This is a genomic window from Streptomyces fagopyri (genome assembly GCF_009498275.1).
Taxonomy (GTDB): domain Bacteria; phylum Actinomycetota; class Actinomycetes; order Streptomycetales; family Streptomycetaceae; genus Streptomyces; species Streptomyces fagopyri.
Genome location: NZ_CP045643.1, coordinates 3,158,276 through 3,273,618, shown reverse-complemented (window position 1 = coordinate 3,273,618; position 115,343 = coordinate 3,158,276). Strand labels below are relative to the sequence as shown.

Genomic DNA, 115,343 nt, shown 5'->3' with positions numbered 1-115,343 from the left:
GAACTCCACATCGTCTACACCGAGTTCGTCTCGATGATGACGCAGTCGGCCATCGACGGCCGACTGCTGCCGCTCCGCCTCGAAGAGGTTGCGGAGGAGACGTCCAGCACGGGCGAGATCCTTCCGCTGTACGAGTTCGAGCCATCGGCGGAGGACGTCCTCGACGCCCTGCTGCCGCGCTACGTCGAGAGCCGTATCTACAACGCGCTGCTCCAGTCGGCTGCCTCCAAGCACGCCGCCACGCGCCGCGCGATGAAGTCGGCGACCGACAACGCGGGAGACTTGATCACCACGCTCTCCCGCCTTGCCAATGCGGCCCGCCAGGCCGAAATCACCCAGGAAATCAGCGAGATCGTCGGTGGCTCCGCAGCCCTTGCCGACGCGACCGCGGGGAGTGACAAGTAATGACGACGACTTCTGAGACGGCCGTTGCCACGGGCCGCGTCGCCCGGGTCATCGGCCCGGTCGTCGACGTGGAGTTCCCCGTCGACGCGATGCCGGACATCTACAACGCCCTTCACGTCGAGGTGGCCGACCCGGCCAACGCCGGCGAGAAGAAGACGCTGACCCTGGAGGTCGCCCAGCACCTGGGTGACGGCCTGGTCCGCACGATCTCCATGCAGCCCACCGACGGTCTGGTCCGCCAGGCCGCGGTCACCGACAGCGGTACCGGCATCACGGTCCCGGTCGGCGACTTCACCAAGGGCAAGGTGTTCAACACCCTCGGTGAGGTGCTGAACAGCGACGAGAAGTACACGGGCGAGCGCTGGTCCATCCACCGCAAGGCCCCGCGCTTCGACGAGCTCGAGTCGAAGACCGAGATGTTCGAGACCGGCGTCAAGGTCATCGACCTTCTCACCCCGTACGTCAAGGGTGGAAAGATCGGTCTGTTCGGTGGAGCCGGTGTCGGCAAGACGGTGCTCATCCAGGAGATGATCTACCGCGTCGCCAACAACCACGACGGTGTCTCCGTGTTCGCCGGTGTCGGCGAGCGCACCCGTGAGGGCAACGACCTCATCGAGGAGATGTCGGACTCGGGCGTCATCGACAAGACCGCCCTTGTCTTCGGCCAGATGGACGAGCCCCCGGGCACCCGTCTGCGCGTGGCCCTCGCGGGTCTGACCATGGCGGAGTACTTCCGCGATGTGCAGAAGCAGGACGTGCTGTTCTTCATCGACAACATCTTCCGCTTCACGCAGGCCGGTTCCGAGGTCTCGACCCTGCTCGGCCGTATGCCCTCCGCGGTGGGCTACCAGCCGAACCTGGCCGACGAGATGGGTCTCCTCCAGGAGCGCATCACCTCGACCCGTGGTCACTCGATCACCTCGATGCAGGCGATCTACGTCCCCGCGGACGACCTGACCGACCCGGCCCCGGCCACCACGTTCGCCCACCTCGACGCGACGACGGTTCTCTCCCGTCCGATCTCCGAGAAGGGCATCTACCCGGCCGTGGACCCGCTGGACTCCACGTCCCGCATCCTGGACCCCCGCTACATCGCGGCGGACCACTACGCGACCGCGATGCGCGTCAAGTCGGTTCTTCAGAAGTACAAGGACCTTCAGGACATCATCGCGATCCTCGGTATCGACGAGCTGGGCGAGGAGGACAAGCTCACCGTCCACCGTGCCCGTCGCGTGGAGCGCTTCCTGTCCCAGAACACCCACGTCGCCAAGCAGTTCACCGGCGTCGACGGGTCGGACGTCCCGCTGGACGAGTCGATCGTGGCCTTCAACGCGATCATCGACGGCGAGTACGACCACTTCCCGGAGCAGGCGTTCTTCCTGTGCGGTGGCATCGAGGACCTCAAGGCCAACGCCAAGGAGCTCGGCGTCTCCTGAACCTCGTGTTCGTGAGTGAGGGGGGCGGGGCCGCACCTCGCGGGGTGCGTCCCGTCCCTCTCCGTACGCCCATTAGACTTTGACCCAACACCCGGCGGCAACGGCCGGGTGGTGACCCGAGGAGCCCACCTTGGCTGCTGAGCTGCATGTCGAGCTCGTCGCCGCGGACCGCAGTGTCTGGTCCGGCGAGGCCACCCTGGTCGTCGCGCGTACCACGTCCGGCGACATCGGCGTCATGCCCGGTCACCAGCCGCTTCTCGGTGTGCTGGAGTCGGGCCCGGTGACCATCCGTACGAGTGAGGGTGGAACGGTCGTCGCCGCGGTGCACGGCGGTTTCATCTCGTTCGCGGACAACAAGCTGTCGCTGCTGGCCGAGATCGCCGAGCTGTCGGACGAGATCGACGTCCAGCGCGTGGAGCGGGAGCTCGAGCGCGCCAAGGCGGAGGGCGATGCCTCCGCCGAGCGCCGGGCAGATGTCCGACTCCGGGCGGTGTCGGCGCGCTGACCTGGGGGTACCTCCCGGACCCGTAGGGTACTGGGGGAGTGTCGTGTGATGCTTTGCCTCAGCCGCGGCTGGGACCGGATGATTCCGGCCCCAGCCGCGGCTGAGGCGAATGCGGAGGTTTTTTCTTTTCCGTTACCTAGGAGACGAGGAGGTCGGTGTCGATGGTCCTCGCTCTGACTGTGTGCGGATTGGTAGTGGCTCTCGTGGTGGTGGGGCTGTTCGTCTTCGGCCTCCGCCGCCGGCTCATCCAGCGTTCCGGCGGCACGTTCGACTGCAGCCTGCGCTGGGACGTACCCGAGAAGAGCGACACCAGCGGCAAGGGCTGGGGCTACGGTGTCGCCCGCTACAACGGTGACCGCATCGAGTGGTACCGGGTCTTCTCGTACTCCCCCCGACCGCGCCGGGTGCTGGAGCGTTCGGCGATCGAGGTGGCCGGCCGGCGTGCCCCGGACGGCGAGGAGGAGCTCGCGCTGCTCTCCGACGCGATCATCCTGGCCTGTGTCCACCGGGGTACGCGGCTGGAGCTGGCGATGAGCGAGGACGCGCTGACCGGTTTCCTCGCGTGGCTGGAAGCGGCCCCACCCGGTCAGCGAGTGAACGTGGCCTGAAAGGCCGCGCGCACTCGCTGGAGGGTGAGCTCCCCCGGACGGGTCCGGGGGAGCTTCTTCGTGGTCCGAGTCCTGGCCGAGGGGCTAGGACAGTCCGCCGCTGAGGGCGCTCACCAGTTCACCGTTGCTGGTGTCACCGCTGAACTCCCAGAAGAACGCGCCGCCGAGGCCCTGGCTCTTGGCCCACGACATCTTCGTCCCGATCGTGGCCGGGGTGTCGTACGACCACCAGTTGTTGCCGCAGAAGGCGTACGCCGTGCCGGCGACGGTGCCGGTGGAGGGGCAGGACGTCTTGAGGACCTTGTAGTCCTCGATGCCCTGCTCGTACGTTCCGGCCGCGGGACCGGTCGCCGTGCCGCCCGGCGCGGACTGGGTGACACCGGTCCAGCCGCGGCCGTAGAAGCCGATACCGACGAGCAGCTTGCTCGCGGGCACGCCCTTCGCCTTGAACTTGGCGATCGCGTCGGCCGTGGTGAAGCCGGGCGTGGGAATGCCGCTGTACGAGGTGAGCGGGGAGTGCGGGGCGGTCGGGCCCTGTGCGTTGAACGCGCCGAAGAAGTCGTACGACATCACGTTGTACCAGTCGACGTAACTCGAGGCGCCCGCGTAGTCGGCGGCGTCGATCTTGCCGCCGGAGGTGCCGTCGGCCGTGGTGGCCGCGGTGACCAGGTTGCCCGTGCCGAACTTGGCGCGCAGGGCCTGCATCAGGTTCTTGTACGCCGCGGCGCCGCTGGTGTCACAGGACAGACCGCAGGCGTTCGGGTACTCCCAGTCGATGTCGATGCCGTCGAAGACGTCGGCCCAGCGCGGGTCCTCCACGAGGTTGTAGCAGGACTGCGCGAAGGCGGCCGGGTTGGCGGCGGCCTGCGCGAAGCCGCCGGACCAGGTCCAGCCGCCGAAGGACCAGAGGATCTTGATGTTCGGGTACTTGGCCTTCAGCTCGCGCAGCTGGTTGAAGTTGCCGCGCAGCGGCTGGTCCCAGGTGTCGGCGACGCCGCTGACCGACTGGTCGGCGGTGAATGCCTTGTCGTAGTCGGCGTAGGAGTCGCCGATCGCGCACTGGCCGTTGGTGACGTTGCCGAAGGCGTAGTTGATGTGCGTGATCTTGGCGGCCGAGCCCGACGTCACCAGGTTCTTGACGTTGTAGTTGCGGCCGTAGATGCCCCACTCGGTGAAGTAGCCGAGCTTGACGGCCTTGCCGGTGGGCGGCGGGGTGGTGGTGCCGCCGGTGGTGTGCACCGAGACCGCGCCGCTGACCGGACCGGTCTGGTCGGCCGTGTCACGGGCCTGGACGGTGTACGAGTAGTCCGTGCCGGCGGTCAGGCCGGTGTCCGTGTAGGTCGTACCGGTGACGGTGGCGACCTTGGCGCCGCCGCGCAGGACGTCGTAGTTCTTGACGCCCTTGTCGTCGGTGGCCGCGCTCCAGGAGAGCTTCACCGACGTGTCGGTGAGGGAGGAGGTGGTCGGAGTGCCGGGCGTGGAGGGCGGGTTGTCGCCGGGGACGGTGGTTCCGCCGTCACAACTGCCGCCGTTCAGCGTGCAGTTGGAGGGGGAGCCGGAGCCTGCGCCGTTGAAGCCGAAGGAGACGGAGGCGCCTGCGGCGAGCGTGCCGTTGTAGGACTTGTTCTTGGCGGTCCAGTGGGTGCCGGAGTTGGTGACGTCCGCGTCCCAGGCGGAGGTGACCGACGTGCCGGAGGGGAAGTCCCACTGGATCGTCCAGGAGCTGATGGCGGTGGTGCCGGTGTTCTTGACGGTCCACTGGCCGCCGAAGCCCGTACCCCAGTCCTGGGTCTTGGTGTAGGTGGCGGTGGCGGAGGTGGCCGCATGGGCGGGGCTCGCGAGGCCGACGAGGGCGGCGAGGGGGAGGAGCAGGGTGGTGAGACCTGCCACGGTTTTCTGTCGGGCTCTGTGCCGGAAGCGCATGATGCCTCTCCTCGGGGGTGTCGTGGGCATGACTGAGCGCAGTGCGGTGAGAATAGAAAGGTCTGGACCATAGGTCAATAGGTCTGGACCAGTGAACGCAGTGCTGCTCGGAAGTCCCAACTCCCCTGCCAGGTCGGCCGCTTGGGCTCTGCCGTGCGCGCGGGAATCGGCGGTGTCCGGCTGACGTGGGCCTTCACCGTGAGCTCCGCCGTTTCCGGGGCGTGCCCGGCCCGTCCCCGCTGCCCCCGGCCGATCGTGGCCGATCCCGGACGGTCCCCGGCCGGCTTCCGCGCGGGTGTGGCGGCGGACCCGTCGGTCGGTCGCGGGGCCCGGCGGTCAGCCGCCGGGCCCGCCCTGTCCCGCGTCGGGGTGGGTCAGCGCTCCCCGCCGGGTACCCACAGGACGTCGCCGGTCGCCTTGTTCGCGGTGCGCGCCAGGATGAAGAGCAGGTCGGAGAGGCGGTTGAGGTAGGTGGCGGTCAGCGGGTTCATGAGGTCGCCGTGCGCCTCCAGGGCGGCCCATGTGGAGCGTTCGGCCCGCCGCACCACCGTGCACGCCTGGTGCAGCAGCGCCGCACCGGGCGTGCCGCCGGGCAGGATGAAGGAGCGGAGCTTCTCCAGTTCGTCGTTGAAGCGGTCGCAGTCCGCCTCCAGCCGGTCGATGTAGAACTGCTCGACGCGCAGGGGCGGGTACGCGGGGTTCTCGGCCACGGGGGTCGACAGATCGGCCCCCACGTCGAACAGGTCGTTCTGCACCCGGGTGAGGACGGTGACGACGTCCTCGTCCAGCCCGCCCAGCGCGATCGCCGTACCGAGCACCGCGTTCGCCTCGTTGGCGTCCGCGTACGCCGAGATCCGCAGATCCGTCTTGGAGACCCGGCTCATGTCCCCGAGGGCGGTGCTGCCCTGGTCGCCGGTCCTGGTGTAGATGCGCGTCAGATTGACCATGGGGTCAGCGTAGTTACGCCCCGGCCTCGCGGAGCGCACGTGTGCCCACCGTCACGGCGGGCGCCGCCGGGCCGAGGGCGGTCGGGACGCCGCATGGCCGGTGGCCGGTGGCCGGTGGCCGGTGGGGTGGTCGGCGGTGGGGTGACGGGGCGTTGCGCGGTCGGCGGTGGGGTGACGGGCGGTGGCGCGGGCGTCCGCCCGTCCGTCCGTGGCGCGTCCACCGGACGGCGCGGTGGTGCGGCGGGAGGGCTCCGCCGGATCGTCACGGCGCTCGTCGGGCGGGAGGCGGGGGCCGGTCGCAATCCGGACGAAGTGTCACAGCGGGCGGCCGTCCTCCTCGGCGGGACACAGGACCTGTTGGGCGCCGAGGCGCTCAACTGCGGGGTGCGCGACGCGGGGTGAGCCATCCGGTGTGATGTCCGTCAGATGAGACGTGACGCGCATTACTTACCGGTCACACGGGCCCTCACGAGCGCTAGTGTCCGCCGGAGAGGCAGACCTATACAGCGCGTCAGGGGAGTCGCACAGTGGCACGGAAGCTCGCCGTCATCGGAGCCGGCCTGATGGGGTCCGGCATCGCCCAGGTGTCCGCGCAGGCGGGCTGGGACGTCGTTCTGCGCGACGTCACCGACGAGGCGCTGAAGCGTGGCACGGACGGGATCAAGGCCTCCTACGACCGGTTCGTGAGCAAGGGGAAGCTGGAGGCGCACGACGCCGACGCCGCGCTCGCCCGGATCACCGCGACCACCGACCTCGACGCCGCCGCGGACGCGGACGTCGTGGTCGAGGCGGTGTTCGAGAAGCTCGAGGTCAAGCACGAGATCTTCCGGGCCCTCGACAAGATCGTCCGTCCCGACGCCGTCCTTGCCTCGAACACCTCCGCTATCCCGATCACCAAGATCGCGGCGGCCACCGAACACCCGGAGCGGGTCGTCGGTGTCCACTTCTTCTCGCCGGTGCCGATGATGCAGCTGTGCGAACTGGTGCGCGGTTACAAGACGAGTGACGAAACCCTCGCCACCGCGAAGGAGTTCGCCGAGTCCGTCGGCAAGACCTGCATCGTCGTCAACCGTGACGTGGCCGGCTTCGTGACGACCCGCCTCATCTCGGCTCTCGTCGTCGAGGCCACCAAGCTCTACGAGTCCGGCGTGGCGAGCGCCGAGGACATCGACCTCGCCTGCAAGCTGGGCTTCGGGCACGCCATGGGCCCGCTCGCCACGGCCGACCTGACCGGCGTCGACATCCTTCTGCACGCCACCGGCAACATCTACACCGAGACCCAGGACGAGAAGTTCGCCCCGCCGGAGCTGATGCGCCGGATGGTTGACGCCGGTGACATCGGGCGCAAGAGCGGGCAGGGCTTCTACAAGCACTGAAACCGCGTGGACCTCTGGAGCATCACCCCATGAGGTGAATTCGGTATCGGTTCGCTTACAGACGGCAACCTCTGAGCCCTCAGGGCAGTCAGACGGTGCACACGGAAGACGCAGGCTGACGCAGCGTACGAGACGCACTCCAGGGGAGCGCATATGTACATCAGGGGCGACCACGCCGAGGTGGTCGTCGGGGGCCGCCTCGACGTACGCAGCGCGGCGGACGCCCGTACGGTCCTGCACTCGGCCGTCGACGACGGAACCGGCGACCTGGTGCTCGACCTGTCCGAGCTGGACTCCTGGGACGCCACCGGGCTCGGTGTCATCATGGGGGCCCACCGACGGGCCGGGCGGTGCGGCCGCCGGCTCGTGCTGCGCGGCGTGCCACCGCAGATGCAGCGTCTGCTGGTGGCCACCCGGCTGCACCGGATCCTCGCGATCGAGGGCGGCATCGGGGTCGAGTCGCTGCCCCGGGTGTGACCGGTCGCGGTCCCCGCGCGCGGCCGTCCGGGTGCGCCCGCCGGCGTACGCGCCCTGAGCGAGGTACCACCTGAGCGGCGTACGAAACGTACGACGCGCACAATCCTCATGAAGCTGTGACGTCTCGGGCGGCGCGGTACCCCGGCTGTTCCTAGATACTGTGCGAAGGTTTAGGGTTCGGCTGCCCGCCGCCCGAAACCCTGAGAGCGGGCACCGGACCAGAAGCGACAGCGCGGTGTGCAGCCAGGCCGGGAGGGGCTCGGCACACGACGCTTTTGGGGGGCTTGGAACATGGACCCGAAGAACCACGGATCCGAAGAGTACGTCCATGACGACGACGGTCGGGCGCCTCGCCCGCGCCCGCCACGCGATCCGCTCGCCGCGGACCTGGGGCAGCACACGCCCGCTGTGGTGCGTACCGTTCAGCTGGTCTCGGGCGACCTCCTGCTCACCGTCAATCCCGTCGACGGCAGCGAGATAAAGACCTGCCCGCCGGACGAGCGGCCGCCGCGGCCCGTGAAGTTCACCGCCGCGGAGCGGGCCGAACTGACCCGGGCCTCCCAGCCACCCGTACCGCCGGGACCGGCCCAGCCCCGGCTGCCGCTCCTGGAGCGCCAGGACGAGCGCGAACAGCTGGTCCGCCTGCTGGCGCGCGGGCGCTCCGTACGCCTCACCGGCCCCGCCGGCTCCGGCCGCACCAGCCTCCTCGAGGCCGTCGCCGAGGACTGCGCGGACCTCGCTCCCGACGGCGTCGTCCGTCTCTCCGGCTACCGGCGCGGCGCGAACGACCTCCTGCACGACCTCTTCGCCGCGGTGTACCGCGCGCCCCTGCACCGGCCCGAACGGGACGAGCTGAGCGAACTCGTCCACACGATCGGCGCGGTCGTCGTCCTCGACGACGCGGAGATCGGCGGCGCCGCGCTGGACGAGCTCCTCGACGCCACACCCGAGTGCGCCTTCCTCGTCGCCGCGACCCCCGACGTCCCCGGTCCGTCCGCCGACTCCCTCCTCGAAGAGGTGCACCTCGGCGGCCTCGGGCGCGCGGGCGGCCTCGAACTGCTGGAGCGGGCTGTCGGCCGCCCGCTCACCGAGGAGGAGTCGAACTGGGCGGGTGACCTCTGGTTCGAGTCCGAGGGACTCCCGCTGCGCTTCGTACAGGCCGGCGCGCTGCTTCGGCAGCGCGACCAGCTGAGCGCCGACCCGAGCGCCTTCGACGCCTACGGCTATCTCGAGGACACCCCGGCGGACGCGTCCCCGGACGACGACGAGAGCACCGCGATACCGCTGCCCTCGCTCGCCGAGGGCGCCGCACCCGCCTCACTCCTCGCGTCCCGGCTCAGCGAGTCGGCCCGCGCCACCCTGCGGTTCGCCGTCGCCCTGGGCGGCGAGGTGCCGCACCAGGCGCATCTGCCCGCCCTCATGGGTGACACCCACGCCGACGCCGCGCTCGCCGAACTGGCGAGCTGCTCGCTGGTCTCCCCGGTCGGCCCCCGCTACCGGCTCGCGGCCGGTGTGCAGGCCCAGCTGGAGACCGCCGGATACGCCGACGACATCGAGGAGCAGGCCCGCGCCGCGGCCCAGCACTACACCTGGTGGGCCGGACACCCCTCGGTCAGCGCGGAGCGGGTCTGCGCCGAGGGCGACGCCGTGCTCGCCGCGCTCGGGGTGCTGGTCCCGCTGGGCACCGCCCCGGCCGACGAGCAGGACGAGGACCCCGCCGTGCTGCTGGCGCGCACGGCCGCGCCCGCGTTCGCCGCCGGGCTGCACTGGAGCGCCTGGGAGCGGGCCCTGCGGGCCGGTGCCGAGGCCTCCCAGCTCGCCGGAGAGGTCGGTGAACAGGCCTACTTCCACCACGAGTTGGGCATCCTCGCGCTCTGCGGCGACCAGTTGGACCGGGCCCGCGTCGAACTGGAGGCCTCCATCGGGCTGCGCGGCGCGCTCGCCGACAAACGCGGCACCGTGGCGGGCCGCCGCGCCCTCGCGCTGGTCGCCGACCGCTCCGGCGAGGCACTGCCCGCCGGCGGTGGGACGGCCGGCGAGGAGGTGTCCGAGGCGCGGCACGAGGAGTCGGCTTCGCCGCCCGGTGGCGTACCCGCGGCGTTCCCCGCGGTGGCGCTGTCCGATCCGTACGGCGAGACCTCGACGCTGATCACCCATCGGTCGCGGCCGGGCGCGGACAAGCACGCGGGGGTCGCCGGGCGTCTGGTGAGCGGGACCCGGCGCAATCTGGTGGCCGCGGGCGCGGGAGCGCTCCTGGTGGCCGTGCTGGGCACCGTGGTGACGCTCGGCGCGACCTCGAACAACAACAGTGAGACCCCGTCCGAGAAGGTCGGCGTCAACCCCTCGGCGAGCCAGGGCTCCGACGACAGCAGCCTCGACGCGGACAAGCCGAAGAAGGGCGGGAGCGACGGCGAGAGCCCCTCGGGTGCGGTGAGCACGCCGACCGATCCCGGCCCCGACGGTACGTACGGGACGTCGGACGACCCGACGCCACCGGCCGGCGGGAAGCCGTCGGACGACCCGACCGGAACGCACGGGTCGGGGGCCGGACCGTCGAAGTCGCCGTCGAAGTCGCCGTCCAGGTCGCCTTCGAAGTCGCCCACGACCAAGCCGCCGACGAAGTCGCCGAGCGCTTCCCCGACGAAGTCGGCGTCCCCCTCCGCGTCGCCCTCGGTCAGCACCTCTCCGTCGATGTCGCCGTCCACCTCGGACAGCGCGAGCGGTCCCTCCTCCGGCGCCCCGGTGAGCAGCGCCACCGTCGGCGCCCCGGCGAGCGGTTCCGCGGGTGTGCCGACGGGCGGCGGTGACGCCGGGTCCCCGAGCGGCGGGCTGATCTGAGACCGGGAACAGCGCGGGGCCGGGTCCGTCGGACCCGGCCCCGCGCTGTGCGCTCGTGCGCGTGAGTGGCGGTCGTGCGTCAGAAGTCCCGGCGGCGTGCGTCAGAACAGGCGCAGTTTGTCGTCCTCGATGCCGCGCAGCGCGTTGTAGTCCAGCACCGTGCAGCCGATGCCGCGGTCCGTGGCGAGGACGCGGGCCTGCGGCTTGATCTCCTGGGCGGCGAAGATGCCCCGGACCGGCGCGAGGTGCGGGTCGCGGTTGAGGAGTTCGAGGTAGCGGGTGAGCTGCTCCACGCCGTCGATCTCACCGCGTCGCTTGATCTCGATGGCGACCGTCCCGCCCTCCGCGTCGCGGCACAGGATGTCGACGGGACCGATGGCCGTCATGTACTCGCGGCGGATGAGCGTGTAGCCCTCGCCGAGCGTGTCGATGCGGTCCGCGAGGAGCTCCTGGAGGTGCGCTTCCACGCCGTCCTTGATCAGGCCCGGATCCACACCGAGTTCGTGCGAGGAGTCGTGCAGGATCTCCTCCATCGTGATGATGAGTTTCTCGCCCGCCTTGTTGATGACGGTCCAGACACCCTCCTCCTCGCCCGCGCCCTCCTTCAGGGTGCACGGCGGCGACATCCAGTTGAGGGGCTTGTAGGCGCGGTCGTCCGCGTGGATCGAGACGCTCCCGTCCGCCTTCACCAGGATGAGGCGTGGGGCCGAAGGGAGATGGGCGGTGAGCCGGCCCGCGTAGTCGACGGAGCAGCGGGCAATGACGAGACGCATGGTCGGCAACGCTACTCGACGGGCACAGGTCGACGCGATTCGCCCTGGAAGACGCCCGTTCGGTCGTGGCTGATTGTGTGCCTAGTGGGAGTTCACTATGTGCGCATTCTCCTGGTGCCGTCACGGTCCGTTGCTTACCGTATAAACGGGAGGTCGCGATGCGTGTACTCAGCGTGTTGGAGATCGCGAGTTCCCTCATCTGTCCGGCAACCCCCGCGCTCTGGGGGTGCGAGAGGAGAACCCATGTCGCTCGACGTCTCACCGGCCCTACTCGAAAAGGCCGAGCGAGGCGAGGTCGACGAAGCTGAATTCGTCGACTGCGTCCGGACCTCCCTGCCCTACGCATGGGAGATGATCAGCTCCCTGGTGGCCCAGCTGAAGGTGGACGGCGGCAACTTCGCCGACAACCAGACGCCTCCGCCGGACGAGCAGGCACGTGGCCAGCTGCTGCGTGCGCTCGCGAGTGACGCGATACGCGGCGCGCTGCAGCGGCACTTCGGTGTGCGGCTGGCTTTCCAGAACTGCCACCGGGTGGCGGTGTTCCCACTGGACGCCTCAGTGGACGACACACTGGCACGCTTCACCTCGGTGCGCAGTCAGTTGCTGAACCAGTCGCCGGAGTTCCGCGACTGCTGACGCCTTGATGCCGCACTGCTTGCCGCTCCGTACGCGGGAGGTGCATCTGTACCGGGGCGGCAAGCTTCCCGCGTGCGGGGGTCAGCCGAGGTGGGGGAGGACCTCGGCGCCGAGCCTGCGCACGTTCTCCTCCGTCGCCGCCAGATCGCCCGAGCCCTCGACGAGCAGGGCGAAGCGGGAGATGCCGGTCCGCTCCGAGGTCGCGGCGAGCCGGTCGGCGCACAGCCGGGGGGTGCCCACCGGGTGCAGCCCGCAGAGCAGTTCGGTGTACGCGTGCGGGTCCCGCATCGAGCGCGCGCGGCCGTCGACCGTCACATGCGCGTCCAGCCCCTGCTTCAGCCAGCCCGGCATCGCCTTGAGGAGCGTCTCCACGGCGTCGGTGCGGCGGTCCGCGATCTGGCAGACGCCGGCGGACACATGGGCCGCGGCGCGGATCTCGTCCGCGGGCCGCCCCGCCACACGCGCGTACTGCCGCCACAGGGTCACCATTTCGGCCTTCTCCTCGTCACCGATGTGCATGCCGAGGAGCATCGGCAGTCCGCGTTCGGCCGCCAGCCGCACACTCGCCGGTGAGGTGCAGGCGACGACGACCTCGGGACCGGCGGAGCCGCTCAGTGCCTCCGAGGGCCTGGGGACGACGGGGACCTCGCGGAAGGCGAACCGCTCGCCGCGGGCCTCCACGGACGGTTCGCGCAGCCAGCGCACCAGCAGATCGAGTGATTCGGGGAACCCCTTCTCGTACGCCTCCAGGCCCGAGCCGAAGACCTCCAGGTCGACCCAGGGGCCGCCGCGCCCCACGCCCAGCGAGAAACGGCCGCCGGAGGTCACGTGCAGCAGCGCGGCCTGCTCGCCGAGCGCCACCGGGTGGACGGTGGGCAGTACGCTCACGGCGGTGCCGACGCGGATGCGGCTGGTACGGCCGAGCAGCAGGGCGGCGAGGGTCACGGCCGACGGGCACGTCCCGTACGGCACGAAGTGGTGCTCCGCCAGCCACACCGCGTCGAGCCCGGCCGCCTCCGCGACCTCGGCCGTCCGCACCGCCCGGTGCAGCGCCTCTCCCTGGCCCTGTCCGGGGAACTGGGCCGCCAGTACAAAACTTCCAACGTGCATGGTGCTTCCTGCTTCCTCGGCTCCGACGCGGAGCTCCCCCGACCGGCATAACCGTCCGACACGTGCCGAAGACACGGCTTGTCGGAGGGATTTCCGGATTGTCTGCAGAATGCTCCGACGGGAGGGCGATCTGAGCGGGTTGTGAGGTACGCCTACCCCTGCGGGTGCCGCGTAGGCTGGACGAGGTCCCTGCCCCCCTGTACAGCTCCGTGAGGTGTCCTGTGTCCCCGCGTCGCAACCGTTCCAAGGGTTTTGACCCCTCCGGCCGGAGCGCGGAGGACGACCGCTCCGGGCGGTACGGCGGCTGGCAGTCCACGGAGAGCTGGCAGGGCGACGAGTGGAACGTGCGTCATGTGGCGGGCGCCAGCGCGGAGGGCAAGACCTACCGCTGTCCGGGCTGCGACCAGATGATCCCCTCCGGCCTCCCGCACGTGGTGGCCTGGCCGGAGCACTCGGGCGTCGACGAGCGCCGGCACTGGCACAAGGCCTGCTGGAACGCGAAGGACCGCCGCACCACGCGGGTGCAGCGGTCCCGTAACTCGCCCAGGTTCTAGCCCCTGTTGAGGCGCCGGGCGACGTCACACGTCACGGCGCTCCAGCAGGACGAACGCGCCGGCGATCGCCGCCGCCGTCACCCCGGCGAGCAGCCCGAGCTGCGCGCCGCCGGTGCCGTTGTCGCTGTCCAGCGAGAAGATCCTGGCGAGGGCGTTGGGAGCGTTGTACTCCTGCATCTTCTCGCCGATCGTGCGCATGCTCTCGGACATCATCAGGAACGCGGGCATGATCGCGGGAACCAGGACGACGCCGAGCATCGTGGTGATCGCCCCCGCCGAGTGCCGCAGCATCGAACCCACCGCGAGCGCGAGGACGCCGAGCAGCGAGACGTACAGCGCGCCCTTGAGCACCGAGCCGCCCCAGGGGACGTGCGAGGCGCCGCCGTGCATCCCCGAGGTGAACAGGCCGACCAGGCCGATCGCGAAGGCCGAGACGGCGAACGCGACCAGGAAGAAGATGATCAGCTTGGCGGCGAGCACCCGGTGGCGCTGCGGCGAGGCCGTGAAGGTCGTCCGGATCATGCCCGTGCCGTACTCGGACGAGACCACCAGGACGCCGAGCGTGATCAGACAGATCTGACCGAGGATCAGCCCGAAGAAGGCCGGGATCGTGTACGGCACGTCGCCGAAGTCGGTGTCCTGGGTCTGCGCGGCGACCAGGAAGCCGATGCCGATCACCAGGAGCAGGAAGACGCCGAGCGTCCACAGCGTGGAGCGCACCGACCTGATCTTCGTCCACTCGGAGGTGAGCGCGTGCCCGAGGTGGGTGCGGGTGACCGGGATCGGCGAGGTGTACGAGGTACCGGGCGCCCCCTGCCAGTGGGGGGCAGCGGCGGTCGGCTGCGGCATCGGCGGCTGGGGCGTGCTCATCGGGCGTCCTCGGGCTTGGTGAGGTCGGGGGCGGCGGGCGCGGCGGGGGCCGCGGGAGGCTGCGCGGGGGCCTGCGGCGCGGGCTGGGCGTACGGGTTGGCGTCCGCGGCGCCAGGAGCGGGCGCGGCGCCGTACGGGCCCTGGCCGGCCGCCGGGGCGCCCGGAGCGCCGTACGGGCCCGCCTGAGGCGCTCCCGGCGGCATCGCGAAGGGCCGGCCGCCCTGCTGGGGCGGCGGCGGCGCGTACCAGCCCGGCTGACCCTGTCCCGGCACGGGTATCTGCGGCGGCGGCATCGAGCCGGGGGGCAGCTCCTGCTGGAGTCCGGCCCGCTGGTCGATCGTCGAGCGGTAGTCGACGGCGCCCTGCGTCATCCGCATGTACGCCTCCTCCAGCGACGCCTGGTGCGGCGACAGTTCCCACAGGCGTACGTCGGCGGCGTGCGCGAGGTCGCTGATGCGGGGCAGCGGCAGTCCGGTGACCCGGAGGCCGCCGTCCTGCTCGGGGAGCACCTGGCCGCCCGCCTCGGTCAGCGCGGCCGTCAGCTTCTCGCGCTGCTGGGGCTCCGTGTCCGGGGTGCGGACCCGGGCGAAGTCGGCCGAGTTGTGCGAGATGAAGTCCTTGATGTTCTGGTCGGCGAGCAGCTGGCCGCGGCCGATCACGATGAGGTGGTCGGCGGTCAGCGCCATCTCGCTCATCAGGTGCGAGGAGACGAAGACCGTACGGCCCTCCGCCGCGAGCGCCTTCATGAGGTTGCGGACCCAGAGGATGCCCTCGGGGTCGAGGCCGTTGACCGGCTCGTCGAAGAGCAGCACCTGCGGGTCGCCGAGCAGCGCGGCGGCGATGCCGAGCCGCTGGCCCATGCCGAGCGAGAAGCCCTTGGAGCGCTTCCTGGCCACGTCCTGGAGACCGACCACACCGAGCACCTCGTCGACCCGGCGGGCCGGGATGCCCGACAGCTGGGCGAGGCAGAGCAGGTGGTTGCGGGCGTGCCGGCCGCCGTGCACGGCCTTGGCGTCGAGCAGCGCGCCGACCTGGCGGGGCGCGTTCGGCAGCTTGCGGTACGGGAAGCCGCCGATCGTCACCTGGCCCGAGGAGGGGTTGTCGAGGCCGAGGATCATCCGCATCGTCGTCGACTTGCCGGAGCCGTTGGGCCCGAGGAAGCCGGTGACGGCGCCCGGCCGCACCTGGAAGGAAAGGTTGTACACGGCCGTCTTGGCGCCGTAGCGCTTCGTCAGGCCGACTGCCTCGATCATGCTCCGCACCCATCGAAAGGTTCAGGACGTCGGGGCGCACGCCCCCGTAAGGGTTAGGAGGATATCGGGGCGCTGACGGTTCCGCTCAAGAGAAAGTAAAACCGTGCAGGTCACGCGGGGGAGAGGCGCGGGAGGGATCGGCCGGGAGATCCGGTCCCGGCCCAGCCCTTGTCAGGTACCCGTCGTCCCAGGTCAGGCCGGAAAAGGGAACTCCGGAGCCGGCCGCGCCCACCTCGCCCGCGGCGCGTCCTCAGCCCCGGTGCGGCAGCGAGTCGTCCAGCGGGGGCAGGTCGTCGTACAGCCGCAGTTCGGCCGCGTCGTCGGCGTACGGCAGGAAGTCCGTCTGCGGCAGTACCCAGCCCTCCTCGCCGAAGACGAGGGTGCCCCGCTCGCGCAGCGCCCGGTCGGCGCCGGCCTGCCGCACCCAGGCCGCCGGATCCGGTCCGAGCAGTTCACGCAGCCGGGCGGACCCGGCGAGCAGCGCGGCGAGCAGCTCCGCCTGGTCGCCGCCGCCCGGCCGCGGCCGTCCGGTGGCCGGGTCCGCCAGCACCCCGTGCGCGCTGAAGTAGATGTACGCGCCGCCGAGCCGCTCCCCGGACGGCATCGTCATCTCGAACGCGTCGCCGGGCAGTATCGCCCGCCGGTAGTCCGGGAACTCCGTGTCGTCCACGGCCTTCAGCTGCGTCGGGTCCAGCCAGGTGACGACCAGCGTGGTGGACGCGCCCCGGTCGACGTACGGCGTCCCCGCCACGTACCCCGCCGGACTGATGTGCCCCGAGCACCCCACCCCGATGCCGTGCACCCGCACCGGCACCATCGGCACGGTCGCCGGGATGCCGAGCCGGGTGAGCTTGTGGGCGACCTGACCGGGAGAGGCGTTCGAACCGACCGCGATCACCGGGTGGCGGTTCCCGGTGCCGGCCTGGCCGAGGTCGGCCAGCGCCTCGTCGAGCCGCTGCTGCGCCTGACGCTCCTCCACGTACCACTCGCCGAGCCGCAGCGGTCGTACATCGAGCTGGAGCAGCTCGCCGCCGGTCAGCAGGGAGGGCTCGGGGGTGGGCCGGCCCGGATAGGTGAGCGGCTGCTTGGCCGGTACGTCGTCCAGGCCAAGCGCCTGGAGGCTTCGGTCCTTCGTCGTCACGGTGACGCCCTTCGGGGGTGGTCGCGCGATACGGGCACAGCCTTTCACGCGAGATGTACCCGGGGCGGGGCCCGCTCTCGCCCGCCGCGGCAGGGTTGGCCGGAACGGACACCGGGAATCATGCCGTCCCATTCTACGAGTGGGGACGAAGTCGGTTACGGGGGATACGAGTTGAGGCGCACGAGGCAAGGGGCGGACGCCGGGGGAGCGGCCGGGCGGGGGCGGACGCATCCGCGCTTTAGGACGTCCGTTCGCTGGTGGATCGCCGGACGTACCGTCCACGCGCTGCTGCTGATGACGCTCGGCGCGCTGGCCGGGCTCTCCGTCGTCATCGCCGCGGCCTGGACGCTGACCGAGCACTCCGGGCGGTCGATGGCGGAGCGGTTCTCGAACGGGGAGCGGCTGCTCGACCTCAGTCTCGCGGTCCTGCGGGCCAGCGTCGGGACGGACAGTCTGGCGCCCGAACCGGACAGCACCGCGCACCAGCTGCTCGCCACGGTCGCCTCCGTCACGGGCGCCCTGGTGCCCGCGGTGCTGCTGGGCATCGTGCTGATCAAGATGTTCGCGCTGCGGCCGTTCGTCTGGCGGCAGCGGGCCAGCATCTCGCACGCCTGGACCGCCGACTTCCCGGGCTACTCACGGCAGCACGCGAACAGCGAGGACGCGATCATCGCCGTGCGTTTCTACAACCGCTTCGACAACCTGTCCGTCGTGGATCTGCGCGCCCGTGTCCATCTGCGCTATCTGGAGCGCTCCCCGCACGACGGCAGCCTGGTCATCTACAAGCAGTGGCTGAAGGTCCTGGACGCCCAGGGGCAGCCGGCCGACGAGCGGTACTGGCTCGCGGTCGAGCGCGGGGCGCCGTTCACCGTGTGGATACCGGTCCAGGCGCCGGTGGCGGAGCTGCCGTTCCGGCACATCCAGGGCAAGGACCTCACGGGGTCGTTCGGCGTGAAGCTCCTGGTCCGGCTGACGGCGCGGACCGTGGGTCTGGGTACCGAGGTCGCCGACGAGCGCTGGTTCGACCTGGAGGCCGGCGACTTCGAACTCGGCCGCTTCGTGCCGCTCCAGCCCGACCTCGACAAGGACGTCTGGCGCTGGGAGGGCTGGACGGACTTCGACGGGCTGATCCCGGGGCCGCCCCCGCCCGACGACGGCGACGTCGCACACACCGGTCCCTGACCGCGCGTAGGCCTCCCGGCGGGTCGGCGCCGAGAAGCGTAGGCCTCCCGGCGGGTCGGCGCCGAGAAGCGTAGGCCTGTCGTGCGGGTCAGCCCCGCGTGGCGTGCGCCTGTCGTGTGTCCCGCGCTGAGACGCGTACGCCTGTCGTGCCGCCCCGCGTGGCGTGCGCCTGTCGTCCGTCCCGCGTCGAGACGCGTGCGGCTCCGGGTGGGTCAGCCCCGCGTGGCGTGCGCCTGTCGTGTGTCCCGCGCTGAGACGCGTACGCCTGTCGTGCCGCCCCGCGTGGCGTACGCCTGCCGGGCGTTCCTCCGCGCGGCATACGCTTCTCAGCGGTCCCGCCGCGCGACACGAACGCCTCCCGCGGCTCGCGTCTCACGTGGGTCCCGCTCCACGGTCCGCGCGCTTTACGGCCGCCACCCCCGGCTCACGCGCCCACCGGGCGTCCGCCGCCGCACCCGTGCGCCGGTGCCCGTCCGTCCCGTGACCGGCGCGCTCACCGGGCGTCCGCCGCCGCACCCGTGCGCTGCCGCACGCGTCCACCCTGCGGCCGGCGGTCTTGCCGCCGGCCCCTCCTCGGCTCGCGTGTCTCCTAGGCGTCCCGCCTCTTGAGCAGCGCGTAGCCGCCGAGGAGCGCGGCGACCACCCACAGGGCCATGATCGCGAGGCCGCCCCAGGGCCCGTACGGCGTGTCGTCGCCGATCGGGGTCACCACCCGCATGATCTTGCTGCCGGCCTGGTCGGGCAGATAGCGGCCGATCTTCTTGGTCGCCGAGACCGCGCCGAGGATGTTGGAGATGAGGAAGAAGAACGGCATCAGGATGCCGAGCGAGAGCATCGGACTGCGCAGCATCGTCGCCACGCCCATCGAGAACACCGCGATCAGCGTCATGTACAGCCCGCCGCCGATCACCGCGCGCAGCACCCCGTGGTCGCCGATCGACGCCCGGTGCGTACCGAGCGTCGCCTGGCCGAGGAAGAACGCGACGAAGCTGGTGATGATGCCGATCACGAAGGCGAGCCCCGTCGCCACCGCGACCTTGCTGAAGAGGAACGTGGCCCGCTGGGGGACCGCGGCGAGCGAGGTGCGGATCATGCCGGTGCTGTACTCGTTGCCGACCACGAGCACCCCGAACACGATCATCGCGAGCTGACCGAGGCTCATCCCGGCGAAGCTGATGTACGTCGGGTCGAAGGAGAGCCGGTCCTTCGTGTTCATCTTGTCGAACTCGTTCTTGGACAGCAGCGAGATCAGGAAGCCGAGCGCGATCGTGACGACGAAGGCCAGGCCGAGTGTCCAGACCGTGGACGCGACGGACCGGATCTTGGTCCACTCGGACCTGAGGACCTGCGAGGCGGCCATGCTCAGGTCTCCTTCCGCCAGTCGCCGCCCCATTCCCGGGGCGGGGTGTCGGAGTGCGCGTGGTATTCCACCGACTCCGCGGTCAGCTGCATGAAGGCCTCCTCCAGAGAGGCCTGCTGGGGACTCAGCTCGTGCAGCACCAGCTGGTGACGTGCGGCCAGCTCACCGATCTGCTCGGACTTGCCGCCGTCCACCTCCAGGGCGCCGCTGCCGCTCTCGACGACGGTGATCCCGGCCTCGTGCAGCACATCGAGCAGCCGTTCGCGCTGCGGGGTGCGGATCCGGACGTACGACCGGGAGTTGCGCTGGATGAAGTCGGCCATGGAGGTGTCGGCGAGCAGCCGGCCCTGTCCGATGACGACGAGGTGGTCGGCGGTCAGCGCCATCTCGCTCATGAGGTGACTGGACACGAACACCGTCCGCCCCTGCGCGGCCAGCGACTTCATCAGGTTGCGGATCCAGTGGATGCCCTCGGGATCGAGGCCGTTGACCGGCTCGTCGAACATCAGGATCCGCGGGTCGCCGAGCAGCGCGCCCGCGATGCCGAGCCGCTGGCCCATGCCGAGCGAGAAGCCCTTGGCCTTCTTCCGCGCGACCGCGGTCAGTCCCACCGTGTCGAGGACCTCGTCCACCCGCGCCCTCGGGATGCCGTTGCTCTGCGCGAGACAGAGGAGGTGGTTGAAGGCGCTGCGGCCACCGTGCATGGCCTTGGCGTCGAGCAGGGCGCCGATGTACTTCAGCGGGTCCTTGAGATGGTCGTAGTGCTGTCCGTCGATCCGTACGTCGCCCGCGGTGGGCCGGTCGAGCCCGAGCATCATCCGCATGGTGGTGGACTTGCCGGCGCCGTTGGGCCCGAGGAACCCCGTCACGATGCCGGGTCTGACAGTGAAGGACAGCTGATCGACCGCCACCTTCTCGCCGTACCGTTTGGTCAGCCCCTCGAGCTCGATCATGCGGCCACGGTAGGGCGGAGCCCTGGGCCGCGCTACTTGGGCGAGCGGGTCTTTGCCGCCTGTTCACCGGGGTTCACGGCCCGGCCGCCGGGGCTTGTCGCGCGGTTCCCCGCGCCCATCGCCGCCCACGGCTGCGGCCCGCACCCGAGGAGGGTGCGGGCCGCAGCCGTGAACGGGAAACGGTTACCGGGACTGCTGGGCCGGAACCCCGCGGGAGATCGGCTCGTCCTCGGCAGGCGTGCTCGCGGCGGCCACCGCGGCGCCCGTGAGCGTCGCGAGCATCTCGCGGACGTTCGTGAGCTGCGCGTTGATGGAGTCGCGACGGTTCGTCAGCGCCGCCAGCTCGCGCTCGGACTCCGAGCGGATGCGGTCGGCCTTGGCGTTCGCGTCGGCCACGATGTCCTCGGCCTGGCGCTGAGCCGTCTCCACCGTCTGGCGGGCGCGGCGCTCGGCGTCCGTACGCAGCTTCTCGGCCTCCAGGCGGAGCTGCTCCGCGCGGTGCTCGATCTCCGCGAGGCGCTTCTCGGCCTTGGCCTGACGCGAGGCCAGGTCACGCTCGGACTGCTCGCGGCGCTTGGCGAGGTTCGTCTCGAAGTCGGCGGCGGCCTGCGCGGCCTTCGCGCGGGTCTCCTCGAAGAGGGCGTCCGCCTCCTCGCGCTTGGACTGGGCGTCCTTCTGCGCCTCCTGGCGCAGCTGAGAGGCGTCGGTCTTGGCCTTCTCGACGATCCGGACGCCCTCGTCGTCCGCCTTGGACTTGCGGTCCGCAGCGAACGATTCTGCATCGTTGCGGACCTGCTGCGCGGCCGACTCGGCGAGCTCGCGGTGCTGCTCGGACGCGCGACGGGCCTCCTCGCGCAGATCCTTCGCCTCCTCCTCGGCGAGGCGGAGGATCTTCTCGACCCGCGCGCCGAGACCCGCGTACGACGGTTCGGCGTCGGTGACCTGGGCCTGGGCGTTCTGCGTTTCGAGGTGGAGCTCCTCGATGCGCTTCTCGAGAGCAGTGATACGGGCCAGAGCGCTGTCACGGTCGGAGACGAGCTTCGAAATGCGTTCGTCCACCTGAGCGCGGTCGTACCCACGCCGCACAAGCTCGAAGCCGTAGGGGGAAGTGTCGCTCATGGGGTTCCTGTCGAATGAGACCGGTGAGGTGATAGGGGGAATCCTAGGGGCCAAAGCGGTGTGTCATCGAGCGGATACGTGTTTGATCTGGAGAATGACACTCCTTTTGGGTGGCTGGCTGTCAGAGCGCTTGCCAGAGTCGGCACCAAAGGTCCGGAAAGGTGCGGAATGGGATCTTCTGGCTAGCCCTCCGACGACTTGCCACCCGAACGGGTCGCGCCGGCGGTGGCGCCCGCCTTGACCCCACCGTCCTTGTTGCCCGACGGGGCCTCGAAGGATTCCAACGCCTCCAGGACGTCCTGGACACGGGAGATCTCGACGTTGATGTCCTCGCGGCGCCGGACCAGCACCTCCAGCTCGTGCTTGCCCTCCTCGACGGCCAGGCGTGCCTCGCGGATGGCCTCGGCCTTGATCTCCGTCGCCTCGGCGACGAGCGAGGTCTTCTTCTGCTCGGCCTCCTTGAGGAGCCCCTCGGCCTTCCTGACGGCGGCGATCCGCACCTTGCTCGCCTCGGAGTTGGCCTCCGCGACCAGGTCCTTCGCCTTCGCCTCGGCCTCGGCCAGCTGGTCCTCGGCCGCCTTCACGAGCGCGTCACAGCGCTCACCGGCGTTCTTCATCGTCTCGGCCGACTCGCGGCGGGCCCGCTCGTGCAGCTCCTCGATCTCGGAGGTGACGCGGTCGCGCAGCTCCTCCGCCCGTTCCCTTATGGCGGTCGCGTCCCGGCGCGCGCCGACCAGCAGCTCGTCCGCGTCCGTACGGGAACGCTCCACAAGGGAGTTGCCCTCCACGGTCGCCTCGGAGACAAGCCGCTCGGCCTCGTTGCGGGCCGCGCCGACCATCGTGTCGGCCTGGCCCTCGGCGTCCGCCGTGGTCTTCTGCGCGCTCTGCTGAGCCTCCGCAAGCAGCTTGTCGGCCTCCGACGCCGTCTCCGAGATGAGGGTGTCGACCTGCTCGGCAGCCTCGGAGCGCCGCTTGTTGGCCTCCTGGCGCGCCGCGTCCAGCGTCCGGTCGGCCTCCTCGCGCGCGGCCGAGGTGAGCCGCTCCGCCTCCGCCTCCGCCTCGGACTTGACCCGGGCGGCCTCGGTACGGACCCGCTCGGCGTGCTGCTGCGCGGAACCGACCGTGTCGGCGGCCTCGGCGCGCAGCCGCTCCGCTTCACCGGTCGCCTCCGAGACCAACTGATCGGCCTTGGCGGTGGATTCGGCCCGGACCCGCTCGGCCTCCGCGTTCGTCTCGTTCGTCAGCCGCTCCGCCTCGGAGCGTGCCTCGTTGATGAGGGTGTCCGCCTGCGTGGCCGCGTCCGAACGCATCCGGTTCGCGTCCTCCCGGGCCTCCGCGCGGGCGCGCGCGGCGTCCTGGTCGGCGCCCGCGATGGCGTCCGACGCCTCGGTGCGCACCCGCTGGGCGTGGTCCGAGGCCTCCGACCGCAGCCGCTCGGACTCGGTGATCGCCTCCGAGACCGTGCGCTCCGCCAGGGACTTGGCGGCCTCCGTCTCCTCGGCCGCCTCGCGCCGGACGCGGCCCGCGTCCTCGGAGGCGCGCTCCCGCTCGGCGTACGCGTCGGCGCGGACCCGGTCCGCTTCCTCCTGCGCCTCGGTACGGGTGCGGTCCGCCGCGTGCTCGGCGGCGGAGCGCAGGCCCGAGATCTCCTCCTGGGCCTGCTCGTGCAGCCCGGACACGGAGTCGCGGACCTGCTGCGCGGTCTGCTCGGCGTTCGAGACCATCTCGGTCGCGCGCCGGTCGGCCTCCTCGACCAGCCGTACGGCCTCGGCCTGGGCCTCCTCGACGCGATTGCGCGCGGAGGCGAGGAGCTCCTCGCTCTGCTCGCGGGCCCGCTCACGCTCCTGGTCGGCCTCCTGGCGCGCGGAACCGAGCAGTTCCTCGGCCTCGCGGCGACGCCGGACGGCCTCCTCCTGGGCGGCGGCCAGCGTCTCGGCGCCCTCCGTCGCCAGCCGCTCGGCCGCGGCCTGGGCCTCCGCCCGTACCCGGTCGGCGCTGTCCTGGGCCTCCGACTTCAGCCGCTCGGCCTCCGCCGCGGCCTCCGAACGCAGCCGTACGGCGATGTTCTCGCCCTCGGCCCGCGACGCCGACGCGTCCCCGGCGGCCTCGTTGCGCAGCCGGTCCGCCTCGGCCTCGGCCTGCGCCTGCAACGTACGGATCCGCTCGGCGGCCTCGCCGCGCAGGCGCTCGGTCTCCTCGGAGGCCTCGCGACGGATCCGCTCGGCCTCCGTCCGCGCCTCGCTCAGCGACTGCTCGGCCGAGGCGAGCCGCTGCTCGGCCTCGGTGTGCAGCCGGGTCAGCTCCTCGGCGGCCTCCGTCCGGCGGGCCGCTATGGCGCGCTCGGAGTCCTCACGCGCCGACTCGGCGGCCCGCTCGGCCTCCGCCTTGATCGTCTCGGCCAGCTCGACGGCCTCGGCGCGGTTGTTCTCGGCCTCCTTGCGGGTGCGCTCCAGGGTCTCGTCGGCCTGCCGGCGCAGCGCGGTGGCGCGCTCGATGGCCTCGGTGCGCACGCGCTCACTGTCGGTCGTCGCGGTCGTCCGGAACTCGTCCGCGTCCGCCTTGGCCTTCGCGAGCAGTTCCTCGGCGGTCCCGGCCGCCTCCTCGATCTGCTGGACGGCCTCGCGCCGGGCCTCGCTGCGGATGCGTTCGCCCTCGGCGTTCGCGTCGGCACGCAGCTGCTCGGCCTCGCCGCGCAGCCTGCGCGCCTCCTCCTGCAGCTCGACCGTCTTGGCGCGGTACTCCTTGGTGTCGTCCTTCGCCGTGCCCTTGAGCTGCTCGGCGATGTCGTGCGCCTCGGCGCGCAGCCGGTCCGCCTCGGACTCCGCCTCGGTACGGATCCGCTCGGCCTCCTCGGCCGCCGCCCTCGTGGTCTTCCTGGCGTCCTCGGACGCCTTGTTGAGCACGTCCTCGGCGGTACGGGCCGCCTTGGACAGCTGGGAGGCGGTCTCCTCCGCGGTGAGGCTGCGGGCGTTCTCCTCGGCCTCCGCGACGATGTTCTCGGCCTTGGTACGGGCCTCGGCGACCGCCTGCTCGGCCTCCGACCTGGTGTTCTCGGCCTCCTTGGTGGCCTCGCTGACCAGCCGGGCGACCTGTTCCTTCGCCGTGCGGGTGCGCTGTTCGTTCGCCGACTCGGCACCGGCCAGGGCCTTGGCCGCGACATCCTTCGCCTCGGCGACGACCTTGTCCGCCTCGGCGCGCGCCTCGCGCAGCGCCGTCTCGGCGGCCGTCATCCGCTGCTCGGCGGCCCGGCTCAGCTCGGTGGCCTGGCGGCGCGCGCTGTCCGACTCGTTCGCCGTGGAGCTGCGCAGCTGCTCGGCGTGCTCGGTGGCCTCGTGGGCCTGGGTGGACGCGGCGTTCAGCAGCCGTTCGGCGTCCGTACGGGCCCGGCGCAGCAGCGCCTCGGCCTCGGCGCGGGCCGACTCGGCGTCGTTCGTCAGCCGCTGGCGGGCCTCGGCCGCGACCCGCTCGGCCTCCGCGCGGGCGGTGCTCAGCGCCTGGTCCGCCTCGACCCGCGACTCGTCGAGGAGACGGCGGGCCTGCTGCTCGCTGCGGGCGCGCAGCTGCTCGGCCCAGGCCACGTTCTCGTTGACGTGCGACTCGACGGTCTGGCGGCGCTCGGCCAGCTCCTGGTCGAGCTGCTGGCGCCGCGCGACCGCCTCGGCGTGCAGCTCGGCCTGCAGGCGGGCGGCCTGCTCGGCGTGCTCCTGGAGGATGCGCTGCGTCTGCGACCGGGCCTGGCTCATCTCGCGCTCGGCATCGGCGCGCAGCTGATCCGCCTGGATCTGGGCATTGCGGAGCAACTGCTCGGCCTGGTAGCCGAGGTCGCCGCCGCTGTCGTAGGCAGGCCGGGTCGCCAGACTGCGGCGCGCCTCGTGCAGCTTGGCGCGCAGCACCTCGACCTGATAGCCGAGATCCTCGGCGTGCTGGACGGCCTTCTCCCGCTCGGTCTTCAGCCGCTCCATCTCGGCCTCGAACCGAGAGAGGTGGTCGACGTCAGCCGCCGGCTCTCGCTCCTGGCGTTCGTAGCCCCGCACTGCGCGGTCCCATCCGTCCCCTGGTCGCAAGTCTCTCCAAACGAGCCCCGTCCATCCGCCGAACGGTGCCCCCGGGGAATGGTGTCAGATCAACAGCGGAGCACGGGCTGCTGCCCCGACGCTCGTCCCCCGAAAACCTGGACCCCGGCCCTCGGTCGCGCCGTCGTCACGGCGGCACGACCTCGGAGCCCGTCGCCGGACAGGCCCCGGGCCGCCCCGAAATGGCGGCGACCGACCCCAACCCTACCGGCCCAGATATACGGAGGTCAGTGCTCAGGTGACTCAACAGCCGCCGAAGTGACCAGTTCTGTCAGGACACCGTGGCAATCCTTGGGGTGCAGGAAGGTGATTCGTGACCCCATGGAGCCGCGTCGCGGCTCGTCGTAGAGGACGCGTACGCCTTTGTCCCTGATGTCGCCCGCGTCGGTGTCGACGTCCGCCGTACCGAAGGCGATGTGATGGACGCCCTCGCCGTTCTTCGCGAGCCACTTCCCGACGGCCGAGTCCTCGCGGGTCGGCTCCAGGAGCTGGAGGTAGGAGGCGCCGCCGTCGGACGTCTCGTTGATCTTGAGCATGGCCTCGCGCACGCCCTGCTCCTCGTTGACCTCGGAGTGGAACACTTCGAAGCCGTACGTCGCCCGGTAGAACTCGACGGTCGTGTCGAGGTCGAAGCAGGCGATCCCGATGTGGTCGATTCGCGTCAGCATGGAGCCAGTGCAGCGCTCCCGCGGCGGTTACGCAACGTGCGCGCGATCACACTGACAGCCGGATGACGGGTGGCGTACCGCTCAGTACATTCAAGTAAACCCTCGTTCACTCCTCAGCTGTGCAAGCTGGAAGGGGATCGCACCTCATGTCTGGAACGAACAGCACGACCTCCGTGATCGTCGCGGGTGCCCGCACCCCGATGGGACGGTTGCTCGGCTCGCTGAAGACCTTCTCCGGAGCCGACCTCGGAGGATTCGCGATCAAGGCCGCCCTCGACCGTGCGGGTATCGGCGGCGACCAGGTGCAGTACGTGATCATGGGCCAGGTGCTGCAGGCCGGGGCGGGGCAGATCCCCGCGCGGCAGGCGGCCGTCAAGGCGGGCATCCCGATGAGCGTCCCGGCACTCACCATCAACAAGGTGTGTCTGTCGGGCCTGGACGCGATCGCCCTCGCGGACCAGCTGATCCGGGCCGGTGAGTTCGACGTCGTGGTCGCGGGCGGCCAGGAGTCGATGACGAACGCCCCGCACCTGCTCCCGAAGTCCCGTGAGGGCTTCAAGTACGGCGCCATCGAGATGCTCGACGCCATGGCGCACGACGGTCTGACCGACGCCTTCGAGAACATCGCCATGGGCGAGTCCACGGAGAAGCACAACACGCGCCTCGGCATCGCCCGTCCGGAGCAGGACGAGATCGCCGCCCTGTCGCACCAGCGGGCGGCGGCCGCCCAGAAGAACGGCGTCTTCGAGGCGGAGATCACGCCCGTGGAGGTTCCGCAGCGCAAGGGCGAGCCCGTCGTCTTCAGCAAGGACGAGGGCATTCGCGCCGAGACCACGGCGGAGTCGCTCGGCAGGCTGCGCCCCGCGTTCACCAGGGACGGCACGATCACCGCCGGTTCCTCCTCGCAGATCTCGGACGGCGCGGCGGCCGTGGTCGTGATGAGCAAGGCGAAGGCACAGGAGCTCGGCCTGGAGTGGATCGCCGAGATCGGCGCGCACGGGAACGTGGCCGGTCCGGACAACTCCTTGCAGTCGCAGCCGTCGAACGCGATCCTGCACGCCCTGAAGAAGGAGGGCCTGGACGTCTCCGACCTCGACCTGATCGAGATCAACGAGGCGTTCGCGGCGGTCGCCGTGCAGTCGATGAAGGACCTCGGGGTGTCCACGGAAAAGGTGAACGTCAACGGTGGCGCGATCGCCCTGGGTCACCCGATCGGCATGTCCGGCGCCCGTCTCGTGCTGCACCTGGCGCTGGAGCTGAAGCGGCGCGGCGGTGGCGTGGGCGCGGCGGCGCTGTGCGGTGGCGGCGGTCAGGGTGACGCGCTGATCGTGCGGGTACCCACGGCGTAGGTCCCTCGCCGCGGATCTACCGCCGCGTTGTCTCGTACGACTCTGAACGGAGCTGTGATGCAGGACGTCTCCTCGCTGGTGGCCCAGGCCAGGGAAGGCCGGCCGCGAGCCGTGGCCCGGCTGATCTCCCTGGTGGAGGGGGCGTCCCCGCAGCTGCGTGAGGTGATGGCGGCGCTGGCTCCGCTGGCCGGCGGGGCGTACGTGGTCGGGCTCACCGGGTCGCCGGGGGTCGGCAAGTCGACGTCGACCTCGGCGCTGGTGACCGCCTACCGGCGGCAGGGCAGGCGGGTCGGCGTCCTGGCCGTCGACCCCTCGTCGCCGTTCTCCGGGGGCGCGCTGCTCGGCGACCGGGTCCGGATGTCCGAGCACGCCTCGGATCCCGGTGTGTACATCCGCTCGATGGCGACCCGCGGTCACCTCGGCGGACTGGCCTGGGCGGCGCCCCAGGCGATCCGCGTCCTGGACGCGGCGGGCTGCGACGTGATCCTGGTCGAGACCGTCGGGGTGGGACAGTCGGAGGTCGAGATCGCGTCCCGGGCGGACACCTCGGTCGTCCTGCTGGCACCCGGCATGGGGGACGGCATCCAGGCGGCGAAGGCAGGAATCCTGGAGATCGGCGACGTGTACGTGGTCAACAAGGCCGACCGGGACGGTGCCGACGCGACCGCGCGCGAACTGAACCACATGCTCGGCCTCGGCGAGTCCCGCGGGCCCGGGGACTGGCGCCCGCCGATCGTCAAGACGGTCGCGGCGCGCGGCGAGGGCATCGACGAGGTCGTCGAGGCCCTGGAGAAGCACCGCGCCTGGATGGAGGAGCACGGCGTCCTCGCCGAACGGCGGCTCGCCCGCGCCTCGCAGGAGGTCGAGACGATCGCGGTCACGGCCCTGCGCCGGCGCATCGGCGACCTGCACGGCGACCGCCGCCTCGGCGCGCTGGCGGAACGGATCGTCGCCGGCGAACTCGACCCGTACCGGGCCGCGGACTCGCTGGTGGAGGGCTTGACGGAGGCGTAGGCCTGCCGGCGGCGTACCGGCGTACCGGCGTACCGGCGTACCGGCGTACCGGCGTACCGGCGTACCGGCGTACCGGCGTACCGGCGTACCGGCGTACCGGCGTACCGGCGTACCGGCGTACCGGCGTACCGGCGTACCGGCGTACCGGCGTACCGGCCGGGGGCCGGCGGGGCGTGGGTGGCGGTTCGGCGGAAGCCTGAGCGCGGTCCGGGGAAGGCCGACAGCCGTCCGGCACGGGGGAATCACCCGTGCGGGGGCCGCCGGGCCCCCGCACGGCGTCCGCGGAGTCAGTCGTCGTCCCCGTGCCGGTGCCGGGACTCCGTGCGGGACGAGACGACCTCGCCCGTGCCCGCGTCGACACGCACCTCGTACCAGGTGCCGCCGGTGGCGAGGATCCCGATCTCCCACGTCGGGGTGGAGCGGTCGTCGTCCAGGTCGGCGGAGGCGGCGGTGCCCGGCGTACGGCGCAGCGCCGTGGCGAGTGCCTCGGCCGCCGTCACCCGGGCGGACCTCAGCCGTGCCGCGTCGTCGCCGTGGTCGTCCGGGCCGGACGAGGGACGGCCCGTTCGGGTGCGGTCGTCCGGGTGAGGGTGGTCGTCCGTCCGGGCGGGACCGTCCGTCACCGTCCGGCCGTCCGCCCGGGTGTCGTCGCCATGGCGTACGTGGTCCGAGCGGTCGTCGTCCGCGCTCCGGGGCGACGACCGGGAGACCCGGGCCGTGCCGTCGTCCGTGACGGCGAGGGCCGTGGCCGTGCCGCCGCCGATCAGGGCCGCGGACGCCACGGCGGCGATGACGATGTTGCGCTTCATATCGGTTCCTCCTGATGTTCCGGACCTGTCCGGGTGATCCGAGCGAGACCGGCCCCAAGTCGTCCGGTGCGTCGCTGTGTTGCCGACCGGAACCAATGTCGGCGAGGGTCGCTGAACGCAGCCTGAAGCCGCCTGAAGACTTCTTCAGGTCCGGTTTGGGAGGCTGGGCGCATGCGCCTGTTGATCGTGGAGGACGAGAAGCGGCTCGCCCTGTCGCTCGCCAAGGGACTGACGGCCGAGGGGTACGCCGTGGACGTCGTCCACGACGGAGCCGAGGGACTGCACCGGGCGAGCGAGGGCGCCTACGACCTCGTCGTCCTCGACATCATGCTGCCCGGCCTGAACGGCTACCGCGTCTGCGCCGCCCTGCGCGCCGCCGGACACGACGTGCCGATCCTCATGCTCACCGCGAAGGACGGCGAGTACGACGAGGCGGAGGGGCTGGACACCGGCGCCGACGACTACCTGACCAAGCCGTTCTCGTACGTGGTGCTGGTGGCCCGGGTGAAGGCGCTGCTGCGGCGCGGGCGGCCCGCCCACCCGCCGGTGCGGGTCCTGGGCGAGCTGACGGTCGACACGGGCGCCCGGCGGGTCTTCCGCGGCGCGGACGAGGTCGCGCTCACGGCGAAGGAGTTCTCGGTCCTGGAACAGCTCGTGCTGCGCGCCGGACAGGTCGTCTCGAAGGCCGAGATCCTCGAACACGTCTGGGACTTCGCCTACGACGGGGACCCGAACATAGTCGAGGTGTACGTGAGCACCCTGCGGCGCAAGCTCGGGGCGGCGTTCATCCGGACCGTGCGCGGGGCCGGCTACCGGCTGGAGGCGCGATGAGAGGGCTCTTCGGGTCGGTCCGGGCCAAGGCCACGCTCGCCGCGACCGTCGTGGTGGCCATCGCGCTCGTGGCGGCGGGCACCGCCGTCCTGCTGTCCCTGCGGTCCAATCTGAACGGCCAGGCCGGCACGCAGGCGGAGCGCAGCGCCCGGGAGGTCGCGGCCGACCTGTCCGGCGGGGCGTCCTACGCCCGGCTGCGGCTCGACGACGACCAGCGTCCCGTCCAGGTGGTCGACGAGAAGGGTGTGCTGGTCGCCGCCAGCGAGGATCTGCGGCGCGTCAGCGGCACGGGGACCGGCGCGGTGAAGCCGCGGGCCCCGCGGACGGCCGCCCCGGGCAGCGGCGGCGCCACGGCGGACGACCACGGCGGCGACGACAGTGGCGACGACAGCGGCGGAGACGACAAGAGTGGCGACGACCGCGGCGGAGACGACGGTGGGAGGGGCGGCCGGGGCCGCGGCGGCGGCGAGGACGACGACCACGCGTCGCTCGAACCCGGGCGGATCGGCGCCGAGGTGAGCTTCAGCGAGGGGTCCGCCACGCTCGACGGGGACACGGCGGACTACCGGTTCGCCGCCGTCGAGGTGAGCGTCAGGAGCAAGGGCGCGCTGACCGTGTACGCGGGCGCGCCGCTCACCGCCGAACAGGCCGCCGTACGCACGGCCCTGACGGTCATGCTGATCGGACTCCCGCTGCTGCTGGCCGTGGTGGCCGCCGTGACCTGGCGGGTGACCCGGCGCGCGTTGCGGCCCGTCGAGGGCATCCGGAGCGAGATGGCCGCCATCACGGCCTCCGAGGACCTCGCACGGCGCGTGCCCGTGCCGGACACCCGGGACGAGGTCGCGGGCCTGGCGCGGACCACCAACGAGACGCTGGCCGCCCTGGAGACATCGGTCGAGCGCCAGCGCCGGTTCGTCGCCGACGCCTCGCACGAACTGCGCAGCCCCATCGCCTCCTTGCGCACCCAGCTCGAAGTGGGCGCCGCGCACCCGGAGTTGCTGGACGTGACGGGGGCCGTCGAGGACACCGTGCGGCTGCAGCGGCTCGCCGCCGATCTGCTGCTGCTCGCCCGGCTGGACGCGGGGGAGCGGCCCTCGGACACCCGGTTCGACCTGGCGGCACTCGTCCGGGAGGAGGTGTCCCGGCGTCCGGGGGTGACGATGGCGGGCGAGAGCGCCGAAGTCGCGGGTTCCCGGGGGCAGTTGGCGCGGGTGCTCGGCAATCTGCTGGACAACGCCCGGCGGCACGCGCGTGACCGGGTCGAGGTCACTCTGCGCACCGAGGGCCCCTGGACGGTCCTGGAGGTCGCCGACGACGGCGCGGGTGTCCCCGCCGCCGAACGCGAGCGGATCTTCGAGCGGTTCGTGCGGCTCGACGAAGCCCGTGGCCGGGACGACGGCGGGGCCGGTCTGGGCCTCGCCATCGCCCGCGACGTGGCACTGCGCCACGGCGGCACACTCACCGCGGGCGACGCCCGGGGAGGCGGAGCGCTGTTCACGCTCCGACTGCCCGGCCACGCCTGACGCGCGACGGAACCGGGAAGCGCGCGGCGGGGTTCGTCCCGCGCCCGCTCCCGTTGCCGCTGCCGCGGTTCTGCTGAACCCGGCGCCGCGCACCTGTGCGGTGTACCCGGCGCCGGGTACTCGTGCCGTGCGCTCCGCTCCCGGAGCGCGGGTTCAGCCGGCGCGCGTTCCCGTGGGCCGTGCGGCGCCCCCGGTCCCGCGGAGCGTCACGGCTTGCCGCGTTGCCCCCGCAGGTGTTCGGCGATCGGCTGCAGCGACTTGTGCAGTTCCTCCAGGGCCTCGGGGGACAGCAGGTCCATGAAGTGCCTGCGGACGGACGCCACATGGTGCGGGGCGACCTTCTTCATCGTCTCCAGACCGTGGTCGGTCAGGACGGCGTACAGGCCCCGGCGGTCGGACTCGCAGTTCTCCCGCCTGACCAGGTCCGCGTTCTCCATGCGGGTGATCTGGTGGGAGAGGCGGCTCTTCGACTGGAGGGTGGCGGCCGCGAGGTCGCTCATCCGCAGCCGGACGCCCTCCGATTCGGAGAGGTTCACCAGGATCTCGTAGTCGTTCATCGTCAGCCCGAACGGCTGAAGGTCCCTTTCGAGCTGGTACGTCAACAGCCTGTTGACCTCCAGGTGGGTGCGCCAGGCGCACTGCTCCGCATCGGTCAGCCAGCGCGTGGCCGTCTCGGTCTCCATGAATGAAGTCTACCTAAAATGTTGAAATGCGAACTAGTGAGGGTGGTGTGACGGTGCGCACGCGTTCGATGTCACACTCCGCAGACTACCGCTCACAGCCCGAAGCGACGCTGGAGGTCTCCGAGCTGTCCGGGAAGGCGCGGTGTGCCGGCCTGCTGGCCGTACTGTCCCTGGTGACCGGGTGTCCCGCCTGCGCCGGGTACTCCCGGCTCGTGCGGAACGGCCCCGGTGGCCTGCTCGGCCATCAGGATCTCCGTGGACTGGAGCAGTACGGTGCCGGCTCCCACGAACTCGAACTGGTGCTCCTCTCCGGAGGCCCCGCCAAGGCCTGTCAGTGCACGTAGGCCGCCCATGACGCCTGTCATGTACCCGTGGTCGTAGTGATGACACGGGGAGGGGCAGTCGGCCCAGCCCACCAGTGCCTGCGGGTCCACCCGGATCGGGGGTTCCATGAACACCACCGGACCGTTCGACGCGGCCACGAACTTGCCGGTTCCGATGAGTGTCAGAAAGCCGGGCACGATCGACTGCTTGAGCGCGAGACTTGGCTGAAAAGCGAGCAGGTTGCCCGAGCGAATGGTCAGGTTGCCCTCGTCCAGATCGTACGAATTCACGTCGAAGGCCCGGTCGGCGAGGAGCATCTTGCCCGAACCCTCCGCCACCACCCAGTCGCTCGCGTGCAGAGGCGAATGGAACGACGTACGGACAAGTCGGTCGAGTCGGCCGTGTCCGACGCCGTTGAACTCCATCGACCCGTAGTAGGCGATCATCTTGCCCTTCTGCAGGAACCACTGGCTCCCCTTGAGCTCCACGCAGAAGGTGTACTTGTTGACGTTGTCGTCGACGGGCAACGTCATGGGGTCGTGGACCGTGGGGCCACCCGGAGTCCCGTACGCGCTCACAGCTTCTCCTCCGAGGCCTGGACGTACACCGCACCACTGCCGCTCAGCTCCAGCTGGAACGCCTCGCCCGAACCGCGGCCCACCATGTCGCGCCAGCCGAGTGCCGTGGAGAGCTTGTTGCGTACGTCGCCGTGGTGCGCCACGTACGCCTGCGGGTCGACGTGGACCGGGCGCTGCGGGGTGATCGGCACCTCGATGACCCCGCCGTGCGCCATCACGGCGACCGCGCCTTGTCCCTTGAGGGTGGTGGTGAACAGGCCCTGGCCCGTCACCTGGCCGCGGACCATGCCCATGACGCCGCCCTGCGAGCCGAGGAACATCGTGCCCTGCTGCAGGGTGCCGTCGAAGGCCAGCAGCCGGTCCGCCTCGACGTAGAGCGTGTCGCCGGTGAGGCTGATCACCTGGATGTGGTGGCCGCCGTGCCCGAACAGGACCGTGCCGCTGCCCTCGACGGTCATCAGCGGGGTGGCCTCGTTCGCCACCCGGCGGCCGATCATCGACATGATCCCGCCCTGACCGCCCTGGATGTTGGGCGTGAAGGACACTTCGCCCTTGTAGGCGAGCATCGCGCCGCGCTGACTGAAGAGGCGCTGGCCGGGCAGGACCGTCGCCTCGATCATCTTGGAGTTCACTTCGCGGAACGGCATGTCACAGGTCTCCCGCGATCGTGTTGCGCTCACTGGGCTGGACGTAGACCAGACCGTCGCCCTCGAAGCGGATCTGGAAGGCCTCGCCGCCGCCCTCGCCCATGAGCGTGCGGAACGTCACACCGGCCTGGAAGGACTGTCGGACGTTGCCCTGGTGCGCGATGTACGCCCCGGGGTCCACCGTCAGCGGGTACTGGGAGCTGACGCGCAGCACCACCGCCGGCCCGTCGGACGTGATCGCCGCCTGGCCGTGGCCCTCGACGGTGGTCGTGAACAGACCGTTGCCCTGGGAGGCGCCGCGCAGTCCGGTGAAGGACGTACCCGTGCGCAGCCCGGCGTCGGTCGCGAGGAGATTGCTGGACTCGACGAACAGCTTGTCGCCCTGGAGACCCACCAGGTTGATCTCGCTCGCCCGGTCCGCGAACCAGCAGGTCCCGTGCCCCTTCACCTCCATCACCGTCATCTGCTCGCCGGTCAGGCGCCGCGTCACCATCCCGCGGATCCCCTCACCGCCGCCGCTCAGTTTCTTGAAGGCCATCTGACCGTCGTACGCGACCATGGAGCCGTTCTTCGCCTTCACGGCGTCCCCGGTCATGTCGACGGCCAGCACCTTGCTGCCTTGAAGTCGGAACATCGCCACGGTTGTGACGGTAGCGGCAGGGTGCGGGGGCGGACAGGGTCCACGGGTGGATCTCACCCCTGAACGGACCCCTAAGGGGTGGACGGGACCTCCCGCGGGGCCGGGCGGGACGCCCCCGAGCGGGCGGGAGGGCGGACGCCCGGTGGGCCCGGGGCGCGCGGCCCGGCACCCCCCGGCCCGGGCGCGGGGCCCCGGATGCCACAATGGCGGAGGCCTTGTGCTTGCGTTCACAAAGCTCGGGCCCGGACGACCGACGACTCTCCCCCGATCCCACCGAAGGTGACCCGTGGACATAAAGACCGCCACCGCCCTCCGCCGCCTCCGTCTGGTCTCGGCCCCCGAGGCCGTCTCCTTCCTGCTGCTGCTGGTCTGCTCGGTGCTGAAGCGGACCACGGACTTCAACGCGGTGCCCGTCATGGGCGCGGTCCACGGGGTGCTCTTCGTCCTCTACGTGATCTTCTGGGCGGACGCCTGGAACCGCGCCCGGTGGAGCGCCGGCACCGGCATCCTCTACTTCGTCCTCTCCGTGCTGCCCACCGGCGGGTTCTTCGCCGAGCGCAAGCTGCGGCGCGAGAGCGAGGACGCGGTCATCGCCTCCCGCGCCCGCCGTGACGGAGTCGTGGGGTCGTCGTGATCGTCGCCTTCTCCGTGACACCGCTCGGTGTCGGCGAGGACGTGGGGGAGTACGTCGCCGACGCCGTCCGGGTCGTCCGCGCGTCGGGCCTGCCGCACCGCACCGACGCCATGTTCACCTCGATCGAGGGGGAGTGGGACGAGGTGATGGACGTGGTCAAGCGTGCCGTCGCCGCCGTCGAGGCCCGGGCGCCGCGCGTCTCCGTCGTCCTCAAGGCGGACATCCGCCCCGGTGTGACGGACGGTCTGACCTCGAAGGTGGAGACGGTGGAGCGGCATCTGTCCGCCTGACCCGGCCCCCAGCGGCCCCCGTACCGCGGAACCCCGGTCCAGTGGGCCGGGGTTCCGCGCGCCCGGCGGTTTCAGCGGCCGTCTCCCGCGCCCCGAGGCGTACGGGAACGTATGCGCGACCGAAGGGCGAGACGGGGCAGACCACGATATGACCGGCGGGTAAGGTCTCATGCCGTGCCGAAGCCGCTCAGCCTTGCCTTCGATCCCATCGCCCGCGCCGACGAACTCTGGAGACAGCGCTGGGGATCCGTGCCGTCCATGGCCGCGATCACCTCGATCATGCGCGCGCACCAGATCCTCCTCGCCGAGGTCGACGCGGTCGTCAAGCCGTACGGACTGACCTTCGCGCGCTACGAGGCCCTGGTGCTGCTCACCTTCTCCAAGGCCGGCGAGCTGCCGATGTCCAAGATCGGTGAGCGGCTGATGGTGCACCCCACCTCCGTCACGAACACCGTGGACCGCCTGGTGCGGTCCGGACTCGTCGACAAACGCCCCAACCCCAACGACGGGCGCGGCACGCTCGCCTCCATCACCGAGAAGGGCCGCGAGGTCTGCGACGCGGCGACCCGCGACCTGATGGACATGGACTTCGGACTCGGGGCGTACGACTCCGAGGAGTGCGGGGAGATCTTCGCGATGCTGCGGCCGCTGCGGGTCTCGGCGCACGACTTCGACGACGAGTAGACGACGAGCGGGGGCGCGCGAAGATCCCGTGAAAGGGGCCGTTACGCTCGTGGGCATGAAGAAGAGCGTGCTGACCCGCTACCGCGTGATGGCCTACGTCACCGGTGTGCTGCTGGTCCTGCTGACCCTCGGTGTGATCGCCAAGTACGTGCTCGACATGAACGGCGCCGTGGACTTCACCCGCGTCGTCGCCATCGCGCACGGCTGGCTGTACGTCGTCTACCTCGTGTTCGCCTTCGACCTGGGCGCCAAGGCGAAGTGGCCGGTCGGCAAGCAGCTCTGGGTGCTGCTGGCCGGGACGATCCCGACGGCGGCGTTCTTCGTGGAGCGCAAGGTAAGCCGCGAGCTGGAGTCGAGGATCACGGACGACTCTCCCGTGACCGCCAAGGCCTAGGACGTCCCGCGGCACCTGCCCGGACCGCCGGGCCGGCCGCGACACCGCTGGAATCCCGCCGCCACCGGACCCTCCGTACCGCCGTCGGTGTGGTCCGTGGCGGTTTCCCATCGACATTTACTAGGACGTCCTAGTAAATTTGTACGCATGGACGCTGACGCCATCGAAGAGGGCCGCCGACGCTGGCAGGCCCGGTACGACGCATCGCGCAAGCGCGACGCGGACTTCACCACGCTCTCCGGCGACCCCGTGGAGCCGGTGTACGGGCCCCGGCCCGGGGACGCGTACGACGGCTTCGAGCGGATCGGATGGCCCGGCGAATACCCCTTCACCCGAGGGCTCCACCCGACCGGCTACCGAGGGCGCACGTGGACGATCCGCCAGTTCGCCGGCTTCGGGAACGCCGAGCAGACCAACGAGCGGTACAAGATGATCCTCGCCGCGGGCGGCGGCGGTCTCTCGGTCGCCTTCGACATGCCGACCCTCATGGGCCGCGACTCCGACGACCCCCGCGCGCTCGGTGAGGTCGGGCACTGCGGGGTCGCGATCGACTCCGCGGCCGACATGGAGGTCCTGTTCAAGGACATCCCGCTCGGTGACGTCACCACGTCGATGACGATCAGCGGACCGGCCGTGCCCGTCTTCTGCATGTACCTGGTCGCAGCCGAGCGCCAGGGCGTGGACCCCGCCGTCCTGAACGGCACGCTCCAGACCGACATCTTCAAGGAGTACATCGCCCAGAAGGAGTGGCTCTTCGAGCCCGAGCCGCATCTGCGCCTCATCGGCGACCTGATGGAGCACTGCGCGTCGAAGATCCCCGCCTACAAGCCGCTGTCCGTCTCCGGCTACCACATCCGGGAGGCGGGCTCCACGGCCGCGCAGGAGCTGGCGTACACGCTGGCGGACGGTTTCGGGTACGTCGAACTGGGCCTCTCGCGCGGTCTGGACGTCGACGTGTTCGCCTCCGGACTCTCCTTCTTCTTCGACGCGCATCTCGACTTCTTCGAGGAGATCGCCAAGTTCCGCGCGGCCCGGCGGATCTGGGCACGGTGGATGCGGGACGTGTACGGCGCGAAGTCGGACAAGGCGCAGTGGCTGCGCTTCCACACCCAGACGGCCGGTGTCTCGCTGACGGCCCAGCAGCCGTACAACAACGTCGTCCGTACGGCGGTGGAGGCGCTCGCCGCGGTGCTGGGCGGCACGAACTCGCTGCACACCAACGCCCTGGACGAGACGCTCGCGCTGCCGTCCGAGCAGGCCGCCGAGATCGCCCTGCGGACCCAGCAGGTGCTGATGGAGGAGACCGGCGTCGCCAACGTGGCCGACCCGCTGGGCGGTTCCTGGTACGTCGAGCAGCTCACCGACCGGATCGAGGCCGACGCGGAGAAGATCTTCGAGCAGATCAGGGAGCGGGGTCTGCGGGCGCACCCCGACGGCCGGCACCCGATCGGACCGATCACCTCCGGCATCCTGCGGGGGATCGAGGACGGCTGGTTCACCGGGGAGATCGCCGAGTCCGCGTTCCAGTACCAGCGCGCGCTGGAGAAGGGCGACAAGCGGGTGGTCGGGGTGAACGTCCACCACGGGTCCGTGACCGGCGACCTGGAGATCCTGCGGGTCAGCCATGAGGTCGAGCGGGAACAGGTGCGGGAGCTGGGGACGCGGCGGGGCGCGCGGGACGACGCGCGCGTGCGCCAGGCCCTGGACGCGATGCTCGCCGCCGCGCGGGACGGGTCCAACATGATCGCACCGATGCTGGAGGCGGTACGGGCGGAGGCGACGCTCGGCGAGATCTGCGATGTCCTCCGGGAGGAGTGGGGGGTGTACACGGAGCCGGCGGGCTTCTGAACCCCGGGTTTCCTCGCCCCCGCCGCCCCGCCGCCCCGCCGCCCCGCCGCCCCGCCGCCCCTGCCCTCCCCCAAGCTCTCGGCTTCGCCCGAGCAGGGGACCCCCATCATCCCGTTCCCGGGGGCTCCGCCCCCAGACCCCCGTTCGGCCTGGACGGCCTCGTCCTCAATCGCCGGACGGGCTGGGTATGTCAGCCCGTCCGGCGATTGAGGACGAGCCCTTCGGGCGATGCGGGGGTCCAGGGGGCGCAGCGCCCCCTGGCGGTGGCCTGGGGGGCGGAGCCCCCCAGGGACGGGATGGGTCGGGCAGGGGCGGCGGGGGCGGAAGAACGTCCGGTCAGGGGGCCTCGGTGGCGCCCGCCAGACCGAGCAGGAGCACCCGGGTGAACGCCCGCACCCACTGCTCGTCCGCCACCTCCGCACTCACGAGCGTGCGATGCACCACCGCCCCCGCGACCACGTCGAAGACGAGATCCGCGGTACGCGCGGACGCCTCGGGATCGGACTCCGGCGGCAGCTCACCCCGTGCGGCGGCCCGCGCCCTCCCCTCCACCACGAGCCGCTTCTGCCGGTCGACGATCGACGTGCGGATCCGCTCCCGCAGGGGCTCGTCACGGGTGGACTCCGCCACCACCGCCATCAGGGCGGTCTTCGTCTCGGGCCGGTCCAGGATCGCCGCGAACTGCAGCACCACACCCTCGATGTCCGCCGCCAGACTGCCGCGGTCGGGCAGTTCCAGTTCGTCGAAGAGCACGGCGACCGCGTCGACCACGAGCTCGTTCTTGCCGGCCCAGCGCCGGTAGAGGGTCGTCTTGGCGACCCCGGCCCGGGTCGCCACATCCCCCAACGTCAGCTTGGACCAGCCCAGTTCGACCAGCGCCGCCCGCGTCGCCTCCAGGATCGCGGCGTCCGCGGCAGCGCTGCGCGGGCGCCCCGTACGCGGGACGGAAGAGCGACTCTGCATGGCAGGACCATATCCGCCGTTGTGGACGGGCAAATCCGGCGGTTCTGTGAAGTCGTGAGGGAGATCACCGGGGGAAGCCGGACGGATGCGCCCCCCGACAGTTACGCTACGACCCGTAGCGAAAGCTGCGGACGACGCTCGCACGCCATGACCCGTGCGCGAGCGGCAACCACAGGCGCCGGGTGGGGACCCGGCGCGAGCACCGGGGATCAGGACGCGGGGCGCCACGATCAGGACGTTGCGGCCCGGCTTTCACAGCGTTTTTCACACGTGCGCGAGGAAGGGGGAGGATGTACTCATGCAGCCACGGAACATGTCCATGAGCGGAGTCGTCGACCTCGCCGCGGTGAAGGCGGCCCAGGAGGCCAAGGCGAAGGCGGAGCAGGCGCGCGCCGAAGCGGCCAGGCAGGGCGGCGGAGGCGGGGCCGTGTCTCCCGCCAGTCTCGTCATCGATGTCGACGAGGCCGGATTCGAGCGTGATGTCCTGCAGCGGTCCACCGAGGTTCCGGTCGTCATCGACTTCTGGGCCGAGTGGTGCGAGCCCTGCAAGCAGTTGAGCCCGGTGCTCGAACGGCTGGCCGTCGAGTACGGCGGCCGGTTCGTCCTCGCCAAGATCGACGTCGACGCCAACCAGATGCTGATGCAGCAGTTCGGCATCCAGGGGATCCCGGCCGTCTTCGCGGTGGTCGCGGGACAGGCGCTGCCGCTCTTCCAGGGAGCCGCCGCCGAGGCGCAGATCCGGGAGACCCTGGACCAGCTCGTGCAGGTCGCCGAGGAGCGTTTCGGCCTCACCGGTCTGGTCGTCGACCAGGATGCCGAGCCCGGTGCGGCGCCGGAGGAGCACGAGATGCCGGCCGGACCGTACGACGCGCTCCTGGAAGCGGCCGTACAGGCCCTGGACGCGGGTGACTTCGGCGGTGCCGTACAGGCGTACCAGAACGTGCTGAGCGACGACCCGGGCAACACGGAGGCCAAGCTGGGCCTCGCCCAGGCCGAGTTGCTGCGGCGGGTGCAGGGCGCCGACGCACTCAAGGTGCGCGAGGAGGCCGCGGCGAACCCCAAGGACGCGCGGGCGCAGATCGCCGCCGCCGACCTGGACCTGGTCGGCGGCCATGTCGAGGACGCGTTCGGGCGGCTCATCGACACGGTGCAGCGCACGGCGGGCGACGACCGCGACGCCGTACGGGTGCGGTTGCTGGAGCTCTTCGAGGTGGTGGGCGCCGACGACCCGCGAGTGATCGCGGCGCGCCGGGCGCTGGCCAGGGCCCTGTTCTGACCTGTTCCTAAACGCCGGGCGTTGTGACGCCCAGGTGAAAGATTCGTCAGGAGAGCCACATGCGGCCGCGTTTTACCAAAACTTGGTAAACGCGGCCGCTGTTACTGGGAGTAAGTCGGAGGCGTTGATCTGTCGGATTCCGTCCGTGGATCAACCTTTTTGTCATCAGCCCCAGTGCCACCCTGAGTCGCCGACCGATACCGACGGGTCGTTGTTCGGTTATCCGGCCGTTACTAGCGAGTAACGAACCCCCTTGTGCGGGCGGCCAGAATGCACCACGATCGGCGACGCTCGGTCCGTTCCCCTACTCCGACATCCAATCGGGTCAAGGGGTTTTCTGGGTCCCCACCGGGTAGGGGCGGCGGCAGTGGCGCCGTCTCTTGGGCAGGGGGGTCTTCGCCGTTCGGCGGAGCCTGTCCAGCAGGTTGTGCGTGATGTGTGTCAGGCGCGACCAGTGGTTGTCGCTCGGGGGTGATCGCCGGTGTGTTCGGGCGCAATTGGCGTCCGAGGAGTACGGGCGCTCTCCTTCCCGAGGACGTAGCACTTCTCCCATCCCTGCCCGGCTGAGCCGCCGACAAGTGGCAGTCAGGGCCAGGAGATGTACGTCCGAGAAGGAGGAAATATGCAGTCCCAGGTGCGTGGCGGGACCAGATGGAAGCGGTTCGCCGTCGTGATGGTGCCCAGCGTGGCCGCCACGGCAGCGATAGGTGTTGCCCTCGCGCAGGGTGCTCTCGCCGCGTCGTTCAGCGTCTCCGGCCAGTCGTTCAAGGTCTCGGCGGACTCGCTCAACGGCAAGGGTTTCTCGCAGTACGGAGCCATTGACGCGGGTTACACCCTCGATGGCAAGAAGACGGCTCACCCCGTCGCGGTGTCGGCGTTCAAGTCCGCGTCGATCACGAACATGTGCCAGTCCGTGGTCACGCCGAACATCCCGTTGCTCGGGTCGGTCAGCCTGATCCTCAGGGCGGGCGGCGCGGGTCACGACGCGGTACAGGCCGAGAACCTGTACATCGACGTCGAGGACCTCGAGGCCAATGCCACCTTCCACAACATCGACATCGGCGTCGCCGCCGGTGACACGGGTGTTGAGAAGGGCGGCAAGGGCCCCGGCATGAAGGGTGGCGGCGAGCAGGCCAACCCCTACGGCTTCGCCCAGCAGGCGGAGTCCGCGGAGCTCACCGACGTGAAGCAGACGGCGTGGGCGACCACCGCCGGCACGTTCAAGCTCAGTGGCCTGAAGATGTCGGTGTCTACGGGTACCAAGGAGTGCTACTAGGCACTCAGGGGGCGGGCGGGGGAGCCGGCAGCTGCCCCGCCCGCCCCACCCCTTTCCGCAGTATGTGAATTTCTCACAGTAAGCCGTTCCAGGGAGCCGTTTTCCATGAGCGCCGAGTCACCCGGGCAGAGCGAGCACTATCTCCAAGTCTTCCGGCGGAACTTCCGGTCCTGGAGGGGCGAACGCCCGTTCTGGGCCGGGCTGTTCGTCCTGCTCGGCGGTTTCCCCATCGCCTACTTCCCGTACGCGAATCTCCAGATCGGTCATCTGACGCTGGCGATGTCCACCACGGCCGGTGCCGGCTCCCTGATCATCGGTGTGCTGCTCGGCGTACTGGGCATCAGTCTCTGGTTCCAGCGGCACGTACGGACCTTCGCCGGAGTCGCGGCGATCCTGCTGGCCCTGGTGTCCATCCCGGTGGCCAACCTCGGCGGCTTCCTCATCGGCTTCCTGTTCGCGCTGATCGGCGGGGCGATGGCGGTGTCCTGGGCCCCGGGCGACTCCGGCGACGAGAAGCGCAGGTCGACGTACAAGAGCCAGGGCGGCGCCCCGAGCGCCTCCGATGCCCCGAACACCCCGCACGCGCCGCAGGCCCCGGAATCCACCGGCACCCCGGACGGCGTGGACGGCGCGGGTCCCGCGGACGCCGGCGAGACGGGCGGCGAACCGACGGACCTGCCAGGAATGAGCTCCGCCTACGGGGCGAACGGGAGGCACAGTGTCGGCTGACGAGGCGACCCGTGGGACGGACGCGGACGCGTCCCGGGTGAGAACCGGACCGCGGCACGCGGCCCCCAGGAAGCCCCTGTTCACCAGATTCCATGTTCCCGCGGGCAAAGCCGTGGCCATCGCGGCGATGCCGACCGCCGTCCTCATGGGCATGGGCTTCACCCCCACGCTCGCGCAGGCGGACGACCACCCGTCGTCCAAGAGCCTGACGGTGGACGAATACCAGAAGTGCGTCGAGGCCGTGGACGGCTCCAAGGACGGCAAGGACGCCTCGGCCACGCCGACGCCCTCCGCCTCCTCCTCGGCGAGCTCCACCGCGTCGCCCGGCAAGACGGAACCGACCTCCTCGGCAGGCGCCTCCCCGGACAAGACCTCTTCGTCGGATTCAGGTTCCGACGACAAGGCCGGGTCCGACCCGACGCCGTCCGCGAGCAAGTCGGCCCAGAGCGGCGGCAGCGCCGGCGGTGGCGAGGACAAGGCGGCGACCCCGTCGGCCTCCGCGGACGGCGGCGGCCTGCTGGGCGCCATCGGCGACACGATCACGGGCGTCCTCACCGGCGGCAGCGGCTCCACCGCGAGCTCCACCCCCACGCCGTCGGCCACCCCCTCCGCGTCCGCCTCGGCGAGCGCGACCAAGGGCAGTGCGGACAAGGGCGCGTCCGGCACCGTCAAGGACACCGCCGGTAAGGTCACCGACACGGTCAAGAAGGCCGTGAAGGACACGACCGACACGGCGACCAAGGCGGCCGAGGACACCACGAAGGCGGTCAAGGACGCCGCCGACGCGGCCACCTCGTCCCCCAGCCCGTCCGCGAGTGCCACCACGGACCCCTCGGACTGCCCGGTCGCCACGGACGCGGAGGGCGGTGTCGACAACCCGGTACTGCTGCCCGACGACCCGTGGTACCTGAACGCCAGCTCCCTGCTGCTCAAGGGCGCCGACTACCAGGGCGTGGTGAAGGTGAAGACCGCCAGCGGCAAGGTCAAGAGGGTCCTGAAGTACGTGATCTCCGACGGCACGGACATCGGCGACCTGCACCAGACGGTGAACGACGAGCAGTCCGGCAAGACGTACCACGTACAGGCGGGCAAGGGGACGACGTCCACCATCCGCGACGGCAAGACCGTCATGTACACGGAGAGCATCTCCGGGAACCTGCTCGGTCTGATCCCGATCACGTTCGACCCGGACAACCCGCCGCCGCTGAACATCCCGCTGATCTACTTCACCAAGGTGAAGGTCGTACAGGCCGGGCAGTTCGGCGGGTCGCTGACCATACCCGGGCTGCACCAGTACGTCAGCTGACCGGTCCTGGCCCGCGGGTCCTCGGACCCGCCCACGAACCCGTCCGGGAGCCGCAACACACCGAGGGCGCCCCCTGTCGCAGGGGGCGCCCTCGGTGGCGTACGGGGACCGCGGCCGCGGATCAGGCGGTGCGGCCGCTCTCGCCCAGGTGGTGCACCCGGACCATGTTGGTGGTGCCGGGCACGCCGGGGGGCGAACCCGCGGTCATGACGACGACGTCGCCGTCGTTGAACCGCTTGAGCTTCTGCAGCTCATGGTCGACCAGGTCGACCATCTCGTCCGTGCTGTTGACGAACGGCACCACGTGGGACTCGACGCCCCAGCTCAGCGTCAGCTGGTTGCGGGTGCCCTCGTCCGTGGTGAAGGCCAGGATCGGCTGCGACGCGCGGTAGCGCGACAGCCGGCGCGCGGTGTCACCGGACTTGGTGAAGGCGACCAGGCCCCTGCCGCCGAGGAAGTCGGCGATCTCGCAGGCGGCGCGGGCGACCGAACCGCCCTGCGTGCGCGGCTTCTTGCCGGGGACCAGGGGCTGCAGTCCCTTGGAGAGCAGCTCCTCCTCCGCCGCCACGACGATCTTCGACATCGTCTTGACCGTCTCGATCGGGTACGCGCCCACGGACGACTCGGCGGACAGCATGACCGCGTCGGCGCCGTCGAGGATCGCGTTGGCCACGTCGGAGGCCTCGGCGCGGGTCGGGCGCGAGTTGGTGATCATCGACTCCATCATCTGGGTCGCGACGATCACCGGCTTGGCGTTGCGGCGGCAGAGTTCCACGAGGCGCTTCTGCACCATCGGGACCTTCTCCAGCGGGTACTCGACGGCCAGGTCGCCACGGGCCACCATGACGGCGTCGAACGCCGCGACGACGGCGTCCATGTTCGCGACCGCCTGCGGCTTCTCCACCTTGGCGATGACGGGGACGCGGCGGCCCTCCTCGTCCATCACCTTGTGGACGTCGTTCACGTCGTCGGCGTCGCGCACGAAGGAGAGGGCGACCATGTCGCAGCCCATCCGCAGGGCGAAACGCAGGTCCTCGACGTCCTTCTCGGACAGCGCCGGCACGTTCACGGCGGTGCCGGGGAGGTTGATGCCCTTGTGGTCCGAGATCACGCCGCCCTCGATGACGACCGTCTTGACCCGGGGACCCTCGACCTCGACGACCTTCAGCTCGACGTTGCCGTCGTTGATGAGGATCTGGTCGCCCTTGGAGACGTCGCCCGGCAGGCCCTTGTAGGTCGTGCCGCAGATCTGCTTGTCGCCGGGCACGTCCTCGGTGGTGATGGTGAACTCGTCACCGCGCACCAGCTCGACGGGTCCCTCGGCGAAGGTCTCCAGACGGATCTTCGGGCCCTGCAGGTCGGCGAGGACACCGATCGCCCTGCCGGTCTCGGCCGAGGCGGCCCGGACGCGGTCGTAGCGGCCCTGGTGCTCGGCGTGCGAGCCGTGGCTGAAGTTGAAGCGGGCCACGTTCATGCCGGCTTCGATCAGCGCGACGAGCTGCTCGTGGGAGTCGACCGCGGGGCCGAGAGTACAGACGATTTTCGAACGGCGCATGGGGCGATCCTATCGGTTTGTTTCGCTACGGAATATTCCGTCTGGCGGAAGATACAAAGGGGCGCGATGCCGCTCAGGTGAGGTCGTGGGACGCGCCCACGAGTGCGTAGGTCTGCGTGGCGATCTCCAGTTCCTCGTCGGTCGGCACCACGGCGACCGTGACCCGTGCGCCCTCGGGGGAGACGATTCTGGCTCCGTCCCCTCGAGCCGCGTTCAGGCCCGCGTCGACCGCCAGGCCGAGTTCCTCCAGACCGGCGAGCGCGGCCTCGCGCACCGCGGCGGCGTTCTCGCCGACCCCCGCGGTGAAGGCGATCGCGTCCACCCGGCCCAGTACCGCGTAATAGGCACCGATGTACTTCTTCAGGCGGTGGATGTAGATGTCGAAGGCGAGCCGCGCCTGCTCGTCACCCTCGTCGACACGGCGTCGGATCTCCCGCATGTCGTTGTCGCCGCACAGACCGATCAGGCCGCTCTTCTTGTTGAGCAAAGTGTCGGTCTCGTCCGTGGACATCCCGCCAACGCGCGCCAAATGGAGGATGACCGCGGGATCCACGTCGCCGGACCGGGTCCCCATGACGAGTCCCTCCAGCGGCGTGAGCCCCATGGAGGTGTCCACGCAACGGCCGCCGCGCACGGCGGACGCGGAGGCCCCGTTGCCGAGGTGCAGCACGATGACGTTCACGTCCTGGGGCGCCTTGCCGAGGAGCTTCGCGGTCTCCCGGGACACATAGGCGTGCGAGGTGCCGTGGAAGCCGTAGCGCCGGATGCGGTACTCGTCGGCGGTGCTCACGTCGATCGCGTAGCGCGCGGCCGACTCCGGCATGGTGGTGTGGAAGGCGGTGTCGAAGACGGCGACCTGGGGAAGGTCGGGGCGCAGCGAACGGGCCGTACGGATACCCGTCAGGTTCGCCGGGTTGTGCAGCGGCGCGAGCGGGACCAGTCGCTCGATCTCCGCGAGCACGGCGTCGTCGACGATCGCCGGTTCGGTGAAGGAACTCCCGCCGTGCACGACCCGGTGGCCGATCGCGGCCAGCTCGGGGGAGTCGAGCCCGAGCCCGTCCCGGCCGAGCTCCTCGGCCACGGCCTTGAGCGCGGCGGCGTGGTCGGTGACGGGGCCGGTCGTCTCCCGGGTCGCGCCCGTGGTGAGCGCCGTGTGCTTCAGGCGGGACGTCCGCTCGCCGATGCGTTCGACGAGGCCCGTGGCGAGGCGGCTGCTGTCGCGCATGTCGAGGAGCTGGTACTTCAGCGACGAGGAGCCGGAGTTGAGGACGAGGACACGGGTGGCGGTCACTGCGGGGATGCCTTCTGGGTCGGGTTCGGGTTCGGGTCCGCGGCCGTTGCCGGGGCCGGCGGCCGGTCCGGGGCCGGTGCCCGCGGACCGGGCCGGGCGGCGCGGTGCGGCGGTCATCCGTCGCCCGGAGTCTGGGCCTGGATCGCCGTGATGGCGACCGTGTTGACGATGTCCTGCACGAGCGCGCCGCGGGAGAGGTCGTTGACGGGCTTGCGCAGGCCCTGGAGGACCGGGCCGACCGCGATCGCGCCGGCCGAGCGCTGCACGGCCTTGTAGGTGTTGTTGCCGGTGTTGAGGTCCGGGAAGATGAGCACGGACGCCTGTCCGGCGACGTCGGAGTCCGGCAGCTTGGTCGCCGCGACGGAGGGTTCGACGGCGGCGTCGTACTGGATCGGCCCCTCGATCTTCAGGTCGTCGCGCCGCAGCCGTACCAGATCCGTGGCCTCGCGCACCTTGTCGACGTCGGCGCCCGAACCGGACGTGCCGGTCGAGTAGGACAGCATCGCGATCCGCGGCTCGACACCGAACCGTTCGGCGGTGGCCGCCGACTGGATGGCGATGTCGCACAGCTGCTCGGCGTTCGGGTCGGGGTTCACGGCGCAGTCGCCGTAGACGAGGACCTTGTCGGCGAGGCACATGAAGAAGACCGAGGAGACGATCTTCGTGTCCGCCCTGGTCCTGATGATCTCGAAGGCGGGCCGGATGGTGGCGGCGGTGGAGTGCACGGAGCCGGACACCATGCCGTCGGCCAGCCCCTCCTCGACCATCAGCGTCCCGAAGTAGTTCACGTCCGCGACGACGTCGTACGCCAGCTCGACGGTGACGCCACGGTGGGCGCGCAGCGCGGCGTACCTCTCGGCGAAGCGGCCGCGCAGCTCGGAGGTCGCCGGGTCGATGAGACGGCAGCCGGCCAGGTCGATGCCGAGATCGGCGGCCTTCTTGCGGATCTGGTCCTCCGGCCCGAGCAGCGTCAGGTCGCACACGCGCCGGCGCAGCAGCACCTCCGCCGCGTGCAGGACACGTGTCTCGGTCCCCTCGGGAAGCACCACCCGCCGCCGGTCGGAGCGGGCCTGTTCGAGGAGCTTGTGCTCGAACATCATCGGGGTCACGCGGTCGCTGCTCGGGGCCGAGACACGGCTGAGGAGGTCGGCGGTGTCCACGTACTGCTCGAAGAGGCCGAGAGCGGTCTCCGCCTTGCGGGGCGTGGCGGCGTTCAGCTTCCCCTCCAGGGAGAAGAGTTCGGCCGCCGTGGGGAAGGAGGTCCCGGCGACCGAGATCACCGGGGTGCCGGGGGCGAGGCGGGCGGCGAGCGTGAGGACCTCGTCGCTGGGGCGCTCGTTCAGGGTGAGCAGGACCCCGGCTATGGGCGGGGTGCCCGCGCTGTGCGCGGCGAGCGCGCCGACGACCAGGTCGGCGCGGTCGCCGGGGGTGACCACCAGACAGCCCGGGGTCAGGGCGTTGAGGAAGTTCGGCAGCATGGCGCCGCCGAAGACGAAGTCGAGCGCGTCACGGGCGAGTCCCGCCTCGTCGCCGAGGAGCACCTTGCCGTCGAGGGCGTGGGTGATCTGGGCGAGGGTGGGCGCGGAGAGCGCCGGCTCGTCCGGGAGGACGTAACACGGCACCGGGAGGCGGGAGTCGAGCCGCTCGCCGAGTCCGGCGCGGTCGGCCGGGGCCACCCGGTTCACGATCATGGCGAGGACGTCGCAGCCGAGGCCGTCGTAGGCGCGGTACGCGTTGCGTGTCTCGGCGCGCACGGACTCGGCGGTCTGGCCGCGGCCGCCGACGACGGGGATCACGGAGGCGCCGAACTCGTTCGCCAGCCGCGCGTTCAGCGACAGCTCGTCCGGGAACTGGGTGTCGGCGTAGTCGGTGCCCAGGACGAGGACGACGTCGTAGTCGCGTGCGACCAGGTGGAAGCGGTCGACGAGGGTGGAGACCAGTTCGTCCGTGCCCTGCTCGGCCTGGAGCGCGGACGCCTCGTGGTAGTCCATGCCGTAGACGGTCGCCGGGTCCTGGGCGAGCCGGTAGCGGGCGCGCAGCAGTTCGAAGAGCCGGTCGGGGCCGTCGTGGACGAGCGGGCGGAAGACACCGACCCGGTCGACCTGGCGGGTCAGGAGCTCCATGACGCCCAGCTCGACCACCTGGCGGCCGTCGCCGCGGTCGATCCCGGTCACGTAGACACTGCGGGTCACGCGTGCTCTCCATCCATGGCGTGGGGTGTTCGGTGACGTGAGGTGTTCTGTCGGGGTCTCGCGGCGCGTGTGCCGTTTTCGGGCTCGGGAAATGGCCCACCGGGGTGGGCGGCATCCTCTTGACAATACCCCCGCGGGTGGATAAGGCGCCCATCAGGGCGACCTTGCCGGCGAGGTGTGACAGAGGTCTGACGGAGGTCTGGCGGAGGCCTGACCGAGCCTGACAGCGGCTTGACGTGGCTCGACCGGGAACGGGTCGAGAATGTCACCCGGGGCGCCGTGCCGGGGGGCTTCGGGCGGAATCGGCGTCGGTCCTGGGGTCATGAAACAATCGGACCGGCTCACACGAACCACCAGCGAGCAGGAGACACAGCACGATGCGTATCGGAGTTCTCACCGCAGGCGGCGACTGCCCGGGCCTGAACGCAGTGATCCGGTCGGTCGTGCACCGAGCGGTCACCACCTTCGGGGACGAGGTCATCGGATTCGAGGACGGTTACGCGGGGCTGCTCGACGGCCGCTACCGCTCCCTCGACCTGAACGACGTCGGTGGCATCCTCGCCCTCGGCGGCACCATCCTCGGCTCCTCGCGGCTGCAGCGCGACCGGCTCCGTGAGGCCTGCGAGAACGCGCAGGACATGGCGCGCGAGTTCGGTATCGACGTGCTGATCCCGATCGGCGGCGAGGGCACGCTGACGGCGGCGCGGATGCTGTCGGACGCGGGCCTGCCGGTGGTCGGCGTCCCGAAGACGATCGACAACGACATCTCGTCGACGGACCGCACCTTCGGCTTCGACACGGCGGTGGGCGTGGCCACGGAGGCCATGGACCGCCTGAAGACGACCGCCGAGTCCCACCAGCGCGTGATGGTCGTCGAGGTCATGGGCCGGCACGCGGGCTGGATCGCCCTGGAGTCCGGCATGGCCGCCGGTGCCCACGGCATCTGCCTGCCGGAGCGCCCCTTCGACCCGGCCGACGTCGTCGCGATGGTCGAGGAGCGCTTCGCCCGCGGCAAGAAGTTCGCCGTCATCTGTGTGGCAGAGGGCGCCCACCCCGTCGAGGGCAGCATGGACTACGGCCACGGCGCGATCGACCAGTTCGGCCACGAACGCTTCCAGGGCATCGGTACGGCGCTGGCGTACGAGCTGGAGCGGCGCCTCGGCAAGGAGTCCAAGCCGGTCATTCTCGGCCATGTGCAGCGGGGCGGTACCCCGACCGCGTACGACCGGGTCCTGGCGACCCGGTTCGGGTGGCACGCGGTGGAGGCCGCCCACCGGGGTGACTTCGGCCGGATGACGGCGCTGCGCGGCACCGATGTGGTCATGGTGCCGCTCGCGGAGGCCGTCACGGAGCTGAAGACGGTCCCGAAGGACCGGATGGACGAGGCGGAGTCGGTCTTCTAGCGGGCGCCTGCCGGCGGGGAGCCGGCGTCTTCCCGGCCCGGATTCCCCGGGCGCGGCAGCAGGGGCCCCGGCGGCTTCGGGTCGAGCACGTCCCGGCACGTCCGACCACGTCCGAGCACGTCCGGGTGCGGCTCGGTCCGGCCGAGGGGTGACCGGTTGAGTGGCGGCCCGTCGAGGCGTGACGCGTCGAGCGCTGGACGGCTGAACGGCGTCCTGCCGAGCGGTGGCGGGCCGGGACCGCCCGGGACCCGTCGAGCCGTGACGGACGGATCGGTGACCGGCTGAACCGTGACCGGCTGAACCGTGACCTGCCGAGCCGTGACCACCCGTGCTCTCGATAATCCGGCCGGTAGCCGGTAGCCGGTAGCCGGTAGCCGGTAGCCGGTAGCCGGTAGCCGGTAGCCGGTAGCCGGTAGCCGGTAGCCGGTAGCCGGTAGCCGGTAGCCGGTAGCCGGTAGCCGGACGTGGACGTGGCGCGAAGGTCCGGCCGTCGGTGCGACGCGCCGGTCCTCCGGCGCCGCGGTCGGTCCGGGCGCATCCCGGAGGGCTCAGTACGCGGCTCTCTGGACCGTCGACCAGAAGTGGTCGACGATCCGGTCGAGGAAGTCCTGGCCCAGGTCGTCGGCCTCCGCCGCGGCCGTGCCCGCCGCCCAGCTCAGGGCGGCGGTCATCTGCCCCTGGTACTCCTGGAACAGCTCCTGGAGGACGTCCTCCAGGAGGCGCCGGTCCAGCGGGATCATCTTCCCCACCGGGCGGGAGTACGCCTGCCAGCGTGTCGTCACCGCGCCGTGCAGCAGCTCGGCGAGCCTGCCGTCGCGCCCCGTCACGGTGACGAAGTCCCGCAGGGACAGTTCGAGCACGTCGGCGAGGGCGGTGGACTGGCGCTCGTTGCCGCGCCACTCGTCGGTCTCCTCCATCTTCTGGTAGGCGGGAAGGTCCAGTCCGACGGCGCGGGCCACGTCCTCCTGCGCGAGGCCGCGCGCGACGCGGTGTTCGCGCAGAGTCCGCGGCGCGCCGATGATCTCTCCCGGCGAGCACCACAGCACTCCCGCGAGCGCGGTGAGTTCGGGGCCGCTCGGTGCGGTCGTCCCGAGTTCCCAGGCGGCGACGAGATCGGGTGTGACGTACGGCATCCCGTACGAGGCTCTCATCCCGTAGGCGACGTGCTCGGGCCTCATGCCGAGTGCCGTCCTCAGTCTGCGGGCGGCCTGAGCGTTGAAGGGCGGTGTGGGCTGTTGGGCCTGCGGTCGCTGCACGCGCACAAAATATGGGGTAGGGGCAGCGCTGACTACACTCTGTCCGGCCACAATCACAGATTGTAGGAACATACGGTTCCTCAGCCCTTGACTGCTCCGCCCAGCGCGAACCCTCCTCCCAGCCGCCGCGCCACCAGCACGTACAGGAGGATCACCGGCGTCGAGTAGATGACCGAGAACGCCGCCAGCTGCCCGTAGACCACCGTCCCCCGGTTGCCGAAGAAGTCGTTGATGCTCACCGACGCGGGCATCTGGTCCGGTGTCAGCAGCAGCATGAAGGGGACGAAGAAGTTCCCCCACATCATCACGAACGAGAAGACCGTCACGACCGCCACCCCGGGGCCCATCAGCGGCAGCACGATCCGCACCAGGGACTGCAGCGACGACGCGCCGTCCGTCCACGCCGCCTCCTCCAGCTCCCTCGGCACCCCGTCCATGAAGTTCTTCATCAGCCATATGGCGAAGGGGAGTTGGGAGGCGGCGAAGAAGAAGATGGTGCCCTGCACGGTGTCGATGAGGTTCACCCGCACGAACAGCGCGTACACCGGAACCATGATCGCCGTGATCGGCAGGCAGGTCGCGAAGAGGATGGTCAGCAGGAACGGGCGGTTGAGACGCGAGCGGAACCGTGAGAGCGGGTACGCCGCCAGAGCCGCGCACACCACGGTCAGCGCGGTCCCCCCGCCGCACAGGACCAGGCTGTTCAGCAGCGGTGTGAAGGTGATGTCCGGCTTCAGCACCGCGTCGAAGTTGTCCAGCGTGAGGCCGTCCGGGACCCGTACCCGCAGATCCGCGTGCGCGTCCAGCGAAGACAGCACCACCCAGGCCAGCGGCAGCACGAACGCCGCGGCCACGAAGAGGAGCCCCGCGTCCGCCGCCAGCCGCCTCCCCACCCGGCGGGACCTGAGCGTGGCCCCCGTCAGCAGTGCCATCTCAGACCTCCGTCCGCAGGAGCCGCATGTAGACCACGGAGAACAGCGCCCCGACCACCAGCAGCAGCAACGCGACCGCCGTCCCGTATCCGATCATGCTCTTCTGGAACGCCTGCTCGTACATGAACAGGGGAAGCGTCTGGCTCCTGTTGCCCGGGCCGCCCCGCGTCATCACCCAGATCAGCCCGAACACCGAGAGGGTCTGGAGGGTGTTGAGCATCAGGTTCGTGCCGATCGACCGGCGGATCATCGGGAGCGTGATGTGCCACATCCGCCGCCAGCCGCCCGCCCCGTCCACCTCCGCCGCCTCCGTGATCTCCTTCGGGATCTCGTTCAGCGCCGCCGAGTAGACCAGCATCGAGAAGGCCGTGCCCCGCCATACGTTGGCGAACGACACCGCGAGGATCGGCAGGGTGAACAGCCAGTTCTGGGTGGGGAGATGCAGCCAGTCCAGGATCGCGTTCAGGGTGCCCTCGCGCCGGAAGAACGCGTACAGCAGGAAGCCCGCGACCACCTCCGGCAGCACCCACGCCGTGATCACGATCCCGCCCACCAGCGTCCGGACCGGCTTGGACGCCCGCTGCATCAGGGCGGCCAGCGCCAGCCCGAGCGTGTTCTGGCCGACGAGCGACGACAGCACCGTGAACACCAGTGTCAGCCATACCGCGTTCAGGAATGCCTCGTCCTTGAACGCCGCCCGGAAGTTCTCGAAGCCGACGAAGGAGGAGTGTGCCTGGCCCGTCAACTGGAGGTCGGTGAAGGCGATGTACGCGCAGTAGGCGATCGGCCCCGCCAGGAAGAGGAGCAGCAGGACCACGGCCGGCGCCAGGGGCAGCGCACGGGCGAGGAGGCGGGGACGCCCCGGCCGCCGCGACGACACCGCCGGCACGGCGACCGGGGCGGCGGGTGCCGCCCGTGTTCCCACGCTCACTTGCCGACCACCTGGCCGTCGGTGGCCGTCTTCAGCTCCTCGTCGTAGCCGCTCGCCGCCTTGTCCACCGAGCTGTCGCCGGTCGTCACGCCCTCCATGGCCTCCTGGACGGCGGTGGAGACCTTGGGATAGGCCGGATACGCCGGGCGGTAGTGCGTGCTCGCGACCAGGTCCGTGAAGAACTTGATGCCGGGCTGCGCCTGGATGTACGCCGGGTCGGACGCCACGTCCTTGCGCACCGCGATACCGGAGTTGGCGATGTACCACTTCTGCGCGTTCGCCTTCGTCTGCATCGTCTCGACGAACTTGAAGGCGAGGTCGGGGTTGCCGGCCTTGGACGGGATCGCCCAGGTCCAGCCTCCCGACATGCTCACCTTGCCGGGCGCCTGGCCGTGCTGGGTCGGCATGTAGGCGAGGCCGAGCTTCTGCGACCACTCGGGCCACTCGTGTCCCGCGCCCTGCTGCCAGTCCTGCGGGAGCCAGCTGCCGTCCAGGTCGATGCCGATCTTGCCCTTGGGCAGCAGCTCACCGCGGACGGTGGTGCCGTAGTTCGGGTCCAGCGCGTCCGAGACGTCGGGGCCCAGCTTCTCCTTGTAGACCGTCTCCACGAAGGTGAGCGCGTCCTTGAAGGCCTGGCTGCCCGTGATCCACTTCTTCGATCCCGCGTCGTACATCGGGTCGGTCTTCCCGTCGCCCGTGCCGTAGAGCAGCATCTCGAAGCCCTGCATGGTGGCGGCCTCGCCCGCGGGCTTGCCCGTGTAGACGTTGAGCGGGACGACGCCCGGGACCTTCCGCTTGATCGTGCGGGCCGCGCTCAGCACGTCGTCCCAGTTCTTCGGCTGCCAGTCGGCCGGCAGCCCCGCCTTCTGGAAGACGCCCTTGTCGAACCAGAGTCCGCGGGTGTCCGTGCCGTCCGGGACGCCGTACGTCTTCCCGTCCTGCGCCCTGGCCGCGGACTTCGCCGTGTCGATGAACTGGTTCCAGTCCGGCCACTTGTCGAGATAGGCGTCCAGAGGCTTCAAGTACCCGCTGGTGATATCGGAGTTGATGAGGAAGGTGTCCTCGTAGACCAGGTCGGGAGCCGTCTTGGGCGACCTCAGCATCTGCTGGAGCTTGGTGTAGTACTCGGAGTCGGGCGCCTTGATCGGGACGAGCTCCACCTTCTTGCCGGGGTTCGCCTTCTCGAACTCCTTCTTCATCTGGCCCAGATAGGTGTCCATGACGCGGATCGAGTTGTCCGTGGACTGCTTGAAGGAGATTCTGACGGTGTCCGGACTGCTTCCGGAGCCCGATCCGCAGGCGCTGAGCGCGGTCGCGGTGAGCAGAGTGGCGAGGAGAAGTGGGGTGGCGGTAGGGCGCACGGGCACGACCTCCTACTGGCCGACGTCGTCGGTGGCCGGGTTGTCTGCCCGGTGAACCTAAGAGCGTGGACTAGTCCAGGTCAATGACCTTGCACCGCCTTGGGACCGAACCCGCCCCAGGAAAAACCCAGTTGAAGACCGCATACGGAACTATCCCTTCACCCACCGGTACTGCAACTCGGGTCGCCCGACCTGCCCGTACTGCGGAGCGCGGGCCGCGCGTCCCGCGTCCACCAGGTGCTCCAGATAGCGCCGGGCCGTGATCCGCGAGATGCCCACCACCTCGGCGACACCGGCCGCCGTGAGACCGTCCGCGCAGTCCCGCAGGGTGCGCGTCACGCGCTCCAGGGTCGGCGCGCTCAGTCCCTTCGGCAGCGCCGCCGGGCCCGGGGCGCGCAGCGTGGCCAGCGCGCGGTCCACCTCGTCCTGGCCGGTCGCCTCACCCGCCGCCGCGCGGAACTCGGCGTACCGGACGAGACGGTCGCGCAGGGTGGCGAAGGTGAAGGGCTTCAGGACGTACTGGACGACCCCGAGCGAGACCCCCTCCCTGACGACCGCGAGGTCCCGCGCGGAGGTCACCGCGATCACGTCCGCGTGGTGGCCTGCGGCGCGCAGCGAGCGGGCGAGCTGCAGACCGTGCACGTCGGGCAGGTGCAGATCGAGGAGCAGCAGGTCCACCGGGGTGCGGTCCAGGGCGCGGCGCGCCTCGGCACCGGTGCGGGCCTTGCCGACCGCGGTGAAGCCGGGGACCCGCCCGACGTACATGACGTGCGCGTCGGCGGCCACCGGGTCGTCCTCGACGACGAGGACACGGATGGGCTGGTGGTCGGTCATGCGTCGCCTCCGGGCAGGGCGTGCTGGACGGGCTCGGGAGCGGGGTTCCGCGGGACGGTGACCCCGGACTCGGGCGCGCCGACGGCCGCCGGGGGCAGGGGCAGCCGTACCTCGAACTCCGCGCCGCCCCCCGCCGCTTCGGTCACCGTCAGGGTGCCGTCGTGACGGTTCACCGCCTGGCGTACGAGGGCGAGGCCCAGCCCGCGGCCGGCGGGCCCCGCCGGTTTCGTCGACCAGCCGCGCCGGAAGACCGCCTCCGCGTGGGCCGGATCCACCCCGGCACCCGTGTCGGCGACCCGCAGCAGCAGGCCCGAGCCGTCCGTGAAGGCCGTGACGGTCACCCGCGCCCGTACGGTGCCCTGTGCCGCGTCCACCGCGTTGTCGATCAGGTTGCCGAGGACCGTCACCAGGTCCCGGGCCGGCAGGCCGGCCGGCAGCAGACCGTCGTCGATGCCGCTCTGCTCCGAGATCACCAGCTCCACGCCCCGCTCGTTGGCCTGGGCCGCCTTGCCCAGCAGCAGAGCGGCGAGGACCGGTTCGCTGACCGCCGAGATCACCTCGTCGGTGAGTGTCTGGGCCAGTTCCAGTTCGGCGGTGGCGAAGTCGACGGCCTCGTCGGCGCGGCCCAGCTCGATCAGCGAGACCACCGTGTGGAGACGGTTCGCGGCCTCGTGGGCCTGCGAGCGCAGGGCCTGGGTGAAGCCGCGCTCGGAGTCGAGTTCCCCCGTCAGCGCCTGGAGTTCGGTGACATCGCGCAGGGTGACGACCGTGCCGCGGCGCTCGCCGCCGGTGACCGGGGAGGTGTTGACGACCAGCACGCGGGACGCCGTGAGGTGCACCTCGTCCACCCGGGGCTCCGCCGACAGCAGCGCGCCGGTCAGGGGCGCGGGCAGGCCGAGTTCGGCCACGGAGCGGCCGACCGCCTCGTCGTCCACGCCCAGCAGTTCCCGTCCGCCGTCGTTCATCAGCGCCACCCGGTACTGCCCGTCCAGCATCAGCAGGCCCTCGCGCACGGCGTGCAGCGCGGCCTGGTGGTAGTCGTGCATACGGCTCAGCTCGGCCGCGTTCATGCCGTGCGTGGAGCGGCGCAGCCGGGCGTTGATGACGTAGGTGCCGATGCCGCCGAGGGCGAGGGCGCCGCCCGCGACGCCGATCAGGGCGGTCACCTGGTCCTGGACGCGTTTGGTGATCGCCTCCACCTTGATGCCCGCGCTGACCAGACCGACGAGGTGGCCGTTGTCCAGGACCGGGGTGACGGCGCGTACGGACGGACCGAGGGTGCCCGTGTAGGTCTCGGTGAAGGACTTGCCGCGCAGGGCGGGGCCGATGTGCCCGAGGAAGTGCCGCCCTATCAGCGTCTCGTCGGGGTGGGTCCAGCGGATGCCCCGCGGGTTCATGATCGTCACGAAGTCCACGCCGGTGTCCCGCTGCACCTGGAGGGCGTACGGCTGGAGGGGCTCCGTCGGGTCCGTGGTGCGGATCGCGTCGCGGACCGAGGGGGCGTCGGCGACCGAACGGGCCACGGCCATCGCCTGGCGGCCCGCCGCCTCCTCGGCCTGGCTGCGGTCACTGACGTAGGTGAACAGCGCGTATCCGGCGACGAGCACCGCGATGAGCACGGCCTGCATGGCGAAGAGCTGGCCGGCCAGGCTGCGGGGTGTCGGGACGCGGGGGAGGCGCATGGCGTCAGTCTGCCTCGCCCGGTAAGCGTGAACTAAATGAACGGAAGGGTGACCGCCCTCACACACCAGGAGATAGTCACCGCATCCCCCGGGCCCACGCCCCCCGGTTCTCCCGGAAGGCGTGTCTCCCGATTCCCCGGACGTGAGCCGCACGCCGGATGATGCCGACGACGTCGTCAAGGAGGGCAGCCGTGGCCAGCACCCCAACGGCACCTGCCGCACCCGCCGCCAAGCGGGACCGCACCCACTACCTCTACATCGCGGTGATCATCGCGGTCGCCCTCGGAATCGGCGTCGGGTTCGCCGCGCCGGACTTCGCCAAGGAGCTCAAGCCGATCGGCACGGGCTTCGTCGCCCTGATCAAGATGATGATCTCGCCGATCATCTTCTGCACGATCGTGCTCGGGGTCGGTTCGGTACGCAAGGCCGCCAAGGTGGGCAAGGTCGGCGGCCTCGCGCTCGGCTACTTCATCTGCATGTCGTTCGTGGCCCTCGCCATCGGCCTGGTGGTCGGCAACATCATCCACCCGGGCAGCGGAATGCACCTGACCGAGGCCGTGAAGGGCGTCGGGCACACGCAGGCGGAAGCCGCCGCGGAGGGGCCGGTCGACTTCCTCCTCGGGATCATCCCGACCACCTTCGTCTCGGCCTTCACCGAGGGCCAGGTCCTCCAGACGCTGCTGATCGCGCTGCTCGTGGGCTTCGCGCTGCAGGCCATGGGCCGGGCGGGCCGGCCCGTGCTGCGCGGCGTCGAGCACATCCAGAAGCTGGTCTTCCGCATCCTCGGCATGATCATGTGGGCCGCGCCCGTCGGTGCCTTCGGAGCGATGGCGGCCGTCATCGGCGAGACCGGCATGGACGCGCTGAAGGCGCTGGGCACGATCATGCTGGGCTTCTACATCACCTGCGCCCTGTTCGTCGTGATCGTGCTCGGCACGCTGACGAAACTGGTGGCCGGGATCAACGTCTTCCAGCTGCTGAAGTACCTGGGCCGGGAGTTCCTGCTGATCGTCTCCACCTCGTCCTCCGAGTCCGCGCTGCCGCGGCTGATCGCGAAGATGGAGCACCTGGGCGTCAGCCGCCCGGTCGTCGGCATCACCGTGCCGACCGGCTACTCCTTCAACCTCGACGGCACGATGATCTACCTGACCATGGCCTCGCTGTTCATCGCCGACACGATGGACCAGCCGATGAGCATCGGCCAGCAGATCGGGCTGCTGCTCTTCATGATGGTCGCCTCGAAGGGCGCGGCGGGTGTCTCCGGTTCCGGTATCGCCGTACTGGCCAGCGGTCTGCAGTCGCACAAGCCGGCGCTGGTCGACGGCGTCGGTCTGATCATCGGGATCGACCGCTTCATGAGCGAGGCGCGCGCCGTCACCAACTTCGCGGGCAACGCGGTGGCCACCCTGCTCATCGGCACCTGGACCGGCGAGGTCGACAAGGAGCGGGTGACCCGGGTGCTCGCCGGTGAGCTGCCGTTCGACGAACGGACGCTGCTGGACGACGCGGGCGAGGACGCGGACGCCTCCGCCGAACTGCCCGAGCAGGGCGGCGACAAAGAGCTGGCCAAGGCCTGACACCACCGTCCGTCGTACGCGCCGGCGCCCGCTTCCCCAGGACGGGGCGCCTCCTCCCCACGGGACGCTCCTCCTGACAGGGCGTCCCCCGGACGGGGCCGGCGCCCTCCGACCGCCGAGCGGCCGGGTCCTTCCCCCCGTAGACCCGGCCGCTCGGCGTGTCGGCGAGGCAGCCCTCGGGCTGCCTCGCCGCTGTTCGCGCGGTGTCGACCCGTGCGCGTGACGCCGTTCCTGTTCACGGGTTCTCGTTCCCGTTCAGCCCGCCTCGCCTGCCTTGTGCACCTCGCCTGCCTTGTGCACCCCGCCCGTCTCGTGTGCCCCGCCCGTCTCGTGCGCGTCGCTCAGCTTCGCCACCAGAGCGGTGGCGCGGGAGGCGGGTACGCCCGCGGTGGTCAGCATGGTGACCGCGGCGGAGCGGCCCGCCTCCTCCGCGGCGAGCAGGCCGTCGTTGACCGCCTCCATCAGCGCGAACAGCATCTGCTCGTGCACGTAGGCCAGGGCCGGGGCCGGCAGCGGGGACTCGAACACGCCCTGTTCCAGGCCGTGTCTGAGCACCTGCGCGCAAGCCTCGCGCACCGGGGTGAGCCGTTCGCGGATGCCCTGCACGGTGACGCTGCGCTGGGCCAGCGCGACCAGCAGCCGGTAACGGTCGGCGATCTCCCAGACCGCGAGCGTCGAGCGGATCAGCGACTCCGCCGGGTCCTCGACCCCCTCCCGGCCCGCCGCGTGCGCGGCGGCCACCGCCTCCACGGCGCCGTCGGTCAGGGTGCTGACGAGCACCTCGCGGCTCGGGAAGTGTCCGTACACGGTGCGCCGTACGACGCCGGCGGCCCGTGCGATCTGGTCCATGGAGGCGTCGGGGTCGCGCAGCAGCTCGGCGAGCGCGACGTCGAGGATGCGGCGGCGGTTCGCGTCCGCGCGGCTGGCACTACCCGTGGTCATGGCTGTCATTCTGCACGCCCCGCGCGGTGCTCCGCCGCTCCTGCGCCCAGGGCCCCGTCCCATCGATTTGCACAGTGGTGTGCATCGCCGTACATTGCACATGGTCGTGCAATTACACGGCGCTGTGCAAGTCGAGTGAGGAGAGGGCGGCCGTACCCATGCGTCTCGTCATCAACGAACCGGTCGAGCGGATGGACCGGCCCTATGCCCGGCGCTGGTGGGCGCTGCTGGTGCTCTGCCTGAGCCTGCTGATCATCGTGATGGCCAACACCGCCCTCACCGTCGCGGCCCCCGACATGACCCAGGACCTGGGGCTGTCCAGCGCCGACCTGCAGTGGGTCATCGACGGCTACACCGTCCCGTACGCCGCGCTGATGCTGCTGCTCGGCGCGATCGGCGACAAGTACAGCCGGCGCGGCGCGCTCGTGCTGGGGCTGGTGGTCTTCGGCGGCGGGGCGGTGGCGGGCTCCCTCGTGGACAGCTCCGCCGGTGTCATCGCGGCCCGTGCCGTGATGGGGGTCGGCGCCGCGCTGATCATGCCCGCGACGCTCTCCCTGCTCGCCGCGACCTTCCCGCGCGCGGAACGCGCGAAGGCGATCACCCTGTGGACCGCCACGGCCGGTCTCGCCATCGCGGCGGGCCCCCTGGTCGCGGGCGCGCTGCTGCAGCACCACGGCTGGTCCTCCACCTTCCTGATCAACGTGCCGATCGCCGCCGTCGCGATCGTCGGCGCCCTCGTCCTCGTACCGCCCTCCAGGGCCGGGCACCGGCACCGCGTCGACCACGTCGGCGGTCTGCTGTCGGTCGTCTGGATCGGCGCGCTGGTCTACATGATCATCGAGGGGCCGCACTTCGGATGGGGCGTCCGGGCCGTCACGGCCGCGGTCGTCGCGGGGCTCGGGCTGACGGCCTTCGTGGTGTGGGAGCTGCGGCACCCGCGTCCGGTCGTCGACGTACGCCGGTTCGCCCAGCGCCGGTTCGCCGGCTCGAACCTCGCCGTCGCGCTCTTCTTCCTGGCCGTTTTCGGCGCCTTCTACTACCTCACCCAGCACCTGCAGTTCGTGCTCGGGTACGACGCGCTGGACACCGGTGTGCGGATGCTGCCGCTCGCCGGGGCCGTCTTCGCCGGCTCGGCGCTCACCGGCTACCTCACCCCGCGCGTCGGCATGAGGCTCACGGTGACCGCGGGCATGGTCGGCGGTACGGCGGCACTCGCGCTGCTGACCCGGGTCGACGCGGCGTCGTCGTACGGTGATCTCGTCCTCCCGCTCGTCATCCTCGGCCTCGCCATCGGGCTCGCGCTCTCGCCCTGCACGGACGCCATCATGGGCGCGTTCCCCGAGTCCGAACTCGGTGTCGGCGGCGCGGTCAACGACACCTCGCTGGAGCTCGGCGGCTCGCTCGGCATCGCCCTTCTCGGCTCGGTGCTGGCGAGTTCGTACTCCTCGCACCTCTCGGACGCGACCAGGGGCGGCGGCCTCCCGGCGGACGCGCTGGCCACGGCCCAGGACTCGGTCGGCGCGGGATACGCGGTCGCCCGGGGCATCGGTGACAAGGCCCGGCAGCTCGGAGAGCAGGCCGCACGGGCCGGGCACGGCGGGCACACCGAGAAGGCCGCGCAACTGAAAGCGCAGTCCGACCAACTCGCCCACGGCGCACGGCAGATGGCGGACGCGGTCGGTTCGTCCTTCTCGGACGCGGTGGCGCACACCAGCCTGGTCGGCGCGGTGATCCTGGGCGTGGGGACGGTACTGGTGGCGGTACTGCTGCCGCGCAAGGAGCGCGCGGTGCCGACGCCGACGGGCACCGGGGACGCGGGGGCGGCCGGCGACACGGGGCCCGCGAAGACGGAGTCCGCGTCCGAGCCGGAGTCCGCGTCCGAGGCGGCGACCGAGACGGGGACGGCGACCGGGATGGCGACGGGGACGGGGACGGCGACCGGGACCGACGTGGAGTCCGCGTCCGCGTCCGCGGAGAGTGCCGCGGCGCGCTGACCTCGCCCCACGACGGTGTTCCCGGAACCGTGACCCCCCGGGCCTCCGTCTCGTAGAACATGCACTACCGTGCCGTGCCGGACCTACCGGCACGGCACGTGATGTTCTGCATGTTCTGCGGAGGGCACGGAGTATGAAGATCGACTGGGACCGGCGAACGTGCGCGCGCCGCGGCCATGCGACGTACGCGCCGGACGAACCGGCGCTGCGCGACCGCCTGCGCGCCGGGACCAGCCTCGGCGAGGCCTGGCGCTGTCTGCGCTGCGGAGACTTCGTGCTCGGCGCACCGCACGGCTCGGGGCCCGCGGACGAGGCGCCGCTCGTGCCGCGCGGCAAGGTGCTGCGGGATCTGTTCATCCTGCGCTTCCTGGCGGTCGAACGGGCCGTGCGCGGGGTGTTCATCGTGCTGGTGGCAGCCGCGGTGTGGAGGTTCAGCAACAGCCAGGACTCCGTGCGCCGCCTCTTCGACGAGTACCTGAACGTCCTGCGGCCGGTCTTCAGGCACTTCCACTACGACCTCGACCATTCGCCGGTCGTCGGCAGCATCCAGAAGTCCTTCGGCTACAAGCACTCCACGCTGGTCCTGGTGGCCGCGCTGCTGCTGGCGTACGCGCTGATCGAACTCGTCGAGGCGGGCGGCCTCTGGTACGCGAAGCGCTGGGCGGAGTATCTGACGGTGGTCGCCACCGCCGCCTTCCTGCCCCTGGAGGTCTACGAGCTCACCGAGCACGTCAGCTGGCTGAAGATCGCCACCCTGGTCCTGAACATCCTCGCCGTCCTCTACATCGCCCTCGCCAAGCGGCTCTTCGGGCTGCGCGGCGGACGCGCGGCGTTCGACGAGGAGCGGCAGAGCGCGTCCCTGCTGGAGGTCGAGGAGTCGGCGGGCGTGGCGGCCCACGCCTGACCATGCCGCCGCCCCCGGTGCCGCCCCCGGTCCCGGCCTTGCCCTGACGCCGACGTCAAGGACTACGTTCGGGGCATGCGAATCGGCGAGCTGGCGACGAGGGCCGGGACCACCACGCGCACCCTGCGGTACTACGAGTCACGGGGGCTGCTGCCCGCGCGGCGTACCGGCAACGGCTACCGCACCTACGACGAGGACGACCTGAGGCTGCTGCGGCAGATCAGGACGCTCCAGGACTTCGGGTTCGACCTGGAGGAGACGCGGCCGTTCGTGGAGTGCCTGCGGGCCGGGCATCCGGAGGGGGACTCCTGTCCCGCCTCGCTCGCGGTCTACCGCCGCAAGCTGGGTGAACTCGACGCGCTGATCGGTGAGTTGCGGGCGGTGCGGAGCGAGGTCGGCGCGCAGTTGGCTCGGGCCGAGCGGGCCCGCGACGAGCTGGCCGCCGACGCGGCGGTTCCGGGGGGTCCGGAGCCGGTGTGCGAACTGGGAGGGCGGACACGGTGATCGATCTGACCGGCGTGACTTCGGTGACGGACGCGGACTTCGAGGCGGAGGTGATCGGCGCGGAGCTGCCCGTGCTGGTGGAGTTCACCGCCGACTGGTGTCCGCCGTGCCGGCAGATGGGGCCGGTGCTGAGCGCTCTCGCGGCCGAGGAGGAGGGGCGGCTCAAGGTCGTCCAGCTGGACGTCGACACGAATCCGGAGACCACCAACGCCTACCAGGTGCTGTCGATGCCCACGTTCATGGTGTTCCGCGGCGGTAAGCCGGTGAAGTCGATGGTGGGCGCCCGGCCCAGGCGGCGGCTGCTGGAGGAGCTGTCCGACGTGCTCTGAGCGGACGCCGCAGGCGCGGACGGCACAAAGAAAAACCCCCGGGGAAATTGCACCCGGGGGTTTTTCTTGCGTATATTGAATGGTTCGCGACTTCAATACATCAAGTCGTGGAGAAGTTCACTGGCCACAGTATATCCGGGCGGGAGCGGAATTGTCAAACAGGGGCTCAAACGCAGAATTTCCCGATGTTGAATTGCAGCAGGAGCAGGAATTCATCGACGGGCTGTACGCGCGCGTCGACGTGCTGCGGGGCGACACCGAGGCCTCCGTCGGCGACGCGCTCGCGCAGGGCAACACGCCCATGCAGGCCAGGCTCGAACGTGATGTGCTCGTCGCCGAGCGCTCGGGTCTGCTGGCCGCGCTGAACGCCGTGGACGGCTCGCTGTGCTTCGGCCGGATCGACCTCACCACCGGCGTCAGCCACCACATCGGCCGTATCGGTGTCCGCGCCGGCGACACCGAGCACACCCCCATCCTCATCGACTGGCGGGCGCCGGTCGCCCGCCCCTTCTACCTCGCCACCGGGCACACCCCGATGGACCTGCGCCGCCGCCGGCACATCAGTACCGAGGGCCGCCGGGTGACCGACGTGCACGACGAGATCCTCGACCTCGGAGACCGCCGGCGCACCGGCCACGAGGACCCGAGCGGTGACGCCGTCCTGCTCGCGGCCCTCGACGCGGCGCGCACCGGCCGCATGAGCGACATCGTGCAGACCATCCAGGCCGAGCAGGACCGCATCATCCGCGCCCCGCACCGGGGCGTACTGGTGGTGGAGGGCGGCCCCGGCACCGGCAAGACGGCCGTCGCGCTGCACCGGGCCGCGTTCCTGCTGTACGAGTACCGTGAACTGCTCGCCAAGCGCGCCGTCCTGATCGTCGGCCCGAACCCGGCGTTCCTCGGCTACATCGGCGAGGTGCTGCCCTCGCTCGGTGAGACGGGCGTCCTGCTCGCGACCGTCGGCGAGCTCTTCCCCGGGGTGAAGGCCACGGCGGCCGACACCCCGCGGGCCGCGGCGGTCAAGGGCCGCGCCGACATGGCCGAGGTGCTGGTCTCGGTGGTCCGCGACCGCCAGGCGCTGCCCGACCCGGTGATCGCGATCGAGCACGACCGCGACGTCCTGATGCTCGACGCCGGGCTCGTGGGAGTCGCCCGCGAGCGCACGCGTGAGGCCGGGCTGCCGCACAACGTGGCCCGCGAGTACTTCGAGGGCCACATCCTCAACACCCTCACCGACATGCTCTCCGAGCGCATCGGCACCGACCCGTTCGACGGGTCCAACCTGCTCGACCCGAGCGACATCACCCAGATCCGTGACGACCTCGCCGAGAACCCCGAGGTCTGGTCGGCCATCGACCAGCTGTGGCCGAGGCTGACCCCGCAGCGGCTGGTCGCCGACTTCCTCGCCGGCCCGGAGGGCTACGTCGGGGAGGAGGACGCCGAGGCGATCCGCCGTCCGGTCACCGGTGCGTGGACCGTCGCCGACGTCCCCCTCCTCGACGAGGCCGCGGAACTGCTGGGCGAGGACGACCGGGTCGCGCGGGCCCTGGCCGACCAGGAGCGCCGCACCCAGGTCGCCTACGCGCAGGGCGTGCTCGACGTGTCCTACGCCTCCCGTACGTACGAGTTCGAGGACAAGGACGAGGAGGACTCCGAGATCCTGTCCGCCCACAACATCATCGACGCCGAGCGGATGGCCGAGCGCCACGAGGAGGAGGACCACCGCAGCGCCGCCGAGCGGGCGGCGGCCGACCGGACCTGGGCGTTCGGCCACATCATCGTCGACGAGGCGCAGGAGCTCTCGCCGATGGCGTGGCGGCTGCTGATGCGCCGCAGTCCCACCCGGTCGATGACCCTGGTCGGCGACCCGGCGCAGACCGCCGAGGCGGCCGGGGTCGGGTCGTGGGAGCGGATCCTCTCCCCCTATGTCGAGGACCGCTGGGAGCACACCCGGCTCGCCGTCAACTACCGCACCCCGTCCGAGATCATGGAGGTGGCGGCGGCGGTGGTCCGTGCGGAGCACCCCGGCTTCGAACCGCCGAGTTCGGTGCGGACGACGGGCGTACGCCCGTGGGCGCGCGCGACCGACGACCTGCCCGGCGCGGTGGCGAAGGCGGTGGAGGAACTGACACCGGCGGAGGGCCGCCTGGCGGTCGTCGCCCCGCGCGACCTGCACCCGGAACTGGCCGCCCGGCTGGACGGCGTGACGGCGGGCGGCGAGCCGGACCTGACCCGGACGGTCGTCCTGCTCGACCCCCGCCAGTCCAAGGGCCTGGAGTTCGACTCCGTGCTGGTGGTGGAGCCGGGACGGTACGGCACGAGCGACCTGTACGTGGCCCTGACCCGGGCCACACAGCGACTGGGTGTCCTGTACACCGGGGAACTGCCGGAGGCGCTGGCCGGGGCGTTCGGGTAGGAACGGCGGCCGTGCGGCGGGTTCGTACCGCGGCCGCGCAGGACGGAGGCCTCCGGTCTCGGCTCCCGCCTTCCGGCGGGAGCCGAGACCGGAGACCGGACCGGGTGGGACGGTCCGGGGGTGCTCCGGGGTGAGGTACCGGATGCCGGACCTCAGGCCGGTCGCAGCCAGACCGTCGCCAGAGGAGGCAGCGTCAGGCGGACGCTGGCCGGGCGGCCGTGCCAGGCCTGGATCTCCGGCTTGACGATGTCCGGGTTGGTGATGTCGCTTCCGCCGTACCGGGCGCTGTCGGTGTTGAGGGTCTCCTGCCAGGCGGGGACGGAGTCGGGGACGCCGAGGCGGTAGGCGTGGCGGACGACCGGGGAGAGGTTGGAGACCGCGAGCAGCGGGGTGCCCTCGGCGTCGAGACGCAGGAACGCGAAGACGTTGTCCTCCGCCGCGTCGCCGACCACCCACTGGAAGCCGGACGGGTCGGTGTCCCGCTGCCAGAGCGCGGGCGTGTGGCGGTAGCCGGTGTTGAGGTCGCGGACCAGGTCGCGGACTCCCCGGTGGTCGGCCTCGGCGGGGTAGGCGGGATCGAGGAGCCACCAGTCGGGGCCATGGGTCTCGGACCATTCGGCGCCCTGGGCGAACTCCTGTCCCATGAAGAGGAGTTGTTTGCCGGGGTGGGCCCACATGTAGCCGAGGTAGGCGCGGGTGGTGGCGCGTTGCTGCCACCAGTCGCCGGGCATCTTGGAGACGAGCGACTTCTTGCCGTGGACGACTTCGTCGTGGGAGATGGGCAGGACGTAGTTCTCGCTGTAGGCGTAGACCATGGAGAACGTCATCTCGTGGTGGTGGTACTTGCGGTGGACCGGCTCGTGCTGGACGTAGTCCAGTGAGTCGTGCATCCATCCCATGTTCCACTTCAGCCCGAATCCGAGTCCGCCGAAGCCGCCGGGGCCGGAGTGGTGGGTGGCGCGGGTGACGCCGTCCCAGGCGGTGGATTCCTCGGCGATGGTGACGACGCCGGGGTTGCGGCGGTAGACGGTGGCGTTCATCTCCTGGAGGAAGGCGACGGCGTCGAGGTTCTCGCGGCCGCCGTGTTCGTTGGGTGTCCACTGGCCGGGTTCGCGGGAGTAGTCGAGGTAGAGCATGGAGGCGACGGCGTCGACGCGGAGTCCGTCGATGTGGAATTCCTGGCACCAGTAGACGGCGTTGGCGACGAGGAAGTTGCGGACCTCGCGGCGGCCGAAGTCGAATTCGAGGGTGCCCCAGTCGGGGTGGGCGGCGCGCTGGGGGTCGGAGTGTTCGTAGAGGGGGCGTCCGTCGAATTCGGCGAGGGCCCATTCGTCGCGGGGGAAGTGGGCGGGGACCCAGTCCATGAGGACGCCGATGCCGGCCTGGTGGAGGGCGTCGACGAGGTGTTTGAAGTCGTCGGGGGTGCCGAGGCGGGCGGTGGGGGCGTAGAAGCCGGTGACCTGGTATCCCCAGGAGCCGCCGAAGGGGTGTTCGGCGACGGGCATGAGTTCGACGTGGGTGAAGCCGAGGTCGTGGACGTAGGCGGGGAGCTGCTCGGCGAGCTGACGGTAGGTCAGGCCGGGTCGCCAGGACGGCAGGTGTACCTCGTAGACGGAGAACGGCGCCTCGTGGGCGGGTCGCTCGCCCCGGCCCGCCATCCACTCCTCGTCCTGCCAGGTGTGGTGCGAGGTCTGGACGATCGACGAGGTGCGCGGCGGGACTTCGGTGCGGCGGGCCATCGGGTCGGCGCGCAGGGTGCGGGTGCCGTCGGGGCGGGTGATCTCGAACTTGTAGAGTTCGCCCTCGCCGATGCCGGGTACGAACAGTTCCCAGACGCCCGTCGAGCCGAGCGACCGCATCGGATACCCCGTGCCGTCCCAGAAGTTGAAGGTGCCCGCGAGCCGGACCCCGCGCGCGTTCGGCGCCCACACGGTGAAACGGGTGCCGGCCACGCCCTGGTGCGTCATCGGCTCGGCGCCCAGGGCCCGCCAGAGTTCCTCGTGGCGGCCCTCGCCGAGCAGATGGAGATCGAGTTCGCCGAGCGAGGGCAGGAAGCGGTACGCGTCCTCGGTGTCCTGGACCGTCCCCTCGTACGTCACGAGCAGTCGGTACGTGTCCGGGACCGCGCGCAGCGGCAGCAGGGCCGAGAAGAAGCCGTCCCCGTCGTCGTGCAGCTCGGCCCGCAGGTCGTCCGTCACGACGGTCACGCCCAGGGCGTACGGCCGGAAGGCGAGGAACGCCACTCCGCCGGGGGCCGGATGAGCGCCCAGGACCCCGTGCGGATCATGGTGCGTACCGGAGAGCAACCGCTCCCGGTCGTCCGGACCGAGACCGGCGAAGGCGGGTACACCGTCGCCGGGGGCGTGCGGACTGCCGGGGAGGACCGGGGGGTTGTCCGCACGGTCCGGGGCGGTGGTGTCCGCGGGGGCGGGAACGCTGTCGGCGATGGTGCGAGAACTGCCGCGCGACGTAAGTGAGTTGTCCACGGGGTCGGCGGCGGTGCCGGTGAGGGCGGGAGCGGCTTCGGTCCGGGTCGGCGGTCCGATGGGTGCCGGGTCGGTGAGGACCGGCGGGGCGGCGGGTGCCGGGGGTCCGGCGGCGGCCGGGCCGGAAGCCCTCTTGGAGGACTTCGCACCCTTGCCCCCGGCGGGCTTCTTGCCGGACCTCTCGGGGGCCTTGGCCGCCGGCTTCCCCTCGGCCGCCTTTCCGGCCGCCGTCTGCTCGGCCGCAGTCTTCTGGACCGCCGCCTTCTTGCCGGTGGCCGGCTTCTTGGCACCGTTCTTCTTCGGACTGTCGTCGGACGGGGGGCGGGGCGTCACGGGCAGGGCCTCCTCGGCGGGGTGATCGGGGAACGTCAGGGGGATGCGGCGAGCCGGCCCACCGCCGCCAGGGGCACCGGCAGCCAGTCGGGCCGGTGCCGGGCCTCGTAGACGACTTCGTAGACCGCCTTGTCCGTCTCGTAGGCGCGCAGCAGGACGGGGTCGGTGCGCGGGTCGCGCCCGGCGGCCTCCGCGTAGCCGGCGCAGTAGGCGGCCCGGCAGGTGTCGGCCCAGGAGTCGGACACGGACTCGGACGGGGCGGGGGAGGGGGCGGTGCTCCGGGGATTCGAGCGGGCCGCGTAGTCGAAGGAGCGGAGCATCCCGGCCACGTCCCGCAGCGGCGGCTGCGGCATACGGCGTTCGGCCAGCGGCTTCGACGGCTCGCCCTCGAAGTCTATGAGCGACCACTCGCCGGTGGGTGAACGCAGGCACTGGCCGAGGTGCAGATCCCCGTGGACGCGCTGGGCGGTCCAGGTCTGTCCCTCGGCGGCCAGGTCCGCGAGCGCCTCGAAGGCGGTCCGCAGACCGGGAGCGTAGGGACGCAGCGCGGGCACCGCCTGGGCCGCCGCCGCCAGCCGCTCGGTCATACCCTCGACCAGCAGCCGCATCTGCACGTGTCCCAGCGTGGTCGTGGGCAGCGCGCGGGCGAGCGCCGTGTGCACCTCGGCCGTGGCCCGGCCCAGCGCCCGCGCCTCGCTGCCGAAGTCCTCGCCCTTGGCCAGTCCGTGCAGTGCCAGCTCCCAGCCGTCCGTCGCACCCCGGACGAAGGGCTGCAGCACACCGAGGACGTAGCTCTCGCCGCCCGCCGGACTCCGGGCGTCGCCGATGTCCGCCGTCATCCACGCCGCGGGCGCCGGAACCCGAGGGCAGCCCTCCCGCGCGAGCATGCGCGGCAGCTCCAGGTCGGGGTTGACGCCGGGGACGATGCGGCGCAACAGCTTGAGGATGAACGTATCTCCATAGACGAGGGAGGAGTTGGACTGCTCGGACGTCACCAGCCGGGGCGTCAGTCCGCCCCGGATCGGCCGACGCCGGTCGCGCTCGAAGCGCAGCTCGCCGATCCGGGCCCGGGAGCGCAGGGCTTCGAGCAGCACGTCGGCGGGGCGCGGGTCGTGCAGCGCCTCGTAGACGGTGCGCCCGGCCAGCGGCCCTTCCTCGACATGGCCGATCAGCGCGGGCGCGAGCCGTGGCGGGAGTGCCTCGCGCACGCCGATCAACAACTGGTAGCAGTCGCCCTGCCGGGCGGTGGCGCCCTGGGCGGGGGTGGCCGGCTGATGGGCCCGTACCAGGAGGTGCAGCAGCCCCAGCGGACCGGACGTCGGCAGTAACTCGTTGGCCGTCACCAGAGAGAATCCGGTGACCGGACGTCCCTTGCCCGCGAACCAGCGCTGGCGTGGCAGCCACTCGCGCAGCAGCGGGTCGAGCGATGCGAGCAGCTCGGGGCGGGCGACGGGTTCCGTGACAGGGTGCGTGGCGGCTTCCGACATGGCGTCGCGTCCTTTCCCCAGGGACCGGGGGACCGGAGACCCAAGGACCCAGGGACCCGGAGTCCGGGCGAGTCGGGGGTGTTACTGATGGGTGCCCCGGGCGGGACGGGGGAAACCGCCCCGCCCCGGTTCTACACGGCGTCCTTGCGGAGCCGGAACCAGTAGAAGCCGTGGCCTGCGAGGGTGAGCAGGTAGGGGAGTTCACCGATGGCGGGGAAGCGGACTCCGCCGATGAGCTCGACGGGGTGACGGTCGTTGAAGGCCCGCAGGTCGAGTTCGGTGGGCTGGGCGAAGCGCGAGAAGTTGTGCACGCACAGGACCAGGTCGTCCCCCTCGTCCTCGGTCGAGGGGGCCTCGCGCAGGAACGCGAGGACGGCGGGGTTGGAGGAGGGGAGTTCGGTGTAGGAGCCGAGGCCGAAGGCCTTGTTCTGTTTGCGGATCTCGATCATGCGGCGGGTCCAGTGCAGCAGTGACGAGGGGGAGGACATGGAGGCTTCGACGTTGGTGACCTGGTAGCCGTAGACGGGGTCCATGATGGTGGGCAGGAAGAGGCGGCCGGGGTCGCTGGAGGAGAAGCCGGCGTTGCGGTCGGGGGTCCACTGCATGGGGGTGCGGACGGCGTCGCGGTCGCCGAGCCAGATGTTGTCGCCCATGCCGATCTCGTCGCCGTAGTAGAGGATCGGGCTGCCGGGCAGGGAGAGCAGCAGGGCGGTGAAGAGTTCGATCTGGTTGCGGTCGTTGTCGAGCAGGGGGGCGAGGCGGCGGCGGATGCCGATGTTGGCGCGCATGCGCGGGTCCTTGGCGTATTCCGCGTACATGTAGTCGCGTTCCTCGTCGGTGACCATTTCGAGGGTGAGCTCGTCGTGGTTGCGCAGGAAGATGCCCCACTGGCAGTTGTTGGGGATCGCGGGCGTCTTGGCGAGGATTTCGGAGACGGGGTAGCGGGACTCGCGGCGTACGGCCATGAAGATGCGCGGCATGACGGGGAAGTGGAACGCCATGTGGCACTCGTCGCCGCCGGAGGGGAAGTCGCCGAAGTAGTCGACGACGTCCTCGGGCCACTGGTTCGCCTCGGCCAGCAGCACCGTGTCCGGGTAGTGCGTGTCGATCTCCTTGCGCACCCGCTTCAGGAACTCGTGGGTCGCAGGAAGGTTTTCGCAGTTGGTGCCCTCGACCTGGTACAGGTACGGGACCGCGTCCAGCCGGAAGCCGTCGATCCCCAGGTCCAGCCAGAACCGCAGCGCGGAGACGATCTCCTCCTGCACGGCGGGGTTCTCGTAGTTGAGGTCGGGCTGGTGGGAGAAGAAGCGGTGCCAGTAGTACTGCTTGCGGACCGGGTCGAAGGTCCAGTTGGAGGCCTCGGTGTCGACGAAGATGATCCGGGCGTCCTGGTACTGCTTGTCGTCGTCGGCCCAGACGTAGTAGTCGCCGTAGGGGCCGTCGGGGTGGGAGCGGGACTCCTGGAACCACGGGTGCTGGTCGCTGGTGTGGTTCATGACGAAGTCGATGATGACGCGCATGCCGCGCTGGTGGGCGGCGTCGACGAACTCGACGAAGTCGGCGAGGTCGCCGAATTCGGGGAGTACGGCGGTGTAGTCGGAGACGTCGTAGCCGCCGTCCCGCAGGGGGGACTTGAAGAACGGGGGCAGCCAGAGGCAGTCGACGCCGAGCCACTGCAGGTAGTCGAGTTTCGCGGTGAGGCCCTTGAGGTCACCGACGCCGTCGCCGTTGCTGTCCTGGAAGGAGCGGACCAGGACCTCGTAGAAGACGGCGCGCTTGAACCATTCGGGGTCGCGGTCCTTGGCCGGAGTGTCCTCGAAGGTGTCCGGTACGGGCTCGTTGATGATCATATGGTGGGTGACCCTCCGATGTGCGGTGAGGACGGTCGCAGGACGGTGAGAATGTGCGCGGGCCTGTGTCCCGGCTCCAGACGCACATAGTTGGCCCTGCCCCAGTGGTAGGTCTCGCCGGTGAGCTCGTCGCGCACCGGCACGGACTCGTGCCAGTCCAGGCCGAGTTGCGGCATGTCCAACGAGACCGTGGCCTCCTGGGTGTGGTGGGGGTCGAGGTTGACCACCACCACAACCGTGTTCGAACCGCGGGCGTCCGTGACGGACTTCGAGTAGGCGATCACCGCCTCCTTGTCCGTGTGGTGGAAGTGCAGGTCGCGCAACTGCCGCAACGCCGGGCTGCTCCGCCTGATCGCGTTGAGCGCACCCAGCAACGGCGCGATGCTATGTCCGTCACACTCCGCCGACTCCCAGTCACGCGGACGCAGTTGGTACTTCTCGGAGTTCAGGTATTCTTCGCTCCCCTTGCGCAGCGGAGTGCTCTCGCACAGCTCGAAACCGCTGTACACGCCCCAGGTCGGGGACAGCGTCGCGGCGAGCACCGCCCGCAGCTCGAAGGCCGGACGCCCGCCGAGCTGGAGGAACTCGTGCAGGATGTCCGGGGTGTTGACGAAGAAGTTGGGCCGCATGGAGGCGGCGGCCTCGCCGGACAGCTCGGTGAGGTACTCGGTCAGCTCCCGCTTGGTGTTGCGCCAGGTGAAGTACGTGTACGACTGCTGGAAGCCGATCGCCCCGAGCGTGCGCATCATCGCGGGCCGGGTGAACGCCTCGGCCAGGAAGATCACGTCCGGGTCGGTGCGGTTGACGTCCGCGATGACCTCCTCCCAGAAGACCACCGGCTTGGTGTGCGGGTTGTCCACACGGAAGATCCGCACCCCGTGGTCCATCCAGTGCCGCAGCACCCGCAGCGTCTCCCGGACCAGCCCCGGCATGTCCTCGTCGAAGGCGATCGGGTAGATGTCCTGATACTTCTTCGGCGGGTTCTCCGCGTACGCGATCGTGCCGTCGGCGCGGTGATGGAACCACTCCGGGTGCTTCTCCACCCACGGATGGTCGGGGGAGCACTGCAGCGCGAAGTCGAGGGCGACTTCGAGACGCAGATCCGCCGCCCGGCGTACGAAGGCGTCGAAGTCGTCGATGGTGCCGAGGTCCGGGTGGATCGCGTCGTGCCCGCCCTCCGGCGAGCCGATCGCCCACGGCACCCCGACATCGTGACGGCTCGCCGACAGACCGTTGTTGGGACCTTTGCGGAAGGTCGTGCCGATGGGATGGATCGGCGGGAGGTAGACGACGTCGAAGCCCATCTCCGCGATGGCGGGCAGACGTTCGGCGGCAGTCCGGAAGGTGCCGTGGACCGGCGGGTCCAGCTGCCCGCTCTCCGAACGCGGGAAGAACTCGTACCAGGAGCCGTACAGCGCCCGCTCACGCTCCACGAGCAGAGGCAACGGTTCCGACGACGTGACGAGTTCGCGCACCGGGTGACGGGCGAGCAGCCGGTCCACCTCGGGGGTGCGGGCGGCGGCGAGACGGGCCGCGGCCGGCCGGCCGGTGTCGCGCAGCGCGTCCACGGCGGCGAGCACGACGGCCCTCCCGTCCTGGCCCGCGGGCACACCGGCGGCGGCCCGTTCGTACAGTCGTGCGCCCTCCGCCAGGACCAGTTCCGTGTCGATGCCGGCCGGGATCTTGATCCCCGCGTGATGGCGCCAGGTGGAGACCGGATCGCTCCACGCCTCCACGGTGTACGTCCACCGGCCCGTCGTGCCCGCGGAGACCGTGGCGCCCCAGCGGTCGGTGCCGGGCGCGAGTTCGCGCATCGGCGCCCAGGGGCCGGTGCGGCCCCGCGGATCTCTCAGGACGACGTTCGCGGCGACCGCGTCGTGGCCCTCGCGGAAGACCGTGGCGGAGATCTCGAAGGCCTCGCCGACCACCGCCTTGGCCGGGCGGCGGCCCTGGAGGACGAGGGGACGTACGTCGAGGACGGGGATGCGTCCGACGCCGCCGCGGGGGTCCGCGGAGGGTGTCTCCGGCGCGCCGGGGGCGGCGTCGGCCGTGCGTGGGGGGGAGGTGTCGGAGGTGGTCGTCGGGGGTGGCGACGTGTGGTGCGTGGCGGGCATGACCGCTCCTGTCCGCGTCAACGTGGGTGGGCGGATGAGGGTGTGGGGAGGTGGGGCCTGCGGGCTGTACCGCAGGAGCCTTCCCACCCTGTTCGGGTGGGCAATCCGACGCTTTGTTAACTCCTTACGCCTGTGTCCGCGTACAAGACCGGCCTCGTCCCGTGTGGACGGGGCCGGTTCACGCCCCCCCCGGGGCGGATCTCTAGGGACCGCCGACCCGCAGCAGCCTGTCGGGAGAGCCCGCCCCCGCGCCGGTGACCCTCCCGGGCACCGCGCGCCGCAGGAGTGCCCTGCCCACCTCGGCCGGTGTCGCCCGGCGGTGGTCGGCCAGATAGAGCGCCGCCGCGCCCGCGACGTGCGGACTCGCCATCGACGTACCGGAGAGGGTCGCCGTCCCGGTGTCGCTCCGGTACGACGCGGAGGTGATCGCCACGCCGGGCGCGAAGAGGTCCACCGAGGCGCCGTAGTCGGAGAATCGCGCCCGCGTGTCGGTCCGGTCGACGGCGCCGACGGTGAGGGCCTGCGTGACGCGGGCGGGGGAGTACAGATTGGCCGGTTTTCCGCCATTGCCCGCGGCGACCGTGTAGGTCACCCCCGAGGCGATCGAGTTGCGTACGGCGGCGTCCAGCTGGGCGTTCGCCTTCCCGCCCAGGCTCAGGTTGGCGACCGCGGGCCGGTGCGCGTGCCGGGTCACCCAGTCGATGCCCGCGATGACCTGCGCGGTGGTGCCGGAGCCGTCGTCGCCCAGCACCCGGACGGCGACGACCCGGGCCTTCCCGGCGACGCCGTACTCCGTCCCGGCGACGGTGGCCGCGACATGGGTGCCGTGTCCGTTGCCGTCGCCCGCGGTCCGGTCGTTGCCGACGAAGTCCCAGCCGTAGCGGGCCCGGCCGCCGAAGTCCCGGTGCGTGATCCGGATGCCGGTGTCGATGACGTACACGGTCACGCCCGCGCCGCCCGGTGCCGGTGCGGTGTAGCTCCTGTCGAGCGGCAGACCGGGCTGGTCGATCCGGTCCAGGCCCCAGGACGGCGGGTTCCTCCCGGCCCGGTCGAGCCGCACCCGGGTGTCCTGGACGACCGAGGCCACCCGGGGGTCGGCCGCGAGCCGGCGGGCCTGCCGCGCACCCGCCCGCACGGCATAGCCGTTGAGCGCGGTGCCATACGTATGGCTGATTTTCGCCCCGTACTCCTCGGCGATGCCCTTTCCCTCAGGGGACGGAGCCAGGGTGCCCCCCTTCAGCGTCACGATGTAACTTCCGCCGACGGAACCGGGGGCGCCGACCCCCTCCGGCCGGCCCCCGGGTGTGGCGTGCGCCGGTGGCGCGACGACCGAGAGCACCGCGGCCGTCACGACCGCGACCAGGCCTCCCGCCCCGTGCGGACGCCACCGTCTCGACCGTGCCATGACGTGGGTTCCCCTCCTCGACTCGGAGCGCGCGGACCGGGCCGACCGGTACGGACCGCGGTCCGCCGCACGCCACCTGGCAGCCTCTCGTGCGGTGTGAAGTGCCACAAGGCCGCCCATGAGTGCGGAATCGGCCATATCAGTCGTGGCGTGCGGGGGAGACCGCGGAGAGCCGACGCCCCACGCGCCGTGCTGTCCGGGGCCCTGTCAAGGGGCCGTCCGGGGCCGGACGACCCCGCCCGTCCACGCCGGAGTTCCCCCGTGCGCCGTAGTTGCGGAGGCACTCTCGCCGCTAACGTCGTGGATGACGAAGGGCGCACAAGGACGTGCGTCCCTCAGCCGCGTACGTCCTGCCGCTTACGTCCTTCGTGAAGGTGGAACTCGTGAAGGCAATCCGCAGATTCACCGTCCGGCCCGTCCTGCCCGAAGCCCTCCACCCGCTCAGCGACCTGGCGCGCAATCTGCGCTGGTCCTGGCACGCCGAGACCCGCGACCTCTTCCAGTCCGTCGATCCCGAGCGCTGGTCCGCGTCGGACGGCGACCCCGTACGGCTGCTGGGCAGCGTGCCGCCCCGGCGGCTGGCGGATCTCGCGGAGGACCGCCGCTTCCTGCGCCGGCTCGCCGCAGTCGCCGACGACCTGCGCGACTACATGACCGGCGAACGCTGGTACCAGGTCCAGTCGTCCGAACTCCCCACGGCCATCGCCTACTTCTCACCGGAGTTCGGCATCACGGCCGCGCTCCCGCAGTACTCCGGGGGTCTCGGCATCCTCGCCGGTGACCATCTGAAGGCCGCCAGCGACCTGGGCGTACCCCTGATCGGTGTCGGCCTCCTGTACCGGCACGGCTACTTCCGGCAGTCCCTGTCCCGGGACGGCTGGCAGCAGGAGCACTATCCGCTCCTGGACCCGAACGAACTCCCGTTGGTACCGCTGCGCGAGATCGACGGGACACCCGCCCAGGTGACGCTGGCCCTCCCCGGCGGACGGGCGCTGCGGGCGCGGATCTGGCTGGCCCAGGTCGGCCGGGTGCCCCTGCTCATGCTGGACTCGGACGTGGAGGAGAACGGCCTCGGCGAGCGCGGGGTGACCGACCGGCTGTACGGCGGAGGCAGCGAACACCGGCTGCTCCAGGAGATGCTGCTCGGCATAGGCGGGGTGCGCGCGGTACGGACGTACTGTCGCCTCACCGGCCACGCGCAGCCCGAGGTGTTCCACACCAACGAGGGGCACGCGGGCTTCCTCGGACTGGAGAGGATCGCCGAACTCGCCGAGACCGGGCTCGACTTCGAGGCCTCGCTGGAGGCCGTTCGGGCCGGCACGGTCTTCACCACCCACACCCCCGTCCCGGCCGGGATCGACCGTTTCGACCGTGAACTGGTGGCCCACCACTTCGGTCCCGACGCCGAACTCCCCGGCATCGACGTCGAGCGGATCCTCGGCCTCGGCATGGAGACCTATCCGGGCGGCGAACCGAACCTCTTCAACATGGCGGTGATGGGCCTCAGGCTGGGACAGCGCGCGAACGGCGTCTCCCTGCTGCACGGCCACGTCAGCCGGGAGATGTTCTCCGGTCTGTGGCCGGGATTCGACCCGGACGAGGTCCCGATCACCTCGGTGACCAACGGTGTGCACGCCCCGACCTGGGTGGCGCCGGAGGTCTTTAGGCTCGGCGCCCGCCAGATCGGCGCGCAGCGCACCGAGGACGCGTTCACGGTCGGCGGCTCGGACCGCTGGGACGCCGTGGCGGACATCGCCGACCAGGAGATCTGGGACCTGCGCCGGGTGCTGCGGGAGCAACTGGTGGTGGAGGTGCGCGAGCGGCTGTACGCCTCCTGGCGCCAGCGCGGTGCCGGGACCGCCGAACTCGGCTGGATCGACGGGGTGCTCGACCCCGACGTACTGACCGTCGGCTTCGCGCGCCGCGTCCCCTCGTACAAACGGCTGACGCTGATGCTGCGGGACCGGGACCGGCTGATGGACCTGCTGCTGCACAGCGAGCGGCCGGTCCAGATCGTCGTGGCGGGCAAGGCGCACCCCGCCGACGACGGCGGCAAGCGTCTGGTGCAGGAACTCGTCCGGTTCGCGGACGACCCGCGGGTGCGCCACCGGATCGTGTTCCTGCCCGACTACGGCATGGCGATGGCGCAGAAGCTCTACCCGGGCTGCGACATCTGGCTCAACAACCCGCTGCGTCCGCTGGAGGCGTGCGGGACGAGCGGGATGAAGGCGGCGCTCAACGGCTGCCTCAACCTCTCGGTGCTGGACGGCTGGTGGGACGAGTGGTTCCGGCCCGACTTCGGCTGGGCGATCCCGACCGCGGACGGCACGGCGACCGACGACGACCGGCGCGACGACCTGGAGGCGTCGGCGCTGTACGACCTGCTGGAGCAGCGCGTCGCCCCCCGCTTCTACGAGCGGGGCCAGGGCGGTCTGCCGGACCGCTGGATCGAGATGGTCCGCCAGACGCTGACCCATCTCGGCCCGAAGGTACTGGCCGGGCGGATGGTGCGGGAGTACGTGGAGCGCCTGTACACCCCCGCGGCCCGCTCGCACCGCGCGCTCTCCCCGGACGCGGCCCGCGAGCTGGCGTCCTGGAAGTCCCGTGTGCGGGCCGCCTGGCCCCGGGTCGCGGTCGACCACGTGGAGGCCTCCGCCGCGACGACCACGGCCGAACTCGGAACCACCCTCTCCCTGCGCGTCCGGGTCGCGCTGGCCGATCTCGCCCCCGACGACGTCGAGGTGCAGGCGGTCTCCGGGCGCGTCGACTCGCGGGACCGCATCGCCGACGCGACCTGCGTCCCGCTGAAGCCGGCGGGCGGCCCCGACCCGGAGGGACGGTGGGTGTACGAGGGCCCGCTCTCCCTCGACCGCACGGGCCCCTTCGGCTACACGGTCCGCATCCTGCCCACCCACCGGCTGCTCGCGTCGAGCGCCGAGGTGGGGGTCGTCGCGGTGCCCGCGGAGGGAGTGGGGGAGGCGGCCGGGGTCCTGATGCGCTGAGTCCCGGCGCGCCGGGGCGCGGTGGCCCGCGCCGCCGTCAGAGCGGGTCGAGTCCCGAGCACAGGCGGCGCAGGGCCAGACCGCAGCGGCGGGCGTACGCGTGCTGGAGGCCGCGGGTCGCCGGGCCGGCCGCGCGGGAGTACCACCTGGCCGCGCGGCTGAAGGCGGTCACGGTCAGCCAGACCGTGCCGTCGCCGGTCCGGTCGACCACGAAGGACTCCTCGCCGCTCTCGGGGTGGCCCGGCAGCGTGCCGTACGCCCAGCCCGCGCGCCGGTACTCCTCGACCGTCCAGACCACCCGGCAGGGTGCCTTGATCGGGCCGAGGCCGACGGTGACGTCGGTGCCGGGGGCGGCTCTGTCGGTGCCGGCGGATATGGCCACCCCCGTCTCCCGGTGCATCGCCCAGGTCATGACGGCTTCGGAGGCGGCGCGGAAGACCTCCTCGCCCTCGCCGATGCGGGTGCGGAGGTGGAGGGGTCGGAACCCCGGCGGGCAGCGGCCGTCGCGCGTCGCGCCCACGTCCTCGTAGGTGAAGGGAGTGTCCGGGGAGACCATGGGGACAGCGTAGGGCGGTACCCGGAGCCGACCGCTCCCCGGGTACCGCCCTGGTGCCTAGCGGATCACTAGTTCACGTTGACCGCGGCCCAGGCCGCCGCCACCGTCGTGTACTCCGTGCTGCCGGATCCGTACAGCGCGGACGCCGCGGAGAGCGTCGCGGTGCGGGCGGCCTTGTAGTTCGTCGTCGACGTCATGTAGGTCGTCAGCGCCTTGTACCAGATCTGCAGGGCCTTGGCGCGGCCGATGCCGGTGACCGTGGAGCCGTTGGACGTCGGCGAGTTGTAGGAGACGCCGTTGATGGTCTTCGCGCCGCTGCCCTCCGCGAGGAGGTAGAAGAAGTGGTTCGCGACGCCGGACGAGTAGTGCACGTCCTTGTTGCCGACCGTGGAGGACCACGAGTCCGCCGAGCCGCCGTCCTTGCTGGGCTTGTCCATGTAGCGCAGCGGGGTGCCGTCGCCGTTGATGTTGATCTTCTCGCCGATGAGGTAGTCACCGGGGTCCGAGGCGTTGGCCGCGTAGAACTCGACGCCGGTTCCGAAGATGTCGGAGGTCGCCTCGTTGAGGCCGCCGGACTCGCCGCTGTAGTTGAGGCCCGCGGTGTTGGAGGTGACACCGTGGCTCATCTCGTGGCCGGCCACGTCCAGCGAGGTCAGCGGGTGGGTGTTCCCGGAGCCGTCGCCGTACGTCATGCAGAAGCAGCTGTCGTCCCAGAACGCGTTGACGTACGAACTGCCGTAGTGGACCCGGGAGTAGGCGCCCACGCCGTTGTTCTTGATGCCGCTGCGGTTGAACGTGTTCTTGTAGAAGTCCCAGGTCTCCTGGGCCCCGTAGGCGGCGTCGGCGGCCGCCGTCTGGTCCGTGGTGGAGCTGGAGGCGGTGCCGGTGCCCCACACGTCGTCGGCGTCGGTGAACAGCGTGCCGGTGCCCGACGTCCCGTGCTTGAGGTTGTACGTCTTGTGGCCGCCGCGCGTGCCGTCCGTCAGGTTGTACGTCGTGCCCGACTTGGTGGTGCTGAGGGTGACGGTGCCGGAGTAGAGGCTCTTGCCGGTGCCGGTCTCGATGCCCTGGTACTCGTAGAGCTTCTTACCGGTGGCCGCGTCGGTGATGACGTGCAGTTCGTTCGGGGTGCCGTCGTCCTGGAGGCCGCCGACGACGGTCTCGTAGGCGAGGGTGGGCTTGCCGGTGGCGGCCCAGATCACCTTGCGGGGGGCGCGGTCGGCGCTGGTCTGCGCGGAGCCGGCCGACTGCGCGGCGGTCAGCGCCTGCTTCTCCGCCTTCGCGGTGGTGACCTGCGGCTTGAGGGAGGCGACCTTGATGGCCGCTGTCACGGCCTTGGTGACGCCCTCGGTCCGGCCGGCCTCGGACTCGTGGACGACCAGGTCGCCGCCGAGGACCGGGAGGCCGTTGTACGTGCGCTCGTAGCGGGTGTGCACCGTGCCGTCCACGTCCTTGACGACGTCTCTGACGACCAGCTTCTCCTTGGCACCGAGGCCTATCTGCTGGGCTGTCCGGGGCGCTGCCGCGTCGGCCTGCTTGATCAGGCCGGTGCGCGCGGCGGCGGACAGCTGGACCGTGGCGCCGGGGAGCTTCGCCCGGCCGGCCGCGGCGAGCGGCTCGGACTGGGCGGAGGCACCGGTGGTCAGACCGGTGGTGAGCAGGGCTCCGGCGGCGACAGCGGTGGCGATGGCCAGGGTGGTGCGCTTGTGACGCGCGTAGAGGGGAGTCACGCAAGCTCCTTCTGTGGGGGCGTCCGGCGCCGTGGGGTGGTCGTCCGGACGATGCGAAGTTGCGGTGCGGGTGAGCCGTGCGGTGGAAGAGTGACATCCAGGGCGCGTACATGTCAGGAGTGCAAGCGCAGGTTGGCCGAAAAGCGTCCGTTGGATGAAGATCGCTGTACGTAATACGGACCCGATCAAGGGTAAAAGGCAGGGCAACGCAAACTCCGGGTGACGCAAAGAGGGCGCCGCCCCGGGGAGTTGAACCACCGGAGCGGCGCCCTGTCTTCGGCTCGCGTCCAACCGCGGTCTACGGGAAGGTCAGCTTCCAGCTGTTGATGTAGCCGGTGTCCTGTGCCGCCTGGTCCTGGACCTTCAACTTCCAGGTGCCGTTGGCGACTTCGGAGGAGGCGTTGACCGTGTACGTCTCCTGGACGTTGTCCGCGGAGTCCGACGAGCTGAAGTTCTTCAGCCGGTAGGTCGAGCCGTCCGGGGCCACCAGATCGATGACCAGGTCGCCGCGCCAGGTGTGCACGATGTTCACGTCGACCAGCAGGTTCGACGGGGCGTTGCCGGTGCGGCCGGTGACGGCGACCGAGGAGGTGACCGCCGCTCCGTTGTCCGGAATTGATACGTCGGCCGTGTTCTCGAACGACGTACCGCCACCGCCGCCGCCCGGGCGCGAGCCGACCTTCACGGCCGCCCAGGCGTTCTGGACCGCCGTGTACTCGGCGCTGGTGGTGCCGTACAGCTCACCCGCCGCCGCGAGCGTGCCGGTGCGGGCCGCCGCGTAGTTGGTGGTCGAGGTGAACTTGGTGGTGAGCGCCCGGTACCAGATCTGCAGGGCCTTGTCGCGGCCGATGCCGGTGACGGGGAGGCCGTCGCCGGTCGGCGAGTTGTAGCTGACGCCGTTGATGACCTTGGCGCCGCTGCCCTCGGACAGCAGGTAGAAGAAGTGGTTCGCGACGCCCGAGGAGTAGTGGACGTCCAGGCCGCCGACGCTGGAGGACCAGTTGTCCGCCGAGCCGCCGTCCTTGCTGGGCTTGTCCATGTAGCGCAGCGGGGTGCCGTCGCCGTTGATGTCGATCTTCTCGCCGATGAGGTAGTCACCGGGGTCGGAGGCGTTGTTGGCGTAGAACTCGACGCCGGTTCCGAAGATGTCGGAGGTCGCCTCGTTGAGGCCGCCGGACTCGCCGCTGTAGTTGAGGCCCGCGGTGTTGGAGGTGACACCGTGGCTCATCTCGTGGCCGGCCACGTCCAGGGCGGTCAGCGGGTCCGCGTTGCCGGAGCCGTCGCCGTACGTCATGCAGAAGCAGCTGTCGTCCCAGAACGCGTTGACGTACGCGTTGCCGTAGTGGACCCGGGAGTAGGCGCCGACACCGTTGTTCTTGATGCCGCTGCGGTTGAACGTGTTCTTGTAGAAGTCCCAGGTCTCCGCGGCGCCGTAGTGCGCGTCGGCGCCGGCCGTCGCGGCGTTGGAGATGGTGCCGTTGCCCCAGGTGTCGCTCGTCTGCGAGAAGAGCGTCCCGGTGCCGGACGTCCCACGGTTCAGGTTGTACGTCTTGTGGCCGCCGCGGGCGCCGTCGGTCAGCGTGTAGTTGGAGCCCGACTGCGTCGTCGTCAGGGTCACCTGGCCGCTGTACTGGGTGTTGCCGACGCCGGTCTCGATGCCCTGGTACTCGTAGAGCTTCTTGCCGGTGGCCGCGTCGGTGATGACGTGCAGCTGGTTCGGGGTGCCGTCGTCCTGGAAGCCGCCGACGACGGTCTCGTAGGCGAGGGTGGGCCTGCCGTTCGCCGCCCAGATCACCTTGCGGGGCGCGCGGTCGGCGCCGGTCTTCTTCGACCCGTCGGCCTTGGCGGCGGAGAGGGCCTGCCGTTCGGCGGTGCCGGCCGCGACCGCGGGCGTGAGGGAGGCGACCTTGATCTCGGCCCCCGTCGCCTTGACGACCCGCTCCGTGCGGCCGGACTTGGCGGTGTCGACGACCAGGTCGCCGCCGAGGACCGGGAGTCCGCCGTAGGTCCGCTCGTAGCGGGTGTGGACCGTGCCGTCCGCGTCCTTGATGACGTCACGGGCGACCAGCGACTCCTTGGCGCCGAGGCCGAGGTCCTTGGCGGTGGTCGCCTTGGCGGCGTCGGCGTCGCGTATCAGCTCGGCGCGCTGCGAGGGGGTGAGCCTCAGGGCGACGGCGCCGGGGTCGACCTTGCCGGGGGCCGGCTTCTGGGGTGCGGCGCTCGCGGCGCCCGACTGGACCGCGGCGGCCAGCAGGGCGGAGACGCCGACGAGGGCGACGGCGGCGACACGGCGACGGGCGGTGTGGGAGGTGCGTCTGTGCGAGGACATGCTGCTCAACACTGACTCCTTCTGCGTGGCCACGGCTCGCGCGGCCAGTGGGGATCCGGGCGGTGGGTACCCGTCCGGGCAGAACAGGGCAGTACGCAGAACCAGTTGCACGAAGGTCTTCGGTCGCGGCACGGCAGCGGACACTGTGAGGTTGCTGTGGAGCGACCGTGGGAAGAGTGGCAGGAGATCTCACCTCCTGTCAGGAGCGCATCAAGAACTTGGCCGGAATCCTTTCGTTCTCCGGTTGGTCATGTTCGGTATACGAACCCGCGCGTCCCCGTGTGCCGGCCCGGACGCGACCGCACCGTCGTGGTGGTCGGCGTGATCGCGTACGGCGCCGTGGCGAACGTGACGAACGATCCCGTCCTGAGAGGGATTGGCTCGTTCGTGCCGCCATGTCCGTGAAGCCGTGCTCGGCCGGGCCGGGGACGCGGACCCGGGCCGGCCGGGCCCGGGTGACGCCGTGGCCCCGTCACACGGTGACGACGACCTTCGCGCGGGCGTGTTCGACCTCCACGTACCGGATCGCCTCGGGCACCTCGCCGAGCGATCCGTACGTCCGGTCGACGACCGGGGTGACCTTCCCCGACTCGACGAACTCCCGCAGCACGGTCAGGTTCGCCCCGCTCGGCGCCGCGAAGAACGTGAGCAGCCGCTGACCGACGAAGCGGGACAGCGCCTGCCCCTTGAGGGTCAGACGTATCGGCCCGAGGAGACTGCCGCCCCCGGACACGCCCCCGCCGGACAGCAGCAGCGTTCCCGTGGGCGTGAGCGCGCGCCGCAGGTCCGTCAGCGAGCGGTTCGCCACGAGGTCGAACACGACGTCGTGGCGCGTCCCCGCGCGGGTGAAGTCGTCCCGGGTGTAGTCGATGACGTGGTCCGCGCCGAGCGAGCGGACCAGGTCCGCGTTCCGCGTGCTGCACACGGCGGTCACCTCCGCGCCGTACGCCTTGGCGATCTGCACGGCGAAGGTCCCGACGCCGCCCGACGCGCCGTTGACCAGGACCCGTTGCCCCGCCGTCACGCGCCCCAGGTCACGCAGGCCGATGAGCGCGGTGTTCCCGGCGAGCGGCAGCGCGGCAGCCTGTTCGAAGCTCAGCCCGGCGGGTTTCACCGCCACCATGTCCTGCGGGGCCGCCACGTACTGCGCGAACGCGCCGTCGGTCTCGCCGAACACCTCGTCCCCGGGGCGCACCCGCTTCACGTCCGCGCCGACCGCCTCCACCCGTCCGGCGAAGTCCCGGCCGCGGACCGGTGTCCTCGGCCGGCGGACACCGAAGGACAGACGCGCCAGATACGGGTCCCCCCGCATGAGGTGCCAGTCGTACGCGTTGACGGACACCGCGCGCACCCGCACGAGAACCTCACCGGCGCCGGGCACCGGTCTGTCGAACTCCTTCAGCTCCAGCACGTCGGGAGAGCCGTACCGGTCCTGGGCGATCGCCTTCATCGGGCCTCCGTGACACACGGGAACGCGCGGGGTCGGTGCGAAGGGTCCATCGGGCGGCCGGGCGCCACCGCTCTCGACGGTAGCCGAGCGGGAGGGGTACGGGAATCGGCGGAGAGCCCCGCGCGAAGGGAACCCGGGGCCGGCCCGGCGCCGAGGCGCCCGGACGGACCCCGCCGCGACGACTCCCGCCGGCGGCCCCCGCCACGACGGTCGTCCCCAGGCCCCCCGTATCCCCGTCCCGGTGTGTGGGCCGATCACCCGACCCGGCGTGGGGGAGGCGCTGTCGGGGAAGGTCGTGACGGCGGGCTCCCGGCGGTGTCCCGGGGTTCCCGCTCTCCGTGCCACGAACGCCACAGCGCCGCGTACGCGCCGCCGGCCGCCACCAGGTCGTCGTGCGTGCCGAGTTCGGTCAGCAGGCCGTCCTCCATCACGGCGACCCGGTCCGCGTCGTGCGCGGTGTGCAGCCGGTGCGCGATGGCGATGACCGTGCGCCCTTCGAGCACCGCGGCGAGCGCGCGCTCGGTGTGCCGGGCGGTCGCCGGGTCGAGCAGGGCCGTGGCCTCGTCGAGGATCAGCGTGTGGGGGTCGGCCAGCACCACGCGGGCCAGCGCCAGTTGCTGGGCCCGGGAACCGTCCGCGACGTGTTCCCCGGGGCCCAGCCCGGTGTCCAGCCCCTCGGGCAGCGCCCTGGCCCACTCGTCGGCGCCGACGGCGGCCAGCGCCGCCCACAACTCGGGGTCCCCTGCGGCCGGCGCGGCGATCAGCAGGTTGTCGCGGACCGTCCCGAGGAAGACATGGTGCTCCTGGGTGACCAGGACGACCTGGCGCCGCAGCCGCTCCGGATCGAGTCCGGCGATCGGCACCCCGCCGACCGTCACGCTGCCCGAGCCCGGCGCGTCGATGCCCGCGAGCAGCCTGCTCAGGGTGGTCTTCCCGGCGCCGGAGGGACCGACGACCGCCAGCCGCTCCCCGGGCCGCACGGTCAGGTCGACCCCGCGCAGCACCTCGCCCCCTCGGCCGTAGGAGTAGCGCACGCCGGTCACGTCGATCCGGTCGTCCGCCGGGGCGGGGGAGCGGGCCTGCTCGGTCCTGGGCGCCCGGCCGAGGCCCTCCACCCGGGCGAAGGAGGCGCCACTGCTCTGCAACTGCTCGACCTGGATCAGGATCTGGTCGAGCGGCTCGCCGAGCTGGCGCAGATACAGCGTGGCGGCGACCACCGCGCCCAGGCTCATCGCACCGTGCGCGTGCAGAGCGCCGCCCAGCAGCAGCACACCGGCCACGGGGACGACGTACGACACCTCGACGACGGGGAAGAACACCGTGCGCAGCCGGAGGGTGTGCAGCCGGGTGCGGCGGGACGTCTCCAGCGCGTCGCGGCTCGCGGCGACCCGCCGGCGCTGGAGCCCGAAGGCCTCGACCGCGCGGGCGCCGTCGGCGGTGGCCGCGAGGACCTCGGCGACCTCCGAGGTGGCCGCACCCTCCGCGAGATAGGCGGCGCGCGCCCGGCGCAGATACCAGCGCGTGGCGAACCAGATGCCGGACAGGCCGAGCACCCCGCAGCCGCCGAGCACCGGACTGAGGACGAAGACCGCGCCGAGCATGAACAGCACCTGCGCCGAGGAGATGAGCAGCGCGGGTCCGGCGTCGCGCAGGGTGGTGCCCACCAGGGCGACATCGGCGGTTCCCCGGGCCGTCAGATCGCCCGTGCCGGCCCGCTCCACGACCGAGGCGGGCAGCGCCAGGGCCCGCTCCACGAAGTCCTCGCGCACCCGTGCGAGGGTGCGCTCCCCGAAGCGGTGCCCCGTCCGGCGCGCGGCGCGCGTCAGCAGCAACTGGGCGAGCGCGCACCCCAGGATGACCAGCGCCAGACGGTCCACCGTCGCCGGCTCCATCCCCGCCCCCGCACCGCCGCCGGCCCGCGCGCCGGAGACGCCGTCGATGATCCGGCCCAGCAGCCACGGCCCGACCACCCCGGCCGCGGCGGCCAGCACATTGAGCGCCAGGACCCCGGCGAAGGCCCGTCCGTCCGCCCGCACCAGCCGGAGCGCGGCCCGCCGGACCTCGGCCGGCCCGGCGACGGGCAACTGCGCACTCATCGCACGACCTCCTGGGCGTCCTGGGCCGCGTCCGGGGTGTCGGTCTGCGCGTCCCGGGCCACCAGCGCGCGGTATCCGGGCTCCCCGTCGAGGAGTTCGCGATGGGCGCCGCTCGCCGCGACCCGGCCGTCGACCAGGTACTGCACGGTGTCCACGTGGTCGAGCAGCAGCGGCGAGGTGCTGGTGACGACGGTCGTACGGCCCGAGCGCGCCGCGCGCAGCCGCCTCGCGACGGCGGCCTCGGTGTGGGCGTCGAGTGCCGAGGTGGGCTCGACCGCGAGCAGCACCTCGGGATCGGCGAGCAGCGCCCGCGCCAGCCGGACGCGCTGGCGCTGCCCGCCGGAGAGACTGCGGCCCTGCGCGTCGACGGCCGAGTCGAGCCCGTCCGGCAGCCCGAGGACGATGTCGTCCGCCACGGCCGCGCGCAGACAGCGGGTGACGGCCGTGTCATCGGGGTCCCCGCGCCCCGAGACCAGCTCGCGCAGGGTGCCCGCGAACAGGTCGGCCTCGTTGTCGGCGACCAGGATCCGGGCCCTGACCTGCGCGAGGTCGAAGGCGTCGAGGCGTACGCCGTCCCAGGTCGCCGCCGAACGCGTGTACCGGCCGAGCCGGTCGACGACGGCCGCCGCGTCCGCGGGGCGGTCGGCGACCAGTGCGGTGAGTCTCCCCGGCGTCACCTCGACACCGGACTCCGGGTCGCGCAGTACGGACGGCGACGCGGGGCCGTCCAGGGCGTCGGGGTCGGGGGACGCCAGGGGCTCCAGGGCGAGGAACCGGACGACCCGGCGGGCGGCCACCAGGCCCCGGCTGAGCTGGTACCCGCACTCGACGAAGAACGCCACCGGCATCACCAGGACCGCGACATAGCCGTACACGGACACCAGCTCGCCCACCGAGATCGCCCCCTGGGCCGCCAGCCGGGCGGCCAGCCAGGTCACGACGGCCAGGAACACCGTCGGCAGCCCGGCGCCGAGCGCCTGCACCCAGCTCGTCACCGCCCCCACCCGGTAGCCCTGCGCGCGCAGTTCCTGCGAGTCGCGGCGGAAGGCGTCGGCGTACAGCCCCTTGCCGCCCAGCCCGTTGAGGACGCGCAGGCCCCCGGCGAGGTCGCCGATCCGGGCGGTCAGCACCGCCTGCCGCTCCCGGTACCCGGTCTCCACTCCCTGAAGCCGTCCCAGCAACGGACCGACCAGCAGGGCGATCACCGGCACCCCGAGCAGCACCACCGCGGCCAGCGAGGCCGAGACCGACAGCAGCAGGCCGGCCACCACGGCGTACGCGACGACCGCGCCGACGCCGGGTCCGACGACGGTCAGGGACTGGCTGATCGTCTGGACGTCACCGACACCGATCGTGACGACCTCACCGGCGCCCGCCTGCCGGGAGAGGGCGGCGCCCAGCCGGGTCGCCTGCGCGATGACGATCTTGACCGTGCGGAAGTTGGCGTCCATCCGCAGCCGGGTCATCATGCGGTGCCGCATGATGCCCACCCACGCGTTGAACGCCCCCAGCCCCAGCAGGGCGGCGGCCCAGCCGGCCAGCGCGGCGCCGTCACCGGGCTCCAGCCCGTCGTCGATCGCGCGGGAGAGCAGATACGGCGTGAGCGCCATGAGGACCATCCAGACGGTGCCCAGCACCGCCCCGGCGACGGCCCGCCCCGGCTGCCGGCCGACCAGCCACCACAGGTACCGGCCAGCCCCTCGGGCGTCGGGCGTTCCCGGGTCCTCGTACGCGTCGATCATCCGCTCCCCAGCGCTTTCCTGGTGCCGTGTCCGTCTCCCGCGGGCCCGCCGTGTCCGTTACACGAGGCTGTCCCGCCACGCCCGGTGCAGGTCCGCGAACCGGCCGGTGGACGTCACCAGTTCGGCCGGAGCGCCGTCCTCGACGATCCGTCCGTGCTCCATCACCAGCACCCGGTCGGCGATCTCGACCGTCGACAGGCGGTGCGCGATGACCACCGCCGTCCGGCCGCGCAGAACCGTCAGCATGGCGCGCTGCACGGCCCGCTCGCCGGGGACGTCCAGTGAGCTGGTCGCCTCGTCGAGGATGAGGACGGCCGGATCGGCGAGCAACGCCCGCGCGAAGGCGACGAGTTGGCGTTGACCGGCGGAGATGCGGCCGCCCCGCTTGCGGACGTCCGTGTCGTAGCCCTCGGGCAGCGCGCTGATGAAGTCGTGGGCGCCGATCGCCTTCGCGGCCCGCTCGATCTCCTCCCGGCTCGCGTCGGAGCGGCCGATGGCGATGTTCTCGGCGACCGTGCCGGAGAACAGGAAGGCCTCCTGGGTCACCATCACCACCCCGCGCCGCAGCTCCGGCACGGACAGCTCGCGCAGGTCCACGCCGTCGAGCAGCACCCGGCCGTCCGAGGGGTCGTAGAAGCGGGCCAGCAGCTTGGCGAGCGTCGACTTGCCCGCGCCCGTCGAGCCGACGACGGCCACCGTCTGCCCCGCGGGGAGTGCGAGCGAGAAGGCGGGCAGCACCTCGCCGCCGGTCCGGTACGCGAAGCGGACGTCCTCGAAGACGACCGAGCGGCCCGGCTGTCCGGAGGCGAGGGCGGGCAGTTGCCGCGGGGCGGCGGGCTCCGGCACGGACGGCGTCTGCGCCAGCAGACCCGCGATCTTCTCCAGGGAGGCGGCCGCGGACTGGTACGAGTTGAGGAACATGCCCAGCCGGTCGATCGGGTCGTAGAGGCGGCGCAGATACAGGACCGCGGCGGCCAGCACGCCCAGCGCCAGCGACCCCGAGGCCACCCGGTACGCGCCCCACAGCACGATCGCCGCGACCGCCGTGTTGGCGACCAGACGCGAGCCGACGACATAGCGGGCCATCTCCAGCAGGGCGTCGCCGTTCGTGTGCTCGTGGCGCTTGTTCAGGATCCGGAACTCCGCGTCGTTGACGTCCTCGCGGCGGAACGCCCGCACCGGCCTGATGCCGTTCATCGTCTCCGCGAACTTCACGATGACGGCTGCGATCGCGGTCGAGCGCAGCCGGTAGATACGGCCCGCCCGGCGCCGGTAGACCCGTACGAGGAGGTGGAGCGGCACGAAGGAGGCCACCGCCAGCGCGCCGAGCCCCAGGTCCAGCCAGAGCAGCATCGCCGAGATGTAGACGAAGGACAGGACGACCGTGATCAGTTCCTGGAGGCCCTCGCTGAGCAGTTCACGCAGCGACTCGACGTCCGTCGTGGAGCGGGAGATCAGCCGGCCCGAGGTGTAGCGCTCGTGGAAGTCGACGCTGAGCGCCTGCGCGTGCCGGAAGATCCGGCCGCGCAGATCCAGCAGCACGTCCTGGTTGACCCGGGCGGACGCGCCGATGAAGGCGTACTGGAGGCCGCCGGCGACCAGCGCGCACAGCAGGTACGTGACCCCCACCGCGACCAGCGGACCGTGGTCGCCCCTGCGCAGCGCCGGTACCGCCCGGTCGATGGCGTACGCGACGAGCAGCGGCCCGGCCTGGACGGCGGCCTGCTGGAGCAGGAGCAGGACGGTCGTCACCACGACGCGGGCCCGCAGCGGGGCGAGCAGCGAGCGCAGCAGGGTGGCGGTGGCGCCCGGGGGAGTGGGCAGGGTGTCCCGGTCGAAGGGGTCCTGGTGCCGCTCCGCCTCCGGCGCCGGGCCCTTCCGTCCGGACCGCGTGCCGGGCTCCTCGCGAGGCTCCGTGCCGGGCTCCTCGCGGGACTCCCCGCCGGGTTCCCGGTCCGGCGCGGTGGTCGTGGGCGCCGTCATCGCTCGGTCTCCTCGTCGCCGGACATCAGATGGGCGTACTCGGTGTTCGTACGCAGCAGTTCGTGGTGGGTGCCGACCGCGGTGACGCGGCCCCCGGAGAGCAGCGCGACGCGGTCGGCGAGCAGCACCGTGGACGGGCGGTGCGCCACGATCAGGGCGGTCGTCCCGGCCAGGACGCGGCGCAGCGCGGCCTCCACCGCGGCCTCGGTGTGGACGTCCAGCGCCGACAGGGGGTCGTCGAGGACGAGGAAGCGGGGACGGCCGACCACCGCTCTGGCGAGGGCGAGACGCTGGCGCTGCCCGCCGGACAGGCTCAGGCCCTGCTCGCCGACCTGTGTCGCCGTGCCCTGCGGGAGGGCGTGCGCGAAGTCGGCCTGTGCGACGGCAAGGGCCCGGTCCAGGTCGGCCTCCCCGGCGTCGTCGCCGGCGCCCATCAGCACGTTCTCCCCGACGCTCGCCGAGAAGAGGGTGGGCTCCTCGAACGCCACCGCCACCCGCGCGCGAAGCTCCTCGCGCGGCAGCGTGGTGATGTCCTCGCCGTCCAGTGTGATCCGGCCGGACGTCACCTCGTGCAGGCGGGGGACGAGAGCGGTGAGCGTGGTCTTGCCGGATCCTGTGGCGCCGACCAGGGCCATGGACTCGCCCGACCGGATGTGCAGGTCGACGCGGTCGAGGACGGGGGGCGTGTCGGCGGGGGTGTCCGGGTAGCGGAAACGGACGCCGTGGAACCGTAGGCCGCCGTTGTTGTCGCCGTCGCCGTCGCCGTCGCCCGAATCCGGGAGCGGGCCAGCGTCCGAACCCGGGGCCGCGCTCGCGTCCGCGTCCGCGGCGGTGGCCGGGTCGGTGGACGTGGAGGCGTCCGGGGACTCGGGCTCCGCGTCCATCACCTCGAAGTACCGCTCCGTGGCCGTCGCCGCCTCCTGGCTCATCGCGAGGAGGAAGCCGATGGAGTCGACGGGCCAGCGCAGTGCGAGGGCCGTGGAGAGGAAGGCCACCAAGGTGCCCGCGGACAGGCGGTCGTCGGCGACCTGCGTCGTGCCGAGGACGAGCGCGGCACCGATGGCGAGTTCGGGCAGGGTGACGATGACGGCCCAGATGGAGGCCAGCAGCCGGGCCTTGGCCAGTTCCGTGCCGCGCAGCGTGCGGGACAGCTCGCGGAAGGCGCGGGCCTGGCTGCGATGACGTCCGAAACCCTTGATGATCCGGATGCCGAGCACGCTCTCCTCGACGACCGTCGTCAGGTCGCCCACCTGGTCCTGGGCCCGTCGCGCGACCTGCGAGTAGCGCCGCTCGAAGATCCAGCAGACGGCCATGACGGGCAGCGCGGGAGCGAGCAGCACCAGCCCCAGCGTCCACTCCTGGTCGAGCATGATGAGGACGCCGACCAGGATCGTCACGCCGTTGACCAGCAGGAACGTCAGGGGGAAGGCGAGGAACTGACGCAGCAGCATCAGATCGGTGGTGCCCCGGGACAACAGCTGGCCGGAGGCCCAGCGGTCGTGGAAGGCGACCGGGAGACGCTGCAGATGCCGGTACAGGTCCGCCCGCATGTCCGCCTCGACCCCCGCCAGCGGCCGAGCCACCAGCCACCGGCGCAGCCCGAACAGGACGGCCTCGGCGATGCCGAGCAGCAGCAGGTACAGCGCGCCGAGCCAGATGCCCGCCGGGTCGTGGTCGGTCACGGGACCGTCCACCATCCACTTCAGGACGAGCGGGATCACCAGCCCCGTGCACGACGCCACGACCGCGACGGCGGCCGCGCCGAACAGCCGGGCCCGCACCGGCCGTACGTACGGCCACAGGCGCAGCAGGCTGCCGACGGTCGAATGGTCCCTGGTTCCGGCACGGTCCGTGGTCACTGCATCTGGAGTGGACATCAGGAGCGAGCCTACGGACCGGCACTGACAGTGCCCACCGAGTTTTGGCCGGAGCTGAATCGTTCCACGGGGCGCGCGGGGTCGTAGTGCCGCATCGACCGATCGGCTGATGCCCCTTCGAGCGCGATGGACGATGTGGCGGCCCCGGTCCCGGCGGGATGCTCGGGGCATGTCAGTCATCGAAGTCGGCGCACTGCGCAAGTCCTACGGCGGGCGGGCCGTCGTCGACGGTGTCTCCTTCGCCGTCGAGGAGGGTGAGATCTTCGGGATCCTCGGCCCCAACGGCGCCGGCAAGACCACCACCGTCGAGTGCGTCGAGGGTCTGCGGATCCCCGACGCGGGCCGGGTGAGGGTCACCGGGCTCGACCCCGTCGCCGACCACGAGGCCGTCAGCCGGGTCCTGGGCGCCCAGCTCCAGGAGAGCGAACTGCAGGCCAAGCTCACGGTGCGCGAGGCGCTGGAGCTGTACGCCGCCTTCTACCCGCGCCCCGCCGACTGGCGTCCGCTCGCCGAGCGGCTCGGACTGACCGAGCGGCTCGGCACCCGGTTCGGGAAACTCAGCGGGGGCCAGAAACAGCGGCTGTTCATCGCGCTCGCCCTGGTCGGCGACCCGCGGGTGGTCGTGCTGGACGAGCTGACCACCGGGCTGGACCCGCGGGCCCGTCGTGACACCTGGGAGCTCATCGAGGACGTCCGGGCCGGCGGGGTCACCGTCCTGCTGGTCACCCACTTCATGGAGGAGGCGCAGCGGCTGTGCGACCGGATCGCGGTCGTCGACCGGGGGCGTGTGGCCGCGCTCGACACCCCCGCCGGACTGATCCGGCGCGCGACGCGTTCCACCGTCATCAGCTTCACGCCCTCGGCGCCGCTGGACGAGCGGGAGGTCGCCGCACTGCCCCGCCTCGCCTCCGTCGTGCACCAGGACGGCCGGATCACGCTCGGCGGCACCGACGAGACGGTCGACGCCGTCCTCACCCTGCTCGCCCGCCGCCGCATCACCGCCCATCAACTCCGCGTCACCGACGCCACGTTGGACGACGCCTTCCTCGATCTGACGGGAGCGGAATCATGAGCACGACGAACAGGGCGAGCGCGACGACGGACCCGACCGCCGCGGCCACGGGGGTCGCCACGACCACGGGGGTCGCCACGACCACGGGGGTCGGCACGGCCACGGGGGTCGCCACGACCACGAGGCGTACGACGGCCGTGGCGGTGCTGCGGACCGAGGCCCGTCTCTTCCGCCGCGAACCGGGCTCCCTCTTCTGGGTGATGGCCTTCCCCACCCTGCTTCTGGTGATCCTCGGCTCGATCCCCTCCTTCCGTACGGCGGACGACGCGCTCGGCGGTATCCGGCTGGTCGACGCGTACGTCCCCGTGACCGTGCTCATCGCGATGCTCATGGCAGGGGTGCAGGCCATGCCGCCGGTGATCACCGGCTATCGCGAACGCGGCGTCCTGCGGCGGATGTCGACCACCCCGGTCCGCCCGGCCGCCCTCCTGTCGGCGCAGATGGGCCTGCACGGGGCGGCGGCGCTGCTCTCCGCGCTGCTGTCGCTCGCGGTCGGCCGTCTGGCCTTCGACGTCACCCTGCCGCGTCAGGAACCCGGATACGCCGTCGCCCTGCTGTTGGCCGTCGCGAGCTCCCTCGCCCTCGGCGCCCTCGTCTCGGCACTCTCCGGCACCTCGAAGATCGCGAATGCCGTGGGCTCCGCGGTGTTCTTCCCGATGATGTTCTGCGCGGGGGTCTGGCTGCCGGTGCAGTCCATGCCCCACGCGCTCGCCCGGGTCGTCGAGGCCACACCGTTCGGCGCCGCGGCACGGGCGCTGGGCCAGGCGGCGGCGGGCGACTGGCCGGGCTGGTCCCACCTCGGCGTCCTCGTCGCGTGGACCGTGCTGCTGTCGGGCGCCGCCGCGCGCTGGTTCCGCTGGGAGTAGGGGAGGGGCCGTGCAGACTGGGGACATGAACGCCGCGGACCGGCAGCTCGAACGATGGCAGGACCAGTTCCACACCTGGGGCCCCTGCGGGCTGCTCGCCGTGGGCACCCTCCTCGCGGTCACGACCAGCGACCTGACCGGGGGAACGGCGGCGTGGTGCGCGACCGGGGCGCTGGTCGCCGCCGCGGTGGTGCTCCAGCTGTGGCACGGGCCCCGGCGGGGCCGCCGTACCCCGTCCCGGCGCGGGATCGTCTACTACGCCCTGCGCTGGGCGATCGCCTTCGCCCTCACCTGGCTGAACCCGTTCTTCGCGTTCTACGCCGTCGCCGGCTACTTCGACGCCGACGAGGTGATCCCCGGAACGCGCCAGCAGCGGCTCGGGGTGTTCGCCACCTCCGTCATGGTGGCGGGCTCGCAGTCCGGCGGCATGCCGATCCGCGGCGCGACCCAGTGGGCGGTGTTCGCCGGACTCCTGGCCGCCAACAACGCGCTGCTGCTGGTAGGCACCCGGATCGCCCTGCAGGAGGAGCAGCGCTCCCGGGACCGCGCCGTCACCATCACCGAACTCGAACGCACCAATACCGCGTTGCAGCAGGCCCTCGACGAGAACGCCGCCCTGCACGCCCAACTCCTCGTACAGGCACGGGAGGCGGGCGTCGCCGACGAACGGCGCAGGCTGGCGGCCGAGATCCACGACACCATCGCGCAGGGCCTGACCGGCATCATCACCCAGCTCCAGGTCGTCGCGAACACCCCCGACCCCGGGACCGCCCGCGAACACCTCGGGCGTGCCTCGGACCTGGCCCGCCAGAGCCTCGGCGAGGCCCGCCGCTCCGTGCACAACCTCGCCCCGGTCGCCCTGGAGCACGACGGACTCCCGGAGGCGCTGGACAAGACGGTCGCGGAATGGGGCCGGCGTACCGGCGTACGGTCGGAGTTCACGCTCACCGGCACGGCGGAGCACCTGCACGCAGAGGTGTCGGCGACCCTGCTGCGCATCGCCCAGGAGGCCCTGTCGAACGCGTCGCGCCACGCCCGTGCCGCCCGCCTCGGCGTCACCCTCTCCTTCATGGGGGACGAGGTGACCCTGGACGTACGCGACGACGGCCGCGGCTTCGATCCGGTGGCCGTCCCCGCACGCACCGGCGGCGGCGGCTTCGGGCTCGACGGCATGCGGGCCCGCGCCCAGCGCATCGCCGGCTCGCTCACCGTCGAGTCGGAGCCCGGGCAGGGTACGGCGGTGTCGGCTCGCGTACCGTTGGTCCGCCATGAGTGACGACCCGATCACCCTTCTCATCGTCGACGACCATCCCGTCGTACGGGACGGCCTGCGCGGCATGTTCGAGTCCGCGCCGGGGTTCACGGTCCTCGGTGAGGCGGCCGACGGGGTGGCGGCGCTCGCGCTGGCGGGTGCCCTGGACCCGGACGTCGTCCTGATGGACCTGCGCATGCCGGGCGGCGACGGTGTGGCCGCCATCGCGGAACTCACGCGCCGCGGTGCCCGTGCCCGGGTCCTCGTGCTGACCACCTACGACACCGACTCCGACACGCTGCCCGCGATCGAGGCGGGCGCGACGGGCTATCTGCTCAAGGACGCCCCGCGGGACGAGCTCTTCACCGCGGTGCGCGCGGCGGCCGAGGGCCGCACGGTGCTCTCCCCGGCGGTGGCCTCCCGGCTGGTCTCGGCCGTACGCACCCCCACGACCGCGCAGGACTCCCTCTCGGCGCGTGAGCGCGAGGTGCTGGCGCTGGTCGCCAAGGGCACGTCGAACCGCGAGATCGCCCGCGCCCTGTTCATCAGCGAGGCCACGGTCAAGACCCACCTCACCCACCTGTACGCCAAGCTGGGCGTCAACGACCGGGCGGCCGCGGTGGCGGTGGGCTACGACCGGGGCATTCTCGGCTGAGGGCCCTCCCGCGGCCCCGGCGGACGCCCCGCCCCGCTCACGCCGCCCGCGTCACGACACCACCCGCAGCAGCAGCACCGCCCGGGCCGGCACCGTGATCGTCGCCCCCGCGCGGTGGACCACCCCCGGCGACGCGCCCTGCTCCTCCGCCGAGGTGTCGACCACGACCTCGTAGCGCCGGGCCCACGGCGGGCCCGGCAGCACGAAGCCCGTCGGCCGGTCCCCGGCGTGCAGCACCGCGAGGAAGCTGTCGTCCACCACCGGCGCCCCCCGGGCGTCCCGCCCGGGGATGTCCCGCCCCGACAGATACATGCCCAGCGTCCCGGCGGGCGCGTACCAGTCGCGTTCCGTCATCTCCGCCCCGCGCGCGGTGAACCACGCCAGGTCCCGCAGCCCGTCCACGGAGTGCGCCCGGCCCGAGAAGAACGCCCGCCGCCGCAACACCGGATGCCGGTGCCGCAGCGCGATCAGCCGTGCCGTCAGATCGAACAGGGCCCGCCAGCCCGGTTCCTCCAGCAGACTCCAGTCGATCCAGCTGATCTCGTTGTCCTGGCAGTACGCGTTGTTGCTGCCGCGCTGCGTCCGCCCGAACTCGTCCCCGGCGACGAGCATCGGCACCCCGGTGGACAGCAGCAGCGTGGTCAGCAGGTTCCGCAACTGCCGCCGCCGCAGGGCCCGGACGCGCTCCTCGTCCGTCTCCCCCTCCACCCCGCAGTTCCAGGCCCGGTTGTCGTCCGTGCCGTCCCGGTTCCCCTCCCCGTTGGCCTCGTTGTGCTTGCGCTCGTAGGAGACCAGGTCCCGCAGGGTGAAACCGTCGTGCGCGGTCACGAAGTTCACGGACGCGTACGGCCGCCGTCCGCCCCACGCGTACAGGTCGCTCGACCCCGACAGCCGGTAGCCCAGATCCCGTACGTCCGGCAGCGCCCCCCGCCAGAAGTCCCGCACCGCGTTGCGGTACCGGTCGTTCCACTCCGTCCACAGCGGCGGGAAGGCCCCCACCTGGTAGCCGCCGGACCCGACGTCCCACGGCTCCGCGATGAGCTTCACGCGCCGCAGCACCGGATCCTGCGCGATGACGGCCAGGAACGGCGACAGCATGTCCACGTCGTGCATGGAACGGGCCAGCGCCGCCGCCAGATCGAAACGGAAGCCGTCCACCCCCATCTCCGTCACCCAGTACCGCAGCGAGTCCGTGATCAGCCGCAGTACGTGCGGCTGCACCACGTGCAGCGTGTTCCCGCACCCCGTGTAGTCCGCGTACCGCCGGGCGTCCGACTGGAGCCGGTAGTACCCCCGGTTGTCGATACCGCGCAGCGACAGCATCGGCCCCAGCTCACCCGCCTCGGCCGTGTGGTTGTAGACCACGTCGAGGATCACCTCGATGCCCGCCGCGTGCAGCGCCCGCACCATCCGCTTGAACTCGCCGACCTGCCCGCCCGTCGTCCCCGCGGCGGCGTAGCCCGCGTGAGGGGCGAAGTAGCCGATCGAGTTGTAGCCCCAGTAGTTCTTCAGACCCCGGCGCAGCAGATGGTCCTCGTGCGCGAACTGATGCACCGGCAGCAGCTCCACGGCCGTGACACCGAGCGTGACCAGGTGCTCGATCGCCGCGGGGTGCGCCAGCCCGGCGTAGGTGCCGCGCAACTCCTCGGGAATCCCCGGGTGCAGGCGGGTGAAACCCCGTACATGCAGCTCGTAGATGACCGAGTCCGCCCACGGGGTCTTCGGGCGGTGGTCGTCCGACCAGTCGTCGTCGTCCTGGACGACGACGCCCTTGGGGACGTACGGCGCCGAGTCCCGGTCGTCCCGCACGGTGTCCGCGACCTGCTGCTGCGGCCAGTCGCGGACATGTCCGTAGACCTCCGGCGGCAGGCTGAAGTCGCCGTCCACGGCGCGGGCGTACGGGTCGAGGAGCAGCTTCGCCGGGTTCCAGCGGGCGCCGGTCCACGGGTCCCAGCGGCCGTGCACGCGATAGCCGTAGCGGCGGCCGGGCAGCACGCCGGGGACGAAGCCGTGCCAGATCTCGTGCGTCAGCTCGGTGAGCGGGACCCGGGTCTCGTGGGTCACGCCGTCCCGCTCGTCGAAGAGGCAGAGGTCGACGGCCTCCGCCCCGCCCGCCCAGAGCGCGAAGTTGGTGCCCGCCACGCCGTCCGGACCGACCCGGAAGCGGGCCCCGAGCGGGGTCGGCGCTCCGGGCCACACGGCCACCGCGGGAGCCGGGCGCCGGGACCCGTTCGCCAGGGGTGCGGGCAGCACACCGTCGGGCAGACGCTTCTCGCGCACACCGCTCCCGGGCGCGTCCCGTTCCCGTACACCGCCCTCGGTCGCGCGTCCCTCCCGCGCTTCGCCGTCCGGGGCGCGCCCCTCCTGCACTGCCTCCTGCTCGGCTGCGCTCGACACCGTTCAGCCTCCCGCGGCTCGGTGGGCGGCCCGAAGAGGAGCGCACGGCGTCCCGGCCGCGGCTCCTCCTCGCGTCGTCCTCCCCACTGTTCTGCCCAGAGCTTGCCTCGCACTCACGTTTCCCCGGAGGTGCGCGGTCGTTGGGCCCCCTGTACCGCATTTCCAGAGGGCGATCCCCTGCCCCCGGCCGGAAGGACACGAGGTTCGCGTGAGGCATACGACATGGGGCCCCCGGCGCGCGGGGGCCGCGCTGGCCGCCGCACTGACCTGGGCCGGACTGCTGGCCGGAGCCGCCGGGTGCACCTCGGGCACCATGGACGAGGTGCTCGGCAAACCCCCCGCCGCCGAGGACGTCATCCAGGTGTCCCCGGCCGACAACAGCAAGAACGTACGACCGCGGCAGGAGCTGCGGGTACGGGTGGCGGACGGCCGGCTGGAGTCCGTGCAGGTCGTCAAGGACCAGGACGCACAGGAGTCCGCGGTGCCCGGACACCTCTCCGCCGACGGCCTGACCTGGCGGCCCGACAGCCCCCGGCTCGCCCTGGGCGCCAGGTACGCCGTGGACGTGGTGGCCCTCGACGGGCACGGGAGGCGTACGGCGCGGCACACGACGTTCACCACGTACGTCCCCGGGGAACGGTTCATCGGCTACGCGACGCCGGAGAACCGTTCCACCGTCGGCACCGGAATGATCGTCTCACTGGAGTTCAACCGGGAGATCAGCGACCGGGCCGCCGTCGAGCGCGCGATCCACGTGGAGGCCAGCCCCGCGGTCGAGATCCGCCCGCACTGGTTCGGCAAGGACCGTCTCGACTTCCGGCCCGAGAAGTACTGGAAACCGGGGACCGAGGTGACGGTCGACCTGCGACTGCGCGACGTGGAAGGAGCGCCGGGCGTCTACGGACTCCAGTCCAGGACCACCACCTTCACCGTCGGCCGCAGCCAGGTCTCGCTCGTCGACGCCGCCGACCACACCATGGAGGTCCGCCGCGACGGCGACCTCCTCACCACGGTGCCGATCACCGCCGGCTCCCCCGAGACCACGACCTACAACGGGAAGATGGTCGTCATGGAGATGCTGGAGATGACCCGGATGAACAGCCGCACGGTCGGGTTCGGCGGGGAGTACGACATCCCCGACGTCCCGCACGCGATGCGCCTCACCGACTCCGGGACCTTCCTGCACGGCAACTACTGGTCGGGCGACGTCTTCGGCTCCACGAACGTCAGCCACGGCTGCGTCGGTCTGCGGGACGTGAAGGGCGGCGGCTCCGACACCCCCGCGGGCTGGTTCTTCGACCGCAGTCTGATCGGCGACGTCGTCGAGGTCGTCCACAGCAAGGACAAGAAGGTCGCTCCCGACAACGGCCTCGGGGGATGGAACATGGGCTGGACGAAGTGGAAGGCGGGCGGCGCGGCGACGTGACCGCGGCGGGCGGACGCCCGGGTACGGACGGGCGGACGCCGGGGCGCGGGCGGACGGGCACCGGGCGAGGCGCGAGCGGGCGGGGGGCGAGGGGACGGGCATCGGGCGAGGCGCGAGCGGGCGGGGGGACAGGCCGGAACCCAGCCCGCCCCCACACGGCCGAAGTTGGGACTGAACAGTGACAGTCCCGGGGATCCATCGCTTCTGACCGTGTGATTAATTTGCGCGATACGCGCGGGGACGCGCCGGGGTGCGGGCCTGATCAGGCCGTGCGAGGGGAGAACGAACGTGAACGGGCGACCGATATCGGGGACGTCGGTGGGTGCGCGGACCCGGGGGAGCAAGGGAGTCCTGGCCCTGCTGCTGGGTGTGCTGCTGCTCGCCGTGACCGCCTGCGGTGGTGGAGGGAGCTCGGAATCCGGCTCCGGCGAGAGCAAGGGCAAGGGAGCCGGCGGCTCCGGGAAGGCGGACACCAAGGCCTCGCAGGCCGTGGTGACCATCGCCCCGAAGGACGGCAGCGGCGGTGTGGCCACCAGCGGTGCCCTCAAGGTGACCGCGGCCAAGGGCAAGCTGACCGAGGTGAAGGTCGAGGACACCAAGGGCAAGGCGGTGGACGGGGAGATAACCGGCGGAGGGGCCAGCTGGACGCCGGCGACCCACCTCGCCGCCGCCACGAAGTACAAGGTCCACGCGGTGGCCAAGGACGCCGACGGCCGTGAGGCGGCCGAGGAGTCCGCGTTCACCACGCTGACTCCGAAGAACACCTTCGTCGGGCTGTTCACGCCCGAGGACGGTTCCAAGGTCGGCGTCGGAATGCCCTTCTCGGTCCGCTTCACCCGGGGCATCACGCACCCCGGGGACGTCGAGAAGGCGATCACCGTCAAGACCGAGCCGGCCGTGGACGTCCAGGGCCACTGGTTCGGCAACGACCGCCTCGACTTCCGTCCCGAGCAGTACTGGAAGGCCGGGACGAAGGTCACCGTCACCCTGGATCTCGACGGCGTCGAGGGCCGGCCCGGTGTCTACGGCAAGCAGACCAAGACGGTGTCGTTCACGATCGGCCGCAGCCAGGTCTCCACCGTCGACGCGAAGACCCACAAGATGGTCGTCCGGCGTGACGGCAAGGTCATCAAGACCATCCCGATCACCACGGGCAAGCCGGGCTACGACACCTGGAACGGCCAGATGGTGATCAGCGAGCAGCTCCGGGTGACCCGGATGAACGGCGAGACGGTCGGCTACGGCGGCGAGTACGACATCAAGGACGTGCCGGACGCCCAGCGCCTGACCGACTCCGGCACCTTCATCCACGGCAACTACTGGGGCGGCGACGCCTTCGGCAACTACAACGCCAGCCACGGCTGCGTGGGCCTGCGCGACGTCCGCGGCGGAGGCGACCGCAGTGCTCCCGCCGCCTGGTTCTTCGACCACTCGATCACCGGTGACGTGGTGGTCGTCAAGCGCTCCCACGACCGTACGGTCGCTCCGGACAACGGCCTGAACGGCTGGAACATGTCCTGGGAGAAGTGGACCGCCTGACGGTTCGTCCCGTCCTCGGCAACGGGCCCGGTGTGCTGTGACCCAGCACACCGGGCCCGTTGTCGTTAGCGCGCGTTAACCTGCCTGCATGACTGTGCATCTCGAAGTGGCCGAAGGCGTCGGCACCCTCCGCCTGGACCGCCCTCCCATGAACGCGCTGGACGTCGCCACGCAGGACCGTCTCAAGGAGCTCGCCGAGGAGGTCACCCGGCGCACGGACGTACGCGCCGTGGTCATCCACGGCGGGGAGAAGGTGTTCGCGGCGGGCGCGGACATCAAGGAGATGCAGGCCATGGACCACGCGGCGATGATCGTCAGGTCCCGGGCCCTGCAGGACTCCTTCAGCGCCGTGGCCCGCATCCCCAAGCCCGTCGTCGCGGCCGTCACCGGGTACGCGCTCGGCGGTGGCTGCGAGTTGGCGCTCTGCGCGGACTTCCGCATCGCCGCGGACGACGCCAGGTTCGGGCAGCCGGAGATCCTCCTCGGTCTGATCCCGGGCGCCGGCGGCACCCAGCGCCTCTCCCGGCTGATCGGACCCTCCAGGGCGAAGGACCTCATCTTCACGGGCCGGATGGTGAAGGCCGACGAGGCGCTCTCGCTCGGGCTGGTGGACCGGATCGTCCCCGCCGCCGAGGTGTACACCCAGGCGCACACGTGGGCCGCGAAGCTGGCTCAGGGACCCGCGATCGCGCTGCGCGCGGCGAAGGAGTCGATCGACACCGGTCTGGAGACGGACCTGGAGACCGGCCTCGCGGTGGAACGGAACTGGTTCGCGGGCCTGTTCGCGACGGAGGACCGTGAGCGGGGGATGCGCAGCTTCGTCGAGGAGGGGCCGGGCAAGGCGAAGTTCCTCTGACCGGACGCGTCCGCCTCCGCGGAAATTCACCCGTCAAGTTCGGTTGATCCACTTGCAGTTGACTCGGTGTCTTACCCGGTGTCCCCCGAAGGGCTGGATTATGCGGTCCTTAAGGCAGCCTTAAGGCTGCCTTGCGGGGGACTCTCGGCGATTGCCCCCCGAGGTGGTGTCATGGCAGGTGGGACGGGCTGCGGCGAGCTCCGAACTGCCCCTGGCATATGCCGATCGGATGGTGCGGAATGAGAGCTTCCGGGGGGTGTATTCCTCCGGAACGGCCCCCGGGCGTGCTCTGGGCGGCCATGATGGGGGCATGGCGGGGCTGGAGGGTATGGAACAGCCGCGGCGGCACGTGAGTGCGACCGCGGCGCGCTGGTCGCCTGCGGTCGAGGACGAACGGGCGTTGAAGGCGCTCGAGTTGTTCGGCAACCCGACGGAGGCGGAGGTGCCGCTGCCGTCCCGCCCCGAATCCGCGGCCACCGCACGCCGGCTCACCCAGGTCGTGGTCCTGCGCCAATGGGGACTCTCCCCGAAGATGACCGAGGACGCCGTGCTGCTCGTGTCCGAACTCGTCGGCAACGCCGTCCGGCACACGGGCGCCCGAGTCTTCGGACTGCGGATGCGGCGGCGCCGGGGCTGGATCCGCGTGGAGGTCCGCGACCCCTCCCGGGGGCTGCCCTGTCTGATGCCGGTCCAGGAGATGGACCTCAGCGGCCGCGGCCTCTTCCTCGTCGACAAGCTCTCCGACCGCTGGGGCGTCGACCTCCTGCCCCGCGGCAAGACGACCTGGTTCGAGATGCGCGTCGCCGACCGCTGACCGGGTAAGGACGCCGGGGACCACCGGACCTTCGCCCGCGCCTTCGCCCACGGCCTTGTCCGCGCACCCACTCGCGCCCTTGTCCGCGCACCCACTCGCGCCCCTGTCCGCGCACCCACTCGCGGCCTCGTCCGCGCACCCACTCGCGGCCTCGTCCGCGCACCCACTCGCGTCTGCGTCCGCGCACCCACTCACGTACTCGTCCGCGTACCGTCCGTGCCCCCGTTCCCGGCGCGGACCCGAGCCGCGCGCCGCGACCCGCACCCCGCCTATCGGTCCAATCGCCGGATTTCTTACCGAAGCGCCCTTAAATGGTGCGAGTGACCACGCCCGCCCGTCCCCCTCAGCACTCCACCGAAGAGAGCGTCACGCGTGCCGCGCCGGACCGGCGTTCGGCGCTGCGTTCGGGTGTCGCACTCGCCGCCGGGACCCTCGCCGCCGGGACGCTCACCGCCGGCTGCGCCACGACCGGCGCCGCCGCCCACCCGCCCGCCGCGTCCCGCGCGTCCGGCACACAGCCGCCCGCACACCGGGCCGCGCCGGCCGCCGCACCCGCGCCCCGGCGGTTCCCGCAGCAGCCCGCCGAGATCACCCACGGCCCCCGCGACCGCCCCCGGGTCGCCCTCACCTTCCACGGTCAGGGCGACCCGGCCGTGGCCAGGACGCTGCTCGGCGAGGCCGAGAGGAACGGAGCCCGGGTCACCGTGCTCGTGGTCGGGACCTGGCTGGACGAACACCCCGACCTGGCCCGGCGCATCCTCGACGGCGGCCACGACCTCGGCAACCACACCCTGCGCCATCTCGACATCAACGCGATGTCCGAGGCGGACGCGGACGCGGAGATCAGGGGCTGCGGGGAGCGACTGCGCCGGCTGACCGGATCCATCGGCACCTGGTTCCGGCCCTCCCGCACCCCCCGCGCCTCCCCTGCCGTCGAACGGCTCGCCCGCGGCGCGGGCTACCCGCACGTCCTCTCGTACGACCTCGACTCGCTCGACTACACCTCGCCGGGCGCCCCCGCCGTCACCCGCCAGGTTCTCGGCGGGATCCGCAACGGGTCCGTGGTGAGCATGCACTTCGGGTACGCGGACACGGTCGCCGCGCTCCCCGCCGTCCTGGAAGAACTCGGCCGTCGCGGTCTGCGCGCGGTCACCACCACGGAGCTGCTGAGCTGATGCACCGCAACCGCAACCACCTCCAGCGCGCCCTGATCGCGGGCGCCGTGCTCGCCGCCCTCGCGGGCTGCGACGGCGGGTCGAAGGACCACGCGAACCAGACTCACGGCACTCAGGCCGCCGTCCGGCCGGCCCTGCCGAAGAAGCCGGACGGCCTGCCCGGCATGCCTCCCGTGCTCGACCCGAAGGACGTCTACGCCGCCGACCGCGCGAACCGGCTGTCCCCGGTCGTCAAGGACTTCCCGTCCCGCGTCTACGTGCCCAACACCAACTCCAACACCGTCTCCGTCATCGACCCGGAGACGTACAAGGTCATCAAGACGATCCGGGTCGGGGTCCAGCCCCAGCACGTCGTGCCCTCCTGGGACATGAAGACGCTCTGGGTCAACAACGACCGGGGCAACTCGCTCACGCCCATCGACCCGAGGACCGGCAAGGCCGGAAAGTCCGTCGACGTGCACGACCCCTACAACCTGTACTTCACGCCGAACGGCAAGTACGCCATCGTCATGGCCTCCCTCGACCGCGAGCTGGTCTTCCGCGACGCGCACACCATGGAGCGCAGGAAGACCGAACCGGTCGAGTGCTACGGCGTCAACCACGCCGACTTCTCGCCCGACGGCCGCTACTTCATCGTGTCGTGCGAGTTCAGCGGTGAGCTGCTCAAGGTCGACACCGAGAAGATGAAGGTCGTCGCGCACCAGAAGCTGCCCTTCCGCGGCGCCATGCCGCAGGACGTGAAGATCTCCCCGGACGGAAAGAAGTTCTACGTCGCCGACATGGTGGCCGACGGGGTGTGGGTCCTGGACGGGGACACGTTCGGCAAGCCGACGCTGCTGCCCACCGGCAAGGGCTGCCACGGCCTGTACGTCAGCCGTGACTCCCGGGAGATGTACATCTCCAACCGGGGCGAGGGAACGATCTCCGTCTTCGACTTCGCCCAGGACAGGCTGACCAAGAAGTGGCGCCTGCCGAACGGCGGCAGCCCCGACATGGGCGGTGTCTCGGCCGACGGCAGGGTTCTGTGGCTGTCCGGGCGCTACAACTCCGAGGTGTACGCCATCGACACGCGCTCCGGTAAGCAGCTGGCCCGCATCCCGGTCGGCAGCGGGCCGCACGGCCTGGCCGTCTACCCGCAGCCGGGCCGCTACTCGCTCGGCCACACCGGCATCTTCCGCTGACCCCCGGGCCCCATGGGGCCGGATCTCCGCGCCCGCGGACGGGACCGGACAGGACCGCACCGGGGCGAGGGGTGGGCCCGCGGGCGACCCGTGCCACGATCCCCGGCACCGGCGCGGCGGCCGGCAGCAGGTCGACCGTGCCGTGGGAGCGCCCCGTACGGTCCATGAACGCGGCCAGGAACCGGGGATTCACGGCCGCGGCGAGCGGGTCGCAGCCGACCGTGGCCGGCGTCCCGCGCACCCACCGGGGGTCCTCGTCGGTGAAGACGACGGAGTGCGCCGTGAAGGCGAGGACACCGGCGTCCCTGTGGGAGTGCCGCGCTACGACGGTGGTGGAGCCGTCGGCCGGGGGAAGGCGCCGCGGGCCGTCGCGTCCGGAATGCCGCGCGGAGTGTCGCCCGTTCCCTTACCCTTCCCGCCCGTTGGGCCGCCACCCGCCGGAGGCCCGGACCCACCGGCGCGATCGACGACGGCGTCCGCGTCCTGGGCGGGTGCCCCCGGCCGGAGGAGCGGCGAACCCCGCCCGCGCGCGGCGGGGAGTGCGCGTGGGTGGTCGCCGCACCGCGGGGCCGGGCCGCCCGTTAATCTGACCTCCGTACACACGGCAGTAATGCACTACGAAGGGGCGGATCGGTGGCGGACATCGAGGAAGCACGCAAGCAGTTCGAGCGGATCGATACGGATGGTGACGGTTTCATCACCGCGGCCGAGTTCAAGAGCGCCCTCGCCCAGGGCGGCGACTGGAACGTCACCGAGTCGGTGGCGGAGGCCGTCATCGCCACCCGCGACCTCAACGGCGACAAGGTCCTCTCGTTCGACGAGTTCTGGACCCACCTGAACAAGTGACGCACGCGCGGGGGCGTCCACCGGTGAACCGGCGGGCGCCCCTTCGTCATGCGCCGGGGAGGGGGCGTAACCACCCGAGTGCCCTACGCCCTGGAATAGCCTCCCCCGCCGCGGGGTTGACGCTCGCCATCAGGAGTATCAACCACTGAAGGGCCTGGCACTCATGAAGATCGGCATCATCGGCGCGGGCAACATCGGCGGCAACCTCACCCGGCGGCTGACCGCCCTCGGACACGACGTCTCCGTCGCGAACTCCCGCGGCCCCCAGACCCTGACCGCGCTGGCCGAGGAGACCGGGGCGACGCCCGTCACGGTCGGGGAGGCGGCGCGCGGTGCCGAGGTGGTCGTGGTCACGGTCCCGCTGAAGGCGGTGCCCGACCTGCCGTCCGGTCTGCTGGACGGTGCGGCGGACGGGGTCGCCGTCATCGACACCGGCAACTACTACCCGCAGCAGCGGGACGGCAGGATCGCCGCGATCGAGGACGGCGGGCTGACCGAGAGCCGCTGGACGTCCCAGCAGATCGGCCATCCCGTCGTGAAGGCGTTCAACGGCACGTACGCGCAGGACATCCTGGACCGGCACCGCCCGGCGGGCGACCCCGACCGCATGGCCCTTCCGGTGGCCGGCGACGACGACGCCGCCAAGCGGGTCGTACGGGACCTCGTCGACGCACTCGGCTTCGACACGGTCGACGCGGGAGGCATCGACGAATCCTGGCGGCAGCAGCCCGGCACCCCGGTGTACGGCCTCCAGAAGGGCCTCGACGCGGTGACCGAGGCGCTGGCGGAGGCGTCCGAGGAGCGTCCCGCGGACTTCCGCGGCTGACGTTCACAGCCCTTGGACGCCCGCCGTCCGGCGCCGGTCAGCCGACGCCGGACGGCGTACTCGTCTCCGGACCGCCGCCGGATTGCGGCCGGGCCCCGGCCGGTCGGTCGACCGCGGCCCACTCGCGCAGCGCCGCCTTGCTGGAGAACTGCGCGACGTCCTTGTCCAGGGGGCTGTCGGTGTACTGATGGAAGCGCCAACGGGCCTTGACGCGGGGCTCGCCCGCGGTCACGTAGTCGGCGATCCACAGACCGTCTCCCGCGTACGAGGTGGTGTCGACGGTGAGCCAGAAGTTGCGGTTCGTGTAGAGCAGGACCCGGTGGTCCGGCCTCAGTTCCTTCACCTTGCGCACGAAGCGGTCCTTCTCCGCGTTGCTGGCGTGGGTGCCGTCACCGGTGGTCTCCCAGTCGACGGCGAGCAGGTCACCGGCCTTCTCCGGGGCCTTGCCGACGAAGTACTCGGCCTGGGCCGTGATGTCGCCGGGCCACAGGAAGTGGTAGAAACCGACGACGCAGCCGGCGTCGCGGGCCGTCTTCACCTGGGCGGTGAGCTTCGGATTGACGTACGAACGGCCCTCGGTCGCCTTGATGAAGACGAAGGAGAGCCCGTCGGTGGAGTAGGCGGACGACTGGTAGGCGCTGACGTCGATGCCGCGGAGCATGGGCGACTCCTCCGTGCGTGTGGGGGGTGGGTGCGAGCGATTGTGCCCCTGTGCGCGGGGTGGATTCCGGGTTTCACGGTCTTGTGACCTCTCCGAGTGACGTTCCCCCGCGTCGCCCGCTTACCCTCGAACGACCGGCCGACGACCGGTGGGCGCAGATCGGTGCAAGTCGTTTTTGATCGGCACTTCGGGCCCCGCAGCTTGTTGCGCCGGGCAGAGCCTGATGTGGCCGAAGGGGTATCTCGTTTGGCATATTTGCGGGCAGGGTGAGGCTCGGCGGATTCCGGGCCACGGGCGCCCACGCAAAGGTTCGCGGGGAGAACGGTGCGTACAGGCAGAGCCAGGGAAATGCTCGAAGGGGAGTCCGCGCACGGTACCGCCACGGTCCTGCGGCCCGAACCGCCCGAACCGCCCGAACTTCCTGAACTTCCTGAACTTCCCGAGCGGGACGGCGTGGTCGCCGACCGGCGGGCGGTGACGCGGCCGCGGATCGGGCTCGAAGGGAAGGCCGGCCCCCCCGCCGGGAACCGGACCCGGAGCGCCGGCCGGATCACCCCGTCACCGGGACAACTCCGGTCCAGGGCCTGAGCCGTGGGCGCCTCGGCCTACTACATACCCGCGCTGGCCCTGTGGGCCGGCCTCGGCTCGAAACTGCCCGAGCTGGTGAGATCCTGGCGCGATCCGCTGGTCCGATGGGTGTGCTGGGTGATCTTCCTGGGAGGCGCCGGGTTCGCCTTCGCCGCCCCGCCCACCGTCGCCGCCGTGAACAGGACGAGCGGCGTCCCGAACCTCGCCGCTCTTCTCGTCTACACCGTCGTCAGCGCCTACAGCGCCTCCTGTCTGGTGCTCATCCTGCACTGGCGCGGAGGTCCGGCCGGCCACGTGCGCCGTCTCGCGCGGCGCTGGCAGACCGGCTATGCCGTCGTGATCGTCCTGTTGATCCTTCTGTTCGTCCTGGGGGACGCCCCTGTCGAGCGGCGGACGGACCTCGACACGTACTACGCCGGCGTGCCGTGGATCGGGCAGATGATCGTGCTGTATCTGCTCGGCCACATGACCGCGGCGGTCGCCACCACGGTGCTGTGCTGGCGCTGGGCGCTGCGGGTGGACGGCTGGCTGCGGGCCGGGCTGTGGCTGCTCGTGGCCGGCTGGCTGCTCAATCTGTCCTTCAGCACACTGAAGCTGACCGCCGTGGCGGCACGGTGGACCGGCCGGAACTGGGACGTGCTGAGTACCGTCCTGGCGCCCGGCCTCGTGGGCCTGGCCGCCACCGTCGCCACCGTCGGCTTCACACTGCCGCTGTACGGCCCGCGACTGGTCGCCCTCTGGCGCGAGGTGACGACCTGGAGGCGGCTCGGCCCTCTGTGGCGTGAACTCGGCAGTGCCTCGCCCGGCGTGCCGCTCGCCGCGCCGATCCCCTGGTACTCGTCCTGCGCCATGCGCCTCACCCAGCGTGAGACCGGCATCCAGGACGGCCTGAACCTGGTCCGCCCGCACCTCGACGACCGGGTCCGCTCCCACGCGCAGACCACGGCCCGGGCCGCGGGGTACGGCACCGAGGACGCCTTCCGGGTCGGCCTCGCGGCGATGATCGCCGCGGCGGTCCGCTCCCACCGCGACGACGTGCCCGCCCCCCGGGTGGCCGTCGCGCGGAACACCGTGGCCTTCGCGTCGCGGGCCACCCTGGTGGGTGTGGCGTGTGCGTTGCGCACGTCCCCCGTCGTCGCGGCGGCCCGCGTCGCCGCCGTGGCCCCCGTGGCGGCGGACGACGAGAGAACCGCCCTGTGAACCCAGGCCCCGACCCCTCCACCGCTCCACGCTTCATGTCGCCGACAGCCGCGTCGTGTTCCGCGTGCCCGGCGCACCGCTCCGGCCGGCCGCCGGGCTGAAGCTGTCGGGGCCGGGCCGTCGCGGGAATCCGGGTGCTGGGCCCCCGCGTTCATGAGCCCGAGCCGGCCGCGGGAGGCGTGCGGCGTGGCCCGCACCGGTCCGGTCCAAGTCCGGTCCGGTCCAGTCCAGTTCGGTCCACTCCGGTCCGGTCCAGTTCGTTTCGGTGCAGTTGGGTACGGTTCTGATCGTCGGGGCGGCGATCGTGGCGGAAGCACCCTCACGCCGTCGGACGGTGACGCGTGGTGAGAGTGCCCGCGGGAGATCGAACCGCCCCTCATCCGGGAAGCCTTCGGCTGGACACGTCCATCGCACCGACGCGGCGGTGGCCCGCGACAACCGGCCGGCCGGCCGGACCCGGACCACTCCGCTCACCACCGCGACAGAAGAGAGATCCGTACATGCCCGACAGATCAGCTCCCCGCCGCACCGCCGTGGTCATCGGAGGGGGCATGACGGGCATGCTCGCGGCGGCCGTGCTCGCCGACCACGCCGACGTCACGCTCGTCGAGCGCGACGTCCTGCCGGACGGTCCGCGTCCCCGCAAGGGGCTGCCGCAGGCCCGGCACGCCCACGTGTTGTGGTCCGGCGGGGTCAAGGCCATCGAGGAACTCCTGCCGGGTGTCGTCGGCCAACTCGTCGGCCAGGGAGCCCGGACCGGCCGCATCATGACCGACCTGGTGTCCAAAGCCCCGTCGGGGCAGTGGTTCCGTCGCTTCGATCACGCCCGCCACGTCAATCTCCTGTGCAGCCGCGATCTGCTCGACGCCGTGATCCGCGCCAGGGTGCTGGAGGACCAGCGGATCTCCCTGCGGCAGCAAACCGAACTGCTGTCCCTGGAAGGCGACGACAGACGCGTGACCGGAGTCCGCATACGCGCGGGGGACACCCACAGCAGCATCGCCGCCGACCTGGTCATCGACGCGAGCGGCCGTGGCAGCCGCGCCCCCGGCTGGCTGCGGAGCCTCGGCCTCCCCCCGGTGGCCGAGCGCACGGTCGACGCGGGTGTCGGATACGCAAGCCGCATCTACCGCGCTCCGGGCACGACCGCCGCCGGTTTCCCGATCGTCAATGTCCAGGTCGACCCCCGCCAGAACCCCGGCAGGGGCGGCATCATCACCCCCATCGAAGGCGGCCGCTGGCTGGTCACGCTCGCCGGAACCCGCGGCGGCCGGCCCAGCGGCGACAACGAGCGGTTCGTTCCCTTCGCGCTCGAACTGCCGCACCCCGTCATCGGTGAACTCCTCGCCGGCGCCGAGCCGGAGACGGACGTCGTCACCACCCGCAGCACGGCCAACAAACGGCGCTACTACGAGAAGGCCGCCCGCTGGCCCGAGGGCTTCGCCGTGCTCGGCGAGGCCGTCGCCGGCTTCAACCCCGTCTACGGTCACGGACTGAGCGCCGCCGCACAGAGCGTCGTCGCCCTGCGCGGTGTCCTGAGACGGCGGGACCTCCGCGCCCCCGGCACGTCCCGGCGCATCCAGCGGGCCGCGGCCCGCCCGGTCGAGAACGCGTGGAGCCTGGCCGTGGGCCAGGACGTGTTCTATCCGGGCGCCAGTGACCAGCCCCCCACCCGGCTCGAGAGGAACCTCGCCGCCTTCGTCGACAGGGCCGTCGACGCCGGCTCACGCAACCCCCGCGCCCTCCGCATCCTGCTGGACGTGATGAGCATGGAGAAACCGCCCGCCCGGCTGCTCATGCCCGACATGCTCGCCCTGGTCTACCTCGGCCGGAAGAAGGCTCCCCTGGAAGGCCCGCCCCTGACGGAGCACGAGCGCGCGGCCGCCACCGCCTGAAGTCGTTCCCGTCCGGCCACCGTCACCCGTTCCCTGCCCAGGAGGCGCCGGACGCCTCGGCGCCCGGAGGCACCGGACGTCTCGACGCCCGGTCCGCCCGCGATATGCCCATAAATATGCCCATGAATGTATCCGGTCATTCCCAGCAGAGAAACACGGAACATCACATGAACACCGCGCCCTATCTGGATCTCCATCGGGAATTCTCCTCGGAGATAGAGGCGGAAATAGAAGCGATCCTGGACGGGCTCGGCCCGTCGGCGGATTCCGTCAGGGGCGTCGTCACCGGACTTCTGCGCCACCAGCAGATGAAGTACCCCCTGTCGGTGCTGCCGCTGATCGTGCACGGCGTCGAGACGGGCGACCCCGGACCCGCCGTCCCGCTGTCCGCCGTGCACGTGCTGTGGTGGACCTCGGCCTGTTATCTGGACGATCTGTCGGACGGGCACGGCGCGCACACGCCCGCCGGTCTCACCCCGCACGAGGCGCTCCTGGCGGCCGTCGTCACGGGACACGTGCTGTCCCTGAGGGCGATCGGCTCGCGGCGGATCCCGGAGCCGGTCCGCGGCGCTCTGACGGAGGAGGTCCTCGGCTGCGGGATCACCGCCGCCCAAGGACAGCTGGGCGACATGCGCGCGGACGCGGGCGACGCGTCCCGGAACTCGGTCGTCACGGCGTACCGGGGGAAGTCCGGCGCCCCCTTCGGCATGATCACGGCGATGGCCGCGATACTGGCGGGCGCCGAGGCCGGGCGGACGGATCTGTGGCGGGAGTTCGGCTCGGTGTTCGGAGTGCTGTGGCAGATGTTCAACGACCAGGAGGACATCGTCTCCGAACGGAACGAAGACCTGCTGAACGGCACGGTGACCTATCTTTTCGCCTGCGCGCTGGAAGACGCGGCACCCGATGCCAGGCACCGCCTCCTGGACCTGCGCGAGGCCGCGAGAACATCCGCCGCGTCACGATCGGCCCTGGCCGGCCTCCTCCTCGCCCCCGCCGTTCTCGACCGCCACGAGAACGGCATCCACCACTTCCGTGACGAGGCGCACCGCATCCTCGGCGAGCTGGGCGGTGACGAGTGCCACCTGTCGGTTCTCCGGCAGCTCGTGGACCAGACGTCCCGGCCGCTGCTGCGGCCGGCGAGTGCCCCTGGATGATCCCCGCCGCCGACGTGCCGCAGCGGGCGCGGCCCGAGCGGACCCGGCCGGTCCCCGACGGGACCGGCGGCGCGGAAGGACGACCGCGCGGGTGAGGGCCTGTCCCTCAGCACTCGATGATGTTGACCGCCAGCCCGCCCCGCGCCGTCTCCTTGTACTTGACGCTCATGTCGGCGCCGGTCTCCTTCATGGTCTTGATGACCTTGTCGAGGGACACCTTGTGGGAGCCGTCGCCGCGCATCGCCATCTTCGCGGCGGTGACCGCCTTGACCGCGGCCATGCCGTTGCGCTCGATGCAGGGGATCTGGACCAGGCCGCCGACCGGGTCGCAGGTGAGACCGAGGTTGTGCTCCATGCCGATCTCCGCGGCGTTCTCGACCTGCTCGGGGGAGCCGCCCAGCACCTCGGCGAGGGCGCCCGCCGCCATCGAGCAGGCGGAGCCGACCTCGCCCTGGCAGCCGACCTCGGCGCCCGAGATGGACGCGTTCTCCTTGAAGAGCATGCCGATCGCGCCCGCGGCCAGCAGGAAGCGGACCACGCCGTCCTCGTCCGCGCCGGGGACGAAGTTGATGTAGTAGTGCAGCACAGCGGGGATGATGCCCGCGGCCCCGTTGGTGGGGGCGGTGACGACCCGGCCGCCCGCCGCGTTCTCCTCGTTGACCGCCATCGCGTAGAGGGTGATCCACTCCATCGCGTGGGCCAGCGGGTCGCCCTCGGCGCGCAGCTGGCGGGCCGAGACGGCGGCGCGGCGGCGCACCCGCAGGCCGCCGGGCAGGATGCCCTCGCGGGACATGCCGCGCGAGACGCACGCCTGCATCACGCGCCAGATGGCGAGCAGACCCTCGCGGATCTCCTCCTCGGTGCGCCAGGCCCGTTCGTTCTCCAGCATCAGCGCCGAGATCGACAGCCCGGTCTCCTTGGTCAGCCGCAGCAGCTCGTCGCCCGTGCGGAAGGCGTACTTCAGGACGGTGTCGTCCAGCTTGATGCGGTCCTCGCCCACCGCGTCCTCGTCGACCACGAAGCCGCCGCCGACGGAGTAGTACGTCTTCTCCAGCACGAGTTCGCCGGAGGCGCCGTACGCGAAGATCGTCATGCCGTTCGCGTGGTACGGGAGCGCCTTGCGCCGGTGCAGGACCAGGTCGTCGTCGAAGGAGAAGGGGATCTCCCGCTCGCCGAGCAGACTGATGCGGCCGGAGGCCTTGATCTCCTCGACGCGGTCGTCTGCGCCCTCCACGTCCACGGTCCGCGGCGAGGCGCCCTCCAGACCGAGCAGCACCGCCTTGGGGGTGCCGTGCCCGTGCCCGGTCGCGCCCAGTGAGCCGTACAGCTCGGCCCGGACGGAGGCCACGGCGGGCAGCAGGTCCTCGTTGCGCAGCCGGTGGGCGAACATCCGTGCCGCGCGCATCGGGCCCACCGTGTGGGAGCTGGACGGGCCTATGCCGATCGAGAACAGGTCGAAGACCGAGATGGCCACGGGAACTCCTAGCAAGCGGGGTGGTGCATGGGGTGGGCGCCGCACACAGCTGTGCTTCCAGTGTGCGCGGCGCCCCGAAGAATCGTACGTTCCGCGCGAACTACTTCAGGCCGGGGTACAGCGGGTGCTTGTCGGCCAGAGCGGACACCCGGGCCTTGAGGGCGTCCGCGTCGTAGGACGGCTTCAGCGTCTCGGCGATGATGTCCGCGACCTCGGTGAAGTCCTCGGCCTGGAAGCCGCGGGTGGCGAGGGCGGGCGTGCCGATGCGCAGTCCCGAGGTCACCATCGGGGGTCGCGGGTCATTCGGGATCGCGTTCCGGTTGACCGTGATGCCGACCTCGTGCAGCCGGTCCTCGGCCTGCTGTCCGTCCAGCTCGGAGTTGCGCAGGTCGACCAGGACCAGGTGCACCTCCGTGCCGCCCGACAGGACCGAGACACCGTGCTCGGTGACGTCGGCCCGCACCAGGCGCTCGGCGAGGATCCGCGCGCCGTCGAGCGTGCGCTGCTGGCGCTCCTTGAAGTCGTCGGTGGCGGCGACCTTGAAGGAGACGGCCTTCGCGGCGATCACGTGCTCCAGGGGACCGCCCTGCTGGCCGGGGAAGACCGCGGAGTTGATCTTCTTGGCCAGTTCGGCGGTGGAGAGGATCACGCCACCGCGCGGGCCGCCCAGCGTCTTGTGGGTGGTCGTGGTGACGACGTGGGCGTGCGGCACCGGGTTCGGGTGCAGCCCCGCGGCGACCAGGCCGGCGAAGTGCGCCATGTCGACCATCAGGTACGCGCCGACCTCGTCCGCGATCCGGCGGAAGGCGGCGAAGTCGAGCTGCCGGGGGTAGGCGGACCAGCCGGCGACGATCAGCTTCGGCCTGGACTCCTTGGCGAGGCGCTCGACCTCGGCCATGTCGACCTGACCCGACT

91 protein-coding genes and 1 pseudogene (2 of these 92 running past the window's edge) are annotated in these 115,343 nt (G+C 71.4%); 47 read left to right on the top strand and 45 right to left on the bottom strand.

The genetic code is table 11. From position 1 onward, the window contains the following. The 4 genes from GFH48_RS13865 to GFH48_RS13850 all read left to right on the top strand — a co-directional run. Positions 1-405 carry the final stretch of a F0F1 ATP synthase subunit gamma gene (locus GFH48_RS13865; RefSeq protein ID WP_153288575.1) on the top strand. Its footprint begins 513 nt before the window's first position, so 405 of the gene's 918 nt are visible here — the last part of the coding sequence; its start codon lies off the left edge, out of view; it ends in the stop codon at positions 403-405. Then, positions 405-1,841, top strand: coding sequence for a F0F1 ATP synthase subunit beta (gene atpD / locus GFH48_RS13860; protein ID WP_153288574.1), 1,437 nt, complete (start codon positions 405-407; stop codon positions 1,839-1,841). The genes GFH48_RS13865 and atpD overlap by 1 nt, the downstream gene beginning before the upstream one ends. Before the next feature lie 130 nt (positions 1,842-1,971). Beyond that, complete coding sequence (locus GFH48_RS13855; RefSeq protein WP_148010486.1) at positions 1,972-2,346, top strand: F0F1 ATP synthase subunit epsilon; 375 nt, start codon at positions 1,972-1,974, stop codon at positions 2,344-2,346. A 161-nt stretch (positions 2,347-2,507) separates the two neighbouring features. Beyond that, complete coding sequence (locus GFH48_RS13850; RefSeq protein ID WP_153288573.1) at positions 2,508-2,954, top strand: DUF2550 domain-containing protein; 447 nt, start codon at positions 2,508-2,510, stop codon at positions 2,952-2,954. 84 nt (positions 2,955-3,038) lie between these two features. On the opposite strand, the gene GFH48_RS13845 is transcribed toward GFH48_RS13850, so the two are convergent. Continuing rightward, positions 3,039-4,877, bottom strand: a complete 1,839-nt coding sequence (locus GFH48_RS13845) for a glycosyl hydrolase family 18 protein (RefSeq protein WP_153288572.1) — start codon at positions 4,875-4,877, stop codon at positions 3,039-3,041. A gap of 374 nt (positions 4,878-5,251) precedes the next feature. Next, on the bottom strand, positions 5,252-5,824 hold the full coding sequence (locus GFH48_RS13840; protein WP_153288571.1) for a cob(I)yrinic acid a,c-diamide adenosyltransferase: 573 nt from the start codon (positions 5,822-5,824) through the stop codon (positions 5,252-5,254). A gap of 93 nt (positions 5,825-5,917) precedes the next feature. On the opposite strand from GFH48_RS13840, the gene GFH48_RS13835 reads away from it, so the two are divergent. From GFH48_RS13835 to GFH48_RS13820, 4 genes are all read left to right on the top strand, one after another. Then, positions 5,918-6,226, top strand: a complete 309-nt coding sequence (locus GFH48_RS13835) for a hypothetical protein (RefSeq protein ID WP_153288570.1) — start codon at positions 5,918-5,920, stop codon at positions 6,224-6,226. A 125-nt stretch (positions 6,227-6,351) separates the two neighbouring features. Beyond that, on the top strand, positions 6,352-7,200 hold the full coding sequence (locus tag GFH48_RS13830) for a 3-hydroxyacyl-CoA dehydrogenase family protein (RefSeq protein ID WP_153288569.1): 849 nt from the start codon (positions 6,352-6,354) through the stop codon (positions 7,198-7,200). A 153-nt stretch (positions 7,201-7,353) separates the two neighbouring features. Continuing rightward, positions 7,354-7,677 (top strand): STAS domain-containing protein, encoded by a 324-nt coding sequence (locus GFH48_RS13825; protein ID WP_153288568.1) that lies wholly within the window; start codon positions 7,354-7,356, stop codon positions 7,675-7,677. A gap of 291 nt (positions 7,678-7,968) precedes the next feature. Then, on the top strand, positions 7,969-10,515 hold the full coding sequence (locus GFH48_RS13820) for an ATP-binding protein (protein ID WP_153288567.1): 2,547 nt from the start codon (positions 7,969-7,971) through the stop codon (positions 10,513-10,515). Positions 10,516-10,616: 101 nt separating this feature from the next. Here the strand turns inward: GFH48_RS13820 and nucS are convergent, their stop codons facing one another. Beyond that, positions 10,617-11,288: an endonuclease NucS gene (gene nucS, locus GFH48_RS13815; protein WP_194280581.1), complete on the bottom strand. Its 672-nt coding sequence runs from the start codon at positions 11,286-11,288 to the stop codon at positions 10,617-10,619. A 243-nt stretch (positions 11,289-11,531) separates the two neighbouring features. On the opposite strand from nucS, the gene GFH48_RS13810 reads away from it, so the two are divergent. Further along, the gene (locus GFH48_RS13810) at positions 11,532-11,924 is read left to right on the top strand and encodes an SCO5389 family protein (protein WP_101400700.1); all 393 of its coding nucleotides are present in this window, start codon (positions 11,532-11,534) and stop codon (positions 11,922-11,924) included. A gap of 81 nt (positions 11,925-12,005) precedes the next feature. On the opposite strand, the gene GFH48_RS13805 is transcribed toward GFH48_RS13810, so the two are convergent. After that, on the bottom strand, positions 12,006-13,034 hold the full coding sequence (locus tag GFH48_RS13805; protein ID WP_153288565.1) for an LLM class flavin-dependent oxidoreductase: 1,029 nt from the start codon (positions 13,032-13,034) through the stop codon (positions 12,006-12,008). A gap of 221 nt (positions 13,035-13,255) precedes the next feature. Between GFH48_RS13805 and GFH48_RS13800 the strand changes: the two genes are divergently transcribed. After that, positions 13,256-13,588 (top strand): ATP/GTP-binding protein, encoded by a 333-nt coding sequence (locus tag GFH48_RS13800; protein WP_153288564.1) that lies wholly within the window; start codon positions 13,256-13,258, stop codon positions 13,586-13,588. Positions 13,589-13,612: 24 nt separating this feature from the next. On the opposite strand, the gene GFH48_RS13795 is transcribed toward GFH48_RS13800, so the two are convergent. The 3 genes from GFH48_RS13795 to GFH48_RS13785 all read right to left on the bottom strand — a co-directional run bounded on the left by GFH48_RS13795 (position 13,613) and on the right by GFH48_RS13785 (position 16,852). Continuing rightward, complete coding sequence (locus GFH48_RS13795; RefSeq protein WP_403247419.1) at positions 13,613-14,458, bottom strand: ABC transporter permease; 846 nt, start codon at positions 14,456-14,458, stop codon at positions 13,613-13,615. Continuing rightward, positions 14,455-15,711, bottom strand: a complete 1,257-nt coding sequence (locus GFH48_RS13790; protein ID WP_153288563.1) for an ABC transporter ATP-binding protein — start codon at positions 15,709-15,711, stop codon at positions 14,455-14,457. The genes GFH48_RS13795 and GFH48_RS13790 overlap by 4 nt, the downstream gene beginning before the upstream one ends. Positions 15,712-15,961: 250 nt before the next feature. Then, positions 15,962-16,852, bottom strand: coding sequence for a hypothetical protein (locus GFH48_RS13785; protein WP_228120560.1), 891 nt, complete (start codon positions 16,850-16,852; stop codon positions 15,962-15,964). Between the two features lie 120 nt (positions 16,853-16,972). Between GFH48_RS13785 and GFH48_RS13780 the strand changes: the two genes are divergently transcribed. After that, positions 16,973-18,034, top strand: a complete 1,062-nt coding sequence (locus GFH48_RS13780) for a hypothetical protein (protein ID WP_153288562.1) — start codon at positions 16,973-16,975, stop codon at positions 18,032-18,034. A 589-nt stretch (positions 18,035-18,623) separates the two neighbouring features. Here the strand turns inward: GFH48_RS13780 and GFH48_RS13775 are convergent. The 5 genes from GFH48_RS13775 to mce form a co-directional block, all read right to left on the bottom strand. Then, positions 18,624-19,394: an ABC transporter permease gene (locus tag GFH48_RS13775; protein ID WP_153288561.1), complete on the bottom strand. Its 771-nt coding sequence runs from the start codon at positions 19,392-19,394 to the stop codon at positions 18,624-18,626. A gap of 2 nt (positions 19,395-19,396) precedes the next feature. Next, positions 19,397-20,347, bottom strand: coding sequence for an ABC transporter ATP-binding protein (locus GFH48_RS13770; protein ID WP_153288560.1), 951 nt, complete (start codon positions 20,345-20,347; stop codon positions 19,397-19,399). 183 nt (positions 20,348-20,530) lie between these two features. After that, positions 20,531-21,466: a coiled-coil domain-containing protein gene (locus GFH48_RS13765; RefSeq protein WP_153288559.1), complete on the bottom strand. Its 936-nt coding sequence runs from the start codon at positions 21,464-21,466 to the stop codon at positions 20,531-20,533. A 182-nt stretch (positions 21,467-21,648) separates the two neighbouring features. Further along, positions 21,649-25,500, bottom strand: coding sequence for a polarized growth protein Scy (gene scy, locus GFH48_RS13760; protein ID WP_153288558.1), 3,852 nt, complete (start codon positions 25,498-25,500; stop codon positions 21,649-21,651). Positions 25,501-25,766: 266 nt separating this feature from the next. Next, a complete protein-coding gene (gene mce, locus GFH48_RS13755) occupies positions 25,767-26,207 on the bottom strand; it encodes a methylmalonyl-CoA epimerase (protein ID WP_153288557.1) in 441 nt (146 codons plus the stop codon). Between the two features lie 146 nt (positions 26,208-26,353). On the opposite strand from mce, the gene GFH48_RS13750 reads away from it, so the two are divergent. Both GFH48_RS13750 and meaB read left to right on the top strand, forming a co-directional pair. Then, positions 26,354-27,556, top strand: a complete 1,203-nt coding sequence (locus tag GFH48_RS13750) for an acetyl-CoA C-acetyltransferase (protein WP_153288556.1) — start codon at positions 26,354-26,356, stop codon at positions 27,554-27,556. Between the two features lie 57 nt (positions 27,557-27,613). Then, positions 27,614-28,570, top strand: a complete 957-nt coding sequence (gene meaB / locus GFH48_RS13745) for a methylmalonyl Co-A mutase-associated GTPase MeaB (protein ID WP_153288555.1) — start codon at positions 27,614-27,616, stop codon at positions 28,568-28,570. Positions 28,571-28,857: 287 nt separating this feature from the next. Here meaB and GFH48_RS13740 read toward each other — a convergent pair whose 3' ends face one another. Continuing rightward, the gene (locus GFH48_RS13740) at positions 28,858-29,379 is read right to left on the bottom strand and encodes a PepSY domain-containing protein (RefSeq protein WP_153288554.1); all 522 of its coding nucleotides are present in this window, start codon (positions 29,377-29,379) and stop codon (positions 28,858-28,860) included. A gap of 171 nt (positions 29,380-29,550) precedes the next feature. Here GFH48_RS13740 and GFH48_RS13735 point away from each other — a divergent pair, with 171 nt between their 5' ends. Both GFH48_RS13735 and GFH48_RS13730 read left to right on the top strand, forming a co-directional pair. Continuing rightward, entirely contained in the window at positions 29,551-30,210 is a 660-nt protein-coding gene (locus GFH48_RS13735; protein ID WP_153288553.1) for a response regulator transcription factor, read from the top strand. Further along, complete coding sequence (locus GFH48_RS13730; RefSeq protein WP_153288552.1) at positions 30,207-31,733, top strand: sensor histidine kinase; 1,527 nt, start codon at positions 30,207-30,209, stop codon at positions 31,731-31,733. Before GFH48_RS13735 ends, GFH48_RS13730 begins: the two co-directional genes overlap by 4 nt. Before the next feature lie 206 nt (positions 31,734-31,939). On the opposite strand, the gene GFH48_RS13725 is transcribed toward GFH48_RS13730, so the two are convergent. The 4 genes from GFH48_RS13725 to GFH48_RS13710 all read right to left on the bottom strand — a co-directional run bounded on the left by GFH48_RS13725 (position 31,940) and on the right by GFH48_RS13710 (position 34,599). Then, complete coding sequence (locus GFH48_RS13725) at positions 31,940-32,416, bottom strand: MarR family winged helix-turn-helix transcriptional regulator (RefSeq protein ID WP_153288551.1); 477 nt, start codon at positions 32,414-32,416, stop codon at positions 31,940-31,942. Positions 32,417-32,508: 92 nt separating this feature from the next. Then, positions 32,509-33,318, bottom strand: coding sequence for an AIM24 family protein (locus GFH48_RS13720; protein WP_153288550.1), 810 nt, complete (start codon positions 33,316-33,318; stop codon positions 32,509-32,511). After that, complete coding sequence (locus GFH48_RS13715) at positions 33,315-33,965, bottom strand: AIM24 family protein (RefSeq protein ID WP_153288549.1); 651 nt, start codon at positions 33,963-33,965, stop codon at positions 33,315-33,317. The genes GFH48_RS13720 and GFH48_RS13715 overlap by 4 nt, the downstream gene beginning before the upstream one ends. Before the next feature lies 1 nt (position 33,966). Beyond that, the gene (locus GFH48_RS13710) at positions 33,967-34,599 is read right to left on the bottom strand and encodes an AIM24 family protein (RefSeq protein WP_153288548.1); all 633 of its coding nucleotides are present in this window, start codon (positions 34,597-34,599) and stop codon (positions 33,967-33,969) included. 292 nt (positions 34,600-34,891) lie between these two features. Between GFH48_RS13710 and GFH48_RS13705 the strand changes: the two genes are divergently transcribed. The 5 genes from GFH48_RS13705 to GFH48_RS13685 all read left to right on the top strand — a co-directional run bounded on the left by GFH48_RS13705 (position 34,892) and on the right by GFH48_RS13685 (position 38,455). After that, positions 34,892-35,239, top strand: coding sequence for a DUF3817 domain-containing protein (locus GFH48_RS13705; RefSeq protein ID WP_153288547.1), 348 nt, complete (start codon positions 34,892-34,894; stop codon positions 35,237-35,239). After that, complete coding sequence (locus GFH48_RS13700; protein WP_153288546.1) at positions 35,236-35,529, top strand: MTH1187 family thiamine-binding protein; 294 nt, start codon at positions 35,236-35,238, stop codon at positions 35,527-35,529. Before GFH48_RS13705 ends, GFH48_RS13700 begins: the two co-directional genes overlap by 4 nt. A 174-nt stretch (positions 35,530-35,703) precedes the next feature. After that, positions 35,704-36,213, top strand: coding sequence for a MarR family winged helix-turn-helix transcriptional regulator (locus GFH48_RS13695; RefSeq protein WP_153288545.1), 510 nt, complete (start codon positions 35,704-35,706; stop codon positions 36,211-36,213). A 55-nt stretch (positions 36,214-36,268) separates the two neighbouring features. After that, positions 36,269-36,607 (top strand): DUF3817 domain-containing protein, encoded by a 339-nt coding sequence (locus tag GFH48_RS13690; RefSeq protein ID WP_153288544.1) that lies wholly within the window; start codon positions 36,269-36,271, stop codon positions 36,605-36,607. A gap of 147 nt (positions 36,608-36,754) precedes the next feature. Further along, positions 36,755-38,455: an acyl-CoA mutase large subunit family protein gene (locus GFH48_RS13685; RefSeq protein ID WP_153288543.1), complete on the top strand. Its 1,701-nt coding sequence runs from the start codon at positions 36,755-36,757 to the stop codon at positions 38,453-38,455. Positions 38,456-38,791: 336 nt separating this feature from the next. Here GFH48_RS13685 and GFH48_RS13680 read toward each other — a convergent pair whose 3' ends face one another. Continuing rightward, entirely contained in the window at positions 38,792-39,418 is a 627-nt protein-coding gene (locus tag GFH48_RS13680; RefSeq protein ID WP_153288542.1) for a TetR/AcrR family transcriptional regulator, read from the bottom strand. 298 nt (positions 39,419-39,716) lie between these two features. On the opposite strand from GFH48_RS13680, the gene GFH48_RS13675 reads away from it, so the two are divergent. The 4 genes from GFH48_RS13675 to GFH48_RS13660 all read left to right on the top strand — a co-directional run bounded on the left by GFH48_RS13675 (position 39,717) and on the right by GFH48_RS13660 (position 44,005). Continuing rightward, positions 39,717-40,694 carry a tetratricopeptide repeat protein gene (locus tag GFH48_RS13675; RefSeq protein ID WP_153288541.1) on the top strand — a complete coding sequence of 326 codons (978 nt, stop codon included), beginning with the start codon at positions 39,717-39,719 and terminating at the stop codon, positions 40,692-40,694. Between the two features lie 622 nt (positions 40,695-41,316). Next, the gene (locus GFH48_RS13670) at positions 41,317-41,970 is read left to right on the top strand and encodes a DUF6230 family protein (RefSeq protein ID WP_153288540.1); all 654 of its coding nucleotides are present in this window, start codon (positions 41,317-41,319) and stop codon (positions 41,968-41,970) included. A 105-nt stretch (positions 41,971-42,075) separates the two neighbouring features. Then, the gene (locus tag GFH48_RS13665; RefSeq protein WP_153288539.1) at positions 42,076-42,699 is read left to right on the top strand and encodes a DUF6114 domain-containing protein; all 624 of its coding nucleotides are present in this window, start codon (positions 42,076-42,078) and stop codon (positions 42,697-42,699) included. Next, a complete protein-coding gene (locus GFH48_RS13660; RefSeq protein WP_153288538.1) occupies positions 42,689-44,005 on the top strand; it encodes a hypothetical protein in 1,317 nt (438 codons plus the stop codon). Before GFH48_RS13665 ends, GFH48_RS13660 begins: the two co-directional genes overlap by 11 nt. A gap of 121 nt (positions 44,006-44,126) precedes the next feature. On the opposite strand, the gene pyk is transcribed toward GFH48_RS13660, so the two are convergent. From pyk to pta, 3 genes are all read right to left on the bottom strand, one after another. Then, on the bottom strand, positions 44,127-45,560 hold the full coding sequence (gene pyk / locus GFH48_RS13655) for a pyruvate kinase (protein WP_153288537.1): 1,434 nt from the start codon (positions 45,558-45,560) through the stop codon (positions 44,127-44,129). Positions 45,561-45,633: 73 nt separating this feature from the next. Beyond that, positions 45,634-46,851 carry an acetate kinase gene (locus GFH48_RS13650; protein WP_153288536.1) on the bottom strand — a complete coding sequence of 406 codons (1,218 nt, stop codon included), beginning with the start codon at positions 46,849-46,851 and terminating at the stop codon, positions 45,634-45,636. 113 nt (positions 46,852-46,964) lie between these two features. After that, the gene (pta, locus tag GFH48_RS13645; RefSeq protein WP_153288535.1) at positions 46,965-49,043 is read right to left on the bottom strand and encodes a phosphate acetyltransferase; all 2,079 of its coding nucleotides are present in this window, start codon (positions 49,041-49,043) and stop codon (positions 46,965-46,967) included. A gap of 377 nt (positions 49,044-49,420) precedes the next feature. Between pta and GFH48_RS13640 the strand changes: the two genes are divergently transcribed. Beyond that, positions 49,421-50,446, top strand: a complete 1,026-nt coding sequence (locus GFH48_RS13640) for an ATP-dependent 6-phosphofructokinase (protein WP_153288534.1) — start codon at positions 49,421-49,423, stop codon at positions 50,444-50,446. Between the two features lie 548 nt (positions 50,447-50,994). On the opposite strand, the gene GFH48_RS13635 is transcribed toward GFH48_RS13640, so the two are convergent. The 6 genes from GFH48_RS13635 to GFH48_RS13610 all read right to left on the bottom strand — a co-directional run bounded on the left by GFH48_RS13635 (position 50,995) and on the right by GFH48_RS13610 (position 57,442). Further along, positions 50,995-51,708, bottom strand: coding sequence for a helix-turn-helix domain-containing protein (locus tag GFH48_RS13635; RefSeq protein ID WP_153288533.1), 714 nt, complete (start codon positions 51,706-51,708; stop codon positions 50,995-50,997). A 74-nt stretch (positions 51,709-51,782) separates the two neighbouring features. Continuing rightward, entirely contained in the window at positions 51,783-52,634 is an 852-nt protein-coding gene (locus GFH48_RS13630) for a carbohydrate ABC transporter permease (protein WP_153288532.1), read from the bottom strand. Position 52,635: 1 nt separating this feature from the next. Next, on the bottom strand, positions 52,636-53,523 hold the full coding sequence (locus GFH48_RS13625) for a carbohydrate ABC transporter permease (RefSeq protein WP_228121323.1): 888 nt from the start codon (positions 53,521-53,523) through the stop codon (positions 52,636-52,638). Between the two features lie 38 nt (positions 53,524-53,561). Then, the gene (locus GFH48_RS13620; protein WP_407698627.1) at positions 53,562-54,926 is read right to left on the bottom strand and encodes an extracellular solute-binding protein; all 1,365 of its coding nucleotides are present in this window, start codon (positions 54,924-54,926) and stop codon (positions 53,562-53,564) included. A gap of 150 nt (positions 54,927-55,076) precedes the next feature. After that, entirely contained in the window at positions 55,077-55,760 is a 684-nt protein-coding gene (locus tag GFH48_RS13615; RefSeq protein ID WP_153288530.1) for a response regulator, read from the bottom strand. Then, on the bottom strand, positions 55,757-57,442 hold the full coding sequence (locus GFH48_RS13610) for a sensor histidine kinase (RefSeq protein WP_153288529.1): 1,686 nt from the start codon (positions 57,440-57,442) through the stop codon (positions 55,757-55,759). Before GFH48_RS13610 ends, GFH48_RS13615 begins: the two co-directional genes overlap by 4 nt. 158 nt (positions 57,443-57,600) lie before the next feature. Here GFH48_RS13610 and GFH48_RS13605 point away from each other — a divergent pair, with 158 nt between their 5' ends. Beyond that, a complete protein-coding gene (locus GFH48_RS13605) occupies positions 57,601-59,019 on the top strand; it encodes a cation:dicarboxylate symporter family transporter (RefSeq protein WP_153288528.1) in 1,419 nt (472 codons plus the stop codon). Positions 59,020-59,274: 255 nt separating this feature from the next. Here the strand turns inward: GFH48_RS13605 and GFH48_RS13600 are convergent, their stop codons facing one another. Beyond that, a complete protein-coding gene (locus GFH48_RS13600; protein WP_153288527.1) occupies positions 59,275-59,970 on the bottom strand; it encodes a TetR/AcrR family transcriptional regulator in 696 nt (231 codons plus the stop codon). Between the two features lie 149 nt (positions 59,971-60,119). Between GFH48_RS13600 and GFH48_RS13595 the strand changes: the two genes are divergently transcribed. The 5 genes from GFH48_RS13595 (at position 60,120) to GFH48_RS13575 (ending at position 66,108) form a co-directional block, all read left to right on the top strand. Next, the gene (locus GFH48_RS13595) at positions 60,120-61,955 is read left to right on the top strand and encodes an MFS transporter (protein ID WP_228120558.1); all 1,836 of its coding nucleotides are present in this window, start codon (positions 60,120-60,122) and stop codon (positions 61,953-61,955) included. Between the two features lie 133 nt (positions 61,956-62,088). Continuing rightward, complete coding sequence (locus GFH48_RS13590) at positions 62,089-62,859, top strand: DUF2127 domain-containing protein (protein WP_153288526.1); 771 nt, start codon at positions 62,089-62,091, stop codon at positions 62,857-62,859. 75 nt (positions 62,860-62,934) lie between these two features. Then, positions 62,935-63,363, top strand: coding sequence for a MerR family transcriptional regulator (locus GFH48_RS13585; RefSeq protein ID WP_153288525.1), 429 nt, complete (start codon positions 62,935-62,937; stop codon positions 63,361-63,363). Positions 63,364-63,377: 14 nt separating this feature from the next. Then, a complete protein-coding gene (locus GFH48_RS13580) occupies positions 63,378-63,692 on the top strand; it encodes a thioredoxin family protein (RefSeq protein ID WP_153292892.1) in 315 nt (104 codons plus the stop codon). A gap of 193 nt (positions 63,693-63,885) precedes the next feature. Continuing rightward, positions 63,886-66,108, top strand: coding sequence for a HelD family protein (locus GFH48_RS13575; RefSeq protein WP_194280579.1), 2,223 nt, complete (start codon positions 63,886-63,888; stop codon positions 66,106-66,108). 152 nt (positions 66,109-66,260) lie between these two features. On the opposite strand, the gene glgB is transcribed toward GFH48_RS13575, so the two are convergent. From glgB to GFH48_RS13550, 5 genes are all read right to left on the bottom strand, one after another. Further along, on the bottom strand, positions 66,261-68,927 hold the full coding sequence (glgB, locus tag GFH48_RS13570; RefSeq protein ID WP_153288523.1) for a 1,4-alpha-glucan branching enzyme: 2,667 nt from the start codon (positions 68,925-68,927) through the stop codon (positions 66,261-66,263). 35 nt (positions 68,928-68,962) lie between these two features. Then, positions 68,963-70,414 carry a maltokinase N-terminal cap-like domain-containing protein gene (locus tag GFH48_RS13565; protein ID WP_153288522.1) on the bottom strand — a complete coding sequence of 484 codons (1,452 nt, stop codon included), beginning with the start codon at positions 70,412-70,414 and terminating at the stop codon, positions 68,963-68,965. Positions 70,415-70,545: 131 nt separating this feature from the next. Continuing rightward, positions 70,546-72,264, bottom strand: coding sequence for a maltose alpha-D-glucosyltransferase (gene treS, locus GFH48_RS13560; RefSeq protein WP_153288521.1), 1,719 nt, complete (start codon positions 72,262-72,264; stop codon positions 70,546-70,548). Continuing rightward, on the bottom strand, positions 72,261-74,378 hold the full coding sequence (locus GFH48_RS13555; protein WP_153288520.1) for an alpha-1,4-glucan--maltose-1-phosphate maltosyltransferase: 2,118 nt from the start codon (positions 74,376-74,378) through the stop codon (positions 72,261-72,263). The genes treS and GFH48_RS13555 overlap by 4 nt, the downstream gene beginning before the upstream one ends. Before the next feature lie 202 nt (positions 74,379-74,580). Beyond that, entirely contained in the window at positions 74,581-75,783 is a 1,203-nt protein-coding gene (locus GFH48_RS13550; RefSeq protein ID WP_153288519.1) for a S8 family peptidase, read from the bottom strand. 383 nt (positions 75,784-76,166) lie between these two features. Between GFH48_RS13550 and GFH48_RS13545 the strand changes: the two genes are divergently transcribed. Continuing rightward, positions 76,167-78,785 (top strand): glycosyltransferase family 1 protein, encoded by a 2,619-nt coding sequence (locus tag GFH48_RS13545; protein WP_153288518.1) that lies wholly within the window; start codon positions 76,167-76,169, stop codon positions 78,783-78,785. A gap of 37 nt (positions 78,786-78,822) precedes the next feature. Here GFH48_RS13545 and GFH48_RS13540 read toward each other — a convergent pair whose 3' ends face one another. The 8 genes from GFH48_RS13540 to GFH48_RS13505 all read right to left on the bottom strand — a co-directional run bounded on the left by GFH48_RS13540 (position 78,823) and on the right by GFH48_RS13505 (position 92,548). Beyond that, on the bottom strand, positions 78,823-79,341 hold the full coding sequence (locus GFH48_RS13540; RefSeq protein ID WP_153288517.1) for a DUF1990 family protein: 519 nt from the start codon (positions 79,339-79,341) through the stop codon (positions 78,823-78,825). Positions 79,342-79,409: 68 nt separating this feature from the next. After that, a complete protein-coding gene (locus GFH48_RS13535; protein WP_153288516.1) occupies positions 79,410-81,071 on the bottom strand; it encodes a M4 family metallopeptidase in 1,662 nt (553 codons plus the stop codon). 298 nt (positions 81,072-81,369) lie between these two features. Continuing rightward, positions 81,370-83,400 (bottom strand): M4 family metallopeptidase, encoded by a 2,031-nt coding sequence (locus GFH48_RS13530; RefSeq protein ID WP_153292891.1) that lies wholly within the window; start codon positions 83,398-83,400, stop codon positions 81,370-81,372. A 472-nt stretch (positions 83,401-83,872) separates the two neighbouring features. Then, positions 83,873-84,850 carry an NAD(P)-dependent alcohol dehydrogenase gene (locus GFH48_RS13525; RefSeq protein WP_153288515.1) on the bottom strand — a complete coding sequence of 326 codons (978 nt, stop codon included), beginning with the start codon at positions 84,848-84,850 and terminating at the stop codon, positions 83,873-83,875. A 254-nt stretch (positions 84,851-85,104) separates the two neighbouring features. Continuing rightward, positions 85,105-86,946, bottom strand: a complete 1,842-nt coding sequence (locus GFH48_RS13520) for an ABC transporter ATP-binding protein (RefSeq protein ID WP_153288514.1) — start codon at positions 86,944-86,946, stop codon at positions 85,105-85,107. After that, positions 86,943-88,688, bottom strand: coding sequence for an ABC transporter transmembrane domain-containing protein (locus tag GFH48_RS13515; RefSeq protein WP_153288513.1), 1,746 nt, complete (start codon positions 88,686-88,688; stop codon positions 86,943-86,945). Before GFH48_RS13515 ends, GFH48_RS13520 begins: the two co-directional genes overlap by 4 nt. Before the next feature lie 57 nt (positions 88,689-88,745). Further along, positions 88,746-90,671, bottom strand: coding sequence for an ABC transporter ATP-binding protein (locus GFH48_RS13510; protein WP_153288512.1), 1,926 nt, complete (start codon positions 90,669-90,671; stop codon positions 88,746-88,748). Next, positions 90,668-92,548, bottom strand: coding sequence for an ABC transporter ATP-binding protein (locus GFH48_RS13505; protein WP_153288511.1), 1,881 nt, complete (start codon positions 92,546-92,548; stop codon positions 90,668-90,670). Before GFH48_RS13505 ends, GFH48_RS13510 begins: the two co-directional genes overlap by 4 nt. A 169-nt stretch (positions 92,549-92,717) precedes the next feature. Between GFH48_RS13505 and GFH48_RS13500 the strand changes: the two genes are divergently transcribed. Genes GFH48_RS13500 through GFH48_RS13485 form a run of 4 tightly spaced genes read left to right on the top strand, consistent with a single transcriptional unit; the run spans position 92,718 to position 96,393 of the window. After that, positions 92,718-93,620: an ABC transporter ATP-binding protein gene (locus tag GFH48_RS13500; RefSeq protein ID WP_194280578.1), complete on the top strand. Its 903-nt coding sequence runs from the start codon at positions 92,718-92,720 to the stop codon at positions 93,618-93,620. Beyond that, on the top strand, positions 93,617-94,486 hold the full coding sequence (locus GFH48_RS13495) for an ABC transporter permease (protein ID WP_153288510.1): 870 nt from the start codon (positions 93,617-93,619) through the stop codon (positions 94,484-94,486). The genes GFH48_RS13500 and GFH48_RS13495 overlap by 4 nt, the downstream gene beginning before the upstream one ends. A 25-nt stretch (positions 94,487-94,511) precedes the next feature. Further along, entirely contained in the window at positions 94,512-95,762 is a 1,251-nt protein-coding gene (locus GFH48_RS13490; protein WP_153288509.1) for a sensor histidine kinase, read from the top strand. Continuing rightward, positions 95,755-96,393, top strand: coding sequence for a response regulator (locus GFH48_RS13485; protein WP_153288508.1), 639 nt, complete (start codon positions 95,755-95,757; stop codon positions 96,391-96,393). Before GFH48_RS13490 ends, GFH48_RS13485 begins: the two co-directional genes overlap by 8 nt. 51 nt (positions 96,394-96,444) lie before the next feature. Here the strand turns inward: GFH48_RS13485 and glgX are convergent, their stop codons facing one another. Next, the gene (glgX, locus tag GFH48_RS13480; protein ID WP_153288507.1) at positions 96,445-98,790 is read right to left on the bottom strand and encodes a glycogen debranching protein GlgX; all 2,346 of its coding nucleotides are present in this window, start codon (positions 98,788-98,790) and stop codon (positions 96,445-96,447) included. A gap of 208 nt (positions 98,791-98,998) precedes the next feature. Here glgX and GFH48_RS13475 point away from each other — a divergent pair, with 208 nt between their 5' ends. The 8 genes and pseudogenes from GFH48_RS13475 to GFH48_RS13440 all read left to right on the top strand — a co-directional run. Beyond that, complete coding sequence (locus tag GFH48_RS13475; protein WP_153288506.1) at positions 98,999-100,216, top strand: L,D-transpeptidase; 1,218 nt, start codon at positions 98,999-99,001, stop codon at positions 100,214-100,216. 288 nt (positions 100,217-100,504) lie between these two features. Beyond that, positions 100,505-101,755 carry a L,D-transpeptidase gene (locus GFH48_RS13470; protein WP_153288505.1) on the top strand — a complete coding sequence of 417 codons (1,251 nt, stop codon included), beginning with the start codon at positions 100,505-100,507 and terminating at the stop codon, positions 101,753-101,755. A gap of 88 nt (positions 101,756-101,843) precedes the next feature. Further along, positions 101,844-102,611, top strand: a complete 768-nt coding sequence (locus GFH48_RS13465) for an enoyl-CoA hydratase/isomerase family protein (RefSeq protein ID WP_153288504.1) — start codon at positions 101,844-101,846, stop codon at positions 102,609-102,611. A 310-nt stretch (positions 102,612-102,921) separates the two neighbouring features. Then, the gene (locus tag GFH48_RS13460) at positions 102,922-103,425 is read left to right on the top strand and encodes an ATP-binding protein (RefSeq protein WP_194280577.1); all 504 of its coding nucleotides are present in this window, start codon (positions 102,922-102,924) and stop codon (positions 103,423-103,425) included. A gap of 311 nt (positions 103,426-103,736) precedes the next feature. Further along, positions 103,737-104,600: a polysaccharide deacetylase family protein gene (locus GFH48_RS13455; protein WP_153288502.1), complete on the top strand. Its 864-nt coding sequence runs from the start codon at positions 103,737-103,739 to the stop codon at positions 104,598-104,600. After that, positions 104,600-105,781: a YncE family protein gene (locus GFH48_RS13450; RefSeq protein ID WP_153288501.1), complete on the top strand. Its 1,182-nt coding sequence runs from the start codon at positions 104,600-104,602 to the stop codon at positions 105,779-105,781. The genes GFH48_RS13455 and GFH48_RS13450 overlap by 1 nt, the downstream gene beginning before the upstream one ends. Before the next feature lie 633 nt (positions 105,782-106,414). Then, complete coding sequence (locus GFH48_RS13445) at positions 106,415-106,627, top strand: EF-hand domain-containing protein (protein ID WP_148010556.1); 213 nt, start codon at positions 106,415-106,417, stop codon at positions 106,625-106,627. A gap of 142 nt (positions 106,628-106,769) precedes the next feature. Next, positions 106,770-107,453: pseudogene (locus GFH48_RS13440) on the top strand (NADPH-dependent F420 reductase); the annotation flags it as partial. Positions 107,454-107,490: 37 nt separating this feature from the next. On the opposite strand, the gene GFH48_RS13435 reads toward GFH48_RS13440, so the two are convergent. Beyond that, the gene (locus GFH48_RS13435) at positions 107,491-108,114 is read right to left on the bottom strand and encodes a glycoside hydrolase family 25 protein (protein ID WP_153288499.1); all 624 of its coding nucleotides are present in this window, start codon (positions 108,112-108,114) and stop codon (positions 107,491-107,493) included. Between the two features lie 591 nt (positions 108,115-108,705). Between GFH48_RS13435 and GFH48_RS13430 the strand changes: the two genes are divergently transcribed. The 3 genes from GFH48_RS13430 to GFH48_RS13420 all read left to right on the top strand — a co-directional run bounded on the left by GFH48_RS13430 (position 108,706) and on the right by GFH48_RS13420 (position 112,954). Continuing rightward, entirely contained in the window at positions 108,706-109,902 is a 1,197-nt protein-coding gene (locus GFH48_RS13430) for an MAB_1171c family putative transporter (RefSeq protein WP_153288498.1), read from the top strand. A gap of 500 nt (positions 109,903-110,402) precedes the next feature. Continuing rightward, positions 110,403-111,797, top strand: a complete 1,395-nt coding sequence (locus tag GFH48_RS13425) for an FAD-dependent oxidoreductase (protein WP_153288497.1) — start codon at positions 110,403-110,405, stop codon at positions 111,795-111,797. Between the two features lie 167 nt (positions 111,798-111,964). Next, positions 111,965-112,954 carry a polyprenyl synthetase family protein gene (locus tag GFH48_RS13420; protein ID WP_153288496.1) on the top strand — a complete coding sequence of 330 codons (990 nt, stop codon included), beginning with the start codon at positions 111,965-111,967 and terminating at the stop codon, positions 112,952-112,954. A gap of 106 nt (positions 112,955-113,060) precedes the next feature. On the opposite strand, the gene GFH48_RS13415 is transcribed toward GFH48_RS13420, so the two are convergent. Continuing rightward, positions 113,061-114,428: an L-serine ammonia-lyase gene (locus GFH48_RS13415; RefSeq protein ID WP_153288495.1), complete on the bottom strand. Its 1,368-nt coding sequence runs from the start codon at positions 114,426-114,428 to the stop codon at positions 113,061-113,063. A gap of 100 nt (positions 114,429-114,528) precedes the next feature. Continuing rightward, positions 114,529-115,343: the 3' portion of a serine hydroxymethyltransferase gene (gene glyA, locus GFH48_RS13410; RefSeq protein WP_153288494.1), read on the bottom strand. 448 nt of this gene lie beyond the right edge of the window; the window shows 815 of its 1,263 coding nt (coding positions 449-1,263); its start codon lies off the right edge, out of view; its stop codon occupies positions 114,529-114,531.

Bases quoted from the DNA above. Each gene is read 5' to 3' on its own strand.
- atpD (WP_153288574.1), top strand. From the start codon at position 405: ATGACGACGACTTCTGAGACGGCCGTTGCCACGGGCCGCGTCGCCCGG.
- GFH48_RS13850 (WP_153288573.1), top strand. From the start codon at position 2,508: ATGGTCCTCGCTCTGACTGTGTGCGGATTGGTAGTGGCTCTCGTGGTG.
- GFH48_RS13845 (WP_153288572.1), bottom strand. From the start codon at position 4,877: ATGCGCTTCCGGCACAGAGCCCGACAGAAAACCGTGGCAGGTCTCACC.
- GFH48_RS13840 (WP_153288571.1), bottom strand. From the start codon at position 5,824: ATGGTCAATCTGACGCGCATCTACACCAGGACCGGCGACCAGGGCAGC.
- GFH48_RS13835 (WP_153288570.1), top strand. From the start codon at position 5,918: ATGGCCGGTGGCCGGTGGCCGGTGGCCGGTGGGGTGGTCGGCGGTGGG.
- GFH48_RS13825 (WP_153288568.1), top strand. From the start codon at position 7,354: ATGTACATCAGGGGCGACCACGCCGAGGTGGTCGTCGGGGGCCGCCTC.
- GFH48_RS13820 (WP_153288567.1), top strand. From the start codon at position 7,969: ATGGACCCGAAGAACCACGGATCCGAAGAGTACGTCCATGACGACGAC.
- nucS (WP_194280581.1), bottom strand. From the start codon at position 11,288: ATGCGTCTCGTCATTGCCCGCTGCTCCGTCGACTACGCGGGCCGGCTC.
- GFH48_RS13810 (WP_101400700.1), top strand. From the start codon at position 11,532: ATGTCGCTCGACGTCTCACCGGCCCTACTCGAAAAGGCCGAGCGAGGC.
- GFH48_RS13805 (WP_153288565.1), bottom strand. From the start codon at position 13,034: ATGCACGTTGGAAGTTTTGTACTGGCGGCCCAGTTCCCCGGACAGGGC.
- GFH48_RS13795 (WP_403247419.1), bottom strand. From the start codon at position 14,458: ATGAGCACGCCCCAGCCGCCGATGCCGCAGCCGACCGCCGCTGCCCCC.
- GFH48_RS13790 (WP_153288563.1), bottom strand. From the start codon at position 15,711: ATGATCGAGGCAGTCGGCCTGACGAAGCGCTACGGCGCCAAGACGGCC.
- GFH48_RS13780 (WP_153288562.1), top strand. From the start codon at position 16,973: ATGCCGTCCCATTCTACGAGTGGGGACGAAGTCGGTTACGGGGGATAC.
- GFH48_RS13775 (WP_153288561.1), bottom strand. From the start codon at position 19,394: ATGGCCGCCTCGCAGGTCCTCAGGTCCGAGTGGACCAAGATCCGGTCC.
- GFH48_RS13770 (WP_153288560.1), bottom strand. From the start codon at position 20,347: ATGATCGAGCTCGAGGGGCTGACCAAACGGTACGGCGAGAAGGTGGCG.
- GFH48_RS13765 (WP_153288559.1), bottom strand. From the start codon at position 21,466: ATGAGCGACACTTCCCCCTACGGCTTCGAGCTTGTGCGGCGTGGGTAC.
- mce (WP_153288557.1), bottom strand. From the start codon at position 26,207: ATGCTGACGCGAATCGACCACATCGGGATCGCCTGCTTCGACCTCGAC.
- GFH48_RS13750 (WP_153288556.1), top strand. From the start codon at position 26,354: ATGTCTGGAACGAACAGCACGACCTCCGTGATCGTCGCGGGTGCCCGC.
- meaB (WP_153288555.1), top strand. From the start codon at position 27,614: ATGCAGGACGTCTCCTCGCTGGTGGCCCAGGCCAGGGAAGGCCGGCCG.
- GFH48_RS13740 (WP_153288554.1), bottom strand. From the start codon at position 29,379: ATGAAGCGCAACATCGTCATCGCCGCCGTGGCGTCCGCGGCCCTGATC.
- GFH48_RS13735 (WP_153288553.1), top strand. From the start codon at position 29,551: ATGCGCCTGTTGATCGTGGAGGACGAGAAGCGGCTCGCCCTGTCGCTC.
- GFH48_RS13730 (WP_153288552.1), top strand. From the start codon at position 30,207: ATGAGAGGGCTCTTCGGGTCGGTCCGGGCCAAGGCCACGCTCGCCGCG.
- GFH48_RS13725 (WP_153288551.1), bottom strand. From the start codon at position 32,416: ATGGAGACCGAGACGGCCACGCGCTGGCTGACCGATGCGGAGCAGTGC.
- GFH48_RS13715 (WP_153288549.1), bottom strand. From the start codon at position 33,965: ATGCCGTTCCGCGAAGTGAACTCCAAGATGATCGAGGCGACGGTCCTG.
- GFH48_RS13710 (WP_153288548.1), bottom strand. From the start codon at position 34,599: ATGTTCCGACTTCAAGGCAGCAAGGTGCTGGCCGTCGACATGACCGGG.
- GFH48_RS13690 (WP_153288544.1), top strand. From the start codon at position 36,269: ATGAAGAAGAGCGTGCTGACCCGCTACCGCGTGATGGCCTACGTCACC.
- GFH48_RS13685 (WP_153288543.1), top strand. From the start codon at position 36,755: ATGGACGCTGACGCCATCGAAGAGGGCCGCCGACGCTGGCAGGCCCGG.
- GFH48_RS13680 (WP_153288542.1), bottom strand. From the start codon at position 39,418: ATGCAGAGTCGCTCTTCCGTCCCGCGTACGGGGCGCCCGCGCAGCGCT.
- GFH48_RS13675 (WP_153288541.1), top strand. From the start codon at position 39,717: ATGCAGCCACGGAACATGTCCATGAGCGGAGTCGTCGACCTCGCCGCG.
- GFH48_RS13670 (WP_153288540.1), top strand. From the start codon at position 41,317: ATGCAGTCCCAGGTGCGTGGCGGGACCAGATGGAAGCGGTTCGCCGTC.
- GFH48_RS13665 (WP_153288539.1), top strand. From the start codon at position 42,076: ATGAGCGCCGAGTCACCCGGGCAGAGCGAGCACTATCTCCAAGTCTTC.
- pyk (WP_153288537.1), bottom strand. From the start codon at position 45,560: ATGCGCCGTTCGAAAATCGTCTGTACTCTCGGCCCCGCGGTCGACTCC.
- GFH48_RS13640 (WP_153288534.1), top strand. From the start codon at position 49,421: ATGCGTATCGGAGTTCTCACCGCAGGCGGCGACTGCCCGGGCCTGAAC.
- GFH48_RS13630 (WP_153288532.1), bottom strand. From the start codon at position 52,634: ATGGCACTGCTGACGGGGGCCACGCTCAGGTCCCGCCGGGTGGGGAGG.
- GFH48_RS13615 (WP_153288530.1), bottom strand. From the start codon at position 55,760: ATGACCGACCACCAGCCCATCCGTGTCCTCGTCGTCGAGGACGACCCG.
- GFH48_RS13610 (WP_153288529.1), bottom strand. From the start codon at position 57,442: ATGCGCCTCCCCCGCGTCCCGACACCCCGCAGCCTGGCCGGCCAGCTC.
- GFH48_RS13605 (WP_153288528.1), top strand. From the start codon at position 57,601: ATGATGCCGACGACGTCGTCAAGGAGGGCAGCCGTGGCCAGCACCCCA.
- GFH48_RS13600 (WP_153288527.1), bottom strand. From the start codon at position 59,970: ATGACAGCCATGACCACGGGTAGTGCCAGCCGCGCGGACGCGAACCGC.
- GFH48_RS13595 (WP_228120558.1), top strand. From the start codon at position 60,120: ATGCGTCTCGTCATCAACGAACCGGTCGAGCGGATGGACCGGCCCTAT.
- GFH48_RS13590 (WP_153288526.1), top strand. From the start codon at position 62,089: ATGAAGATCGACTGGGACCGGCGAACGTGCGCGCGCCGCGGCCATGCG.
- GFH48_RS13585 (WP_153288525.1), top strand. From the start codon at position 62,935: ATGCGAATCGGCGAGCTGGCGACGAGGGCCGGGACCACCACGCGCACC.
- GFH48_RS13565 (WP_153288522.1), bottom strand. From the start codon at position 70,414: ATGTCGGAAGCCGCCACGCACCCTGTCACGGAACCCGTCGCCCGCCCC.
- treS (WP_153288521.1), bottom strand. From the start codon at position 72,264: ATGATCATCAACGAGCCCGTACCGGACACCTTCGAGGACACTCCGGCC.
- GFH48_RS13555 (WP_153288520.1), bottom strand. From the start codon at position 74,378: ATGCCCGCCACGCACCACACGTCGCCACCCCCGACGACCACCTCCGAC.
- GFH48_RS13550 (WP_153288519.1), bottom strand. From the start codon at position 75,783: ATGGCACGGTCGAGACGGTGGCGTCCGCACGGGGCGGGAGGCCTGGTC.
- GFH48_RS13540 (WP_153288517.1), bottom strand. From the start codon at position 79,341: ATGGTCTCCCCGGACACTCCCTTCACCTACGAGGACGTGGGCGCGACG.
- GFH48_RS13530 (WP_153292891.1), bottom strand. From the start codon at position 83,400: ATGTCCTCGCACAGACGCACCTCCCACACCGCCCGTCGCCGTGTCGCC.
- GFH48_RS13525 (WP_153288515.1), bottom strand. From the start codon at position 84,850: ATGAAGGCGATCGCCCAGGACCGGTACGGCTCTCCCGACGTGCTGGAG.
- GFH48_RS13520 (WP_153288514.1), bottom strand. From the start codon at position 86,946: ATGAGTGCGCAGTTGCCCGTCGCCGGGCCGGCCGAGGTCCGGCGGGCC.
- GFH48_RS13515 (WP_153288513.1), bottom strand. From the start codon at position 88,688: ATGATCGACGCGTACGAGGACCCGGGAACGCCCGACGCCCGAGGGGCT.
- GFH48_RS13510 (WP_153288512.1), bottom strand. From the start codon at position 90,671: ATGACGGCGCCCACGACCACCGCGCCGGACCGGGAACCCGGCGGGGAG.
- GFH48_RS13505 (WP_153288511.1), bottom strand. From the start codon at position 92,548: ATGTCCACTCCAGATGCAGTGACCACGGACCGTGCCGGAACCAGGGAC.
- GFH48_RS13500 (WP_194280578.1), top strand. From the start codon at position 92,718: ATGTCAGTCATCGAAGTCGGCGCACTGCGCAAGTCCTACGGCGGGCGG.
- GFH48_RS13495 (WP_153288510.1), top strand. From the start codon at position 93,617: ATGAGCACGACGAACAGGGCGAGCGCGACGACGGACCCGACCGCCGCG.
- GFH48_RS13490 (WP_153288509.1), top strand. From the start codon at position 94,512: ATGAACGCCGCGGACCGGCAGCTCGAACGATGGCAGGACCAGTTCCAC.
- GFH48_RS13485 (WP_153288508.1), top strand. From the start codon at position 95,755: ATGAGTGACGACCCGATCACCCTTCTCATCGTCGACGACCATCCCGTC.
- GFH48_RS13465 (WP_153288504.1), top strand. From the start codon at position 101,844: ATGACTGTGCATCTCGAAGTGGCCGAAGGCGTCGGCACCCTCCGCCTG.
- GFH48_RS13460 (WP_194280577.1), top strand. From the start codon at position 102,922: ATGGCGGGGCTGGAGGGTATGGAACAGCCGCGGCGGCACGTGAGTGCG.
- GFH48_RS13455 (WP_153288502.1), top strand. From the start codon at position 103,737: ATGGTGCGAGTGACCACGCCCGCCCGTCCCCCTCAGCACTCCACCGAA.
- GFH48_RS13450 (WP_153288501.1), top strand. From the start codon at position 104,600: ATGCACCGCAACCGCAACCACCTCCAGCGCGCCCTGATCGCGGGCGCC.
- GFH48_RS13435 (WP_153288499.1), bottom strand. From the start codon at position 108,114: ATGCTCCGCGGCATCGACGTCAGCGCCTACCAGTCGTCCGCCTACTCC.
- GFH48_RS13425 (WP_153288497.1), top strand. From the start codon at position 110,403: ATGCCCGACAGATCAGCTCCCCGCCGCACCGCCGTGGTCATCGGAGGG.
- GFH48_RS13420 (WP_153288496.1), top strand. From the start codon at position 111,965: ATGAACACCGCGCCCTATCTGGATCTCCATCGGGAATTCTCCTCGGAG.